Below are 115,343 nucleotides of genomic sequence, written 5' to 3' on the forward strand. Positions count from 1 at the left end.
TGTGCCTGGTCCTGGGGATCTTCCTCGGCCTACCGGTCCTCTGGATCCTGCTCCTGAACATGCTCAACCTGGGCGTCGGCATCGGCCTGATGACCTCGGCCGGCCGCCTCGACGTCTTCCTCGGCCTGATCCTCCCGCACGGCCTGCTGGAACTGACGGCCGTCTTCGTGGCCGCCGGCACCGGGCTGCGGCTCGGCTGGACCGTCATCGACCCAGGGCTCCGCACCCGCCGGTCCGCCCTGGCCGAGGAGGGGCGAGCCGCCCTCGGGATGGCGATAGGCCTGGCGCTGGTCCTCTTCGTGTCCGGCGCCATCGAAGGCTTCGTCACCCCGTCCGGCCTCCCCACCTGGGCCCGCATCACCATCGGAGTCCTCGCCGAACTCGCCTTCCTCGCGTACGTCTACGTCCTGGGCGGACGCGCCGTCCGGGCCGGTGACACGGGCGATGTCGAGGAGCACGAACGCAGCGCCGCGGTCCCCACCGCCGCCTGATGTGCGTCCACCCCCGTCGGGCTGTTAGTCTCCTCTTCGTTCCCGCAGGAGCCGTTGACACGGCCGATGTGGGGAGGTAGATTCGAACAGTTGCCTAGAGGTGGTCATACCCCAGGGCAGCGGTAAAAATCTACCGACTCCTCGTGAATGCAACATTTCCGAGCGAGTCCACCCGATGAATCAGGAATGAACGCCCGGTTAGTCCGGTCAAAAACTTCTGATAAAGTCGGACTCGCCGAAAGAAAGCCGCAAGGCAATCAATTAGGTAAGGCCCTCCAACGGCCACCGGAAAAGAATTCCGACCAGAAACGGATCGGAAAACGGATCTGGTAGGGTTGGAAACGCAAGACAGCAAGACCGAAGGGAAACTGCCCGGAGGAAAGCCCGAGAACAGCTTGGGTGAGTACAAAGGAAGCGTCCGTTCCTTGAGAACTCAACAGCGTGCCAAAAATCAACGCCAGATATGTTGACACCCCGTTCCCAGCCGATTCCGGTTGGGGCGAGGTTCCTTTGAAACAAACACAGCGAGGATGCTGTGAACCATCGGACTATTCCTCCGGTGGTTCCGCTCTCGTGTGTGTGTACCGGATTACCGGTAAACATTCACGGAGAGTTTGATCCTGGCTCAGGACGAACGCTGGCGGCGTGCTTAACACATGCAAGTCGAACGATGAACCACTTCGGTGGGGATTAGTGGCGAACGGGTGAGTAACACGTGGGCAATCTGCCCTTCACTCTGGGACAAGCCCTGGAAACGGGGTCTAATACCGGATACAACCACTAGGGGCATCTCTTGGTGGTGGAAAGCTCCGGCGGTGAAGGATGAGCCCGCGGCCTATCAGCTTGTTGGTGAGGTAACGGCTCACCAAGGCGACGACGGGTAGCCGGCCTGAGAGGGCGACCGGCCACACTGGGACTGAGACACGGCCCAGACTCCTACGGGAGGCAGCAGTGGGGAATATTGCACAATGGGCGAAAGCCTGATGCAGCGACGCCGCGTGAGGGATGACGGCCTTCGGGTTGTAAACCTCTTTCAGCAGGGAAGAAGCGAAAGTGACGGTACCTGCAGAAGAAGCGCCGGCTAACTACGTGCCAGCAGCCGCGGTAATACGTAGGGCGCGAGCGTTGTCCGGAATTATTGGGCGTAAAGAGCTCGTAGGCGGTCTGTCGCGTCGGATGTGAAAGCCCGGGGCTTAACCCCGGGTCTGCATTCGATACGGGCAGACTAGAGTGTGGTAGGGGAGATCGGAATTCCTGGTGTAGCGGTGAAATGCGCAGATATCAGGAGGAACACCGGTGGCGAAGGCGGATCTCTGGGCCATTACTGACGCTGAGGAGCGAAAGCGTGGGGAGCGAACAGGATTAGATACCCTGGTAGTCCACGCCGTAAACGGTGGGAACTAGGTGTTGGCGACATTCCACGTCGTCGGTGCCGCAGCTAACGCATTAAGTTCCCCGCCTGGGGAGTACGGCCGCAAGGCTAAAACTCAAAGGAATTGACGGGGGCCCGCACAAGCAGCGGAGCATGTGGCTTAATTCGACGCAACGCGAAGAACCTTACCAAGGCTTGACATACACCGGAAACGGCCAGAGATGGTCGCCCCCTTGTGGTCGGTGTACAGGTGGTGCATGGCTGTCGTCAGCTCGTGTCGTGAGATGTTGGGTTAAGTCCCGCAACGAGCGCAACCCTTGTTCTGTGTTGCCAGCATGCCCTTCGGGGTGATGGGGACTCACAGGAGACTGCCGGGGTCAACTCGGAGGAAGGTGGGGACGACGTCAAGTCATCATGCCCCTTATGTCTTGGGCTGCACACGTGCTACAATGGCAGGTACAATGAGCTGCGAAGCCGTGAGGCGGAGCGAATCTCAAAAAGCCTGTCTCAGTTCGGATTGGGGTCTGCAACTCGACCCCATGAAGTCGGAGTTGCTAGTAATCGCAGATCAGCAGTGCTGCGGTGAATACGTTCCCGGGCCTTGTACACACCGCCCGTCACGTCACGAAAGTCGGTAACACCCGAAGCCGGTGGCCCAACCCGTAAGGGAGGGAGCTGTCGAAGGTGGGACTGGCGATTGGGACGAAGTCGTAACAAGGTAGCCGTACCGGAAGGTGCGGCTGGATCACCTCCTTTCTAAGGAGCATCTAGCTGCCGCAAGGCAGCCAGGGCCACAACGTCGGCGAACGTCCGACGGTGGTTGCTCATGGGTGGAACGTTGATTATTCGGCCGGTTTCACGGGCCGGAGGCTGTTAGTACTGCTCGCAAGAGCGTGGAAAACATGATCTCCGGACGGAATCTGGTCGGGCACGCTGTTGGGTGTCTGAGGGCACGGCCGTATGGCTGCCTTCAGTGCCGGCCCCAGTGCACTCGAATCTACTGGTTCGGGGTGATGGGTGGTTGGTCGTTGTTTGAGAACTGCACAGTGGACGCGAGCATCTGTGGCCAAGTTTTTAAGGGCGCACGGTGGATGCCTTGGCACCAGGAACCGATGAAGGACGTGGGAGGCCACGATAGTCCCCGGGGAGTCGTCAACCAGGCTTTGATCCGGGGGTTTCCGAATGGGGAAACCCGGCAGTCGTCATGGGCTGTCACCCGCTGCTGAACACATAGGCAGTGTGGAGGGAACGCGGGGAAGTGAAACATCTCAGTACCCGCAGGAAGAGAAAACAACCGTGATTCCGGGAGTAGTGGCGAGCGAAACTGGATGAGGCCAAACCGTATGCGTGTGAGACCCGGCAGGGGTTGCGTATACGGGGTTGTGGGATCTCTTTTTCACAGTCTGCCGGCTGTGAGACGAGTCAGAAACCGTTGATGTAGGCGAAGGACATGCGAAAGGTCCGGCGTAGAGGGTAAGACCCCCGTAGCTGAAATCTGTACGGCTCGTTTGAGAGACACCCAAGTAGCACGGGGCCCGAGAAATCCCGTGTGAATCTGGCGGGACCACCCGCTAAGCCTAAATATTCCCTGGTGACCGATAGCGGATAGTACCGTGAGGGAATGGTGAAAAGTACCGCGGGAGCGGAGTGAAATAGTACCTGAAACCGTGTGCCTACAAGCCGTGGGAGCGTCGGAACGAGGTTTGCCTTGTTCTCGTGACTGCGTGCCTTTTGAAGAATGAGCCTGCGAGTTTGCGGTGTGTTGCGAGGTTAACCCGGGTGGGGTAGCCGTAGCGAAAGCGAGTCCGAACAGGGCGATTCAGTAGCACGCTCAAGACCCGAAGCGGAGTGATCTAGCCATGGGCAGGTTGAAGCGGAGGTAAGACTTCGTGGAGGACCGAACCCACCAGGGTTGAAAACCTGGGGGGATGACCTGTGGTTAGGGGTGAAAGGCCAATCAAACTCCGTGATAGCTGGTTCTCCCCGAAATGCATTTAGGTGCAGCGTCGTGTGTTTCTTGCCGGAGGTAGAGCACTGGATAGGCGATGGGCCCTACCGGGTTACTGACCTTAGCCAAACTCCGAATGCCGGTAAGTGAGAGCGCGGCAGTGAGACTGTGGGGGATAAGCTCCATGGTCGAGAGGGAAACAGCCCAGAGCATCGACTAAGGCCCCTAAGCGTACGCTAAGTGGGAAAGGATGTGGAGTCGCAGAGACAACCAGGAGGTTGGCTTAGAAGCAGCCACCCTTGAAAGAGTGCGTAATAGCTCACTGGTCTAGTGATTCCGCGCCGACAATGTAGCGGGGCTCAAGCGTACCGCCGAAGTCGTGTCATTCCAGCATGAGGGCCAACGCCCGCTGGGATGGGTAGGGGAGCGTCGTGTGCCGGGTGAAGCAGCCGCGGAAGCGAGTTGTGGACGGTTCACGAGTGAGAATGCAGGCATGAGTAGCGATACAAACGTGAGAAACGTTTGCGCCGATTGACCAAGGGTTCCTGGGTCAAGCTGATCTGCCCAGGGTAAGTCGGGACCTAAGGCGAGGCCGACAGGCGTAGTCGATGGATAACCGGTTGATATTCCGGTACCCGCTGTGAAGCGTCAAACATTGAACCAGGCGATGCTAAGTCCGTGAAGCCGTCCCGGATCCTTCGGGTGAAGGGGAGTGGTGGAGCCGACGAACCAGACTTGCAGTAGGTGAGTGATGGGGTGACGCAGGAAGGTAGTCCATCCCGGGCGGTGGTTGTCCCGGGGTAAGGGTGTAGGACGGTGTGCAGGTAAATCCGCACATCATTAAGTCTGAGACCTGATGCCGAGCCGATTGTGGTGAAGTGGATGATCCTATGCTGTCGAGAAAAGCCTCTAGCGAGTTTCATGGCGGCCCGTACCCTAAACCGACTCAGGTGGTCTGGTAGAGAATACCGAGGCGTTCGGGTGAACTATGGTTAAGGAACTCGGCAAAATGCCCCCGTAACTTCGGGAGAAGGGGGGCCACGCCTGGTGATCCGATTTACTCGGTGAGCTGGGGGTGGCCGCAGAGACCAGCGAGAAGCGACTGTTTACTAAAAACACAGGTCCGTGCGAAGCCGTAAGGCGATGTATACGGACTGACGCCTGCCCGGTGCTGGAACGTTAAGGGGACCGGTTAGTCATTCTTCGGGGTGGCGAAGCTGAGAACTTAAGCGCCAGTAAACGGCGGTGGTAACTATAACCATCCTAAGGTAGCGAAATTCCTTGTCGGGTAAGTTCCGACCTGCACGAATGGCGTAACGACTTCTCGACTGTCTCAACCATAGGCCCGGTGAAATTGCACTACGAGTAAAGATGCTCGTTTCGCGCAGCAGGACGGAAAGACCCCGGGACCTTTACTACAGTTTGATATTGGTGTTCGGTTCGGCTTGTGTAGGATAGCTGGGAGACTGTGAAGCTCGGACGCCAGTTCGGGTGGAGTCGTCGTTGAAATACCAGTCTGGTCGTGCTGGATGTCTAACCCGGGTCCGTGATCCGGATCGGGGACAGTGTCTGATGGGTAGTTTAACTGGGGCGGTTGCCTCCCAAAGGGTAACGGAGGCGCCCAAAGGTTCCCTCAGCCTGGTTGGCAATCAGGTGGTGAGTGTAAGTGCACAAGGGAGCTTGACTGTGAGACCGACGGGTCGAGCAGGGACGAAAGTCGGGACTAGTGATCCGGCGGTGGCTTGTGGAAGCGCCGTCGCTCAACGGATAAAAGGTACCCCGGGGATAACAGGCTGATCTTCCCCAAGAGTCCATATCGACGGGATGGTTTGGCACCTCGATGTCGGCTCGTCGCATCCTGGGGCTGGAGTCGGTCCCAAGGGTTGGGCTGTTCGCCCATTAAAGCGGTACGCGAGCTGGGTTTAGAACGTCGTGAGACAGTTCGGTCCCTATCCGCTGTGCGCGTAGGAGTCTTGAGAAGGGCTGTCCCTAGTACGAGAGGACCGGGACGGACGAACCTCTGGTGTGCCAGTTGTTCTGCCAAGGGCATGGCTGGTTGGCTACGTTCGGGAGGGATAACCGCTGAAAGCATCTAAGCGGGAAGCCTGCTTCGAGATGAGGACTCCCACCCCCATGAGGGGTTAAGGCTCCCAGTAGACGACTGGGTTGATAGGCCAGATATGGAAGCCTGGTAACGGGTGGAGTTGACTGGTACTAATAGGCCGAGGGCTTGTCCTCAGTTGCTCGCGTCCACTGTGTTGGTTCTGAAACCACGAACAACCCCATTTCTCATGGTCACGAGGGATGGTGCGGTATTCATAGTTTCATAGTGTTTCGGTGGTCATAGCGTGAGGGAAACGCCCGGTTACATTCCGAACCCGGAAGCTAAGCCTTACAGCGCCGATGGTACTGCAGGGGGGACCCTGTGGGAGAGTAGGACGCCGCCGAACAATTTTTGAGAAAGCCCCTGCCGGGTTACCGGCGGGGGCTTTCTGCATTTACGGCTGATTTTGCCGGCCGTCCCCCTCCACGGGAATGAAATGGGAATGGGAATGGGAATGGGAATGGGAATGGGAATTAGAGGCGTCCGGCAGCCTTCAGTGACAGGTAGGCGTCTGCCAGAGCCGGCGGCAGGTTGTCGGGTGTCGCGTCGACGACCGTGACGCCGTGGCGACGCAGTTGATCGGCAGTGCGGTGGCGGTCCGCTTGTGCCTGGGCGGCCGCGGCGGCCTCGTAGACCGCATCCGTGGTGCCTCGGGAGTTCGCCATGCGGGCGATGTGCGGATCTGCCACGGAGGCCACCACGACCGTATGGCGTTGGGTGAGGCGGGAGAGGACGGGGAGGAGGCCCTGTTCGACGGGGGCCGCGTCGAGGGTGGTGAGGAGGACGATCAGGGCTCGGCGAGGCGCCGTACGGAGCGCGGTGGCGGTGAGGCCCCGGGCGTCCGTTTCGACGAGCTCGGGTTCCAGCAGAGCCATGGCGTTGACCAGGGACGGGAGGACGTCTCCCGCTGTGCGGCCCTGGACCAGGGCGCGTACGCGACGGTCGTAGGCCAGCAGGTCCACGCGGTCGCCGGCGCGGGAGGCCAGGGCCGCCAGGAGCAGAGCCGCGTCCAGGGAGGCATCGAGGCGGGGGGCGTCGCCCACACGGGCCGCCGAGGTTCGGCCGGTGTCCAGGACGAGGAGGATGTGGCGGTCGCGTTCGGGACGCCAGGTGCGTACGGCCACCGAGGACTGTCGGGCTGTGGCGCGCCAGTCGATGGAGCGGGTGTCGTCGCCGGGGATGTACTCGCGGAGGCTGTCGAACTCCGTGCCCTCGCCCCGGGTCAGGACGCTGGTGCGGCCGTCCAGTTCACGCAGGCGGGCCAGTTTGGACGGCAGGTGCTTGCGGCTGGTGAACGGGGGGAGCACCCGTACGGTCCAGGGCGCCCGGTGGCTGCCCTGGCGGGCGAAGAGCCCGAGAGGGCCGTACGAGCGGATCGTGACCCTGTCCGCCTGGCGGTCGCCCCGGCGGGTGGGGCGCAGGCGGGTGGTGATGCGACGGCGCTCGCCCGGGGGGATCGTGAGCCGGTGGCGGGACGCGGTCACTTCGGTGCCGGGGAGCCAGCTGCTGGGGGGCCAGGCGTCACGGACGTGGGCGCGCAGGGGCCGGCCGGAGGGGTTGGTGACCGTGAGGGTGACGTCCGCGGTCTCGCCCAGGCGTGCGGAGGTGTCGCCGGAGCGTAGGAGGCCCAGGCGGCGCACGGGTGCGGCGAGGGCGTAGTCACAGGCGCAGGCCAGGGCCAGCGGGGCGTTCACGGCCAGGATGCCCGTCCAGCTGGGTTCCCAGATGCCGACGGGGAGGGTGCCGAGAGCCGCGAGGAGTGCGGCGCGTCCGGTGGGGGCCATCAGCGGGGCACGGGGACGTGGGTAAGGATCGCGTTGATGACCGAGTCGGCCGTCACACCCTCCATCTCGGCCTCGGGGCGGAGTTGGACGCGGTGGCGCAGGGTCGGGAGTGCGAGTGCCTTCACGTCGTCGGGGATGACGTAGTCGCGGCCCGTCAGCCAGGCCCAGGCGCGGGATGCCGCGAGGAGGGCCGTGGCCCCTCGGGGGGACACGCCGAGGGTGAGGGACGGGGATTCGCGGGTGGCGCGGCAGATGTCCACCACATAGGCAGTGATCTCGGGGGAGATCGTCGTCTTGGCCACGGCGGTGCGGGCGGCTTCGAGGTCGGCGGCGTTCGCGACGGGGCGTACGCCGGCGGCGCGCAGGTCGCGGGGGTTGAAGCCCTCGGCGTGCCGGGTGAGGACGTCGATCTCGTCCTGCCGGGACGGGAGGGGGACCGTCAGTTTGAGGAGGAAACGGTCCAGTTGGGCTTCGGGGAGGGGATAGGTGCCCTCGTACTCGACGGGGTTCTGGGTCGCGGCGACCAGGAACGGGTCCGGGAGCGGGCGGGGGGTGCCGTCGACCGTGACCTGGCGTTCCTCCATGGCCTCCAGCAGGGAGGACTGGGTCTTCGGCGGGGTGCGGTTGATCTCGTCCGCGAGGAGGAGGTTGGTGAAGACCGGGCCGGGCTGGAAGGAGAACTCGGCGGTGCGGGTGTCGTAGACGAGTGAGCCGGTGACGTCGCTCGGCATCAGGTCCGGGGTGAACTGGACGCGCTTGGTGTCGAGATCGAGCGCTGATGCGAGAGCCCGCACGAGCAACGTTTTGGCCACCCCGGGGACTCCTTCCAGCAGGACGTGTCCGCGGCAGAGGAGGGCGACGACGAGACCGGTCACGGCGGGGTCCTGGCCGACCACGGCTTTGGCGATCTCGGCACGCAGTGCCTCCAGGGAGGCACGGGCGGTGCCCGGGTCCCCGGTGGTCCCGGCGTTGTCAGTGGTCGGGTCCATCATGAACGGCGTACCTCTCTTTCGAGGGCGTCGAGTTGGTCGGTCAGGGCGATGAGGGCCTTGTCGTCGCCGGGCGGCGGGCCGAAGAGGAGGGCGTGCAGGGGCTGTCCGTCGCCGTGGAGGTGCGTGGACAGGGCGGGGAGCAGGGCCTCGGGCGTGTGAGCTCGGGAGACGGGGACACCTACGAGGGGGGCGAGGCGCGTGCGGGTGGTGGAGCGAAGAGCGGCGGCCGCGCGGTCGCGGGCGTTGGCCTTGCGGTAGAGGCGGGCGCGGCCTTCGACGGTCTCGGAGGCGCGGATCGCGACGGGGAGTTTCTCGGGCACCAGGGGGCCCAGTCGGCGTGCCCGCCAGAGGGCGGCGAGGGCTCCGGCGACGAAGAGTTGCAGGGTGCCCCAGAACCAGCCCGAGGGGAGCAGGTCGAAGAAGCTGCGGTTGCCCGCGTCGGGGGCCGAGTCGTCGGAGAGCGAGGGGAGGTACCAGACCACATGGGGGCGCGAGCCGAGGAGTTGGAGGGCGAGGGAGGCGTTGCCCTGCTCGTCGAGGCTGCTGTTGAGGAGGATGTCGGGGGCGCCGAGGACGACGGTGTCGCCGTCTCCCTCGGCCGCCGGGACGCGCACCAGGGTGGGCAGGCCGTCCTCGGGGTAGCAGGCGTCGGCCGCGCGCGCGGTGACGTGGTAGCGGAGCCCGCCGGTGTCGGCGCTGCCCGCTCGGCGGGCGGCGGGCAGTTCGCAGCGGGGCCTGAGGGTGGAGTCGAGGCTGAGTGCCGCGTCGGCGGTGACTCCGGGGGCGAGGGTGTGCACGGACGGCGGGCCGGGGGCGACGAGGACCGTGCGGCCGCCGGAGGCCTCGGTCGCCTCGCGAAGGCTGCGCTGCTGCGAGTCGGTGAGCAGGTCGGGGACGGCGATCAGGAGGGTGGTGTCGGGGCCGGCGGCGGCGCGTGCCTCGTCGAGGGTGGTGACCAGCCGGGTGGACACGCCCCGGTCGTCGAGGAGTTCGGCGACGGCGCGGCTGCCGTCGGTGTCGGCGGAGCGGGGGTCCAGGCGGCCGTGTTCCGCGCCGGAGCGGATCACGGCGATCACGGCTGCGGCCGCCAGGAGGACGACCGCCGCGAGGACGACACCGCGCGCGGGTCCACACCTGACGGGCCGTGGGCGAGACCGAGGTGGAGGGGGCGTGGTCCCGGTGGTCATTCGGCGGCTCCCGGGTGGGTGTTCCGGGCCGTGCTCGCGGTGCTGGGGTGCTGCTCGCCGGGCGGGCCGGGTGCGCTCAGGTCGGTGTCGAGGTCGGCGAGGCGGCGGTACGTTCCTTCGGCGGCTGAGCGGCCGCCGTACGTGACGTCGTCGAAGTCCCGGGCGGCGGTGTGCAGTCGGTCCGTGTGGGCGGGGAGCACCGAGCCCGCCTCGGAGGCCGCCTCGTCGGCGGTGCGGCCGGGGCGCACGTCGAGCAGGGCGCGTTCCTCCAGCGAGCGGACGACGGCGCGCATGCGTTCCTGGACGGCCTGGTTCCAGTGGCCCTGGGCGGCCTGGGCCTCGGCGGCGGCGCGGTGTTCCGCGGCGCTGCGGGGCCGGTCGTCGAAGAGCACGGCGGAGGAGGTGGGGGCGCGGCGAGGGGTGCCGAGGCGCCACCACAGTGCTCCGAGGAGGGCGAGCACGGCCAGGACGATGACGACGAGGCCGAGTGTGCCGCCGGGTGTGGCGGTGGAGGCGGCGCCGAACACCTTGTCGAGCCACTCCCAGAAGGCGTCCAGGGCGCGCTCGTACCAGCTGGGGTCGTTCTGGTGGTACATGCCCTTGGACAGCTCGCGTCGGGCCGCCTCCCGCGCGGGATCGCGCGGGAGGGTGATGGGCGGCTCGTCCGCCGTGAGCCACGACATCGGTACGGCTGTCAGTGCTCCCCCCGACCGTGTCACCCCATCAGCTCCCCGGGGTGACGCCCGGGGCGTCACCGTAGCCCTGGAGGCCGGCGGCGCGGCCCAGTTCGAGGTCGAGGGCCTCGCGGCGGATGCGCTGGTCGATGTAGAGGAGCACGGTGACGCCGGCGCTGATCGGGAAGGTGAGGGTGGAGCCGATCACCGCGCCGACGCCGCTGATGACGAGGTAGGTCCAGCCCAGCGCGGTTCCGCCGGTGGCGAGGAGGCCGGAGATGCCGTCGCCGTCGAGGGCAGCGCCCGCGAAGGAGAAGGGGATCACGACGATCGACGCGACGACGTAGGCGATGATCGCGGCGAGCAGCTGGATGCCGAGGACGCGCCACCACGAGCCGCGCACGAGCTTGACCGAGCGGCTCATCGACTTGCGGACCCCCTGCTTCTCCAGCATCAGGGCGGGAGAGGCGAGGGAGAAGCGGATCATCAGCCACACGGTGAGCACGAAGGCACCGAGGCCGCCGAGGAGGGCGAGGAGTACACCGGCTCCGGTGGAGCCGCCCGCGGCGACCAGGACGCCGGGGGTGATGCCCACGGTCATGATCAGGCCGGCGATCACGAGGAGCAGGACGGTCAGGCCGCCCAGTCGGAGGAGCTGCGGGCGGGCGTCCCGCCAGGCCTCGGCGGTGGTGACCGACTTGCCGAGGACGGCGCGGCTGGTCACGGTCGTGAGCAGGGCCGTCGCGATGATGGTGCCCAGCAGGGAGATCACCATGACGACGGAGGTGCTCAGCAGGGTGTCGCCCAGGGCGCGGCCCAGTTCGCCGGGGGTGGCGGTCGGGTCGTCGAGGGCGTCCGTGCTCGCGGTGTCGTTGAGGACGAGGCCCTGGAGCAGGATGACCCCGATCTGGGTGACGACCGCGACGGCCAGGGAGATGCCGAGGACCGTGCGCCAGTGCGTGCGCATGGTGGAGACGGCGCCGTCGAGGATCTCGCCGATGCCGAGCGGGCGCAGCGGGATCACACCGGGCTTCGCGGCGGGTGGCGGGCCTCCCCAGCCGCCGCCCCAGCCGGGAGCGCCGTAGCCGGGGCCGGGGGCGCCGTATCCGGGGTGGCCGCCGGGGGCTCCGGGGCCGCCGGGCGGGCCGTAGCCGCCGGGGCCGGGGGCTGAGGGCCGGGGTGGCCGCCCCAGCCCGGGACGGGCGGTGGTGGCGAGGTCTGGCCGGGGGCCTGCGGGTTCGGAGCGGACCACTGGGCGGGCGGCGGCTGGGCCTTGGACCACTTGGACGGCGGCTGCGCCTGGTCCGTGCCGGGCCGGTCCGCCGGCTGCGCCTGGCCGGTGCCGGTCGGGTCCGTCGGCTGTGCGGCGTCCTGCTGGTCCGGCTGCTCGCCGCCCGAGGGGGCGGATCCGGGCGAGGCCCAGCCCGGAGTGTCCTTCATCGTCGCTCCTTCACGGTGCTCGTCCGCGGTCGCGGCGGCAGGTTGGCGCCCATCGTGCCACGCGGTGTCCGGGACGTGACCGGGGGCCGTATCCGCTGCGCACCTTCAATTGTCCGATGGATACGGGGCAGACTGACCGCATGGCTGCTCAGTACGCGCGATCCGGCGACGACATCCGGCCGACCGAGATACCGGCGATCCGTTGGGACGAGCCACCCGAAGGCCCCGTCCTGGTCCTTCTCGACCAGACGAGACTGCCGGCCGAGGAGGTCGAGCTGGTCTGCACGGACGCGCCCGCGCTGGTGGAGGCGATCCGTTCGCTCGCCGTGCGCGGGGCGCCGCTCCTGGGGATCGCCGGGGCGTACGGCGTCGCGCTCGCCGCCGCGCGGGGCTTCGACGTGGAGGACGCCGCCGACGCGCTGGAGGGTGCCCGGCCCACCGCGGTGAACCTCGCGGTCGGGGTGCGACGGGCTCGGGCCGCGCACCGGGCCGAGCTCGGTCGCACGGGGGACCAGAAGCAGGCCGCGGAGGCGGCTCTCGCCGCGTCGCGGGCGCTGCACCGGGAGGACGCCGAGGCCAGTACCCGTATGGCCGCGCACGGGCTGGCGCTGCTCGACGAGCTGCTGCCGGGCGGTGGGCACCGGGTGCTCACGCACTGCAACACCGGGGCGCTGGTCTCGGGTGGTGAGGGCACGGCGTTCGCGGTGGCGCTCGCGGCGCACCGGGTGGGGCGGCTGCGGCGGCTGTGGGTGGACGAGACGCGGCCGTTGCTGCAGGGCGCCCGGCTGACCGCTTATGAGGCGGCGCGCAGCGGAATGGCGTACACCTTGCTGACGGACAATGCCGCGGGCTCCTTGTTCGCCGCGGGTGAGGTGGACGCCGTGCTGGTGGGTGCCGACCGGATCGCCGCCGACGGTTCGGTGGCGAACAAGGTCGGGACCTATCCGCTCGCGGTGCTCGCCCGGTACCACCATGTGCCGTTCATCGTGGTGGCGCCGGTGACGACGGTGGATCCGGGCACCCCGGACGGGGCGTCCATCGAGGTGGAGCAGCGCGCGGGTCATGAAGTGACGGAGATCACGGCACCGCAGGTGCCGGTGGCGGGAGCGGAAGCGGGAGGTGGGATCGCGGTGGCACCCCTGGGGACCCAGGCGTACAACCCGGCGTTCGATGTGACGCCGCCCGAGTTGGTGACGGCGATCGTCACCGAGGAAGGGGTTGTTTCGCCAGTGACCGGTGAGGCGCTGGCAGGGCTGTGTGACAGGTCACGCCAGGTAACGATTTAGTTAATGGGATGATGGCATTCATGAAGGGACGAGTCCTTGTCGTCGACGACGACACCGCACTGGCCGAGATGCTCGGCATTGTGTTGCGTGGTGAAGGTTTTGAGCCGTCTTTCGTAGCCGACGGCGACAAGGCGCTGGCCGCGTTCCGTGAGGCCAAACCGGACCTGGTGCTGCTGGATCTGATGCTGCCGGGCCGGGACGGGATCGAGGTGTGCCGTCTGATCAGGGCGGAGTCCGGGGTGCCGATCGTGATGCTCACGGCCAAGAGCGACACCGTCGATGTGGTCGTGGGCCTGGAGTCGGGCGCGGACGACTACATCGTGAAGCCCTTCAAGCCGAAGGAGCTGGTCGCCCGGATCCGGGCGCGGCTGCGGAGGTCGGAGGAGCCGGCGCCGGAGCAGCTCGCCATCGGTGATCTGGTCATCGATGTGGCCGGGCACTCCGTGAAGCGCGAGGGGCAGTCCATCGCGCTGACGCCGCTGGAGTTCGATCTGCTGGTCGCGCTGGCGCGCAAGCCGTGGCAGGTGTTCACCCGGGAGGTCCTGCTGGAGCAGGTCTGGGGGTACCGCCACGCGGCGGACACCCGTCTGGTGAACGTTCACGTGCAGCGGCTGCGTTCCAAGGTCGAGAAGGACCCGGAGCGGCCGGAGATCGTGGTGACCGTCCGTGGCGTCGGATACAAGGCAGGGCCCAGCTGACATGTCCGGTGACAGTGCCGCTTCGGCGCCCGGCCAGCCGGGGACCCGCGCGGAGCGGCCTGTCGGCCGGAAGTCGGGTTCCCGCTGGGGGCGCCTCCTCGACGGCGGGTTGCTGCAGGGCGGGGTCCAGGGCAGCCCGGTCCTGAGGCTGTTCATGCGCTGGGTGCGTCGACCGGTGCTGCCCGTGATGCGGCTGTGGCGACGCAACATCCAGCTCAGGATCGTGGTGACGACCCTGCTGATGTCGCTCAGCGTCGTGCTGCTGCTGGGCTTCGTCGTCATCGGGCAGGTCCGCAACGGGCTGCTGGATGCCAAGGTCAAGGCCTCGCAGAGCCAGGCCACCGGTGGCTTCACCGTCGCCGAGCAGAAGGCGGTCAGCGACGCGGACGGGACGGGGAACGACAGCACGGAGCCGGGCGGCGACCGGTCGCAGAACGTCGTCGAGTGGATGACCACCCTGGTGGACTCGCTCTCCAGTGGTGGCCAGGGCGCGTTCGACGTCGTGACCCTCAGTCCCGCCTCCGCCGACGGCGGCACCGGGGGGCTCGCACCGCGCGCCTCCGGGGGTGTGCAATGGGACCTCAGTGTGCCCGTGGAGCTGCGTGAGCGGGTCGACGACGGCACCAGTGCCGTCCAGAGCTATACGCGGATCCACTACGACAACGGTCAGGAGTCCCAGCCGGGGCTGATCATCGGCAAGCAGGTCAGCGACCCCAAGAGAAACCAGTATCAGCTGTACTACCTCTTCCCGCTCACTCAGGAGGAGAAGTCCCTGAGTCTGGTCAAGGGGACGCTGGCGACGGCCGGGCTGTTCGTGGTCGTGCTGCTCGGGGCGATCGCCTGGCTGGTGGTGCGGCAGGTGGTCACGCCCGTGCGGATGGCGGCGGGGATCGCCGAACGGCTGTCCGCCGGGCGTCTTCAGGAGCGGATGAAGGTCAGCGGCGAGGACGACATCGCGCGGCTCGGCGAGGCCTTCAACAAGATGGCGCAGAACCTCCAGCTGAAGATCCAGCAGTTGGAGGACCTGTCGCGGATGCAGCGGCGGTTCGTCTCCGACGTGTCGCACGAGCTGCGGACGCCGCTGACGACGGTGCGGATGGCGGCGGACGTCATCCATGACGCGCGCGTGGACTTCGACCCCGTGACCGCCCGGTCGGCCGAGCTGCTGGCCGATCAGTTGGACCGGTTCGAGTCACTGCTGGCGGACCTGCTGGAGATCAGCCGGTTCGACGCGGGTGCGGCGGCCCTGGAGGCCGAGCCGATAGATCTGCGCGAGGTCGTGCGGAAGGTCGTCAGCGGGGCCGAGCCGCTCGCCGAGCGCAAGGGGACCCGGATACGGGTGCTGGGGGACCAGCAGCCCGTCGTGGCCGAGGCCGACGCCCGACGGGTGGAGCGGGTGCTGCGCAACCTCGTGGTCAATGCCGTGGAGCACGGCGAGGGCAAGGACGTCGTGGTCAAGCTCGCGGCGGCCGGCGGCGCGGTGGCGGTCGCGGTGCGGGACTACGGAGTGGGACTCAAGCCGGGCGAGGCGACGCGGGTGTTCAGCCGCTTCTGGCGGGCGGACCCGGCACGCGCGCGTACCACCGGTGGTACGGGTCTGGGGCTGTCGATCGCCCTGGAGGACGCCCGGCTGCACGGGGGCTGGCTGCAGGCGTGGGGTGAGCCGGGCGGCGGTTCCCAGTTCCGGCTCACGCTGCCGAGGACGGCGGACGAGCCGCTGCGCGGGTCCCCGATACCGCTGGAACCGAAGGACTCCCGGCGCAACCGCGGACTCAGCGACGCCGGTCTGCCGCTCGGCGGTGGCGGCAAGCTCGCCACAGTGCCGGTCCAGGCCGGTGAGCACGCCGGCGCGCGGACGGCCATAGGGCCCCGGCCGGGCGCCGGACAGGCCCCCACGGCGGACCCGACGGCACTGCCGGGCAGCGGCGCGCGTGTGGTGCCCCGGCCCGGTACACCGTCCGCGACCCCGTCCCCGGCGGTGCCCGCGCGGCGGACCGGGGACGGCGAAGGACGCGAGGGCCGCGCCGAGGAGCAGCCGACCGAGAGCGCCGTCGAGCGGCAGCACGATCAGGGGGAGGCATTCCGTGGACGCTGACCGCGCGAAACGCGGCCGCAGGCGTCCGGTGCGGGCGACGGCGTACGTCGGCATCGGTGCCGTACTGCTGGCGGGGTGCGCCTCGATGCCGGACAGCGGGAACATGGGCGATGTCGAGTCCACGCCAAGGCAGGACGCCAAGGTGCGGGTCTTCGCGCTGCCGCCCGCACCGGACGCCGAGCCGCAGGAGATCGTGCGGGGTTTCCTGGAGGCCCTGACCAGCGACGATCTGAACTACGAGACGGCCCGTAAGTACCTCACGGGTGACGCGCGGAAGACCTGGGACCCGGCGCGGTCGACCACCGTCCTCGACGAGGCGCCCACCGCTTTCACCCGGGTCACGGGGGAGCGGCCGGAGGCCGACGAGTACGGGTTCGAGCTGTCCGGGAAGAACGTCGCCCGGGTCGACGGGCAGCACGCGTACACGCCCACCGGCGGTCAGTACCGCGAGCCCGTGCACCTCACACGCGTGAAGGAGACCGGGCAGTGGCGCATCGACGAGTTGCCGCAGGGTGTGGTGCTCGGCCGCTCGGACTTCGAGCGCAACTACGAGTCCATCAACAAGTACTACTTCACCTCCGCCGCGCAGTCCGGTGAGCCGGGGACGGTCGCCGACCCCGTCTACGTGCGCAGCCAGGTCGACCCGGTGACCCAGGTGGTCCGGGATCTGCTGAAGGGCCCCACCAGCTGGCTCAACCCGGTCGCGAGGACGAGTTTCCCGTCCGGTACGGCCCTGCTGAAGGGCACGAAGGCCCTGACGCCCGACGACCAGAACAGGCTGGTCGTGCCCCTGAACAAGAAGGCCGACCGCGTCTCGGACAGCAGGTGCCGGGAGATGGCGGCCCAACTCCTGTTCACGCTTCAGGACTACATGCCCACGGGTGTGGACGAGGTGGAGCTGCAGGGGTCGAACGGAGCCCTGCTGTGTGCGCTCGGAGAGAACGACGCCAGTACGGTCGCCTCGCACGGCGCCGACGGGGGCGCGGGGTACGAGTACCTCATCGACGGCGACCACAAGCTCGTGCGGCTGTCCGATCGGGATCCGGTGACGACGCCGTCGCCCGTTCCCGGGGCGCTCGGTGAAGGCGAGAAGCAGCTGAGGGCCGCGGCCGTGTCGCGTGGTGAGGACCGGGCGGCGGGGGTGTCGGCCGACGGCAGCGAGCTGTATGTGACACCGCTGACGGCCGGGGGCACGCTCGGCGATCCCGTGCTGCGCAGCGGTGGTGCCACCGCGAAGGACCGGCTGACGACGCCCAGTTGGGACGGGCGGGGCGACCTGTGGGTGGCCGACCGCGATCCCGAGAAGCCGCGGCTGCTGGTCCTGGCGGACGGTATGGGTGAGCCGCTGGAGGTCCGGACGCCCAACCTCGACGGGCGCATCGAGGCGGTGCGGGTGGCCGCCGACGGGGTGCGCATCGCGCTGATCCTGGAGACCAAGGGTAAGCGGGCGCTCTACATCGGGCGCATCGAGCGGGACGCCGACGCGGAGGGCACCACCGTCTCGATCGTCGAACTGCGGTCCGTGACGCCGGACCTGGAGGACGTCACCGCCATGTCGTGGGCCGGCGACAGCCAGCTCGTGGTCGTGGGGCGCGAACCCGGTGGGGTGCAGCAGATGCGGTACGTCCGGGTCGACGGCTCCCCGATACCGGGTTCCGGGCCCTCCGCGCTCACCGGCGTGGAGGAGATCGCCGCGTCCGAGGACGAGAGCCAGCCGCTGGTCGTGCACTCGGCCGACGGGATCGTACGGCTGTCGCCGGGCCAGCAGTGGCAGACGGTGGTCAAGGAGGGGTCGGCGCCGGTCTATCCGGGGTGAGGCCGGGTGACGGTGCCTCGTCTCGTCGGAGCCGGCACCGGTTCGTGGGCTCGCCGGAGTCTCGACGCCGGTGGGTCGACTTTGTGCCGGGGCCGGGGGCCGACCGAGGCTGAGGCCGGTGGGGCGAACGGAGGGCTTGGCTGGGGTGGTTCATGGAGTTGCGCCGGGTGCCTCGGGGTGGGTTCGGCTGTGACCGGTTTTTTGGGGTGGTTGGTCATTTTGGGGTGGCGTTCGGTCTTCTTTGGGCACCCGTCGTTCGTGTGGGTGACAACCCCTCTGTCGTTGCGGTGAGTTGTCCACAGGTGGTTGTCCACAGGGGTGGCAGGGGGCCGCATGCGTTGGCACAGTGGTGGGCATGCGGGGGTGGTGGCAGGACCTCACGGATCTGGTGCTGCCGGCCGAGTGCGGAGGCTGCGGGAGGCCTCGCGCGGTGCTCTGCCCGGAGTGCCGCGCGGCGCTGACCGGGGCCGTGCCGTGTCGGGTGCGACCGGAGCCGGAGCCGTCCGGGCTGCCGGTGGTGCACGCCGTGGCGCCGTACGAGGACGCGGTGCGGGCCGCGCTGATCGCGCACAAGGAACGAGGTGCGCTGGCGCTCGCCGGACCACTCGGCACGGCCTTGGCGGGGGCCGTGCGTGCGGGCGGCGGTGCGGGGCCGGTGCTGCTGGTTCCGGTGCCGTCCGCGCGACGGGCGGTGCGGGCGCGAGGGCACGACCCGGCGCGGCGGATCGCGCTCGCGGCGGCCGGGGTGCTGCGGCGCACCGGGACACCGGCCCGGGTGGCCGGGGTGCTGCGGCAGCGGCGAGCCGTGGCCGACCAGTCGGGGCTGGACTCCCGGCAGCGGCTGGACAACCTCGCGGGCGCCCTGGAGGTGGCCGCCGGGGGTGCCCGGTTGCTGGACGGTGGCGCGGTCGTGCTCGTGGACGATCTGATGACGACCGGTGCCTCGCTCGCGGAGGCGGCCCGGGCGGTGCGGGCGGCGAGGGACCCGCGGGTGGCGGTGGCGGTGGCGGTGTCGGGGGAGCACGGAGCGGGAGCGAACAGAAAGGAGGCGGCGCGAACACGAGGGGTGACGGGAAGGGCCCGGCCGGAAGACGCCGAGGACGGGCTCCGGGCGGCGGTGGTCGCCGCGCCTCCCGACTCTTTCCAAATAAACCGGAACTGACCGCTGACTTGCATCGTTGCAGGTAATGAGAGGGTCAATTCACCTGAACGGAGGTACGTCTCGGTAGAGGGTGACGACATCCGTCCGAGCGAGATATGTTCGGTTGTGAGGGAATGGCCCCGGCCGTTCACCACATATCCGAATGCTGTGCTGCGGGTTTTCTGAATCACCCCGCGCCGGTGGGGTGGAGATCTTGCCCACGGGGGAGGAGGAGGTGGAAGTCACCGAGTCCGCGGTTCCGGGAGTCGCCGGAACCTGGTGCACAAGGGAGATGCTCCGCCAGTGGAGCGGAGCGATCCGGGAACGGAGTTCTGCGTGGACATCGTCGTCAAGGGCCGCAAGACCGAGGTGCCCGAGCGGTTCCGCAAGCACGTGGCCGAGAAGCTGAAGCTGGAGAAGATCCAGAAGCTCGACGGCAAGGTGATCAGCCTCGACGTCGAGGTGTCCAAGGAGCCCAACCCCCGACAGGCCGACCGCAGTGACCGGGTGGAGATCACGCTCCACTCACGCGGACCGGTGATTCGGGCGGAGGCAGCGGCCAGCGATCCGTATGCGGCGCTCGACCTGGCGGCGGACAAGCTCGAGGCCCGGCTGCGCAAGCAGCACGACAAGCGTTACACGCGCCGAGGCGCGCGCAGGCTCACGGCCGCGGAGGTCGCCGACCACGTCCCCGGCGTGGCCACCCTCAACGGCAACGGATACGTCGCCGACGAGGAGCAGCCGGACGGCGTACCCACCAAGAAGATCGGCTCGCTCGAGGTGAAGGGCGAAGGCCCCCTCATCGTCCGCGAGAAGACCCACGTCGCTTCCCCGATGACCCTCGACCAGGCTCTCTACGAGATGGAGCTGGTCGGACACGACTTCTACCTCTTCGTCGACTCCGAGACCAAGGAACCGAGTGTCGTCTACCGGCGGCACGCCTACGACTACGGCGTCATCCACCTCAGCACGGACCCGATGGTCGCCCAGGCGCACGCGGACGCAGCGGGCGGCGTGCTCGGCGGCTGACCGCGCCGGGTAACAGCTGAGCTGGTGCCCCTGGAGCGCTTGTGCGCCCCCAGGGGCACCGGTGTGCGACCCCTTGTGGCCCGCTCTGTCACCGCGGTGTCGGCGGGGCATGAAATCATGGCCGAACCGGCCCCAACCGGCGGGCCGTTGCCTTGGGTTGGCGATGGCACAGAAAGACAGGCCACGGCCTTCAGGGGGAGGAACGATGGCGGACAGCAGTTTCGGACCGATGCGTGACCAGGATGCCGACGAAGGTTCCGTCGGCGTGGGATCCGCCGCGGGCTCCCCGCGCAAGGAACCGATCCGCGTTCTCGTGGTGGACGACCACGCGCTTTTCCGCCGCGGTCTGGAGATCGTGCTCGCCGCCGAGGAGGACATCCAGGTCGTCGGCGAGGCCGGTGACGGGGCGGAGGCGGTCGACAAGGCCGCGGATCTGCTGCCCGACATCGTGCTGATGGACGTACGGATGCCCAAGCGCGGCGGTATCGAGGCGTGCACCTCCATCAAGGAGGTGGCCCCCAGTGCGAAGATCATCATGCTGACGATCAGCGACGAGGAGGCCGACCTCTACGACGCGATCAAGGCGGGGGCGACCGGTTATCTCCTCAAGGAGATCTCCACGGACGAGGTGGCCACCGCCATTCGCGCGGTGGCCGACGGGCAGTCGCAGATCAGCCCCTCGATGGCGTCGAAGCTGCTCACCGAGTTCAAGTCCATGATCCAGCGGACGGACGAGCGGCGACTGGTGCCGGCGCCGAGGCTGACCGACCGGGAACTGGAAGTGCTCAAGCTCGTGGCGACCGGGATGAACAACCGGGACATCGCCAAGGAGTTGTTCATCTCCGAGAACACCGTGAAGAACCATGTGCGCAACATCCTGGAGAAGCTGCAGCTGCACTCCAGGATGGAGGCCGTGGTGTACGCGATGCGGGAGAAGATCCTGGAGATCCGCTAGACCCTAGGCGAGTGCTCGCTGCAGGGGCTCGCGCAGTTCCGGGGCGTCCACGCGTTCCACGCGTACGTCGGTGCAGTCGACCCAGGTCGCGGCCTCCAGTAGGGCTTGGGCGACCGCAGGGATCGCCTTGGGGCCGTCGAGAGTGACCTGCTTGGCGACCAGGGTGCGACCGTCGCGGGCGGGGTCGACGCGGCCCACCAGACGGCCGCCGGACAGAACCGGCATCGCGAAGTAGCCGTGGATCCGCTTCTGTTTGGGGACGTAGGCCTCCAGGCGGTGGGTGAAGCCGAAGATGCGTTCCGTGCGGGCCCGTTCCCAGATGAGGGAGTCGAACGGGGACAGGAGCGTGGTGCGGTGGCGGCCGCGCGGGGGTGCGGCCAGGGCCGCGGGGTCGGCCCAGGCGGGCTTGGCCCAGCCCTCCACCGTCACCGGGACCAGACCCGAGTCGGCGACCACCGCGTCGAACTGCTCGCCCCTGAGCCGGTGGTAGTCGGCGATGTCCGCGCGGGTGCCGACGCCCAGAGCCTCGCCGGCCAGGCGGACCAGACGGCGTACGCACTCGGTGTCGTCCAACTCGTCGTGGAGGAGGTCCGCCGGGATCGCCCGCTCGGCGAGGTCGTACACCCGCTTCCAGCCGCGGCGCTCCACGCAGACCACCTCGCCGTACATCAGGGCGCGTTCGACGGCGACCTTCTCGCCCGACCAGTCCCACCACTCGCTGGTGCGTTTTGCTCCGCCCAGTTCCGTGGCGGTCAGGGGGCCCTCCGCGCGGAGCTGTTTGATGACGCGGTCGTAGGCGCCGTCCGGGAGTTGGTGGCCCCACTGGGGGCGCGCCCGGTAGGCGCGGCGGCGGAAGGCGAAGTGGGGCCACTCCTCGATGGGGAGGATGCAGGCGGCGTGGGACCAGTACTCGAAGGCGTGCGGGCGGGCCGGTGAGGTGTTGGTGGCGGCCGTCGACCAGTAGGCCTTGTCGACCGTGGCGCGGCCCACCGCGCCGAGGCGGGCGTACGGGATGAGTTCGTGGGAGCGGGCGAGGACCGAGATGGTGTCGAGTTGGACCGCGCCCAGGTGTCGCAGGACGCCGCGGACGCCGGATCTGCGGTCCGGGGCGCCGAGGAAGCCCTGTGCCCGGAGGGCGATGCGGCGGGCCTCGTCTGCGGTGAGTTCTGTGGTGGGGCGCGGGAGGGAGGTCATGCTCCGCAGGGTAGGGGAGGGACTGACAGGCGGGTTGAGCTGGGTGGGGTTCCGCTGCTCGGCGGCCACGACGATGGCCCGCAGGTGGACGGGGCGGCCGTTCGCCACCGCACCTCAGAGGCGGGCCGGTAGGTAGGGCGTCGGCGAAGGGAGGCCCAGGTCTGAGGGGAGTAGGGAGGCTATCCAGCAGTCGCGGCGGACTCCGTTGTTGTCGAGGGCGGAGCGGAGGGTGCCTTCGAGGGTGAAGCCGGTGTGTTCGGCGACCGCGCGGGAGGCGGTGTTGCCCACCTCGGCGCGCCATTCGAGGCGGTCCAGGGCGAGGGCCGTGAAGGACCAGTGGGCGGCGGCGCGGGTGGCCTCCGCGATGTAGCCGCGGCGACGGTGCTCCCTGGTGGCCCAGAAGCCGATCTCGCCGGTGCCGGGGGAGCGCATGGTGATGCCGAGCATGCCCGCCAGTTCGCCCGAGGCCGGGAAGAGGCCGAAGGTGAACATCGAGTCGGTGGCCCAGCCCTCGGGAACGGCCTGCTCCACGAAACCCACCGCGTGCTCCCGCCGGTAGGGGGAGGGGATCGTGGTCCAGCGCTGGATGTCCGGGTCCTGCGCGGCGGCGCACACCCTGTCGGTGTCGCGCCGGTCCACGGTGCGCAGCAGCAGGCGCTCGGTGGTCAGGGTGACGGGGTCCATCGGGCGATTCTGCTCGCCGGAGCGGAAGGGCGCCATGACGTTGTGGAGGGCGGGCGCGGCGGCACGTGCCGTGAAGGGGCGGTCACAATTCGCGCATATCGTGACTGGAACGCGGCACCATCCACGACGCCCACCCGTTGTCCTGGTAGCTGTCACTGCCAGACCTCCCGGCACGGCGGGGTCCTCGCTTACGATGGCCGTTGCTCAAGCTGTGATTGAAAACTGCCAACTGTCATTGAAACCGACCGTCCCAGGCCCGACCGGCAAGGAGACAAACCCCCGTGTCCGTCCTCTCGAAGATCATGCGTGCAGGCGAAGGCAAAATCCTGCGCAAGCTGCACCGCATCGCGGACCAGGTCAACTCCATCGAAGAGGACTTCGTCGACCTCTCCGACGCCGAGCTGCGAGCCCTCACCGAGGAGTACAAGCAGCGGTACGCCGACGGTGAGACCCTCGACGACCTGCTCCCCGAGGCGTTCGCCACCGTCCGCGAGGGCGCCAAGCGCGCTCTCGGCCAGCGCCACTACGATGTGCAGATCATGGGCGGCGCCGCCCTCCACCTCGGCTACGTCGCCGAGATGAAGACCGGTGAGGGCAAGACCCTCGTCGGCACGCTGCCCGCGTACCTGAACGCGCTGGCGGGCAAGGGCGTGCACCTGATCACGGTCAACGACTACCTGGCCGAGCGCGACTCCGAGATGATGGGCCGCGTCCACAAGTTCCTGGGTCTGAGCGTCGGCTGCATCCTCGCCAACATGACGCCGGCCCAGCGCCGCGAGCAGTACAACTGCGACATCACCTACGGCACGAACAACGAGTTCGGCTTCGACTACCTCCGCGACAACATGGCGTGGTCCAAGGACGAGCTCGTCCAGCGCGGCCACAACTTCGCGATCGTCGACGAGGTCGACTCCATCCTCGTCGACGAGGCCCGTACGCCGCTGATCATCTCCGGCCCGGCCGACCAGGCGACCAAGTGGTACGGCGACTTCGCCAAGCTGGTCACGCGCCTGAAGAAGGGCGAGCCCGGCAACCAGCTCAAGGGCATCGAGGAGACCGGCGACTACGAGGTCGACGAGAAGAAGCGCACCGTCGCCATCCACGAGGCCGGTGTCTCCAAGGTCGAGGACTGGCTGGGCATCGACAACCTCTACGAGTCGGTGAACACCCCGCTGGTGGGCTACCTGAACAACGCCATCAAGGCCAAGGAGCTCTTCAAGAAGGACAAGGACTACGTCGTCATGGACGGCGAAGTCATGATCGTCGACGAGCACACCGGCCGTATCCTCGCCGGCCGCCGCTACAACGAGGGCATGCACCAGGCGATCGAGGCGAAGGAAGGGGTGGACATCAAGGACGAGAACCAGACGCTCGCCACGATCACCCTGCAGAACTTCTTCCGCCTCTACAAGCGCCACGACCACAACGGCAAGGAACAGCCCGGTCTGTGCGGCATGACCGGTACGGCGATGACCGAGGCCGCGGAGTTCCACCAGATCTACAAGCTCGGTGTGGTGCCGATCCCGACCAACCGGCCGATGGTCCGCAAGGACCAGTCCGACCTGATCTACCGCACCGAGGTCGCGAAGTTCGAGGCGGTCGTCGACGACATCGTCGAGAAGCACGAGAAGGGCCAGCCGATCCTCGTCGGCACGACGTCGGTCGAGAAGTCCGAGTACCTGTCGCAGCAGCTCAGCAAGCGCGGTGTGCAGCACGAGGTGCTCAACGCCAAGCAGCACGACCGGGAGGCGACGATCGTCGCCCAGGCCGGCCGCAAGGGCGCTGTCACCGTCGCGACGAACATGGCCGGCCGTGGTACGGACATCAAGCTCGGCGGCAACCCCGAGGACCTCGCGGAGGCGGAGCTGCGCCAGCGCGGACTCGACCCCGAGGAGCACATCGAGGAGTGGGCGCACGCCCTGCCCGAGGCGCTCACCAAGGCCGAGGCGGCGGTGAAGGCTGAGAAGGACGAGGTCGAGTCCCTCGGCGGTCTGTACGTCCTGGGCACCGAGCGGCACGAGTCCCGCCGGATCGACAACCAGCTGCGCGGTCGTTCCGGCCGTCAGGGCGACCCCGGCGAGTCCCGCTTCTACCTGTCGCTCGGCGACGACCTGATGCGGCTGTTCAAGGCCCAGATGGTCGAGCGCGTGATGTCCATGGCGAACGTGCCGGACGACGTGCCGATCGAGAACAAGATGGTCACGCGCGCGATCGCCTCCGCCCAGTCGCAGGTCGAGCAGCAGAACTTCGAGACCCGGAAGAACGTCCTCAAGTACGACGAGGTCCTCAACCGGCAGCGCGAGGTCATCTACGGCGAGCGTCGCCGCGTCCTGGAGGGCGAGGACCTGCAGGAGCAGATCCAGCACTTCATGGACGACACCATCGACGCCTACATCCAGGCCGAGACGGCCGAGGGCTTCGCCGAGGAGTGGGACCTCGACCGGCTGTGGGGCGCCTTCAAGCAGCTCTACCCGGTGAAGGTCACCGTCGAGGAGCTGGAGGAGGCCGCCGGGGACCGGGCCGGGCTGACCGCCGAGTTCATCGCCGAGTCCATCAAGGACGACATCACCGAGCAGTACCAGGCGCGTGAGGCGCAGCTCGGCTCCGAGATCATGCGTGAGCTGGAGCGCCGTGTGGTGCTGTCGGTGCTGGACCGCAAGTGGCGTGAGCACCTCTACGAGATGGACTACCTCCAGGAGGGCATCGGCCTGCGCGCGATGGCCCAGAAGGACCCGCTGGTCGAGTACCAGCGTGAGGGCTTCGACATGTTCACCGCCATGATGGAGGGCATCAAGGAGGAGTCCGTCGGCTATCTGTTCAACCTGGAGGTCCAGGTCGAGCAGCAGGTCGAGGAGGTGCCGGTCGAGGACGCGAAGCCGTCCCTGGACAAGAGCGACGCGGTGCCGGCGCAGGCGGGTGCCTCGCGGCCGGAGATCCGGGCGAAGGGTCTGGAGGCGCCGCAGCGGCGTGACCGTCTGCACTTCTCCGCTCCCACGGTCGACGGCGAGGGCGGCATCGTCGAGGGCGACCTGCCCGAGGACGAGCCGATCCGCTCCGAGGCCGACGGTCTCACCCGCGCGGAGCGCCGCAAGCAGCAGGGCAAGGCGAGCCGCCGCCGCAAGAAGTGAGGGTTCGCTCCGGGAGGGGCGAGCGCGCGCCGCGCTGGGCGCTCCGGGCGGGACGTTTCATGCGTGAACGTTTCGTGCGGGGCGCGCGGTGAGCGGCACGTCGTGAGGCTGTGGAGGGCCGGGCATCTTCGGGGACGCTGTTGGCTTAATGCCCAGCCCTGATGCTTCGCCCCGTCGTTATGCGGCGGGGCGAAGTGCTGCCAGTGGGCTGGTGCGGGTCCGGGCGTGGGGCTTGTCGCTGAGCCAGGCGTTGATGCGGATGAGGTTGATCGCGGCGCCGGTGAGCTGGTGCTGGAGGCTGGTCTTGCCGAGTCCGCGGTAGCGGGATCTGCGCAGGCCGCAGGCTTGCACTCCTTGGGAGATGGTTCCTTCGACCCCGGCACGGATCTTGTAGCGGTCCTTCCACTCGTCGGTCGTCTGTAGCTGCCGGGCCTGGTGGAGAGCTTCGTACTCGTGCCGGGGCCTCAGGGTGATCTCCCTGCGTTGGGCTTTCGGCGAGCTGACGCAGTCCCGGAGACTGGGGCAGGTGCGGCAGTCGGCAGGCGAGAACCGGACCCGGATCACGGGCAGTTGTTCTTCGGAGCGGCGGTGGTGCCACTGGGTGCTGGTGATGCCGTTCGGGCAGGTCACGTGCTGGTTGTCCCAGTCGATGGTGAAGGCGTTCTGTCCGTGGGTGCCCTCGCCGCGGGCCTGGGCGACAGTCACCGGCGGCAGCGGGCCGTGCAGGTCGATCTCGTGATCGATGCGGGCGGCGGCCAGGGCGCTGGAGTTGGTATAACCGGCGTCGACCCAGTGTTCGTCCGGCAGCAAGCCCCGTCTCACGAGGCCGGTGTGGACGACGGCGGCCATCCGGTCGTCGGGGACGGTGGCAACGGTGGTGGTCACATTCGTGATCAGATGCACCGCATCCGGCTCGCACGTCTCGGTGAGATGGACCTTGTAGCCGTCCCACATCGTGTCGCGTTCGACGCTGCCACGGGCCTCGATGTCATACGGGGTGACCAGGCGCTTCGCGCCCGGCGGGCGGTCTTTTGGGTCCCGCCGGGCGCGAAGCGCCTGGTCACCAGGTGGAAGTGCTGGACCCACACCTGCCGCAGAATGCCGGCTTCCGGCAGTTCCCGAAGCGCCGGCGGCGCGTCGTCCGCCCAGACCATGCGCAGCAGACGCATGCCGTCCGCTCCGATCCGGCGACCCACCTCGACACGCTTGGCATGAGCTTTGGGGAAGCGGGAGTCCTCGATCCGGGTCGCATAGTGCTTGAACCAGTCCGGCACAGCACGTTCCCTCAGCCACTCCGGCTCCGCGCGGGCCACCGCGTTGAGCGCCGCCCGTAAGGTCTCTCCGACCAGCTCCAGCCAGTTCAGCTCACGTGCCGAGGAGAGCACACGCGTGGAGTCGGTCCGTGCCTTCCCACCAGCGGCGACCAGCCCCCGTTCCTGAGCCGCGACCAAGACCGCGTCCAGCACAGTCCGCCCGGCATCCCCGCCGACCAGACGGTCCCTGAACTCCGAGAGCACTGAGAAGTCGAAACCGGGATCGGCCAGCTCCAGCCCCAACGCGAACTTCCAGTCGATCCGGGCCCGCACTGCCTCAGCGGCCTGCCGGTCGGTCGATCCCTCGACGAACTGCAACACCAGCACCATCGCCAGACGCCCCGGCGACCAAGCAGGCTTACCCCGCACCGGGAACAAGTCCGCGAACTGCTCGTCGGCAAACAGAACACCCAGCTCATCACGCACCCGGATCGCCAGGCTGCCCTTCGGGAAAGCCGCCCGGGCCACCCGCACCGTCTCCACCGGGATCTCCCCCGGCTCCCGCGGCTGCATCGACATCGACACCCTCCCCATACGACAACGTCGGCTCCCAAGACCACAACAAGGTCTTGGGAGCCGACGTCACGCGAAGGCCGGGATTAACCAACAGCGTCTCTTCGGGTGCCCGGCCCTTTCGCTGTCTCGGCCCGGGGTATCGCGCGGTTCAGTCGTCGTTCGGCTCAGTCGTCGTGCGGGAGGGGGAGCCTCGGGCCGTCGAGTTCCAGCGCTGTGCAGCGCCAGCGGTGGTCGGGGCCGTGTTCCAGGCGGAAGGCCATGGCGCGGACGCGGTCGCCCGCGCCGATACGGGCGAAGACCTCCAGGGCGCCCGGGGCCGCCACGTAGTAGCCGATGTCCCGGACGACGGGGTGGGTGCCGTGGGGGTTGCGCAGAGGGCCGCGTTCGGCGAGCCAGGCCAGTTCGTCGTAGGCCCTGCCCGCGGTGTGGCGCAGCATGCTGTGGACGGGGCGGCGGCCGCTGAGTACGGCGAGGAGGAGGTCGGCGAAGCGGTCGGTGGGGCGGGGCTGGGGACGGGGGCGGTGAGGGGCGGGGTGTCGTGGGCGCGGGGGCGCGGCGGGTGCTTGGTGCTGGGGCGTTGCGAGGCGGCCGCCTGCCGGCTGTGCGGGCCGGGGTGCGGCCGGGGCGGCGGGGTCGTGGCGGACGGGCGGGCGGGTGCCGGGGTGGCGCTTGGTCCTGGTCATGACCTTGTTCATCGGGGATCCCCGTTCGTCGGTGAGGCCGCCGGGTACCAGTCGGTAACTTGGCGTTGGGGATCTTGTTACGAGGGGGAGGGGCGCTCGCAAGAGAGCGCGACGGGGCGGTGGGGGTCGCGAAATGTTCACCCATCAGAGTGACCGTGAGGGGGCGGGCCCGGCAGGGCTGGGGTGTACCGGGTGAGTCGGAGGGCGTGGGGTGGACGCCTCCGGAGGGCTGGGCGGGGCTCGAAAGGGGACGCCCGCACGTATCCTGAAGGTCCTTTGGAAGAGGCTTCGCGAGGACCGTCGACATGCTGTGCGTCGCGCGGAGAGTGCTCCGACGTCCTCAGACGTGATCCGAGAAGCGTGACCCGAGAACAACGACTACGAAAGCGGACTGCCATGCGCGTCTACGTCCCCCTGACCCTTCCCGGGCTCGCCGAGGCGTACAAGACGGGTGAGCTGGGGGAGGAGGCGTTCGTCGCGTACGCCGTGACGCCCGCTCTGCGGGAGTGGTATCTGTCCGACGACATCGAGGAGTTGGAGTACGCGGCGCTGAACCGGGCGGCGCTCGCGTCGTTGCGGCTGGTGGCCGTGGATCCGGGGGCGGCTCGGCGGCGGGTCGTGGTGGCCGTGGATGTGGCCGACCGGGATGCGGTGGCCGATCCCGATCGGGGGCTCGATCCGGTGGCGCTCGGGGAGGTGCGAGTGGCTGGGCCGGTGCCGCTGAGCAAGGCCGCGGCCGTGCATGTCGACTCGGAGGAGGCCGAGGGGGAGGTGGGGGAGGCCGCGGATGCGTTGGGGGCGGCGGATCAGGGGACGATGACGCGCAGTTCATCGTGGACGGGGCTGATGATCATGAGTTGCTCTGGTACGCGACGCAGGAGATTGCGAACCTGGTGGGGTTGGGGGCTGACCTCGGGGCGGGCGGGGTGTGCGGTGCCCTCTGCTGGGCTGAGCGGGGTGGGGTTCGCTCGCCGGCGCTTGCAGGGTGCCGCCTGCGCCCACCCTCCCCACTCTCGGCTTCGCTCGAGCGGGAGGTGACCCCATCGCCCCAGCGGCACGATTGCCCGCAGCAAGGAGTAGACCGGACAGCGCGTCCGCGGCAGGACTGGCCTGTCAGTGGGGCGGGGTACGTTTCGGGTATGGGGATGAACGGAGTCGGGGCTCATATCGTCTGGGACTGGAACGGGACGCTGTTCCATGACAACGAGGCGATCATCGGGGCGACGAACGCGGCCTTCGCGGAGCTGGGGATCGAGCCGATCACGCTGAAGCGGTACCGGGAGCTGTACTGCGTGCCGGTGCCGAAGTTCTACGAGCGGCTGATCGGGCGGCTGCCCACGGACGAGGAGTGGGAGGCCATGGACGTGGTCTTTCATCGGTACTACGCCGAGCATCGTGTCGCCTGCGGGCTGACCGAGGGGGTGCCGGGGCTGCTCACCGAGTGGGTCTCCGGCGGGCGCAGCCAGTCGATCCTCAGCATGTATGTGCACGAGGAGCTGGTTCCGCTGGTGCGGGGTTTCGGGATCGAGCCCCACTTCGTACGGGTCGACGGGCGCACCGGGCCCTCCGGCGGCAGCAAGACCGAGCACATGGTGCGGCATCTGCGTCGGCTCGTGGGGGTCGAGCCGAGACGGACCGTGGTGATCGGGGACGCCGCCGACGACGCGGTCGCCGCCCGGCACGTGGGCGCACAGGCCGTGCTCTACACCGGGGGCTCCCACAGCCGCGCCAGCCTGGAGGGGGTCGGCGTGCCCGTCGTGGACACCCTGGAGGAGGCCGTCGAGGAGGCCGAGCGGCTCGCCGCGTGACCCCCGGCCCGCCTCGCCCCCCACCCTTCACGTCACCGGCGCCTTCGCCCGCAGCACCGTGAGGAACTCCCGCATCCAGGCGGAGTGGTCCGGCCATGCGCGGGCGGAGACGAGGGTGCCGTCGACGACGGTCTCGGCGTCCTGGAAGGTGGCACCGGCGGTCTGCATGTCGAGTTCGAGGGCGGGGTACGCGGTGACGCGGCGTCCCGACAACGCGTCCACGGCGGCCGTGAGCAGCGGGCCGTGGCAGATCTGGGCGACCGGCTTGTCGGTGTCGAAGAACGACTTGAGGATCTTGCGCAGCTCGGGGTCGTTGCGCAGGTACTCCGGGGCCCGGCCGCCGGGGACGACCACGGCGACGTACTGACCGGGGTCGACCTCGGAGAAGGCCAGGTCGGCGGGCCAGGTGTAGCCGGGTTTCTCGGTGTAGGTGTCGTAGCCCGGTTCGAAGTCGTGGACCACGAAGCGGAGCGTCTTGCGGCTGGGGGCCGCGATGTCGACCTCGTACCCCTCCTCGCGGAGGCGTTGGTAGGGGTAGAGGACCTCCAGCGACTCCGCCGCGTCGCCGGTCACGATCAGGATCTTGGCCGTCATGGTGGGCTCCCCTCGCTGCAGCAGGGTTCTTCTCGTCAGGCTATGGCTTCCCCCGCGGCGCGTATAGGCTCGCCTGCGCGGAGGTAAGCTCAAAAGTGCGCGGTGGGTACTGTGCAGAACGTCAAAGTTCGACCCTCGGATTTGTACACATACGGCTCATGACGTGCCCCCCGTCCGGAGGGATAGCCTTGTGGCGTGATCAGCGCGATAGCTCGCGGGGACGTCGTCGTCCCTGCCCTGCGCCCGGTGAGCACGGACGACATCCGTGTCCGGGCGGCGGTCGCTGGTCCTCGCGGGCGGGAGGGAGCCACCGAGGCTCCCGGGAGGCCGGGCGCACCCACGGGACGGACGGTGCCGAGAGCAGCGTCACACGCCTGCCGGGCGCCGAGAATGGCTGATTACCCCCCGCTCATCTCCCCCTGCGGCATAGCGTCGAGACAGACCGGACACCCCGTGTCGTGGTGGCGCTTCGGAGGGGACGAGTTCGTACTTCCTTCTACGTCACGCAACGGCGCGCGACAGGAGCCAGAGGACAATGCAGACCAAGCTGGACGAAGCCAAGGCCGAGCTGCTCGAACGGGCCGCCCGGGTAGCTGAGAACAGCCCGGTCGGGGGGTATCTACCGACTGGGACGACGAGCGAGAGTACGTCCGACATCCCGGACCGGGAGACCGTGCTCGCGTTCCTCCAGCGCTACTACCTGCACACCGCCCCGGAGGACCTCAGCGGCCGCGACCCGGTCGACGTCTTCGGAGCCGCCCACTCCCACTACCGGCTGGCCGAGAACCGCCCCCAGGGCACGGCCAACGTGCGGGTGCACACCCCGACCGTCGAGGAGAACGGCTGGACGTGCAGCCACTCCGTCGTCGAGGTCGTCACCGACGACATGCCCTTCCTCGTCGACTCCGTGACCAACGAGCTGTCACGGCAGGGACGCGGGATCCACGTCGTCATCCACCCCCAGGTCGTCGTCCGGCGGGACGTCACCGGCAAGCTCGTCGAGCTGATCATCGACCCCGCCGCAGTCGCCGCGGCGTCCGCCGCCGTGGCCGCCGGGGAGACGCTGCCGCACGACGCGCACATCGAGTCCTGGATCCACGTCGAGTTCGACCGCGAGACCGACCGCGCCGACCTCAAGCAGATCAACAACGACCTGCTGCGCGTCCTGTCCGACGTCCGCGAGGCCGTCGAGGACTGGGAGAAGATGCGGGACGCGGCCGTGCGGATCGCCGACGGGCTGCGCGCCGAGCACACCGCCGACGACCTGCGCGAACAGGACGTGGAGGAGGCCCGCGAGCTGCTGCGCTGGCTCGCCGACGACCACTTCACCTTCCTCGGCTACCGGGAGTACGAGCTGCGCGAGGACGACTCGCTCGCCGCGGTCCCCGGTACCGGGCTCGGCATCCTGCGCTCCGACCCGCACCACGCCGGGCACGACCACCACCCCGTCAGCTCCTCCTTCGAACGGCTGCCCGCCGACGCCCGCGCCAAGGCCCGTGAGCACAAGATCCTCGTCCTGACGAAGGCCAACAGCCGGGCCACCGTCCACCGGCCGTCCTACCTCGACTACGTGGGCGTGAAGAAGTTCGACGCCGAGGGCAACGTGATCGGCGAGCGGCGCTTCCTCGGACTGTTCTCCTCCGCCGCCTACACCGAGTCCGTGCGCCGGGTGCCCGTCATCCGCCGCAAGGTCGACGAGGTCCTCGTCGGCGCCGGGTTCTCGCCCAACAGCCACGACGGACGCGACCTGCTCCAGATCCTGGAGACCTACCCGCGCGACGAGCTGTTCCAGACGTCGGCCGACGAACTGCGGTCCATCGTCACCTCCGTGCTCTACCTCCAGGAGCGCCGGCGGCTGCGGCTCTACCTGCGCCAGGACGAGTACGGGCGCTACTACTCCGCCCTCGTCTACCTCCCGCGCGACCGCTACACCACCGGCGTACGCCTCAGGATCATCGACATCCTGAAGGAGGAACTGGGCGGCATCAGCGTCGACTTCACCGCCTGGAACACCGAATCGATCCTCTCCCGGCTGCACTTCGTGGTCCGCGTCCAGCCGGGCACCGAACTGCCGCACCTGAGCGACGCGGACAAGGACCGGCTGGAGGCCAAGCTCGTCGAGGCCGCCCGGTCCTGGTCCGACGGGTTCGCCGAGGCGCTGAACGCCGAGGTCGGCGAGGAGCGCGCCGCCGAGATGCTGCGCAAGTACGGCAACGCCATCCCCGAGGGGTACAAGGCCGACCACAACCCCCGCTCCGCCGTCGCGGACCTCTGCCGCCTCGAAGCCCTCGACCAGGACGAGGACTTCGAGCTCAGCCTGTACGAGCCGGTGGGCGCCGCGCCCGACGAGCGCCGCTTCAAGATCTACCGCAAGGGCGGCTCCGTCTCGCTCTCCGCGGTGCTGCCCGTCCTCAACCGCATCGGCGTCGAGGTCATCGACGAACGGCCGTACGAGCTGCGCTGCTCGGACCGGACGACCGCGTGGATCTACGACTTCGGGCTGCGCATGCCGAGGGCCCAGGCCGGGAGCGTGGACTACGCCGGGGACGACGCCCGGGAGCGGGTGCAGGAGGCCTTCGCCGCCACCTGGACCGGGCAGGCCGAGAACGACGGGTTCAACGCGCTGGTGCTGAGCGCCGGCCTCACCTGGCGGCAGGCCATGGTGCTGCGCGCTTACGCCAAGTACCTGCGGCAGGCCGGTTCCACCTTCAGCCAGGACTACATGGAGGACACCCTCCGCAACAACGTCCACACCACCCGGTTGCTCGTGTCGCTGTTCGAGGCGCGGATGTCGCCGGACCGGCAGCGGGCGGGCCGGGAGATCGTCGACGCGCTCCTCGAAGAGGTCGACGCCGCGCTCGACCAGGTGGCCTCCCTGGACGAGGACCGGATCCTGCGGTCCTTCCTCACCGTCATCAAGGCGACGCTGCGCACGAACTTCTTCCAGGAGGCGGCCGGCGGCAAGCCGCACGACTACGTCTCCATGAAGTTCGACCCGCAGGCCATCCCCGACCTGCCGGCGCCGCGGCCGGCGTTCGAGATCTGGGTGTACTCCCCGCGTGTCGAGGGCGTGCACCTGCGGTTCGGGAAGGTCGCCCGAGGCGGGCTGCGCTGGTCGGACCGGCGCGAGGACTTCCGGACCGAGATCCTCGGCCTGGTCAAGGCGCAGATGGTGAAGAACACCGTCATCGTGCCCGTCGGCGCCAAGGGCGGCTTCGTCGCCAAGCAGTTGCCCGACCCCTCCGTGGACCGGGACGCCTGGCTCGCCGAGGGCATCCGCAGCTACAAGACCTTCATCTCCGCCCTGCTCGACATCACCGACAACATGGTCGCGGGCGAGGTCGTACCGCCGGCCGACGTCGTACGGCACGACGAGGACGACACATATCTCGTCGTCGCCGCCGACAAGGGCACCGCGACCTTCTCCGACATCGCCAACGAGGTCGCCGAGAGCTACAACTTCTGGCTCGGGGACGCCTTCGCCTCCGGCGGCAGCGCCGGGTACGACCACAAGGGCATGGGCATCACCGCCCGCGGTGCCTGGGAGTCGGTCAAGCGGCACTTCCGGGAGGTGGGCGTCGACACCCAGTCCGAGGACTTCACGGTCGTCGGCATCGGTGACATGTCCGGTGACGTGTTCGGCAACGGCATGCTGCTCAGCGAGCACATCCGGCTGGTCGCCGCCTTCGACCACCGGCACATCTTCATCGACCCCAGCCCCGACGCGGCCACCTCCTACGCCGAGCGCCGCCGCGTCTTCGAGCTGCCCCGCTCCAGCTGGGCCGACTACGACACCGATCTGATCTCCACCGGCGGCGGCGTCTTCCCGCGCACCGCCAAGGCGATCCCGATCAACGCCCACATCCGCGACGCCCTCGGCATCGAGGACAAGGTCGCCAAGATGACCCCGGCCGACCTGATGAAGGCCATCCTCAAGGCCCCGGTCGACCTGCTGTGGAACGGCGGCATCGGTACGTACGTGAAGGCCGCGTCCGAGTCGCACGCCGACGTCGGCGACAAGGCCAACGACGCCATCCGGGTCGACGGCGCCGACCTGCGCGTCCAGGTCGTCGGCGAGGGCGGCAACCTGGGCCTCACCCAGCTGGGCCGGATCGAGTTCGCGCAGAACGGCGGCCGGGTCAACACCGACGCCATCGACAACAGCGCGGGCGTGGACACCTCCGACCACGAGGTGAACATCAAGATCCTGCTCAACGGCCTGGTCACCGACGGGGACATGACCGTCAAGCAGCGCAACAAGCTGCTCGCCGAGATGACCGACGAGGTCGGCCGGCTCGTCCTGCGCAACAACTACGCGCAGAACACGGCGATCGCCAACGCCCTCGCCCAGTCCTCGGACATGCTCCACGCCCAGCAGCGCTTCATGCGCCACCTGGTCAGGGAGGGCCACCTCGACCGGGCGCTCGAATTCCTGCCCACCGACCGGCAGATCCGCGAACGCCTGGGCACCGGGCACGGCCTCACCGGCCCCGAGACGGCCGTCCTGCTGGCGTACACGAAGATCACGGTCGCCGAGGAGCTGCTGCACACCTCACTGCCGGACGACCCCTACCTGCGCAAGCTGCTGCACGCGTACTTCCCTGCCGCGCTGCACGAACGGTTCCCCGAGCATGTGGACAGCCACCCGCTGAGCCGGGAGATCGTCACGACCCTGCTGGTCAACGACACGGTCAACACGGGCGGTACGAGCTTCCTGCACCGGCTGCGCGAGGAGACCGGGGCCTCGCTGGAGGAGATCGTCCGGGCGCAGACCGCGTCCCGCGCGATCTTCGGATCGGGTGCCGTGTGGGACGCGGTCGAGGGCCTGGACAACAAGGTCGACGCGGCCGTGCAGACCCGGATCCGGCTGCACTCCCGTCGCCTGGTCGAGCGCGGCACGCGCTGGCTGCTCAACAACCGGCCGCAGCCGCTGCAGCTCAGCGAGACCATCGCGTTCTTCTCCGAGGGCGTGCACCTGGTCTGGGGCGAACTGCCCAAGCTGCTGCGTGGCGCCGACCTGGAGTGGTACCAGAAGATCTACGACGAGCTGACGGGCGCCGGAGTCCCGGATGAGCTGGCCACGCGCGTCGCGGGCTTCTCCTCCGCCTTCCCGACGCTCGACATCGTCGCGGTCGCCGACCGGGTCGGGCGGACGCCGATGGAGGTCGCCGAGGTGTACTACGACCTCGCCGACCGGCTGCGCATCACCCAGCTCATGGACCGCATCATCGAACTGCCGCGCGCGGACCGCTGGCAGTCCATGGCCCGCGCGGCGATCCGCGAGGACCTGTACGCGGCCCACGCCTCCCTCACCGCCGAGGTCCTCTCGGCGGGCAACGGCTCCTCCACGCCGGAGCAGCGCTTCAAGGTGTGGGAGCAGAAGAACGCGGCGCTGCTGGGCCGGGCGCGGACGACCCTGGAGGAGATCCAGGGCTCCGACGCGTTCGACCTCGCCAACCTGTCGGTGGCGATGCGGACCATGCGGACACTGCTGCGCGCGCACTCGTAGGGGTACGGGTACGCCGGGCACGGCGAAGGGGGCGCTCCACGGCTGTGGGGCGCCCCCTTCCGCGTGCGGGTCGCCGGGTTACTCGGTGATCTCCCAGAGGGTCAGCTTGCCCTGCACCGTGGGGACTTCCCAGCTGTACTTGCCCGGGGTCAGCCCGGTGATCTCGTACATGGCGAGGTTGCCCTGCTTGGTGATCGTGCAGAGCCTGACGCCCTTGTCGATCTCGGCTTCCTCGCCGAAGGCACCGGAGTCCAGGCTGGAGGGCAGCACATCGGTCCCCGTGCCCTCGGCGCACTCCTGCGGTGTGGTGCCCGCGCTCTTGCCCATCGTCGTGTCGAAGTACCAGTAACTGCTGTCGAGGTACATGTCCTTCAGGGTGTCGACCATCTCGTCCTCGGTGTCGACCTCCGGCTTGTCGAAGTCGACGTTGACGTAGGCCGAGCCCGCGGGTGTGCGGAGCGTGAAGGACTTGCCCTCGAAGATCGCCGAGTACTGGGCGTTCGCGGGGATGGAAGGGGAGGTGCTCGGGTCTGTTCCGTCCCCTTCGCCGCCCTGGTCGCCGGAGCCGGTGTCGGAGCCGGTGTCGGCCTTCGTCGGGGACGGGCTCGGTGTGGAGGCGCCCTTGTCGCCGTCGGCGCCGTCCTTCTTGCCGCTGTCCTTGGTGCCGTTGCTCGCCGAGCTCTTGCCGTCGTCGTCCTCGCCCATCACGTACACGGCGGCGGCCGCGCCGGAGCCGGCCACGAGGACCAGGGCGAGGGCGACCAGGGCCGCCTTCAGGCCGCGGCGGCTCTTCTTGGGAGGGGCCGGGGCGGGGGCGGGGCCTGCGGGCTGAGGTTGTAGGTGTCGGTGGCCGGGGTGGGTAGCCGTAGCCGGGGGTCGGGGCCTGGCCCTGGGGCGGGCCGAAGCCGGTCGGCGGCGGTGTCGGGGCGCCTGGGGTACGCCCTGGGTGGTGCCCTGGGCGTACGCGTGGCCCTGGGCCGCCGGGTCGTGGGGCGGGGCGCGGGAGCCGACGGGCGGTGGTCGGGGCGCGGCCGGCATCTGGGGTGCCGTCGGCTGGGGCGGGGTCTGGGCGGACTGCTCGCGACGGGCGATCTCGGCGGTGAGCGGGGCCGGGAGCCAGCCGGTGAAGTCGCCGATGCCGCGGCCCGCCGACTCCTGGCAGAGCGCGGCCAGTTCCTCGGTGCCGATGCGCTCGGCCGGGTCGGCGGTCAGACAGCGCTCCAGCAGGGGGCGCAGCCGCTCGTCGTAGCCGTCGAGCTTCGGCGGGCGCTGGGAGGTGTTGGCGATCTGCGCGGCGATGGTGATGGCGCCGCCGTCGCCGTACGGGTGGCGTCCGGTGGCGGCGACCGCCGCGATCAGGCCGAGCGAGAAGACGTCGGTGGCCGGGGTGACCTGCTCGCCGAGGGCGTGTTCCGGCGACATGTACTGCGGGGTGCCGATCAGGCCGCCGGACTGGGTGAGATGGGTGGCGTCGGCGGCGCGGGCGATGCCGAAGTCGATGACGTACGGGCCCTGGGAGCCCAGCAGGATGTTGCTGGGCTTGAGGTCGCGGTGGATGACTCCGGCCGCGTGGATTGAGGTGAGGGCGCGGGCCGCGCAGCCGACGAGCTGGAAGACGGCGGGCAGGGGGAGCGGGCCGAAGGCGACGAGGGCGTCGTGCAGGGGGATGCCGGCGATGAACGCCGAGGCCAGCCAGGGGAGTTCGCCGGTGGTGTCATGGTCGACGACCGGGACGATGTGGTAGCCCTGCACGCGGCGGGCGGCCTGGACCTCCTGCTCGAAACGGCGGCGGAAGTCGGCGTCCTGGCCGTACTCGCGCCGGATGACCTTCAGGGCGACGGGCTGGCCGCCGCGGGTGTGCGACAGGTAGACCGTGCCCATGCCGCCCTCGCCGATGCGGGCCTGCAGGTGGTAGCCGGCCGTCTCTCGTGGGTCCTGCGGTCCCAGAGGGCTCAGGATGTCGCCGGTGCTGGTGCTGATGGGAGCCTCCCCCGGTGCGGTGCCGAACTCTGGTGCCGGTGTGGGCACTTGGAGCGGTCCGAAGCTTATACGGCACTTATGACACTTGGGGTGGGTGTTGCGGTTCCCGGGACTGGGGGCGCCTCATAACTCGGGGGCGCCTGTTTCGTCGGCGGGTGCCGGTCCGGTGGGGCTTCTCGCGCAGTTCCCCGCGCCCCCAGAAGACCAGGCCCTGCGGGCCTGAAAAGCAGCGGGGCCGCGGGGGGAAAAGCACGGGGCACAGCCCCGGTTTTTCAGGGGCGCGGGGAACTGCGCGAGAAGCCCCACTCACCCGCACCCGACAACGCACCCGAAGTCACGGCTCACGGCGGACCCGGCGCCGCCACTCCTCGTCCCGCACAGTGATCGGCGCCGTCGGCGGGAGGCGCCGTGCCGTCGGCGCCTCCGAGATGTGCGGCGTCGGCGCCGTCGGCGCCTCCGTCAGGGACAGCGTGCGGAAGGCCGTCTCGATGAGGGCCACCGACGTGGCCACCGGCCCCGGCAGCCAGCCCGCGAAGTCCCGGACGTCCCGCCGCGCCGCCCCCGCGCAGTGCTCGGCGACGGCGGCCGCGGAGGGCCGGGACACCGGGTCGGCGGTGAGACAGCGGCGGATGACGTCCACCAGGGGGCGCCCGATGCCGTCCAGCGCGGGTGGGGAAACGTCCGTGGCGGCGATGCGCGTGGCGATGGCCAGCGGGTTGCCGCGCCCGTACGGGTGACTGCCGGTCGCGGCGACCGCCGCGATCAGGCCCAGCGCGAACACGTCGGACGCGGAGGTGACCCGGCGGCCGAGCGCGTGTTCGGGGGACATGTAGTGCGGGGTGCCGATCAGGCGTCCGGCGGTGGTGAGGGTCGCCGCGCCCGCCGCCCGGGCGATGCCGAAGTCGAGCAGCCAGGGCCCGTCCGCGGCCAGCAGCAGGTTGGCGGGCTTGACGTCACGGTGGATCACCCCGGCGGTGTGCACGGCGTCCAGGGCGTACGCGGCGCACGCCAGCAGTTGCAGGACCGTGGCGACCGGGAGCGGGCCGTGGGTCTCCAGTGCCTGGTCGAGGGGGACACCCGGGACGTAGTGCGTGGCCAGCCAGGGCCGCTCGGCACCGGCGTCGTGGTCGACGATCGGCACCAGGTGGTAGCCGGAGACGCGGCGCCCGGCGGCCACCTCGCGGGCGAACCGTTCACGGAAGGCGGGGCTGCCCGCGTACTCCGGGCGGACCAGCTTCAGCGCGACCGGCTGGCCGCCCCGGCTGCGGGAGAGATAGACGGTGCCCATGCCGCCCTCACCGATCCGGGCGTACAGGGGATACCCGGCGATCTCCCGCGGATCCTCCGTCCGCAGCGGCTCAGGTACCACCCCACGCATCGACCGCCCCCTCCGCTCAGCACGTCCTCGGAGGGTATCGCGGCAGGGAGCCGGCAGAGGCCGGTGAGGCAACCCGCGTACCGCCGAGGACATCTATCCGAGTGGCCCTCAACCGCACCACGGTCTATAGAGGGTAGAAGCAGGGATGTCAGGGATGTACGGAACGAACGGAACGAACGGGATTGATGGGGTGAACGCGGACGTGGACCAGCGACCCGCCGTATCCGTCGTCGTGATCGTCTACAACGACGAGGCCAGGCTGCCCACGGCCGTCCGCTCGGTGCTGGAGCAGACGCTGCGGAGCGTCGAGGTCGTGATCGTCGACGACCACAGCACGGACGGCTCCTACGAGGTGGCCGCCCGCCTCGCCGCCGAGCACCCGGACCGCGTGCGCGCGTACCGGCTGCCCGAGAACAGCGGCGGTTGCGGCGCGCCCCGCAACGCGGGCATCCGGGAGACCCGGGGCGAGTACGTCGTCTTCCTCGACAGCGACGACGTCCTGGAGCGCAACGCCTGCCGCAACCTGCTGGAGGCCGCCGAGAGCACCGGGGCCGATCTCGTCTCCGGTCTCTGCGTCCGCGTCCACGTGGACACCCGCAATCGGAAGGAGGTCCCGTGGTACCCGTGGCTGTACACCCGCACCCGTACCCTCGACTCCGTCTCCGAGCTCCCCGACCTGCTGGTCTACGACACCCTGTCCACCAACAAGTGCTACCGCCGGGACTTTCTGGTCGAGGGCGGGCTGCTGTTCCCCGTCGGCATCCACTACGAGGACCTCTTCTTCTCCGCCCAGGCGTACGCGGCCGCCCGCCGTATCACCCTGATCCCCAACCGGGTCTACGACTGGAACGTGGCCGAGAAGGCGCGGGCCAAGTCGATCAGCAACCGGCGGGCCGAGATCGCCAACTTCGCGCACCGGATGGAGATCCACCGCCGGGTGGACCGGCTCCTCGCCGGCCAGGGCATGGCGGAGCTGAAGTTCCACAAGGACGTCAAGTTCCTCAAGCACGACCTGGTGCTGCACCTGCGTGACCTGCCGTTCCGGGACGCGGCCTACCGCCGGGAGTTCGCCGGACTGGCCCGCGCCTATCTGGCGTCGATCGACCCGGCCGCCTACGACGAGGTCGAACCCATCCACGCCGTCTGCGCCTATCTGTTGCGGATGGGCGACTGGGACAACCTGCTGCCGGCCGTGGACACGCTCACCAACCGCGACAAGGTCTCCGCGCCCCTCGTCGAGCGCGACGGGCGGATCTACTGGTGTGCCGAGCACCTGGACGCCCCTGGGGAGGAAGGGGAGTTCGCGCGCCGGATCCTGGACGTCACCGAACTCGGCTACCACGCCCGACCGGTCCGGAAGCTGTTCCTGCGCAACGAGCTGACGGAGTACGAGGAGTACGAGGAGTACGAGGGGCACGCGCCAGACGCGGCGGAGGCGGGCCGGGGACGAGGCACCGGCACCGGCCGGGGCGGTCGTGTGCGTCTCGCCGGGCGGGTCACCAACCCGCTCGGGGTCATTCCGGCCGACGCCCGGCTCTCCGCCTCTCTGGAGTTCTACGCCCGCCGCCCCGGCGTGCGGTTCCAGACCTTCCGGGTGCCGGTGGCCACCGTTCGGCACGACGGTCCGTACATCACGTGGCGGGCCGACGCCGACATCTCCCGGACGCTCCGACCGCTGGGCGTCGTGGACGCCGTATGGGACGTACGCCTCCACCTCGACGTCGACGGCGAGCGCACCACGAGCCGGCTGACGGCCGCCGAACCGGGGCTGGCGGGCGGCGAACTGCCGGTCCGGCCGCGGCTCACGCGGCTGGTCGCCGACCGGGTCGAGCCGCAGATCTCCGCCCGCGGTCACCTCGCGTTCCGGCTGGTCCCCGACAAGAAGGCCACCGTCCTCGTCACCCGGGGCCTCCAGGGGGCGCCCGGCAGGCTCGCCAAGTCCGGCTACCGCAAGGCGAAGGCGCTGCGCAAGAAGGCCACCTCCGGAGACGCCAAAATCCGCCTCTACCGCGAGGTTTTCCTACGCATGCCGAAGCAGCGGCGACTGGTGGTGTTCGAGAGCCACCTCGGACGGCAGTACAGCGACAGCCCCCGGGCGATCTACGAGGAGATGCGCCGCCAGGGTCTCGACTTCGAGGCGGTGTGGTCGTACACGGGCCGCCCCGAGGGGTTTCCGGCCGACGCCACCCTCGTCCGGCGCTGGTCGCTGCCGTATCTGCGGGCGCTGGCCCGCGCCGAGTTCTGGATCGACAACCAGAGCTTCCCGCTCAAGCTGACCAAGCGTCCCGGCACGACCTACCTCCAGACCTGGCACGGCTCCGCACTCAAGCGCATGGGCTTCGACGAGCCCGGCTGGAAGCTCAAGTCCCGCGCCGAGCAGGCCGAGCAGCAGCGCACCCTCGACCGCTTCGACCACTTCCTGATCCGCTCGGAGCACGACGTGCGCACCCTGGCGAAGGCCTTCCGGCTGCGGGAGAAGGTGCTGCTGCGGGTGGGCTATCCGCGCAACGACGAGCTCGTCCGGGCCCGGGAGACGGACCGGGCGGATCGGGCGGACCAGCGCGCGCGGCTCGCCGCCGAGTTGGGCATCCCGGAGATCTCCGCGATCCCGGCGGACAAGAAAATCCTGCTCTACGCCCCCACCTTCCGCCACCAGGGGCAGCGCCGCTTCACCCTCCCCTTCGACGTGGAGCGCTTCGCGGAGGCCTTCGGCGACGAGTACGTGCTGCTCGTCCGCGCCCACTACCTCAACCACGTCGTGCTCCCGCCGTCGGTGCGGGGCCGCGTCGTCGACGTGTCCGACCACCACGACGTGACGCCCGTCCTCGCCCTCGCGGACGCGCTGATCACGGACTACTCGTCGGTGATGTTCGACTACGCGCTGCTCGACCGCCCGATGTTCTTCTTCACCTACGACTACGAGGAGTACGTCCACGAGGGCCGCGGCACCTACTTCGACCTCATCGAGCGCGCGCCGGGACCGATCGTGCGCACGGAGGACGAGCTGCACGCCGTCCTGCGCGACTCCTCGCTGGACGAGCAGACGCTCAAGTACGCCGCCGCGCGGGAGCGGTTCACGGCCGCCTTCGGCGAGTACGACAAGGGGACGGCGGCACGGAGCGTCGTCGACCAGTTCTTCTCCGAGTGGAGGCGCAAGTGATCGGCCGGGACAGGGCTGTCGTGCGGGACGAGGCCAGGGCCTCCGGGCGGGACGAGGCCAGGGACGGCGGGCGGGACGGCGCACGGGTGTCCGGGGCGCGGGACGTCTTCCTGGTGTCCAACAGCGTGGACGAGACGGGCGGTGTGACCAGCTGGTCCCATCACCTGGCCCGGCTCCTCACCGAACGCGGCCACCGCGTCCACGTCATCGGGATCACCACCCCGAGGACCCGCACCCCTCGGCGAACTCCCGTACCCCACCACCCGGTTGTACGACGGCCAGCCGCCGCCCCCCGGCCGGGCGCGGGACGCGAGCATGCGGGACCGGGCGACCGTGCTGACCGGCCTGTTCCGGGCCGCGCGCCCCGGCGGGGTCGTGATCGTGACCCAGGTGTGGGCGATGGAGTGGGTGCGGCTCGCCGACACCGGCGGTCTGACCGTCATCGGGATGAGCCACGAGTCCTTCGAGACCTCCCGCCGCTCCTCCCGCTTCCGGCGGGTGCTCACGTACTACCGGGACGTCGACCGCATGCTCGTCCTCACCCGCGAGGACGCCGACCTGTGGATCGGGGAGGGCCTCAACAACGCCTCGTACCTGCCCAACGCCGTGCCCTGGATTCCGGAGGAGCCCTCGCCGCGCACCGCGAAGGCCGTCGTCAGCATCGGCCGGCTCAGTGACGAGAAGGGTGTCGACATGCTCCTCGACACCTGGGCCGAGGTGGCGCCCCGGCACCCGGACTGGACGCTGCTCGTCTACGGCTCCGGCGAGGACGAGGAACTCCTCAGGAAGCAGTGCACGGCCCTCGGTCTCGACGGCTCGGTGTCCTGGATGGGCCGCACGCACGACGTGCCGGGCGCCCTGCGCGGCGGCTCGGTCTTCGCGCTGTCCTCCCGGGGCGAGGGCTTCCCCCTCGCCCTGATGGAAGCCATGGCCATGGGCGTCCCCTGTGTCGCCTTCGACTGCGCGCCCGGCGTCCACGAGATCGTGCGCGACGGCGAGGACGGCCTTCTCGTCCGCCCCGGCAACACGGGTGAACTGGCTCGCAAACTGGACCGGTTGATGACCGACAAGACCCTGCGCGACCGCATGGGCGACAAAGCGCGACAGAACATCCGCCGCTACGGCACGGAGGAGATCGTGGACCGGTGGGAGGCCTTGTTCACGTTCCTGGAGAGGTGAGCCGCATCCCCCAGGGGCGCGGGGAACCGCGCGAACAACCACGACGAACCCGCACCCGCCGAACCACAGTTCCCCCCGAGTTCTCAGGCGCCCTACTTCTTCCCGCCGGTGAACCTCTCGTACTCCTTCAACACCTCGTCCGTCGGCCCGTCCAGACGGAGTTCGCCGCGCTCCAGCCACAGCACCCGATCGCACGTGTCCCGGATCGACTTGTTGTTGTGGCTGACGAGGAACACCGTCCCCGCGTGCTTCCGCAACTCACGGATCCGCGCCTCGGAGCGCTTCTGGAACGAGCGGTCCCCGGTCGCCAGCGCCTCGTCGATCAACAGCACGTCGTGGTCCTTGGCGGCGGCGATGGAGAACCGCAGCCGGGCCGCCATCCCGGAGGAGTACGTCCGCATGGGGAGCGTGATGAAGTCCCCCTTCTCGTTGATGCCCGAGAAGTCGACGATCTCCTGGTACCGCTCCCTGACCTGCTCCCGGGACATGCCCATGGCGAGCCCGCCGAGGTGGACGTTCCGTTCACCCGTGAGGTCGTTCATCAGGGCCGCGTTGACACCGAGCAGGGACGGCTGGCCGTCGGTGTAGATACGCCCGTTCTCCACGGGGAGGAGCCCGGCGACGGCTTTGAGGAGGGTCGACTTCCCGGAGCCGTTCGTCCCGATCAGCCCGATGGCCTCGCCCCGGTACGCGGTGAACGACACGTTCCGCACGGCGTGCACCTTGCGGACGCCGGCCGCCTTCTCCGCCTTCTTGCGCCGCAGGATGCGGTTGAGCGCGGCGGTGGCGGTGCCACGACCGGCCCCCGTGCCGTTGACGCGATAGACGATGTCGACGCCGTCGACGACGACGGTCGGGACGGGCTCGGGGGCGGCGGTGCCGGTGCCCGTGTCGGTGCCGGTGTCGGTGGCCTGGTCGGCCGTCCGCCGGGTGCCGGGAACGGTGGGGTTGATGACGGTGTCAGCCACGGCCGTACGTCTCCTCAGCCTTCCAGAAGTAGATGAACCCGCCGACGCCCGCGAGGAGCGCCCAGCCCGCCGCGATCGCCCAGACGTGCGGCGGCAGCTGGCCCCCGTGGAAGCTGTCGATCAGCGCGAACCGCATGAGGTCGATGTAGACGGCGGCCGGGTTGCACTCCAGCAGCAGGTGCACGAACGCCGGGATGTCCCGCTCGGCGAGCATGTGGTCGATGCTGAACATCACGCCCGAGGTGTACATCCAGGTGCGCAGCACGAACGGCATCAGCTGCGAGATGTCGGGCGTCTTGGCGCCGATCCGCGCCATCACCGTCGCCACGCCGGCGTTGAACACGAACTGCAGCGCCAGCGCGGGGACGATCAGCAGCCAGGACGCGGCGACCGGTACCCCGAAGGCCAGCAGGATCACGACCAGCGCGGCCATGGAGAACAGCAGTTGCTGGAGCTGCTGGAGGCAGTACGACAGGGGGAGCGAGGCCCGGGGGAAGTGCAGGGCCCGGACCAGGCCGAGGCTGCCGGATATGGCGCGGGTGCCCGCCATGATCGAGCTCTGGGTGAAGGTCCACACGAACACGCCGGTCACGAGGAACGGGACGTAGTCCGGCACGCCCTTCTTGGTGCCCATGAGCAGGCCGAAGATCAGGTAGTAGACCGCCGCGTTCAGCAGGGGGTTCGCGATCTGCCAGACCTGGCCGAGCTTCGCCTGGCTGTACTGCGCGGTCAGCTTCGCCGTGGCGAACGCGGTGATGAAGTGCCGCCGCGCCCACAGCTGCCGTACGTACGCGCCGAGCGAGGGGCGGGCCCCGCTGACGCTGAGGCCGTACCGCTCGGCAAGCTGGGCCGGGGTCTCGGCGGCGGGGGTGCTTCGGGGGTGTTTGCCCTGGTCGGGGGCGGTGCGTGGAGGACCTGGCTCACATCCGCTGCTTTCGCTAGTGAGGTCGCTGGTGGGGGAGTCCCGTGTCTTGGCCGCGCTGGTCGGGCTCTTACGGTGTCCTTGCCCCGCTCTTACGTCGGGACGGGACCGTATCGTCGCAACGTGAGCGTAAGCCGATTCGACGTCGGAACGCAACCGTTTCGTCGTCGCGGCCTATGCTGTGCACCATGACGACGAACGCCGACCCCTCCGAGGGGCAGCCGCCACCACGGCCGCGCCGCCGGGCCCCCGCCGGGGCGGCCGTGCTCCGTGAGGACGTGACGGAGGCGATCCGGGCGGCTGTCTTCGAGGAACTGGCGGCCGTCGGATACGCCCGGATGTCCATTGAGGGCATCGCGCGCCGCGCGGGCGTCGGCAAGACGGCGGTGTACCGCCGCTGGCGCTCCAAGCTGCATCTGGTGCTGGACCTGGTCTCGGCGGTGGCGGTCCAGGGCCTGCCCATGCCGGACACGGGCTCGCTGGAGGGCGATCTCCGGCTGCTCTACGAGGTCACGTCCCGCGCGCTGCGGCACCCGGTGGCCGGCCAGATCATCCCCGACCTCCAGGCCGAGGCCGCCCGCAATCCGGAGATCGCCGAGGCGATGCAGAAGGCGCTGAGGGAGGGGCAGCAGAGTGTGGCCACGGGGATCGTCGCGGCGGCGGTCGCCCGGGGCGAGGTCCGCGCGGGCGTGGACGAGGACCTGGCCCTGGACGTGATCTCGGGCCCGCTGTACTGGCGCTCGGTGGTCGTCCGCGCGCCGAAGCTGCCGAAGGGCTATCTGGAGAGCCTGACGCGGGCCACGGCGGGGGCGTTGCGGGCGCTGTAGGGGCGGAGGCCCGGGGCGCCGGGGCGAGGCGGCACGATTCGAACGCGCCGAAGTCCGACGCGCCGAAGTCCGAACGCGCCGGGGACCGGTCGCGCCGAAGCCAGACCGCGCCGGGGACCGGACGCGCCGGAGATCGAACGCGCCGCGGACCGAACGTTCCAGCGGCGGATCGCGTCTTAGTCACAGCCGCTCAGGAATGGGGTCGCCGTGACTCTCTTATGCCCCCGTGCTCGTTCCGTGCTCCTCGCCGCCGCGCTGATCGCGGGGACGGCGGGGACGACCGTCGCGTGCGACGGCGGGACGTCCTCGGAACCGAAGGGACGAGCCTCGCCGAAGCAGAGCAGCACCACCCCGGGAACCCCCATCACCTGGGAGGAGCCCCCCTCGTACGTCTACACCCTCACGTCGACCTCGATGGTCCTGGCGGGGACGTTCCGGGTGACGGTCCGGGACGGCAAGGTGACCGAGGCGGTCGGCCTCGACGAGGGCAGCCGGTCGGTGGTGGAGCGGGGGCCCGACCGCATACCGAAGATCGGCGACCTGTTGGACATACTGGAGAAGGCCTGGCAGGAGCAGGCGGACACGGCGGAGATCCAGTACGCCGCCGGTGGGCATCCCGCACGGATCACCCTGGACGTGGACGAGAACGCCATCGACGACGAGGCGGAGTACGTCATCAGTGGCTACCAGCCGGGTGCGGGCTGAGAGCGAGGGTCAGCGGGCGTCGTGCCGAGTCGCCAACTCCGTTGCCAGGTGGACGAGTGCCGGGGTGCGCAGGACGCGCTCCCCGAACCCCGGCAGGGGCACGTGCAGCGGCTCCAGCCAGCGCTCCGGGATGGCCTCGACCCCGTGCACCGCGCCCGCGAGCGCGCCGGTCACCGCCGCGACCGTGTCGGTGTCGCCGCCGAGGTCCACGGCCGCGCGTACGGCGTCCTCGTAGGAGTCGGTCGTCCGTACGGCCCAGACGGCGGAGCCCAGGCAGGGCCAGACGGCGCCGTTGAACTCCGTGGCGCGGTCGGGGTGCCAGTCGGGGGCGAGGACGACCTCGTACCGGGGGCGGTGGTCGGGGTGGAGCGCGGCCAGGGTGTCGGGGAGCGCGATGAGCGGGTCGTCGCCGGCCAGGGCGATCCGGACCAGTTCGTGGAGGACGGCGGTGCCTTCCCAGGCGGCCGGGTCGCCGTGCGTGAGGGCGGACAGGCGCCGGGCCGCGTCCATGCTGGGGTCGCGCCCGTACGGCGCGAAGAACACGGCCGAGGTGGCGGCCCGCATCAGCGCGCCGTTGCCCGCGGCCCGTAGGTTCACCTGGAAGTGGCGGGCGGCGGCGAGGTCCCAGGGGTCGCCGCCGGTGAGGACGTCCTCGGTCTGGATGCCGATGTCCTTGGGGCCGGAGGCCGCCCAGCGCTGGAACCGCCGGAAGACGTCGGGCAGTTCGAGTCCTCCGTGTTTGACGAGGGACTCCCCGACGAGGACGGCCATCTGGGTGTCGTCGGTCGCCTCACCGGGGTCCCATCCGCCACCCCCGCACATCTCTCCGCCGTGTCCGGCCTTCGGAAAGCGCGTGGAGAAGGCGCCTTCAGGACCGAACTCGAAGGGCGCGCCGAGCGCGTCCCCGACGGCGGAGCCGAGCACCGCCCCGAGGGCGCGCCGCGGATCGACCACGTCCGGGAGTGCCTGGGGCCGCCGGTGAAACCCGGTCACAGGCTGCGCTTCGCCTCAGGGACGGGAAGCACCTCGACGGATCCGCCGCGTTCGCTCACCCAACGTTCCAGTGCCGCTCCCGCGATCTCGTGCTCGCCACCCTGATCGTCGATCACCCGGACAGGGCCGAAGACGGTTCCCGAAAGGCCCTCGACCTTGGTGCGGTCATCGACGGTCACCTTGAAGGAATTCTCCCGCAGAACGGCATCGGAGAGGTCCGCACCGCGGAAATCCACATTCAGGAGGGAAGCGCCCAGGACGCGTGTGCCGCGCAAGGAGGCATTCGTCGCGTCGACGTCGTAGAGCGAGGCCTTGACCAGATCCGCGCCGTCCAGGACCGCGCCCCGGAGCACGGCGTCGTCGAGGTTGACACGGACCAGCGAGGCCCGCGTCAGATCGGCTTCCGTGAAGTCGGCCCCTTCGGCGTCGGAACGGTAGAGGTCCGCCCCCACCAGCTTGACTCCGGCCAGTTTCGCGTCCGTGAGCCAGGACTCCTGGAGGTTCGCCTCGGAGAGGTCCGCGTCACGCAGATCGAGCCCGATGACGTCGAGGGCGCCCTCGCCCCCCGCACTCAGCCACTCCTCCAGACGGGCCTTCGCCTGCGGATCCGTCGGGAACACGCGGGGCGCCCAATTCCTACGGGTACCAGATGACATCGTCTTCCCAGCCATTCTTCTCGACGATGGACTTGATGTCGTCGATCGCCGCCTGGTTCGCATTGCGCATGTCCAGGATAACGACGCGCTGCTTCTCGACGATCTGTTCCGCCAGCTTCTTGACCCAGCGTTCGTTCCTGGCGGGGTCATAAGCTCCCTTGAACGGCAGGGACTTGTCCCGGACATTGTTGAAGGGGGGCCAGTCGGAATGGACGCCCTTGATGTCGTAGTAGCGTCCGGTGCTCGGTGAGTAGAACTCCCCGCGGTCCGCCTCCGTGGGGCGCTGGATGTCGTCCGGGAGACGCCCCTGCTCGGCGAGGTCCAGGCCGACCCTTGCCTCGTCCTTGGAGGGTTCGGAGATACCGCCGTTCTTGTCGGGGTCGCGCTGGAGCTGGTCGAACTCCTCGGGACTGCGGGACTCGACCTCGTCGAGATGGTCCCAGTGGTCCGCCTTCTGCTGCGGGGTGAGCTCGGGCGGCGGCTCGTTGCCGCGCTCGGGGGCCGTCGTTCCCTCCGAGGGCTCGTGCGGGGCCCCCGTGCCGTCGTCGCCCGGGGTGCCGCCGTGCCCGCCGGTGGGGGGCTCGGTGTGGCCGCCGCCCGGTGTCCCGCCGTGACCACCGCCGGAGGGAGGCCCGGTGTGGCCGCCGCCCGAGGTCTCGGTGTGGCCGCCGGTCGGCGTGTCGGTACGGCCGCCGGACGGGGTCTCCGTACGGCCGCCTCCGGTGCCACCGGTCCGGCCGTCACCGCCGGGCCCGCCGTTGCCGCCCGGCGTCTCGTGGTTCGCGGACGGCAGGCGGTCGTCGCCGACGCGCCCCACAGCCGTGCCGCCGTCGCCCACCTTCGCCCCCGCACCCACCAGCTCGGTCTCGGGTCGCGTGGCGTCGACGCCCCGCTCGGCCGCCGTGCCCTCGTGCCGGATGGCGTCCAGGGACTCCCGTACCGTGCCGTCCGCGTTGTGGACGACGAGGGTCTGGGTGTCGAGGTAGACGACCTCGCCCTGCGGCGTCTCCATCCGGACGCTGTTCTCGGGGGTGAGGCCGGCCGGCAGCTCGTCGGCGATGTTCGGCGGGTCGGCGATCTGGTACGTGCCCTCGCCGAGCCGGATGTGTGTGCCGTCGGTGATGCCGCGCAGGCTCGCCATGACGTCGCTGATCTTCACCGCCGTCGCGCCGACGCCCTTGGTGAGGTAGGTCATCGGGTCGACGATCTTGCCGGCCTTGCCCGCGAAGGAGATCGCCTTGGCGATGGCACCCGCCTTGCCCGCGCCGGAGACCGCCCCGCCCGCGCCGCCCGTGAAGATCGTGGTCAGGACGTTGAAGGTGACCGCCCCGGCGGCCCGGGAGGGGTTCTTGCCCCACTCGTCGTAGGCGATCAGCGCCTTGCCGGTCTCGACGACGGCGGTGCGGGAGTCGCGCAGCCAGGAGGGCAGCTTGTCGTCGGGCGCCAGCCAGTACGCGGCGCCCACCACCGGTACGGCCGTGATGACGATGCCGGTGGCGAGCTTGCCGAGGCCGACCCACGCCTGGCCCGCCGCGTCCCAGCCGTTGAAGCCGACCAGCGTGCCCAGGCCCTTGATCGTGCCCCATACGCCGTCCACGACGAAGCCGACCGCGAAGTCCCAGGCGTGCTCGTGGATGTAGTACCAGGGGTTGGACTCCTCCACCGGGTCGCCCCAGGGCAGACCACCGGCGTTGTCGAGGTCCTCGCCCCGGTAGCCGTACATGTTCTCTTTGTTCGAACCGTCGTTGACGACGAGCGCCTCGCCGCCGACCAGCCCGACGATCTTGTTGTAGCAGTCGCGTTCGGCGGCCTGGAACGCGGCGTACGCGGCGTTGATGTCGGAGCGGCGGTTGTTGTTCTCCTCGACGAGGTCGCCGTCGGCGCGCCACTCGTCGTCGCCCTCGATCTTCGCGCGGAAGGCGATCGCGTCCCGGCGGAGCTGGTCGAACTTCTGCTTGAGCGGGCCGACGGCGGCGGCGTACGTGTCCAGCGCCGAGGCCACGGTCTCCAACTCGGTCGCGAACTCACCGCCCTTGGCCGCCACCGGCGCGGTCGTCGCGAACAGCGCCTCCGCCTCGGGCGCCTTGTAGTACGCGGAGAGGCCCCCGAAGCGGGTGTGGATCGCCGAGCCCGAGTCCTTCAGGGAGGTACCGGCCGAACGGACGCCCGCGATGTGCTGGTCGAGCAGCTCCAGGTTGCCGGTGAACTCGGGGACCTCCTCCGGGATGACGGGGATGTCGTCGCTCACTTCGGCCCCTGCCCGCCGTTCCCGTCGACACCCGGCGGTGGCGGTACGACCGTCGCCTTGAGCGCGTTGGCCTGGTGCGTGGCGGCCATGTCCAGGTCGCCGGTGACGTAGGCGTTGGTGGCATCGGCCGCGCCCTGCACGGAGTCGATGGTCCGCTGCGCCATGTACGCCAGCTTCTGCTGCCGCTCCTGGAGGTACGTGCTCAGCGCCGCCGCGACCGGTCCGACCGGCACCCGTGGCGTGCCCGCGGCCACCGGCCCGATCATCGGTCCGTTGAACTGCCCGCCCGGCACGGCCGTACCGGCCGACTCGGCCGCGCTCGCCATGTTCGACACCAGCGAGTTGGCGGCCTTCTCCAGGCCGCCGGCCGCCTCACCGGTCGACTTCAGCGTGGTCTGCACGTTGATCGGATCGATGTCCCAAGCCGGCACCGTCGCTACCCCCGTAACGCCCTGTCGTACCCGTACCCGTACGCGTACGCGTGGTCTGCTCGTCCTTCGCTTCCCCTAGTACACACGAGCAAACGGCACCGAACAGTTCCCACTGCTCGTCGATTCCGTCACAGGTGCTGCGGCCGCTCCGTCCACCCCGCCCATGCCGACGCGATCATGTCCTCGACGCCGTACCGCGCCTTCCAGCCCAGTTCGGCGGCGATCCGGTCCGCCGAGGCGACCACGCGCGCGGGGTCCCCGGGCCGCCGGTCGACGACCACGGGCGGCAGGTCGTGACCGGTGAGCGCGGTGATCCGGTCGACCATCTCGCGCACCGACACGCCCTCCCCGCGCCCGATGTTGAGGGTGAGGTCCGTGCCCGGCGCCTCGCGCAGCCGCCGCGCGGTCGCCACATGGGCCTCCGCGAGGTCGACGACATGGATGTAGTCCCGGACGCAGGTGCCGTCGGGGGTCGGGTAGTCGGCGCCGAAGATGTGTGGCGGGGCTCCCTCGGAGAGCTTCTCGAAGACCATGGGGACGAGGTTGAAGACGCCGGTGTCGGCCAGTTCGGGGGCCGCCGCGCCGGCCACGTTGAAGTAGCGCAGGGACGCCGTCGACAGCCCGGTGGCCCGGCCCGTGGCCCGGACCAGCCACTCGCCGACCAGCTTGGTCTCGCCGTACGGGCTCATCGGCAGGCACGGCGTCTCCTCGGTGACGAGGTCCACGTCGGGCATGCCGTACACGGCGGCGGAGGACGAGAGGACGAAGGACGAGACACCGGCGTCCGTGACGGCGGACAGCAGGGTGCGCAGGCCCTCGACGTTCTCCCGGTAGTAGTGCAGCGGCAGTTCGACGGACTCGCCGACCTGCTTCTTCGCCGCGAGGTGCACGACGCCGGTGACGTGCCGGTCCCGGATCACCCGGGCCAGCCGCTCCCCGTCGAGGGTGGAGCCGACCTCCAACGGGACGCCGTCGGGCACCCGTTCGGCGATACCGGTGGACAGGTCGTCGTAGACGACGGCCTCCTCGCCCGCGTCGAGCATCGCGCGCACCACATGCGCCCCGATGTAACCGGCGCCACCGGTGATCAGCCAGGTCATGGACGACCGTCCCGTCGTAGTCGTAGTCGTAGTCGTAGTCGTAGTCGTAGGCGTAGTCGTAGGCGTAGGCGTAGGCGTAGGCGTAGGCGCGGGGCCGTGCCCGCGTCGGGTCTCAGTGAAGCAGGCGTTTGAGGCGTCGGCGGACGACTTCGGTCAATCCTCGCCAACCGGGCGCGAGTCGCACCGCGAGCGCCCCCGCGTGAGTTGCGTACGGCTGCACCAGGAGCACTCCGTGGCGCGCGCTGAACAGTGCGCTCCGGCGGAGGAGCCCGGCGCCCGCGGCGGCGTGCGCGGTGGTCTCCCGACGGCTGCCGTCCGCGAACCGCAGCCGTAGCCGGAGGTCCCACGTGCCGCTGCCCAACGCGGCCAGGTCCAGCGGTACGTCCGCCGTCCAGCTGTCGACGTCCGGCGTGTCCGCGCCGCTGTCGCCCTCCGCCTCGGCCAGGAGGGGCGCCGTGCCGGCGAAGCCCACCCGCCCGTCGTTCCGTTCTGTGAACTCCGCCTGCACGGTCACCGGCCCCGCCTCCGCCATCCGCCCGTACAGCTCGTGGAGCCGCAGTCGGAGCACCGTCCCCCGCGGGCGGGGCCGCAGTTCCGCGTCGACGGCGGCGGGCAGCAGCTCCACGGGGCGGACGAGGAGATGGTCCAGCTCCACCTGCGGCAGATCGGCCGACCAGACGGGCGAGCCGTCGGCCCCGCGCGCGTACGGCGGGGTCAGCCGGGCCGGGCGGGCCGACATCTCCCTGAGGCGGGGCAGGTCGCGAGGCTCCTCGGCGGCGAGGATCACCCGGGCGACGACCCGGCCGGGCGCGGGCGCCGGCGCGAAGTCGCCCTCGTCGAAGGTGGCCAGGTACGCGCGCGTCAGCCTCCACCACTCGCGCCGGTACTCGGTGCCGCGCAGGCCCAGCTCGCGGGCGTACATCCGCAGCGAGTGGTCGAGGAAGCGCGTCCGTGTGGCCCGTGCCGGGCCCTTCTCGCCGGCGCCCAGCAGGATGTCGTACGACAGCCGGTCGGCGTCCAGGCGGGCCCGCCAGTTGGTGATGTCGGAGCGGTCCAGGGAGATGGACAGCCGGGCCGCCGAACGGCGCACGTGCCAGACGTACACCGGGTCGGGGACGAGCGCGACGCGCGGTGCGGCGGCCAGGACGCGCGCGCCGAAGACGAAGTCCTCGTACGGGAAGCGGCCCTCGGGGAAACGGATGGCGCGCTCGCGCAGGAAGGAGGTCCGGTACAGCTTGTTGACGCAGAGGGTGTCGTGCACCAGGCGTGCGCGCTGGGAGGAGTGCTCCAGCAGCGTGCGCCGGGCGTACAGCTCGGGCTGCCAGGGGGTCTCGCGGCCGGACGGCAGCTCCTTGCGCACGCACAGCCCGGACGCGACCGGCGCGTCGTGCTCCAGAGCCGCCCCCAGCAGCGCGTCCACGGCGCCGGGCGGGAGCACGTCGTCGCTGTCCAGGAACATGACGTACGGCGAGGTCACGACGTCCAGCCCGGTGTTGCGCGGGGTGCCGCAGCCGCCGCTGTTGACCGGGCGCCGGACCACCCGCAGCCGGGGTTCGTCCCCGGCGAGGCGCTCCAGCAGGTCCGCGCTGCCGTCGGTCGAGCAGTCGTCGACGGCGATCACCTCACGGACGGCCGGCCCCTGCGCGAGCGCCGAGCGCACGGCGTCCGTCACATGGGCCGCGTCGTCGTACCCGATGACGACGACGGAGACCTGCGCCTGCTGAAGAGCCATGGTTGCCCCGCACCTGTGAGAGGTATGTGTGCAAATCTTCCCTTACGGGCGGCTTCGCGGCCCCGTGGGGAAGATGGCGGGCGGGAGGCCCAGGTTCCGTATGGAGTTGTCGGATTCTGTGCGGGTGCCGGCGGCTACCCGGCCGGCTCCGTGAGCGCCGCGTCGTCCAGCGCGGCCGTCAGACGGTCCAGGCGGTCGCGCAGATCGCGGATCTCGTCGAGGTCGAAGGTGGTCGCGGAGACGATCCGGCGCGGCACCGCCAGCGCGCGTTCCCGCAGGGCCGCGCCCTCCTCGGTCGGTCGCGCCACCACCGAGCGCTCGTCGCGCGCGCTGCGCTCGCGTCGGACGAGGCCGGCCGTCTCCAGGCGCTTGAGCAGCGGCGAGAGGGTCCCGGAGTCGAGTCGGAGGTGCTCGCCCAGCGTCTTCACGGGCAGTTCGCCGTGCTCCCAGAGAACCAGCATCACCAGGTACTGCGGATAGGTGATGCCGAGGTCCTTGAGGACCACGCGGTAGACACCGTTGAAGGCGCGCGAGGCGGCGTGCAGGGAGAAGCAGATCTGCCGGTCGAGACGGAGGAAGTCCTCCTCCGAGACCTGTCCGGCGACCTGCCCGGAGATCTCCTGGGAGATCCCCTCGGGCGTAGGGACGGCACTCGTGCTCATGTTTCCAGGGTAACCCCTGTCCGCCATTTAGTTGTGGGCAATTGAATTGTGTGCTCTACTGGGGCCCGTGAACGGCGGCCGGACCGGACCGCCGGACACGGCTCGAACCGACTTGACTCGACTCGACCTGACTTGACCTGTGAAAGGGATGGTTCTTCCATGGACGCGCTCTACACCGCTGTCGCCACCGCCACCCACGGCCGCGACGGTCGCGCCGTCAGCAACGACGGAAAGCTCGACCTCGACCTGGCCCTCCCGGTGGAGCTCGGCGGCAACGGCCAGGGCACCAACCCGGAGCAGCTCTTCGCCGCCGGCTACGCCGCCTGTTTCGCCAGCGCGCTCGGCCTGGTCGGCCGCGCCGCCAAGGTCGACGTCAGCGACGCCGCCGTGACCGCCGAGGTCGGCATAGGCAAGGAGGGCGAGGGCTTCGCCCTGAAGGCCACCCTCCGCGTCGAACTCCCCGACACCGTCGACGAGGCCACCGGCCGCAAGCTCGTCGAGCAGGCCCACCAGGTCTGCCCCTACTCCAACGCCACCCGCGGCAACATGCCGGTCGAGCTGGTCGTCGAGTAACACCTCCGCGCGTCCCCGCCCATGGGACGTGACAGGCCCCCAGGCCCCGGGCCGTCCCGCGGATCGCTCCGCACCACCCCCTACGGAGCGATCCGCGCCAGCACCTCCCCGGTCCGCGGACTCCAGTCCACGACCACCGCCTCCTCCGGCACCTTCTGCCACCGCGTCAGCAGCAGCCAGCGCACCCGGTAGCGCCGCGCGACGGCCGCACGCCGGTCCCGCGTCGACGCCGGATCCAGGTACGCCCGCACCTCGGCGTGCCGCTCGACCCGCTCTCCCTCCTCCAGCGCGGGATCGGGCCAGGGCGGCGCGGCCATGTTCACCCCGTACCCGGCGAGCGCGCGCATCGCGAAGTACCCGTCGCTGATCAGCACCTCACCCGCCCGCACATGCCGCGCGGCCCAGTCGTACGAAGGCCAGCGCGGCGGCTGTCCGAAGCCGACGGGGTCCAGCGCCCGGGGCACGACAGCCCCCGCCTGGGCGGTCAGGAAACCCACGCAGACCCCGGCCGCGGCGGCCCCGCCCAGCACCCGCCGGGCCCACCCCACGGCCGGGGCGCCGCCAGCTCCACCGCCAGCGCGAACTGCGCCGGCACCGCCGCGAGCGCCAGCACCCGCCCGTACGTGTAGTGCCCGCTGATCCAGCCGTACGCCACCACCAGGCACTGAGCCGCGCACATCAGCACCAGCGGGTCCCTGCGCGACCGGCGACCCCGCGCCCACAGCGCCGGCAGCCCGAGCAGCGCCAGCCAGAGGTTCCCCGCCGCGCTCTCGTACAGCAGACGGTGCATCCCGTCCACGCCCGTGTGCCCCGCCAGTGCCAGGACGGCGTAGTACGGCCAGGACACCGCCACCGCGAGGGCGGTCCCGCCCGCCGCCGCCCACCGGGCCACCACCGGGCGCGACCATCCCCGTTGCCAGGCGGCCACGATCGCCACGGCCCCGGCCAGCGAGGCCACCGCCGTGATCGGGTGCACCAGCGTGATCAGCCCGTACAGCGCCCCGAGTCCGGCGTACGCCCAGACGGTGCCGAGGCCGCTCGGTCCGACGTACCGCACCCGCCCGGCAGGACCGCCGCCGCGCGCGCGTGCCCCCGTCCACGCCCAGGCCCAGAACGTCAGCCCGGTGGCGAACGCCGACGGATAGCCGAGGTTCAGGGTCAGCGACATCAGCCCGAGGAAGCCGCTCCACAGGCTCCGCTCGGTGCCCCACAGCAACGTCATGAACAGCACCGCGAGGACCGGCGCCCACGGCCGGGGCGTCAGTACGCGCACGAAGCGGCCGATCCCGGTGAGCAGCACCAGCAGGTTCACCGGTCCGGCCAGCTTCACCAGGGACCAGCCGCTCAGCCCGGTCAGCCGTGCGAGCACGCCTTGCGCGACGGCGTAGGGGGAGTAGTACGGGCTGCCCGCGCCCGGTAGGGCGGCGGTCGGGTGGGCCGGGTGCAGCAGGTCCCAGCGCAGCCGTTCGACGACCGCCGCGTGCTGACCGGCGTCGCAGCACAGCGGCACCCGCCAGTACGCCAACGTGATGACCAGCCAGAACAGCGCGCCCATGACGAGGTACGGCGTCGGCCGCCGGGACAGCCGGGTACGGCCGCCGCGCAGCGCGGTGACCCCGAGCGCGCCACGCCGACGGCGCCGGGCGCGCGGATCGGGACCGGCGTGGGGCCGAACGCGCGGATCCGGGCCGGAACCGGGAAAATTCTGGGCTGCACGGGGCATTTGTCGTGTATTCCCGGTATGGCGGGACCGGTCAACGGCTCAGCTCGCGGTCACCACATCGAGTGAGTCGCGGGTGGTGGTGATCCGCTCCAGCAGCAGCGGTAGCCCCAGCACGGGCAGCAGCCACGCCACGACGATCAGCCGGTCACCCCAGATGGTGATGTCCGGATGCCCGGCCTGGTTCAGGATCCCTGTGCACGCGGCGGCCAGCACGAACCAGCCGAACACCGGCCGCTGCCGCAGCGCGCCCCACGCGCCCGCCGCCAGCGCGGCGAGGAACAGCGGCTCGGTCAGCTGCCGACGCCCCCACTCCGCCCAGAAGTTCACCTCCAGACGCAGGAACTCCGCCCAGGGTCGGGCCCGGTCGGGGCGCGTGAAGTGATCGGTCAGCAGATCCTGGAGGCTCTCCGAGGCCGCCGGGTAGTGCAGGAGCGAGGCGAGCGCCGGCGTGCACACCGCCGCGCCCGCGGACACGGCTCCGACCGCCAGGACCCCCGGCTCGACCGCCCGCACCCAGGCCCCGAGCGGCCCGAGCCCGCGCCCCGTTCGTTCACCACCGCGTGCGCGCCGTGCGCCGACCACCGCGCACGCCCCCACCAGACACACCCCCAGGAACAGCGCCTGCGAGTGCTTCACCGTGAAGAGCGCTGCCAGGGAACCGCCGACCAGCAGTGCCCCCGCCCGTACGCGGCCCTCCCGCGCCAGGGCGCACCCCCAGAGCGCCGTCAGCGTCAGGGCCAGCAGCACCCCCTCGGTCATGGGCCGCATGGCGGTCGCGCCGCACGGCAGCACGTAGTAGAGGGCCTGGCCGGTGAGGGCGACGGGGACCGGGGCGTGGACGGCCCGCAGGACGAGGAAGGCCAGGACGCCCCCCGCCGCCGCGATCAGCACGCTCGCCAGCCACACCCCCCACAGGACCCCGAACACCGCGACGAACGGGGCCAGCAGCACCGGGTAGCCGGGCCGCACCTCGAAGATCCGCAGGAACCGCTCCGAGGCGAACGGCGCGACAGGGACGCCCGACTGCCCGGCCGCCAGCCGCCGGTCCACCTTCCGCCACAGCTCCCGCCGGCACTCCTCGGCGACCCGCGCGGCCGGGGACGGCGCCCGGAACCGCACCACGTCCACGCTCCGCTTCCGCTCGGCCGTCGCCGCCCGGCTCCCGCAGTAGTGGTCGATGGTGCCGGCCGCCGACTCCCGCACGCTCGCACCGCCCAGCGTGAGGGCGTACGAGACGTAGTTCTTGGTGTCGGGAGTGGCGCGACCGGTGACGCTCGCCAGCTGGAGCAGCGCGAAGACGGTGGCGAACAGCAGCACCCACACCCGCGCGCGCGGCGCGAGGACCCGCGCCCACCCGTCGGCCGTGGGCGCCCTCATGACGACGATGGGAAAGCGGCAGACGACGACGGGAAAGCGTTGGCGGCCGCCGGGGACGGGGCCGGCCGGGGCGCGGGCACCGCCCCCGCCGCCTCACCCAGCATCAGCGTCCGCACCACCCGCTCCGACGCCCGCCCGTCGTCGAACTCGCAGTACCGCTCCCGGAACCCCGCCCGCAGCCGCGCCGACTCCCTGTCCCGCCACTGCCCGGAGTCGAACAGCCAGGCCAGCTCCCGGTAGGACCGGGAGACATGGCCGGGCGGGTCGGCGGTGATGTCGAGGTACATGCCCCGGCTCGCGGTGAAGGCGTCGAGGTCGTCGGCGTGGACGACGATCGGCCGGTCCAGGTTGGCGTAGTCGACCATCAGGGCCGAGTAGTCCGTGACCAGGACGTCGGAGGCGAGCATCAGCTCCTCCCCATGCGGTTCGTCGGTCGCGTCCACCACGACACCCCGCCGGTGCAGCTCGGCGAGCCCGAACCCGCGCGCCGGCCCGTCCGCGAGCGCCGGATGCAGCCGTACGACGAGGGTGAGCGCCTCGCCCAGGCTGCGCCGCAGGTCGGCGGCGAACCGGGCGAGGTCGAAGCGCTCGGCGTGGCCGCCGCGCCGATGGTCGCGGGGCGTGGGCGCGTACAGCACGACCGTGTGCCCGGGCGGGACGCCCAGCCGCTCACGGACCGCCGCGCCGCCTTCCGGCCCGGCGTTCACCAGGACGTCGTTGCGCGGGCTGCCGGTCCGCAGCGAGGTGAAACCGCACGGGTACGCCCTGCTCCACACCAGCTCGGAGTGACGGTTGGCGACGAGGCTGTGGTCCCAGCGGTCGGCCCCCCGCAGCACGCTCGGCACGTCCACGCCGAGCCGGGCACCCGGCTTGTGCAGTAGGTCGGCGCCCATGAACTTCAGCGGCGTCCCCTGGTGGGTGTGCACATGCACGCTGCCCGGCCGCTTGGTGAGGGCGCCGGGCCAGTCGGCGTTGCCGACGAAGTACGTCGCCCGCGCGGCCAGCCGACGGTACTCGGCCGAGCCCGGCGTCACGTACTCCACGCCCGGCGGCAGCGCCGGCACCCGCTCCGGGCGCACCACCCACACTCCCCGGATGTGCGGCGCGAACTCACGGGCGGCCTGGTACACGGCCGCCGGGTCCCCCAACACCCCGCGATGGGAGAACGCCGAGTACAGGGCCAGCTGCGGGTCCAGCGGCAGCCGCTCGTGGGCCAGCGACCAGCCCCGCCCGATCCACTCGGCGCCGACGGCTCGCAGGCGCTCCCCGCGTACGCCGAGCGCGCTACGGGTGCGGGCCGCGCACCGCCGGACCCGGTAGGCGGCCCAACCGCCTTCCAGCACCTGGCGGGCGGGGGCCGGGGAGTCGTCGCCCGACCGGTGCCTGCGGTACAGCCCCGCCGTCCGCCGGAAGAACTCGGCCCGGTCCCCGGACGGCACCCGGTCCGGTGCGGCGAGGATCTCCAGACAGTGGTCCGCCATCGCCTCCCGCACCCGACCACGCCAACCCGTCAGCTCCGGACGGGAGTTCAGATGGGCGAAGACCCGCTCGTACTGGTCGTGCACATCGAAGTGCCCCCGGCCGGTGGTGGACAGCAGGGTGCCTCGCGGCCGCTGCCGGTGGGACACACAGATCCGGTCCAGCGTGGCGATCCGCCCGGCGCCGAGCAGCACCGGCAACGTCCACGGCGTGTCCTCGTAGTGCCCCGGCGGGAACCGGAAGCCGTGCGCCTCCAGGAACTCCCGCCGGTACGCCTTGTTCCACACGACCCTCGGCAGACCGAGGAACCCCGGGCGCTCGGCCACCGTGAACGTGCCCTCGCCCGCCGCGCCCAGGAGGTGCGCGTGGGCGTCGCGCCGCGTCTCGCCCCACCAGTACGTCCGGGCGTGGTCGAAGACCAGCACATCGGGGTCCCCGGCCTCCTCCAGCCGGTCCGCCAGCGCGCGCAGGGCACCCGGGACCAGCGTGTCGTCGCCGTCGAGGAAGAGGACGAAGTCGCCGGTGGCGTACGGCAGTCCGGCGTTGCGGGCCCGGCCCGGGCCCACGTTCGCGGGCAGGTGCAGCACCCGCACCCGGGGCTCGCGGGCGGCGTACGCGTCGAGGACCTCGCCGCTTCCGTCCGGCGAGCAGTCGTCGACGGCGATCACCTCGACGTCTCCGTACGACTGCTCCAGGACCGAGTCCAGGCACTCGCGCACATACACCCGGACCTCGAAGACGGGCACGACGACACTGAAACGGGGCATGTCCTCAGCTCCTCACGAGGGTCGCGGCGGCGGGTGTCGGGACGGCGGGTGCCGGGGCTGCGGGAGTCGGGGCCGTGGGTGCCGGAACGGCGAACGGTGGGGCGGGGTGCGCTCGGCGAGCGGCGGGACCGGCGGCAGCGCCTCCGGCCGCTCGCCGAGGAACACCCGCCGTACGACCCGTTCGGCCGCCCGACCGTCGTCGAACTGGCAGAACCGCTCCCGGAAGACGGCCCGCAGCGCGTCGGCCTCCATGTCCGCGTACGAGCCGTTCCGCAACAGCTCCGCCAACTCCCGCCCGGTGCGCGCCACATGACCGGGCGGCGTGGTCGGCAGATCGAGGCAGACGCCCCGGGTCTCCCGGAACACCTCCCAGTCCTCCGCGAGGATCACGACGGGCCGGTCGAGGTGGGCGTAGTCGAACATCAGCGACGAGTAGTCGGTGATCAGCGCGTCGGCGGCGAGACACACCTCCTCGACGCGGGGGTGCGCGGTGACGTCGATGATCCGTCCGCCGCTCGCGCGCGGGGTACCGGGGGCCGAGCGGTGGTGTGCCCGCAGCAGCACCACGAACTGCTCGCCCACCGCCTCGCGGAACGCCTCCAGGTCGAACCGGGGCTCGTGGCCGGGGGAGTGGTCGCGGTGGGTCGGGGCGTAGAGGAGGGCCTTCCTGCCCTCGGGCACGCCCAGCGCGCGCCGGGCGCGCGCCACGTCCTCGGCCGTCGCCGTGTAGAGGACGTCGTTGCGCGGACAGCCGTACTCCAGCTGTTCGTACCTCCCGGGGAAGGCCCGCTCCCAGGTCTCGGTGGAGTGCCGGTTGGCGGAGAGGCCGAAGTCCCAGCGGTCCACGCGCCCGAGGAGAGCGGCCGAAGCGGCGGGCCCGGCGGCCACCGCCGGATACGCGGACCGGTCCAGGCCCGTCGCCTTCAGCGGGGTGCCGGGCGAGGTCCGGATGTGGACACCTCCGGGACGCTCGACGACGGTGTCGCCGGGATCGCCGAGACAGGTGAGGTCGGTGAGGTCGTCGAGATCGGCGTCGTCGACGAGGTACTTGGCGCGGGCCAGCATCCGCCCCGCGCGCGGACTGCCGAGCACGGCGTGCTCCGCGCCGTGCGGGACCCGGTCCACCGCGTCCGCCGCGACGAGGAACACCGAACGGACCCGGGGGGCGAGTTCACGGGCCTTCGCGTGGAGCGCGGCGAGGTCGCCGCCGACACCGCGCACCCGGTGCGCGCGGTACACGGCGAGGTTCGGGTCCAGCGGCAGACGGCGCCGCACGGCGCAGACGGCGCGGGCCAGGGGCGTGCGGGGGCGGGGAGCGCCGCCAGGGCGCCGACAGCGACGCGACGGGCGGCGTGCAGGACCCGGAATCCTCCGTACGAGCCGCTCGCGAGCAGCCGGTGCTGGAGTCCGAGGTGGCCGGCGGGCACCTGGAAGCCGGTCGGGCGGTGGAGGCCGTAGAGGTGCATCGCGCGGCGGAAGAAGTCCCGGGGGTGGTGGGCGGGCAGCCGCTCCGGGTGCGCGAGACTCCGCAGCACGATCGAGAAGAGCCGCCCGAACAGCGCCTCCGTCAGCGCCTGCCCGGCCGCGGCCCGGGCGAGCACCAGCTCCACCTGGTCGAGGAGTTCGAGGTGGTGGGCGCCGGGCGCGTACAGCCGACTGCCCTGCCGGCGCAGCAGATGGCGTACGCAGGCCGTGCCCGGCAGTTCGGCCGTGCGGTCGGCGGCGAGGGCGACCAGGCCGTTCCAGCCGACATCGGTGAAGTGGCCGATGGGGAAGGTGAGTTGGCGCGTGGTGAGGAAGTCCCGGCGGTAGGTCGCGCTCCACGCCGGGGCGTCCGGGCCGACCGGGCGCACGATCGTCGTGCCGCCCTCCCACCAGTGCGCCCGCTCGTGCGCGAAGCGCAGGACGTCCGGTTCGTCGGTCTCGTCCAGCCGGTCCGCGATCGCCCGCAGCGCGCCGGGCGAGAGCGTGTCGTCCCCGTCGAGGAAGAGGACGTACGTCCCGTGCGCCGCGGCCAGTCCCGCGTTGCGGGCGGCGCTCAGGCCGCCCGTCGGCGGCGACTCGACCGGGGCGACGCGGGTGTCCCTGACGGCGTACGCGGCGCTGATCGCCCCGGCCGGTGAGTCCGCCGCCGCCTCGTGCACCGGAATCAGCTCGAAATCACCGAACGGCTGACCGAGCACCGACTCCAGAGCGAGTGGCAGCCGCCCTTCCACGCCGTAGGTGGGGACGATGATGCTGAAGCGGGGCATTCTTTCCTTTCAGGGGCGCGGGGAACTGCGCGACCAGCCCCCACCGGGCGGACGTCTGGGGGTCTAAGGGGCGCAGCCCCTGGGGACGGGACGGGTAGGGGCGGCGGGGCGAGGAAACCGTCTACGTGCCCAGCAAGTCGTCCGCACCCGGACGGACGGCCGACGCCGACGGAACCGGCCGCCGCTCCCCAACGGCACCACATCCCCGGCGGCACACACTCACCCAGCACCACCCGCCGCACCACCCGCTCCGCCGCCCGCCCGTCGTCATACGGACAGAACCGCTCCCGGAACGCCGCCCGCAACTGCGCCGACCGCGACCCCCGCCAGTGCCCCGTCGCGAAGATGTCGATCAGCTCGTCCTCGCTGCGCGCGACCGCGCCCGGCGCACACGCCCGCAGATCGAAGTACGTGCCGCGCGCCGCCTCGTACGCCTCCCAGTCCTCCGCGTGGATCACGATGGGCCGGTCGAGGTTGGCGTAGTCGAACATCAGGGAGGAGTAGTCCGTGATCAGGGCGTCCGAGGCCAGGCAGAGGTTCTCCACGCTCGGATAGCCGGTGACGTCCAGCAGTCGGCCGTGCGCCAGGTCGGTCAGCGGGGAGTCGTACGCGTGGTGCGCCCGGGCCAGGACGACGAAGCGCGGCCCGAGCTTGCGCAGCACCCGCTCCAGATCCAGATGGGCGCGCTGCGAGTGCCGGTAGTCGCGGTGCGTGGGGGCGTACAGGACGGCGACCGCGCCCTCGGGCACCCCGAGGTGCTCGCGCACCCGGGCCACGTCCGTCGAGTTCGCCCTCAGCAACACGTCGTTGCGCGGCGAGCCGTATTCGAGGGTGGTGAAGGGGGAGGGGTAGACCCGCTCCCAGACGAGCGTGGAGTGGCGGTTGCCGGACAGGACGTAGTCCCACTGGTCGCTGCCGCGCAGGACGTCCTCGAAGTCCGTGCCGCGCGCCACCGCCGGCCGGTCCCGCAGGTCGAGCCCCATGTGCTTGAGCGGGGTGCCGTGCTGGGTCTGCAGCAGCACCTGACCGCGCCGTTTGACCAGCCGCCTGTCGAAGTCGACGTTGTTCACCAGGTACTTGGAGCGGGCGAGCGCCGTCCAGTACGCCATCGAGCCGGGCAGCACGCGCCGGGTCGCCACCGGCAGCGTGTGGTGGTGCTCCGGGCGCGCGACCCAGGAGGTGCGCATCGTGGGGACGTACGTCCGGAACGCGTTCTCCAGCGCGGCCGGGCTGCACTCGTAGCCCCGGCCCCCGTACGCGGCGAACACCGCCCGGTCCGCACGCAGCGGGAGCAGCCGCTGGACGCGGTAGTGGAGGCGCAGACCGGCGGAGCGGAACAGACCGGCCACGCCCCGCACCAGGCGCCCGGCCGCCCGGCCCAGCCGCGCTCCGGCCCACAGGGCGCGGTAGAGGCGCGGGTTGCCCAGCCGCAGGAGCGCGTGCCGGAGCCGGGCGCGGGCGCGGAGGGGCACGCCGGGGGTGCGGTAGCGGGCGCAGTGCGCGCGGACCGCCCGCAGGAACTCGGCGCGCGCCTCGCGCGGCAGCCGGTGGCGCCGGGAGAACACGGAGGTGAGGTGGTCGAGCATGCGCCGGAACAGCACCGGTCGCCACTGCGCGAGCTCCGGCCGCTCGTCGACGTACGTGAACACCCGGTCGTACTGCCCGAACACGTCGAAGTGACCGTACGTAGTCGCCCCGAGGAGGCTGCCGTGGCGGCGCAGGCGGTGGTGGACGCAGACCCGGTCGAGGGTGGCGACGGACTCGGCCGTCATCAGGACGGGGTACGTCCAGGCCGTGTCCTCGTAGATGCCGGACGGGAACCGGAAGCCGTGGTCCTCGACGAACTCCCGTTTGTAGGCCTTGTTCCATGCCGCCGGGCGGATGGTGAGCAGGCCGGGGCGGTCGTCGAGCCGGAACGGGGCCGGGCCCTGCTCGGTGAGTCGGCGGTCACGCGCGTCGTGGACCGGCTCGCCCGTCCACGCGACACGCGCGAAGTCATGGACGAGGACGTCCGGTTCGCCGGTCTTCTTGACGCGGTCGGCGATCGCCTGGAGCGCGCCCGGCGTGAACGTGTCGTCGCCGTCGAGGAAGAGGAGGTAGTCGCCCCTGGCGTGCTCCATCCCCGTGTTGCGGGCGGCGCCGGGCCCCGCGTTCTCCCGCAGGCGCACGGTGCGGCGCACACGGGGGTCGCGGGCGGCGAACTCGTCGGCGACCGCACCGCAGTTGTCGGGCGAGGCGTCGTCGACGACGATCAGTTCGAGGTCGGAGAAGGACTGGGACAGCACAGAATCCAGGCATTCGTGCAGGTACGCCTGAACCTTGTACGCGGGAACGATGACACTGAACCTGGGCAAGGGGGACATCCATGGGTCGGCGCGGGCATACTGCCCGGAAACGGCCGATGGGATGATTTGGTTACGGTGCGTGTTCCATACGGGGGATTCTCAGGGGAGTTGGGGGCGCACGGGTGTGTTCCGCGGTGCGCGCGCCCCCAGTTGGCGGCCGCTACTTCACCGCCCCGGCCATCACCCCCGACACGAACTGCCGTTGGAACGCGAAGAACACGGCCAGCGGGATCACCATCGAGATGAACGCGCCCGGCGCCAGGACCTCGATGTTGCTGCCGAACTGCCGTACCTGCTGCTGGAGTGCCACCGTCAGCGGCTGGGAGTCGGAGCTGGAGAAGACCAGCGCGACCAGCATGTCGTTCCACACCCACAGGAACTGGAAGATCCCGAGGGACGCGAGCGCCGGTGCGGCCAGCGGCAGGACGACCGTCGCGAACAGCCGTACCTCACCCGCCCCGTCCAGCCGCGCCGCCTCCAGCAACTCCCTCGGGATCTCGGCGAAGAAGTTCCGCAACAGGAAGATCGCGAACGGGAGTCCGAAGCCGACGTGGAAGAGCACCACGCCGATGATGTCGCCGAAGATCCCGAGGTCCCGGAAGAGCCCGGACAGCGGGATCAGCGCCACCTGCACCGGCACCACGAGCAGCCCTACCACGCCCATGAACCACCAGTCACGGCCCTTGAAGTCCAGCCAGGCGAAGGCGTATCCGGCCATCGCGCCGATCAGGACGACCAGCAGCGTCGCCGGCACGGTGATCCACATCGTGTTGAAGAGGGCGTCCGTGATGCCGTCGTTCTCCAGCAGCGACTCGTAGCTCCGCGTGGTGAGTTGGGCCGGGGCCGAGAACACCTTCCACCACCCGGAGGTGGAGATGTCGGTCGGGTCGCGGAACGACGAGACCAGCAGCCCGAAGGTCGGCACCAGCCAGAACAGCGCCACCAGCAGCAGGAACACACGCAACGCGCCCCCTGCCGCGCCGCTCGCGAGCCGGGCGGCGACGGAGCGTTTCTCGACAGGTGTGGAGCGTTCCTCGACAGTCGTCACCGCTGGCGCTCCTTCCTGAGGCGACGGATGTTGACCCACATCACCGGCAGCACGAGCAGCAGCAGAACCACACCGATCGCGCTGCCGAGACCGAAGTCGCCGCCACCGCCGTACGACACCAGATAGAGCTGCAGGGCGAGGACGTTGGCCTCGTCCTGGGTGGGCTGGGGCGCGATGATGTAGACGAGGTCGAACACCTTCATCACATTGATCATCAGCGTGACGAGGACGACGACCAGGACCGGTGCGAGCAGCGGCACGGTGACCTTCCGGAACACCTGCCACTCGTTCGCGCCGTCGACGCGGGCCGCTTCGAGCAGATTGCGGTCCACCCCGGCCAGCCCGGCCGCGATCAGCACCATCGCGAAGCCGGCCCACATCCAGACGTACGAGCCGATGACGGCCGGGGTGACCAGGGTCGGGCCGAGCCAGTCGATGCCGTTGTAGGGCGCGGCGAAGTTCGAGCCGGGCAGCCGGAGCCGGGACCCGTCGGCGGACTCCGGCAGGCGGAAGGTGCCGTCGGAGCCGCTGGTCGCGGTGGCGACGACCGTGCCGTCCTTCACCGCCTCGACCTCGACGCCCTCCAGCGCCTTCTCACCCGGGTCGACGACGCCCTTCTCACCGCCGCCACCGAGCCGGAAGTCCAGCCAGACGGTGCCGGTGACATCGTCCCCGGTGTCGGCGCCGGGGGCCTTCGCGTCCCGCGCGTCACCGGGCAGGCTGCCCGGCGCGATCCCGACGAGCGGGAGGAGCGCCGGGGTGCCCGCCCGGACGGTCCCCTCCGTGGTGAACGACCCGCCGCCGGACGCCTTCAGATCGCTCACCTGCGCGTTGGGCCGGGCCTTCGGATACACGGACTCGTCCACGAAGATGTCGTGCACGGACGTCACGACCGCGTTCGCCACACCCTGGTCCGGATCCTGTTCGTACACCAGCCGGAAGATGATGCCCGCGGCCAGCATCGAGATCGCCATCGGCATGAAGACGATCAGCTTGAACGCCGTTCCCCAGCGCACCCGTTCGGTCAGCACCGCGAAGATCAGCCCGAGCGCGGTGACGACCGCCGGGGCCACCGCGACCCAGATCGCGGTGTTGCGTACGGCGACGAGGGTCGCGTCGTCGGTGAAGATCTCCGCGTAGTTGTCGAGGCCGACGAAGCCCGAGCCGTCCGCGTCGAACAGGCTCCGCCAGACCGAGTACCCGATGGGGTAGACCACGAGCGCGCCGAGCAGCACCAGCGCGGGCAGCAGAAACAGCACCGCCACCCACAGCCGGGTGCCCGTCACGCTCTTGCGCGGTGCGGCGGGGGGCGTCGGCAGCGCGCCGGCGCCTCCCGCCGTCTTCGTCACGGCGGACGACATGAGTCGCCGTCAGCCGTTCCCGTAGGCCTTGGCCGCGTCGGTCTCCAGCTGCTTCTGGGCGCCGGCCACGTCGTCGGGGTTCTTCAGGAAGTCCTGGAGGTCCTTCCACTCACCGACGCCCTGGGTGCCGCCGAACGCCGCCGGGGCCTGGTCGGACATGTCGAAGCGGAAGTCGTCACCCGCCGCGAGCAGTGCCTTGGCGATCTCCCGGGTCACATCGTCCTTGTAACTGCCCGGGTCCATCTCCTTGTTGGGGGAGAGGAAGCCGCCCTGGGCCGCCCAGATCTCCGCCGCGTCGGTCGAGGCGAGGAAGGTGAGCAGCGCCTGCGCGCCCTTGCCGTCCTTCAGCGCCACGGCCGCGTCGCCGCCGGTGACCACGGGGGAGTCGTCGCCGACCGCCGGGAACGGGAAGACCTTGGCGTCCGTGCCGATCTCGGCATCCGTGTCCCCGTTGATGGTGACGGCCACGAAGTCGCCCTCGAAGACCATGCCGGCCGGGGCGTCCCCGGTGAAGGTCTGCGTGATCGACTTCGGGTACTCGGTCTGCAGCGCGCCGGAGGCCCCGCCCGCGATCAGCTCGTCCTTGCCCCACAGTTCACCGAGTGTCGTGAGGGCGTCCTTCACGGACGGATCGGTCCACTTGATCTCGTGCTGGGCGAGCTGGTCGTACTTCTCCGGGCCCGCCTGCGAGAGGTAGACGTTCTCGAACCAGTCGGTGAGCGTCCAGCCGTCGGCGCCGCCGATGGAGACGGCGGGTGAGCCGGCGTCGGAGAGCGTCTGCGCGGTCTGCAGGAACTCGTCCCAGGTACCCGGCTCCTCGGTGATCCCGGCCGTCTCGAAGGCGGCGGTGTTGTACCAGACCAGGGACTTGTTGGCGGCCTTCGCGTAGACGCCGTACCGCTTGCCCTCGTACGCGCCGAGGTCCTTCCAGCCGTCCGAGAAGTTCTTGTCCAGCTGGGCCAGGGCCTCGCTGCCGAGCGGTTTCACCCAGCCCTTCTCGGCGAACTGGTGCAACACGCCTACCTGCGGCAGGAACGCCACGTCCGGCGGTTTGCCGCCCTCGATCTTCGTACCGAGGAAGGTGGACGTGTTGTTGCCGGTCGGCACGAACGTCACCGAGGCGCCGGTGCGTTTCTCGAACTCGTCCAGCACTTTCTGGAAGTTGTCCAGCTCCGGGCCGGTGAAGACGGCCGCGACCTCCAGCTTCTGGCCGTCCAGCTTGGGGAGTTGGACGGTGGCCTTGTTGCCGCCGTCGTTGCCGTTGTCGGCGCCGTCGCCCTTGTCGTCGTCACCGCCGCACGCGGTGAGGGAGAGGGCGAGGACGCCGGCGGCGAGGGCCGCGACGGCCCTGGCGGCGGGAGCGTTGTGCGTGGTGGCCCTGACTGTGGGGGGATGGGTGGGCTTGCCAAGGGAAGTGGGCTTGCGTGTGCGAAGCATGCGACCCATGCGGTGGATGTTGCGCATCTCTGACCCCGTTCTCCGTGCGTCGTCGAACGTAGAGCGCTGTCCCGTGGGCTCTGGTCTACGCCGGGTGCTCGGGAGCGGCAAGAGCGCCTGCCGTGTCAACGTCTTGATCGTGACCGCGTCGTGACCATGACTCGGCGACGGGGTGCTGCGCTGGCGGGTGCGGGTGCCTATGCGCCGTGGGGGACCTCTTCCTTGGCGGGTGGCCGGTTCGTTGTGGTTGCTCGCGCAGTTCCCCGCGCCCCTGGGAGGGGCCTGCGGCCCCGTCCCACAGAGCCATGACTCGCCGAGGGCCGGTGTCGGGTGCCTATGGGTCGTCAGGGGCTTTGTCGTGGGCGGGTGGCCGGTTCGTTGTGGTTGCTCGCGCAGTTCCCCGCGCCCCTGGGAGGGGCCTGCGGCCCACCTGTCCCTCAGAGCAGGGACGGGGCGATCGTCGCCGAGACCTCGCGGGCCGCTCGGTCCAGGGCGCTGGCCAGGAGGGCCAGGTCCGTGGGGCCGTTGCCCAACTCCCGTACGGGGCGCCGCCTGGGCGGGTCGCCCATCCGCGTCCAGTCGAGCGGGACGACCGTCGGCCGGAGGGTGGCCGTGCGCGGAATGCGGCCCGTCACCCGTCCCGCCTGGAACGCGGTCGTACGACCCCCCTCGCCCAGCAACTCGCCGCGCCCCGGCGCCGGTTCGTCGGGACCCGGCACCGGCGCGCTCAGGACGACCCGCCCGCCGGCCGCCCGCCCCAGCTCGCTCTCGCTCTTCCGTCCGCCCCCGCCCGTCGTGGCCACGAGATGCACCCCGAGCCGCTCGCCCTCCCGGGCCACCGCCTCCAGGGCCCGGACGACCGACCCGCAGCCGGCCGCCCCGTGGAGCCCAGGGGCGGTGACAGCAGCGCGTCGAGGTCGTCGACGATCACGACGAGCCTGGGCAGCTCCGAGGCGAGGCCCTACCGGCCCCACCCCTGCCGTCCTGCTCGGTGTTCCGTCGACTCGGCCGCAGCCGTAGCGTGGAGCTGGACGACGAGTCGAGATCGGCGGCCCCGGCCTGCCCGGCCCCGCCCCCGACCCGCCCGGCCCGGAGGACCCCGACCCCGGAGCGGCCGACTTCGCCGCCCCGGACCCCGACGTCGCCGAGGTCGTCGAGGTCGCGGAGCGCTGCGGGACGATACGGCCCGACAGCTCGCGCCGCGTGTGCCACTCCACGAACCCGAGCCCGTCGAGCAGTTCGTACCGACGCTTCAGCTCGGCGATCAGTGACTGGGCGAACTCCCGCATACGGACGGGGTCGTTGGCGGTCAGATGGGTCCCCACATGGGGCAGGTCGGTACAGACGCCGAGCCCTTCCCCGACGCGGCCCGCGCCGCCACCGGTGGCGCCACCCGCGCCGCCGTCCCGCCCGTCGACGAGGACGATGCCCAGCCGGTCGGGCCGCTCGGCGGCGGCCAGCGACGCGGCGACGGCCCGCAACAGCTCCGTACGGCCGCTGCCGGCCGGCCCCTCGATGAACAGGTGTGGACCCTCGGCGACGAGGTCCACGGAGACGGGCCCGCGCGGCCCGGCGCCGAGCACGGCCCAGGCGCGCCCCCCGAGCGCCGTCGTGTCGTCGCCCGCGTCGGCCCAGCGGGCCATCAGCGACGCCGGTGTGGCCCGCGCGAGCCCCAACTCGTCCAGCAGCCGCGCCGACTGCGGCAACGGCGCCGACACCCGCGCCTGCCGGTCGCCGACCGCCCCGTCCGTCCGCAACGGCGCCAGCGCCCGCGCGAACCGCTCCGCCCACGCCGCCGAGACCGCGTCCAGCGTGGCCACCGTGCCGTGGTTCAGCAGGCCGGGCGCTTCCCGCGCGTCGAGCGAGGGGATGTCCCGGGTGCCGGGGCGCGTCCGCTCGTCGGCACCCGTGAGCGCGCTCTCCGAGAGGTCGAGGGCGGTGTGCGTGCGACTCACCACGGCGGGGTCCGCCTGTGCGGAGCCACGGGCCCGGTCGGGCCGTACGGGCTCCGTGTGGTCGGGGCGGGGGCCCGGTGAGGCGTGGGAGGCCGTACCGCGCGCGTGGTCCGCGGGCTCCCGCGACGGGAGACCGGCCGACCCCGCCCGTCCGGCCCCACCCGCCGCGTACGCCGTACCGGCCGTATTCGTCGCGCCTGTCGCGCCTGTCGCGCCCGTCGCCCCGGAACCCTTCCCCCCGGCGTACCCGGCGGAGGTGACACGCAGCAGCCGCAGCGCCGTGGCGACGTCACCGCTGAGCAGGGCGACGGCCCCGCACGCGCGGAACGCGGGGGAGACCTCGCAGGCCGCCGTGTACGTCTCGGTCACCGGTGAGGCGGGCGACGCGGACTCCGTCTCGGCGAGGCAGATGACATGGATCCCGGCGACGGGCCCCTCCTGCGCCAGCCGCACCACGGCCTCACGCACATCCGCGCCCCCGGGATCCCCGTCGACGATCACCACCGTGTACGGCCCCGCGAAGTCACCGCCCGCCGGTTCGTCCTCCCGGGCCCACGACGGCCGCCGCGCGCTCCGCCGGGCCGAGCCGCCGTCGGCCGCCCCGGTACCCCCATCGGCCGGGTCGACCGAGACCGTGGCCCAGCCTGTCGTCGTACGTCCGCCGTCGGCGCCCGGCGTGCTCCCGGGCGCGTGGCCCGCCGTGTCCGCCGCGTGGTCCTCCACGCGCCGCAGCAGTTCGTCCAGCCGGGCCGTCGTCTGCTCACGGTCGTAGGCCAGGAGAAGACGGCAGTCCTGGCCGTGCGCGGGGCGCAGGTGGGGGAGCCAGCCGAGCCAGGACCAGTCGGTGGTGCGCTCCTCGGCGGGCCGGGCGCGGTCCGCGCTGATCAGCACCAGTTCCAGGATGTCGGGGGAGTGCAGCGCGGCGAGCTGGGCCACGACCGCGCGGGTCAGCCCCATCAGCCGGGGGCGTGGTCCGGCGAGCCCCAGCGCGCCGACCTCCCGCAGCCCGGTGGTCACCGGCACGGCGGGCAGCAGACCCGATCCGTCCGGCGCGGGACGGTCCGTCGTGCCCAGCCGTACCGACAGCGCCTCCGGGTGCCCCGGCCCGCGCTCCCACAGCCGGGCGCCGGGCCCGAGCGCGGTGAGCAGCAGCGCGGCGAGGTCCGGCCAGGTCTCCGGCAGCCGCTCCCCGGCCGCCGGGAGCACCGAGGCCAGCGCCCCGCGCTCGTCCTCGTCGTACTCCGCGTCGTACTCGTACGGGTCGTACTCGGCCCCTGACTGTGCCCGCCCGCCGGTCAGCCGCCGGGCCCAGGCACCGAGCCCACCCCGTCTGCGCACCCCACGCGGCACGTCCGTGCCCCGGAGGGGCGTGCCTTTGCGGGTACCGGACCCGGGGGTCTCACCGCCGTGCCCGAGACCGCCCTCACCGGGTCCGCCCTCACCGGGTCCGTCGGCCCCGGCACCCGGCCCGCCGGGCTCACCGGTGGCGCGGGAGTCGTGGGACCGGCGGGAGGCGCCGTGGCTCCGGGCCTCACCGGCGCGCGGGTCGTCGTAGCCGTGCGGGGCGTCGGCGGCGCGGGAGCCCGCGGCACTGCCGAGGGGCTCGTGGCCGTCGCGGGGACGGACGTGGCTCTGCGCCCCGATCCCGCTCCGCCGCCCTCACCGGCACCCTCGCGCACCGGCGGCACCGGCGGCACCGGCCCTTGGCCGACGCTCGGCGCGGCCCCGGCCGGTGCCCCGGTCGTGCCGGGCCCGGTGCTCCCCGTCGTCCGCTCGATGCCGGGCACCCGCCCTGCCCCGGCACCGTCCGCCGCTCGGCACGCCCGTGCCCGGAACTCCGGCCCCCGCCGCTCCCGTACTCCCACGAGCCACGCCGCCGGCCCCGGAGCCGCCGTCGGAGCCGCTGTCACCTGCCGTCGCCGCCCCGGCCCCGCCGCGACCCGGACGTGTCCCTCGCCGTCGGGTGTCGTGCCGACCCCGCGCGCTCCCGACGACGAGGCCAGCCGGAGCGCGGACTCGCCGATGCGCAGCAACGCGCCCGGGGCCAGGCGGACCGGGCGGTCGCCGACGCGGGTGCCGTCGAGGGTGGTGCCGTTGGTGGAGCCGAGGTCGACGACGGAGACACGGCCGTCGGTGGAGAGGGTGACCGCGCAGTGCAGGCGGGAGACGTCCGGGTCGTCGAGCGGGACGTCGGCGTCGGCGGAGCGGCCGATGTGGATCTTGCCGCCGTGCAGCAGATGGACGCCGCCCGCGTCGGGGCCGGCCACCACGTGCAGCTGCGCGGCGGCCTCGTCGACCTCGGGGCCCGGCTCGGAGGGGGCGCCCAGGGAGAGCACGGCGCCGTCGATGAGAGGCGGCTCGCCGAGGGTGCACCGCTGGACGTCGAGGCGCTCGGCACCGGCGTACAGCACGACCTGTCCGCCGCCGACCTCCCGGCTGCGTTCCAGACGCTCCGCACCGCCCTCCCCGACGGCGGAGGCGAGGCCCGAGGCCACGGCGGCGAGAGCCGTCCCGGCGGGCGCCGTGACCAGCACGTCGCAGGCCGTGGCACGTCCTCGCGGCTCGGAGGGCGGTCCCAGCGGGTCTACGACGGTCAGCCGGATCTGCATCGCCGTCAGCGGTCCCTTCCGCGCGGGCACCCGCGACGACGAGGACGAGACTGCGCGGTCCCCACCGCAGACTTCCCCCACCGCTTCACGGGCACGTCGGCCAGTTCTGGAGGCATCCTCGCACCTGCCACTGACAACTCGCCCGCCGCCCGGCATCAAGTGATCTTGATTGGTCGGCTCTGCCCGCAAAAATGCCTGACCAGTGCTCGCCAGTTGATCACTTGAGATCGGTCACGTCCGCAACGCGGCCGCATTCGGGATCGGTCACGTCCGCATCCGGAACCCGACATACCCCCGCACGGCAACCAAGGCCCACGAGGGAGCGTCTTTCCACCGAACGCACACGGGTACCCGTACGTACTCGACCCACAGGGAACGGACAGAGTGGGCAGGAAGAGTCGGGAAGTGAACAGCCCGGTCCCGGGGACGGCCGCACTACAGTGGTCGGAACGTCCGCGTGAGTCCAGGGCGTGACCAGGCAAGCAAGCAACAGGGAGCGCATGACGTGCGGCCGGTAGGCAGTAAGTACCTCCTTGAGGAGCCGATTGGACGCGGCGCCACAGGCACTGTCTGGCGCGCCCGCCAGCGGGAGACCGCCGGCGCCGAGGCGGCCGTGCCGGGCCACCCCGGCGAGACCGTCGCGATCAAGGTCCTGAAGGAGGAGCTCGCGAGCGACGCGGACATCGTGATGCGGTTCCTGCGGGAGCGCTCCGTCCTGCTCCGGCTCACCCACCCGAACATCGTGCGCGTCCGGGACCTCGTCGTCGAGGGCGATCTGCTCGCCCTGGTCATGGACCTGGTCGAGGGCCCCGACCTGCATCGCTACCTCCGGGAGAGCGGCCCGCTCTCGCCGGTCGGCGCGGCCCTGATGACCGCCCAGATCGCCGACGCGCTCGCCGCCAGCCACGCCGACGGCGTCGTCCACCGCGATCTGAAGCCCGCGAACGTCCTGCTCAAGCAGGGCGGCGGCGAGATGCACCCGATGCTGACGGACTTCGGCATCGCCCGCCTCGCCGACTCCCCGGGGCTGACCCGGACCAGCGAGTTCGTCGGCACGCCCGCGTACGTCGCCCCCGAGTCCGCCGAGGGCCAGCCGCAGACCTCCGCCGTCGACATCTACGGCGCCGGCATCCTGATGTACGAACTGGTCACCGGCCGCCCGCCGTTCAACGGCCAGTCCGCGCTCGAAGTCCTGCACCAGCACCTCAGCGCCGAACCGCGCCGCCCCTCCACCGTCCCCGACCCGCTGTGGACGGTCATCGAGCGTTGTCTGCGCAAGAACCCGCGCGAGCGGCCCAGCGCCGTCAACCTCGCCCGGGCGCTGCGCATCGTCGCCGAGGGCGTGGGCGTGCACGCGAACTCCATGCAGATCGCCGCCGCCGAGGGCGTGGGCCACATCCTCGCCCCCGACCCGGCGCCCGCGCAGGTGCCGGGCTCCCCGGAGCCGTTCGGCTCGGCCGACCCGACGCAGGTGCTGCCGCACGGCGCGGGCGCGTACGGCCCGAACGCCGCGACGAGCGTCCTCCCGCACACTTCCGGGCCTGCGGGCTCGGGCGACCCCACGACCGTGCTCCCGCACACCTCCGGCGCCGACCCGACGTCCGTCATGCCGCCGGTGCCGTCGCACGACCCCGGCGGGCAGCCGCCCGAACAGCCGCACCCCTGGCAGAACCAGCTCCGCGCGGCCCGCGACCGCAACGAACAGACCCAGGTCCAGTACCTCGACCCCAGCGAGGACCCGCTGCGGCGCCGGCCCCAGCGGCAGGCGGGCCGTGGGCAGCAGCCGCAGCAGCCCCAGCAGCCGCCGCGTCGGCAGCAGCGGCCGCAGCAGGGCGGGCCCGGCCCCGGGTACGGCCACCCGCAGCAGCAACAGCCGTACGCCCCGGCGCCCGCGCGGCAGCCGCAGCCGCAGCGGCGGCAGCCGGAGCGGTACGCGCCCGCGCCGCAGCCGCAGCAGCCGGCGCCGCGGCCGCAGCGGGAGCCCCGGCCGCCGCGTCAGCGCAGCGCCAATCCGATGCGGATCCCCGGGCTCGGGTGCCTCAAGGGGTGCCTGTTCATGATCGTCCTGCTCGTCGTCGGCGGCTGGCTGATCTGGGAGTTCACGCCGCTGCAGGAGTGGGTCGGCACGGGGAAGAGCTGGTGGGGCCAGCTGTCCGACTGGGTCGGCGACGTGGGCAAGTGGATCGGCGAACTGGCCGACGGCTCCGGTTCGGGGGGCTCGGGGCAGTAGAGCGCCTGATGGCTCGGGGGTTCGGGTCCGGTTGGCGAGTGCGGCTGCGGTGGGGCGTCTCGCGCAGTTCCCCGCGCCCCTAACAGACAAAGACCAGGCCCTGCGGGCCTGAAAGGCGACGGGGGCGCGGCGGGATGAAAGGCACGGGGCGCAGCCCCTGCTTTCAGGGGCGCGGGAACTGCGCGAGAAGCCCCACCCACCCGCACCCGCCGACGCACCGATCCACCCCACCCTTCCGCGCACCCCGCCCCAAGACGGAGTCCCACGTTGGGGACTTGTCGACATCCGAGGGGTGATTTCCGCCTCGGCGGTGAACCTTGGGTCCCCGGGCGCGTAGCTTTGTCGCCAACACGCGGCCTGTAGGAGCAGTCTTGGGACGGAAGATCGGAAGCCGGTACACCGCGAACCAGATTCTGGGGCGGGGCAGCGCCGGCACGGTGTGGCTGGGTGAGGGCCCGGAGGGCCCCGTCGCCATCAAGCTGCTGCGCGAGGACCTCTCGTCCGACGAGGAACTGGTCGGACGCTTCGTCCAGGAGCGCACCGCCCTGCTGGGCCTCGACCACCCGAACGTGGTCTCCGTACGCGACCTCGTCGTCGACGGCAACGACCTCGCCCTCGTCATGGACCTCGTCCGGGGCACGGACCTGCGCACCCGCCTCGACCGGGAGCGCCGCATGGCCCCCGAGGCGGCGGTCGCGATAGTGGCCGACATCGCCGACGGTCTGGCGGCGGCGCACGCGGCCGGGGTCGTCCACCGGGACGTGAAACCGGAGAACGTGCTGCTGGACATGCAGGGCCCGCTGGGCCCCGGCGGCGCGCACCCGGCCCTCCTCACCGACTTCGGCGTCGCCAAGCTGATCGATTCCCCCCGGCGCACCCGCGCCACGAAGATCATCGGAACACCGGACTATCTCGCCCCCGAGATCGTCGAGGGCCTGCCGCCCCGCGCGGCCGTGGACATCTACGCCCTGGCGACCGTGCTGTACGAGCTGCTGGCCGGTTTCACCCCGTTCGGCGGCGGCCACCCCGGCGCCGTCCTGCGCCGCCATGTCACCGAGACCGTGGTCCCCCTCCCCGGCATCCCCGAGGAACTGTGGCAGCTCCTCGTCCAGTGCCTGGCGAAGGCCCCGGCCTCCCGCCTGCGCGCCTCGGAACTGGCGACGCGACTGCGCGAGCAGCTGCCGCTGCTCGCCGGGATGCCGCCACTGGACGTCGACGAGCCCGGGGCGGAGACGGAGGAGGCGGCCGAGGAGCAGACCGTGCCGGTGGTGCCCGGGGAGCGGGCGCGTCGAGGGGCCGTACCGCTGGTGCCCGGGGCGAAGCCGGACTCCAATCGGGACACGCACACGTCGATGAGGGTGCCCGGGCCGGACGAGCTGGCGGGCGGGGCCCGGGGGACGGCCCGGGTGCCCAGGGCCTCGGGGGCGCCCCGGCCGGGCTCGGCCCGCCGTCGGGCGATGGCCCGTCGCCGACGGATCACGCTCGGGGCCGCGGCGGTCGCGCTGGTGGTCGCAGCAGGTGTGGGCACCTGGGCGGCGACATCGGGAGGCGACTCGGGCGGCGGGTCCAAGGACACCAACAACTCCACGCCGACATCGCCGTGATGTGACGTGCACATCGCGCATCCCCCGGGTGACAGGAACACCGGCGCCCTGCGACTCGCAGCAAGGAAATGAACGACATCGCGAGCGAAACCCCCGACGAGGTCGGCGGCAGATTCCATACCCTCGGCCGGGCCGATCCCCTCATCGCCCGAGGCGCACGAGCCGGGGCCGCGCTCAAGGGCGCACTGGTCCTCGCCGCGATCGTCTCGGTGGGCTCCTGCGGTTCCGCGGAACCGCGGGGGTCCGCCCCCGGGACGGACAGCACCTCGGCGGGCTGCGAGATCCGTGACACCACCCAGCAGGTCACCGACCGCTTCTCCGCGCTGGGCAAGGTCGTCACCACCGAGTGGTGCGCGATGGACCTCGCGGGCGGCTCGTCCCGCGTCCCCGGCCCGAGCGACATCAGAATGGTCGGCTACTTCGAGACCACGGCCGAGGACATGAAGGCCGTCCTCGACGCCCCTGACAGGACCTTCGAGAAGGCCGGGCCCGAGGACATCCCTGATGCCCTCGGCGCTTCGACGTCCGAGGAAACCGAGTGGCTGACCAGCCCCGAGGTGAACGAGGAGATCACGGCCGGCCTGTACACAGCGACGTTCTGGTTCGACCGCGCTTCCAACAAGATCCTCTTCGACGCCGTCAACCCGACCGGAACCGAGGACGAGGGGGCCGTGGTCGGGGGGTGAGGGACGAGGTCACCGCCGGCTGCCGCCCCGGGCCGAGGGCGCCCCACCATGGTCGCCCGGCGGAGCCGTTAGGCTGGGGGCGTGGCAGTCGTCGATGTATCCGAAGAGCTGAAGTCCCTCTCCTCGACCATGGAGTCGATCGAGGCCGTGTTGGACCTCGACAAGCTGAGGGCAGACATCGCCGTGCTCGAGGAGCAGGCGGCCGCGCCGTCCCTGTGGGACAACCCGGACGAGGCGCAGAAGATCACCAGCAAGCTCTCCCACCTCCAGGCCGAGGTCAGGAAGGCTGAGACGCTGCGCGGTCGCATCGACGACCTCGCCGTCCTCTTCGAGATGGCCGAGGAGGAGGACGACCCGGACACCCGCGCCGAGGCCGAGTCGGAGCTGGTTCTCGTCCGCAAGGCGCTGGACGAGATGGAGGTCCGTACCCTCCTGTCCGGCGAGTACGACTCGCGTGAGGCCCTCGTCAACATCCGCGCCGAGGCCGGTGGCGTCGACGCCGCCGACTTCGCCGAGAAGCTGCAGCGGATGTACCTGCGCTGGGCGGAGCAGAAGGGCTACAAGACCGAGGTGTACGAGACCTCGTACGCGGAGGAGGCGGGCATCAAGTCCACCACCTTCGCCGTGCAGGTGCCGTACGCCTACGGCACGCTCTCCGTCGAGCAGGGCACCCACCGGCTCGTCCGCATCTCGCCCTTCGACAACCAGGGCCGGCGTCAGACCTCCTTCGCCGGTGTCGAGGTGCTGCCCGTGGTCGAGCAGACCGACCACATCGAGATCGACGAGTCCGAGCTGCGCGTCGACGTCTACCGGTCCTCCGGGCCCGGCGGCCAGGGCGTCAACACCACAGACTCGGCGGTGCGGTTGACCCACCTCCCCACCGGCATCGTCGTCTCCTGCCAGAACGAGCGGTCGCAGATCCAGAACAAGGCCACCGCCATGAACGTGCTCCAGGCGAAGCTGCTGGAGCGGCAGCGCCAGGAGGAGCGGGCCAAGATGGACGCCCTCAAGGACGGCGGCAGTTCCTGGGGCAACCAGATGCGTTCGTACGTCCTGCACCCGTACCAGATGGTCAAGGACCTCCGCACCGAGTACGAAGTCGGTAACCCCGAGGCCGTGTTCAACGGCGAGATCGAGGGGTTCCTGGAGGCCGGAATTCGCTGGCGCAAGCAGCAGGAGAAGTAGGGCCCCGGAATTCAGCGCTTTGTCGACAAGGCAACTGCCCTCCGCCGGAGGGTAGTTGCCTTGTCTGTGTGGGGATGTCTGGGTCTTACGTCACACTCACATGTTGGTGGCGAGGTCAAAAGCGGTGAACGGGACATCGCGTACGCAACGACCTTGACGTTACTGGGAAAACTGGGAAGGTTGGCGTATGGCATGCGCATTACTGGGGCGCATGTGAACCGGGGGACTTCGACCCAACCGACTGCTCCCGTTGATCGCGGCCCCGGGCGCTGCTCCATTTACTGATAGCTACTGGGGGTAGCAGCCATATGACGAAGAAGACGCGGATCCGCGTGGCGCGCATAGCCGCGGGTGCCGTGATCGCCGCCGGTGCGTCGCTGACCGCCGCGGGCGCCGCTTCCGCGCTGGACCTCGGAGTCGGCGTCGGTGTCAGCACCGACGACGGCGGTTCCATCGGGGCCGGCGTCTCGGTCCAGACCGGCAACGACACCGAGGGCAACACCAACGTGGGCGCGACCACCGGTGAGACCACCGGTGAGACCACGACCGGTGAGACCACCGGTGAGACCACGACCGGTGAGACCACCGGCGAGACCACCAGCACCGGCAGCGTCAGCACGACGGGCACGGTCGGTACGACGGGTACCACGGGCGGCGACACCGGCACCACGGGCACCACCGGCACGACCGGTACCACCGGCTCCAGCTCGAACGGGACGTCCAACGGCACCTCCGGCGGTTCCACCTCCAACGGAACCTCCAACGGAACGTCCAACGGCACCTCGGGCGGTTCCACCTCCAACGGAACCACCGGCGGCTCCACCGACGGCGGCTCCACCTCCGGCGGTTCCTCCGACGGTGGCACCGACGGCGGTTCCTCCACCACCGGCGGTTCCTCCGACGGCGGCTCCACCTCCGGTGGGACCGACACCGACGGCGGCAACGACGAGTCCGTGCAGCAGGAGGGCTCCTCGGCCCTCACCGACACCGGCTCGGAGGCCGAGGCCCAGGGCGTCGGCACCGGCGAGCTGGCCGAGACGGGTGCCGCCGAGACCACGTTCCTGCTGGTCGGCGCCGCCACGATGATCGTCGGCGGTATCGGCTTCCGTCTGCTGCCGCGCCTGATGGCCGGCCGCGGCGCGGCCGCCTGATCCCAGAGGATCGGGCACAGCACCGCACACGTACGACGAGGGCCCGGGGCAGCCAGCCCCGGGCCCTCGTCGTTCTCGTCGTCCGTCCCGTCCGTCCCGCGTACGCCGCGTGTCGGCGAGGCGCCCCTATGCCGTCTGGTGCGCCAGCAGGGCCACAGCCGCTATGAGGATCGCCAGCAGGGCGATCAGTGTCATGGGGCTCAGGCTCGCGAAGGGGTTCTCCTGCTGGAGTCGCTCGCGGCTGGCCCGGCACACATGGCAGCGGCCCTCGGCGACGGGGGACGCGCAGTTCGCGCACACCAACCGGTCGTACGTCATGCGCCTCGCCCTCCTTGCAATGGCCTCACACATACCTCAACGCTTCGCGCAGCCGGACCGTTCCTCTACACCACTGTGCCAGGTTCCGCCGGAGGTTGCGCGGGGGCCTCGGAAAGGGGTGGGTGCGGTTGTCGGAGGGCTGCGGGTCGGTGGGGGCTGGTCGGTGGGGGCTGGTCGCGCAGTTCCCCGCGCCCCTTTGTTCGGGCTGCGCCCTCACCGGGGCGCGGCCCCGCACCGGGCTGCGCCCTCACCGGGAACACGGCGCGGTACAGTCTCGTCCATCCATCCCCGACGGCTTGTGGTGCATCCGTGATCCGATTCGACAACGTGTCCAAGGTCTACCCCAAGCAGACCCGCCCCGCACTCAGGGATGTCTCCCTGGAGGTGGAGAAGGGCGAGTTCGTCTTCCTGGTCGGCTCCTCCGGCTCCGGAAAGTCCACGTTCCTGCGGCTGATCCTCCGGGAGGAGCGGTGCAGCCAGGGACAGGTGCACGTCCTGGGCAAGGATCTCGCGCGGCTGTCCAACTGGAAGGTGCCGCAGATGCGGCGCCAGTTGGGGACGGTCTTCCAGGACTTCCGGCTGCTGCCCAACAAGACGGTCGGCGAGAACGTCGCCTTCGCGCAGGAGGTCATCGGCAAGTCGCGCGGCGAGATCCGCAAGTCCGTGCCGCAGGTGCTGGAACTGGTCGGCCTCGGCGGCAAGGAGGAGCGAATGCCGGGCGAGCTGTCGGGTGGTGAGCAGCAGCGGGTGGCCATCGCGCGGGCCTTCGTGAACCGGCCCAAGCTCCTCATCGCGGACGAGCCCACCGGCAACCTCGACCCGCAGACCTCCGTCGGCATCATGAAGCTGCTCGACCGGATCAACCGGACGGGCACCACCGTGGTGATGGCGACCCACGACCAGAACATCGTGGACCAGATGCGCAAGCGCGTCATCGAGCTGGAGAAGGGCCGCCTCGTCCGCGACCAGGCACGCGGCGTCTACGGCTACCAGCACTGACCGCCCCCGCCCCCGTCCACGAAAGGCTCATCGAGACGCCATGCAGGCCCAGTTCGTCCTGTCGGAGATCGGTGTCGGTCTCCGCCGCAACCTCACGATGACCTTCGCGGTCATCGTCTCCGTCGCCCTCTCCCTCGCCCTGTTCGGCGGCTCGCTGCTGATGAGCGACCAGGTCAGCCAGATGAAGGGCTACTGGTACGACAAGGTCAACGTGTCGATCTTCCTCTGCAACAAGAGCGACGCGGAGTCCGACCCCAACTGCGCCAAGGGCGCCGTCACGACCGAGCAGAAGAACCAGATCAAGTCCGACCTGGGCAAGATGGCGGTCGTCGAGAACGTCGCCCACGAGTCCCAGGACGAGGCCTACAAGCACTACAAGGAGCAGTTCGGCGACTCCCCGCTGGCCAGCAGCCTCACCCCGGACCAGATGCAGGAGTCGTACCGCATCAAGCTGAAGGACCCGGAGAAGTACCAGGTCATCGCGAGCGCCTTCAACGGCCGTGACGGTGTGCAGTCGGTGCAGGACCAGAAGGGCATCCTGGACAACCTCTTCAGGCTCCTCGGCTATCTGAGCTGGGCGGCGCGCGGTGTGATGGCGGTCATGCTGATCGTGGCGCTGCTGCTGATCGTCAACACGGTGCGGGTCTCGGCGTTCAGCCGTCGTCGTGAGATCGGGATCATGCGGCTGGTGGGCGCCTCGGGCTTCTACATCCAGGCGCCGTTCATCATGGAGGCGGCGGTCGCCGGCGTGATCGGCGGTGTGATCGCCTGCGCCTTCCTCGCGCTCGGCCAGTACTTCGTGATCGACAACGGTGTGTCACTGTCCCAGAACCTGCCGTTGATCAATTTCGTCGGCTGGGACGCGGTCCTCATCAAGCTGCCGCTCATCCTCACGGTGAGCTTCCTGATGCCGGCGTTGGCCGCGTTCGTCGCGCTGCGCAAGTACCTGAAGGTGTGACGCATGCCCCTGGGGCCGTACCGGGCAAGGGCCGGTACGGCCCTTCGCGTTGTCCTAGACTCGCCGACATGTCAGGCCGCGACCTGTTCTCCCGCCCGTCACCCGCCACCACCCTGTTCGGCGCGCTGCGCGCGACCCCTCTGAATTCAACCCGCCGCATCAGCCGCGGGGCGGCCCTGACATTGGTCTTCGCGAGCGTGCTCGCCACCGGCGCCGCGACCGGCTCCTTCGACGACCCGCGCCGGGAGGCCACAGTCGTCGCGAACCCCTCCCGCTCCAACCCGGCCTCCACCCCGGCCGACAGGGAGCAGGACGTCGCCGACGCCGCGGCCGAGGCCATGGCCGAGGGCAAGTCCCCCGTGGAGGCCGCCGAGCGGGCCGTAAGCCGCAGCGGCGACCGGTGGGGCGCGGTCTACTCCGAGGGCGAGTACGAGCAGTTCGAGGAGGCCCTCGACGGCGAGTACACCGGCGTCGGCCTCTGGACCCGTCTGGAGCGCGACGGCCGGATCGAGGTGACCCGGGTGCAGGACGGCTCGCCCGCCGCCCGCGCCGGGATCCGCGCCGGCGACCGCCTCGTCCGCGTCGACGGCGAGAAGGTCGACGGCCGCCCGGTCACCGAGGTCGTCTCCTTACTCCGCGGCGACGCGATCGACGAGGGCACCGGGGGCACCGGGACCCCGAAGAGCGCGGCCGCCGGTACGAAGGTGCGGCTGGAGCTGGAGCGCGACGGCCGGACCTGGTCCGCGACCCTGCGCCGGGCCCGCCTCTCCACCGAGGACGTGACCGTGAGCCGTACCGCGGGCGGGGTCAGCGTCATCACGGTCGACGCGTTCACCAAGGGCTCCGGCGACGTCGTACGAGCCGCCGTCGAGCAGTCCGCCGACGCCGCCGGCCTCGTCCTCGACCTCCGTGGCAACGCCGGCGGTCTGGTCTCCGAGGCCGTCACCGCCGCCTCCGCCTTCCTCGACGGGGGCCTCGTCGCCACGTACGACGTCAAGGGCAGGCAGCGGGCCCTGCACGCCGAACCCGGCGGCGACACCACCAGACCCCTGGTCACCCTGGTCGACGGCGGCACGATGAGCGCGGCCGAGCTGCTCACCGGAGCCCTCCAGGACCGGGGCCGCGCGGTGGTCGTGGGCTCCCGGACCTTCGGCAAGGGCTCGGTGCAGATGCCGAGCCGCCTCCCCGACGGCTCCGTCGCCGAACTGACCGTCGGCCACTACCGCACCCCCTCCGGCCGGGGCGTCGACGGCCGGGGCATCACCCCCGACCTCGAAGCGGACGAGGACGCCCTGCAGCGGGCCGAGACGGTGCTGAGCGGCCTCGGGCAGTGAGCGACGCCCGGTGATCGTGCTCGTTGACCGTGCACGCTGATCACGCCCGTTAATCGGCTTCCCCCGCACCCCCTCCGTGGTGCCAAAATGGACGGCACTATGAGCAAGGGAATGTACGTACCGAAGGAGTCCCAGCCCAAGCAGGGCGGGACGGCCGCCAAGGCCAGGGACGGCGAGAAGGGCGGCAAGAAGAAGATCGTCGCCCAGAACAAGAAGGCCCGGCACGACTACGCGATCATCGACACCTACGAGGCCGGGCTCGTCCTCATGGGGACCGAGGTCAAGTCGCTGCGCGAGGGACGGACCTCGCTGACCGACGGCTTCGTCCAGATCGACCGGGGCGAGGCGTGGCTGCACAACGCCCACATCCCCGAGTATCACCAGGGCAGCTGGACCAACCACTCCGCGCGCCGCAAGCGGAAGCTGCTGCTGCACCGCGAGGAGATCGACAAGCTGGAGTCCAAGGCGCAGGAGACGGGTCACACGATCGTGCCCCTCGCCCTGTACTTCAAGGACGGCCGGGCCAAGGCCGAGATCGCGCTCGCGCGAGGCAAGAAGGAGTACGACAAGCGGCAGACGCTGCGGGAGAAGCAGGACCGGCGGGAGTCGGACCGGGCGATCGCGGCGGCCAAGCGAAGGCAGCGGGGCCAGTAGGGCGAGGCCGCCGGGAATACGGTGGCACGCGCTCGCGTTGGTCACGTACGATGGCTCTGCACCTCACAGCGGGTGCGCCGGCCCCCTTCGGGGGGCGTTGAAAAAACAACATGGGGATGATCGGTTTCGACAGCGGATGTTGAGGCAGGGGAAGCGTGTCGAGGAAGCGGCAATGATCTCGTTAACCATATGTCGCACCAAATAATCGCCAACACCAAGCGCGATTCCCAGACCTTCGCTCTCGCTGCCTGATAAGCAGTGATCGAAGGCCCTGATGGGTGTCAGCCCGGGAGCGTTCCCGGCCCGGATCCTGGCATAATCTAGGGAACTAAACCATTGAGCCCGGTCACGGGGTTCCATGGGAAATCAAACAGTGACTGGGCCCGTCGGCGACTTGTTCGCGTGATCGCCGGGGCCGAGAAATTCACAGCGAACTGCACACGGAGAAGCCCTGGTTCTACACCGTTGGACGCGGGTTCGATTCCCGCCATCTCCACAATTCCCATGTGGGCGAGAGCCCCGCTGCCATGACGGCAGCGGGGCTCTCGTCATTTCTCAGCGGGCACCGACACCCGGTCATCCCGTCACCCGGCGGGCCGTGCTGGCGCGCACGGTCAGCCGGGGCGCGAGCAGAGTGGCCTCCGGGACGGGCGTGCCGGAGAGCTTCTTCATCAGCAGGGCCACCGCCTGTTCGCCCACCTCCGCCGCCGGGATACCGATCGAGGTGACGGGGACGGGGAAGGCGGTGGCGAGGTCGTCCGGGCACAGGGCCGTGATCGAGAGGTCGGCGGGGACGCGCAGGCCCAGGTGCTCGAAGGCGTCGACCAGGGGCTCCAGGACGGCCTCGTTGTGGATCACCACACCCGTGAGGGCCGGTTGTTCGCGAAGGAGCCGTTCCGCGACCGCGCGGGCCGCCGCCGGGGTGGCCTCGCAGGGGTGGACGGTGGAGGCCATGCCGTTGCGGGTGGCGGCGGAGGTGAATCCCTGGACGACACGCTGGGCGAAGGACGTCTGGCGGACGTAGACCTCGGGCGGCGAGCCGATCAGCCCCACCACCCGGTGGCCCAGGTCGGCCAGATGCTCCACACACAGCTCGCCCGCCGTCCTGAAGTCCAGGTCGATGCAGGTCAGGCCGGAGGGGTCGGCGGGAAAGCCGATCAGGACCGAGGGGCGCTCCAGCGTGCGCAGCAACGGCAGCCTCGGGTCGTGGAGTTGGACGTCCATCACGATCAACGCGTCCACCAGGGCCGAGTCCGCCACCCGCCGCAGGCCCTCGTCACCCTCCTCCTGCGTCAGCAGCAGGACGTCGTGGTCGTGCGCGCGGGCCGTCGTGACCGCCGAGACCGCGAACCGCATGACCACCGGCACATGGATCCCGGCCCGTAACGGCACCACCATCGCCAGCACGTTCGACTTGCGGCCGGCCAGGGCGCGGGCACCCGCGTGCGGGCGGTACCCCAGCTCGCGGATGGACGCCTCGACCCGCGCCCGCGTCTCCGCCGAGATCGGGCGCTTGCCGCTCAGCGCGTACGAGACGGTGCTCGGGGAGACGCCCGCGTGCCGGGCCACGTCCGTGATCTTCACCGTCACTTCGACCTCGTTTCCGCGGGAGCGGACTCCCCGTCCAGGCCCAGCGTCAGGAATCCCGTGCCCGCCTGCGCCCGGACCTCACGCCCGTCCGCCGCCAGCCCCCAGGGCGCCGCCGGGTCGCCGCAGGAGGCCCGCAGCACGTTCCCCTCCCGTACGACGGTGAACGTCACCCCGCCCACCGGGACCGTCACCTGGGCGCCGTGTGCGAGGCCGTACGCGTGCAGGGTGACCCCGTCGGCGTGGTCGTGGTCCGGGCGGTCGACCCTCGCGCCGACCGGGACGACCGCCCCTGGCCGGACCAGCAGCGGCACGCTCAGGAAGTCGTGCCGTTCGCGGACCCAGCGGGGGCCGGTGACCGTGCCGCCGTCCGGGAAGCGGGTCCAGGTGCCCTCCGGGACGTAGTACGTGACGTCCCCCTCGTCGTCGAAGACGGGCGCCACGAGGAGGTCGGGGCCCAGCATGTACTGGCGTTCGAGGTGCGCGCAGCCCGGGTCGTCCGGGAACTCCAGCACCATCGCCCGCATCATCGGCACCCCCTCGGTGTGGGCGGTGCGCGCGGCCTCGTAGAGGTAGGGCATGAGGCTGAGCTTGAGGTGGGTGAACTTCCGCAGCACGTCGACCGATTCGTCGTCGAAGAGCCAGGGGACCCGGTACGACGACGAGCCGTGCAGCCTGCTGTGGGAGGAGAGCAGGCCGAAGGCGATCCAGCGCTTGAAGAGGGCGGGTGAGGGGGTGCCCTCGAAGCCGCCGATGTCGTGGCTCCAGTAGCCGAAGCCCGACAGGCCCAGCGACAGGCCGCCCCGCAGGGACTCGGCCATCGACTCGTACGTGGACTCGCAGTCGCCGCCCCAGTGGACGGGGAAGCGCTGGCCGCCGACCGTCGCCGAGCGGGCGAAGAGGACCGCATCGCCCTCGCCCCGGTGTTTGCGCAGGACGTCGAAGACGGTGCGGTTGTACAGGTAGGTGTAGTAGTTGTGCATCCGCTCCGGGTCCGTGCCGTCGGACCAGGCCACGTCCAGGGGCACCCGCTCGCCGAAGTCGGTCTTGAAGCAGTCGACGCCCTGGGCGAGCAGCGCCTCCAGCTTCGACGCGTACCACTCGCGGGCCGCCGGGCTGGTGAAGTCGACCAGCGCCATACCGGGCTGCCAGAGGTCCCACTGCCAGACGCTGCCGTCCGGTCGGCGCAGGAGATGGCCGAGGGCCTTGCCCTCCGCGAAGAGCGGGGAGCGCTGGGCGATGTACGGGTTGATCCAGACGCTGATCCTCAGGCCCCGGCGTTTCAGGCGGGCCAGCATGCCCTCCGGGTCGGGGAAGACCCGGGGATCCCACGCGAAGTCGCACCACTGGAACTCGCGCATCCAGAAGCAGTCGAAGTGGAAGACGGACAGGGGCAGCCGGCGCTCCCGCATGCCCTCGATGAAGGAGGTCACCGTCTCCTCGTCGTAGGAGGTGGTGAACGACGTCGACAGCCACAGGCCGAACGACCAGGCGGGCGGGAGGGCCGGGCGGCCGGTGAGGGCCGTGTACTTGCGGAGGATGTCCTTCGGGGTGGGGCCGTAGATGACGTAGTACGTGAGCTGCTGGGTCTCCGCGCTGAACTGGACCCTGGACACGACCTCCGAGGCGACCTCGAAGGACACCTTGCCGGGGTGGTCGACGAAGACGCCGTAGCCGGCGTCGGTGAGATAGAACGGCACGTTCTTGTAGGCCTGTTCGGTGGCCGTGCCGCCGTCGGCGTTCCAGATGTCCACCACCTGGCCGTTCTTGACCAGCGGGCCGAAGCGTTCGCCGAGGCCGTAGACGGAGGTGCCGACTCCCAGGTTGAGCTGTTCGCGCAGGTAGTGGGCGCCGGACGCCTCGCGCATGATGCCCATCGACTTGGGGCCGCTGGAGGTGAGCGTGCGGCCGTGGGCGAGGAAGTCGACGTGCCAGGGGCCGGTGCGGGAGACCCGGACCGACAGCTCTCCGGCGGTGAGGGTGGCGTGCTCGTCGTCGTAGGAGGTGTGCGGGGTGAACTCCTCGCTCGTCAGCTCGAAGTGCGGGCCGCGTGGTCGCTCGCCCTCGAAGTGGGTGAACGTGACACCGATGACGTCGGGCATCGGTGCGTGGGCGCTGATCGTCACGACCGGTCCCTTCAGCAGGTCGCCGCGGTGGCGGACGGGCTGGGTCGGGGCGTGCACCTCCAGGGCGCCGCCGTCCGTCGCGGTGACGTCGAGCACCTCGACCGGGTGTGCGGCGGTGACACCCTCGCGCAGCAGCCAGTAGCCGTCGGTGAACTTCATGGGGCCCTCCTCTGTGGATGCCCCCGCCGCAAGCCGAGGGAGGAATCGAAGCCCCTGCGGGGCCCCGATCGTCGAACGGTGTGGTCGAATCGCTTCGACGAAGGGAGTCGAAGCGCTTCGATGGAAGGTAGGGGTGGCCTCAGAGCGCGTCAATGGGCGGGCGGGAATTCGTCCGGATCGCCGCGATCAGCAGGGCCAGGGCCGCCGCTGCCACCGGTACCGCGAAGCCGGTGGTGCCGGGGGCGAGGCCGGTGCCCGCCGCCGGGTCGTGTTCCGCGATCCAGCCGCCGAGGGCCGAGCCGCCCGCTATCCCGCCGAGCAGACCGGTGACGGCGAGGGTCATGCCCTCGTTCAACCGGCCCTGCGGGGTGCGGTGCTGGACCAGCGCCATGGCGGTGACCATCGTGGGGGCGGTGGCCATGCCGGCGAGGAGGAGAGCCGGGGCGAGGAACAGCAGGGAGCCGGTGGTGGCGACGGTGAGCCAGGGCAGCGCCATCAGGGCGGTCATCGCGGCCAGGCACCTGCGGAAGCGGCGTTCCGCCGGGCCCGTCACCCGCAGCGTGCCGTACGCCAGGCCCGCCGCGCAGGAGCCGGCCGCCTGGAGGCCGAGGATCACCCCCGCCGAGGAGGCGTGGCCCCGGGCGTCCGCGTAGGCGATGGTGACGACCTCCAGGGAGCCGAAGACGGCGCCGGTGGCGAGGAAGACGGCGAGCAGCGGGGGGATCCCGGGGGTCCTGAGGGGGGACTTCGCGGTCGTACGGCCCGTGGGCGGCGGTTCCGTGGCGCGCTGGGCGGAGAGCAGCAGGACGCCCGCCATGAAGAGCAGGCCGCCGATCAGGGTGCCGGCCTCGGGGAACAGGGTGGTGCAGAGGAACGCGGCCAGGACCGGGCCGAGCATGAAGCAGAGCTCGTCCGTCGCCTGTTCGAAGGAGTTGGCGGTGTGCAGGGCGGCCGGGTCGTCCTTCAGCAGGTGGGCCCAGCGGGCGCGGGCCATGCCGCCGGTGTTGGGGGCCGTGGCGGTGGCCGCGTAGGAGGCGAACAGGGTCCAGTCGGGGGCGTTCCAGTGGACACAGGCGATCAGGCCGAGGCTGCCGAGGAGGGCGACGGCGGTGGCGGGGACGGCGATCCTGGCCTGGCCGTGGCGGTCGACCAGCCGGGCGGTCCAGGGGGCGACCAGGGCGGTGGCGGCGAGGCCGGTGGCGACGACGGCGCCGGCGAGGGCGTAGGAGCCGCGGGAGCCGGCGATCATGAGGATCGCGCTGATGCTGAACATGCCCATGGGGAGGCGGGCGAGGATGCTTCCGGCGGTGAAGCGGAGGGAACCTTCGGTGCGGAACAGGGCGCGGTAGGGGGTGGGGGTGGGGTGCGTCGGCGGGTGCGGGTGCGTTGTGGCTGGTCGCGCAGTTCCCCGCGCCCCTTACCGGGCCGGTGGCGAGGGGTGAAGTCGGCTGCCACCAACGTGTCGGCGGTGACGGTGAGCAGGGGCATGTGCTGCTTGTCGGGTTGGGAGTGCGGCATGCGGTCCACCCTTGCCCCGCTCAAGATCCATCGTCCAACACTTACTCCGTCGCCATTCACGCGCCTCGCTTGTAGATTCGCCGGATGCCCGCTGTCCCGTACGCCGTCGATCCTCGGCTTCTCCGGGGATTTCTCGCCGTCGCCGAAGAGCTGCACTTCACCCGGGCCGCCGCCCGGCTCTACGTCGCCCAGCAGGCGCTCAGCCGGGATGTGCGGCGGCTGGAGCGGGAGTTGGGGGTGGAGCTGTTCGTGCGGAGCACCCGGCAGGTGGTGTTGACGGGGGACGGGGAGCGGCTGGTGCCCCACGCGCGGCGGGTGCTGGACGCGCACGAGGAGCTGATGGCCGCGTTCCGGCAGGTGCGGCCCCTGCTGGTGGACCTGAACTCGCCGGGACTGGACACCGGGGCACGCGTGCTGCGGCGGGCCCGGGAACTCGCGCCGGAGCTGGAGTTGATGGCCCGCTACGAGAGCGGCTTGACCTACGCGGCCGCCGAGATCCTCGCCGGGCGGCTGGACGTGTCGTTCGGGAGGTTCGCCGGGCTCGAACCGGCGGTGCGGGCACGGCTCGCGCAGCAGCCGGTGCGGTACGCGCCGATGACGGTGATCCTGCCCGCCGACCACCGGCTGGCCGCGCTGGACGCCGTACCGCTGGCGGAACTCGCGGGCGAGCGCGTGTACGCGGGCGCAGGGAACCCCCGTACGCCGGAGTGGACGGATCTGGCGGCGCGGCTCTTCGAGGGGCGGGGCATCGAGCTCGCGGCGCCCGCCCCGTTGGCCGTGGGGGAGGAGGAGTTCCAGCGGATCATGGCCAAGGCGAGGTCACCGGTGCTGGCGGTGGTGGACTTCCCGCCCATGCCGGGCACGGTGACGCGGCCGCTCGTCGACCCCGTGCCGCTGTCCCCGGTCTCGCTGGTGTGGCGCAAGGGGTTCCGTCATCCGGGGCTCGACGCGCTGCGGAGGGCCGCGGCCGAACTCGGGCGGGCGGAATTATGGCTGTCACATCCGGAGGACGGGTGGATTCCGCCCACAGATGCACTCATCATGATGACCTTCACCTGACGTCACACACATGCACATCTTTCCCGCCCATACATTCGTTGGCCCGGGTGCGTGTGATGGGTGGGGCGCCCCGGATCGGGTGGGGGCCCGGTCCGGTACAGGAAAGTGCGACCGTCCGGCATCGACCACGCGCTCGGAACGATCCCGTGGGGGGAAGTACGTGCACGTCGACAACTGGCCCAAGGGCATTCAGCCGAAGCGGACCGAGGGCGAGGGCCCGGGTCCGGGCCGTAGTGGTAGTGGCAGTGGTGCGTCGGACGGGGTGGTCTGGCCCGACGCCGCCGGCAGAACGGGAGCCGTCTCCCAGGTGGAGGCGAGGCCCTGGGAGCAGCCCGACCAGCCCGGGCGCAACCACGATCCGCACGAGGTGACCGTGCAGCTCGACGGCGTCGGGCGTGAGGTGGAGGAAGGGACCGGCAGGCACGCCGGCCGGAACGGGGACGCGGCGGGCGCCGGTCAGGACTCCGACGGGCCGGTCTTCGTCGACGAGTCGGGACGGCGCCGCAACCTCTACCGGCGGCTCGGCATCGCCGTCGGCACCGCCTGCGCGGCGTACGCCGTGGTCATCGTCGGCACCCTGGTGTCGGGCAACTCCGACGCGCCCTGGCTGCCGGTGCCGATGCAGAAGGACGACAAGCCGGCGGGCAAGGTGGACACGCCTCCGGAGCCGGCCGAGTCGGACGACCGGTCCGACACGGCGGACGGTTTCGTCCCGGACTCCGGTCCGGGCGGCGGCCGCGCGGGCGCCACGGCCTCGCCCGGCGGCAAGTCGCCCACCGGTGCGTCGGGCCGGGCCAGGCAACCGGAGAAGTCCGCCGGTGCCGAACCCTCGGCCGCGCCCAGCGCCGGAGTGGTGCCGAAGCCGAAGCCGAGCACCAGCGCCAAGGACCCCGAGCCGTCCGCCTCCGCGTCCGAGCCGCCGAAGGCCGACCCCAGCCCCTCGGACTCGCCCTCGCCGGCGCCCTCGGACACCACCGACCCCGGACCCGCTCCGGACGGCGGCGGCACGGACACCGTCGCCGGCGGTCCCGCCTCCCCGGCACCCGTCGAGCCGGCCCCGGCGACCTCGGACAGCTCGCAGAGCCCGCAGGAGCCGGCGGGCCCGCAGGACCCGCAGAACCCGGAGACACCCGCCTGATGACCCGCTCCCAGCGCGGCGGCACGCCTTCGCGTGCCGCCAAGCGCCCCTCCCGCCCACCGCACTCCTCGAACACAAGTACGGGCCGCGCCGCCGGCAGCCCGGGGAACGGCTCAGCGAAGGCCAAGCGGTCGCGCAAGAGCCCGAAGAAGCGCTCCGGGCGGCGCCTGCCGCTGCGCTACCTGCTGCCCAGTGTGCTGCTCCTCGCCCTGATGGCCATGCTCATGCTGCGCGGATACGTGCACAGCGAGATCCTCGCGGACCACCGGGTCGGGCCGCCCATCTCGAACGACCGGGTGCCGAAGGACATACTGAAGGGCGGGCCCGTGATCGACACCCGCTCGGAGAACCGGCGCAGCCTGGAGGTCCCCGACTACGAGCTGGTCCTGACGTTCGACGACGGGCCGGACCCCCGGTGGACCCCCAAGGTGCTCGACATGCTGAAGAAGCACGACGCCAAGGCCGTCTTCTTCATCACCGGCACCATGGCCTCCCGCTACCCGGACCTGGTCCAGCGGATGGTCGACGAGGGCCACGAGATCGGTCTGCACACCTTCAACCACCCGGACCTCTCGCTCCAGACCAAGGACCGCATCGACTGGGAGCTCTCCCAGAACCAGCTGGCGCTCGCGGGCGCCGCCGGCATCCGTACCTCGCTGTTCCGGCCGCCGTACTCGTCGTTCTCGCAGCGCATGGACAACCGGACCTGGCCGGTGACGCGGTACATCGGCAGCCGCGGTTACATCACCGTCGTCAGCGACACCGACAGCCAGGACTGGAAGCGGCCGGGCGTCGCCGAGATCATCCGCCGGTCCACGCCCGAGCGCGGCGAGGGCGCGGTCGTGCTGATGCACGACTCCGGCGGCGACCGCTCGCAGACCGTCGCCGCGCTGGACCGCTACATCCCGCAACTCCAGGTCAAGGGCTACAAGTTCGACACCCTGACCGGCGCCCTGAAGGCTCCGAGCGCGCACACCCCGGTCACCGGCCTCGGCCTGGTGAAGGGCAAGGTCTGGGTCACCCTGGTGCAGGTCTCGGAGAAGACGACCAGTGTCCTCGTCGTCGCCCTCGCGGTCGTCGGCGTCCTCGTCCTCGCCCGCTTCGGCCTGATGCTGGTCCTGTCCCTCGTGCACGCCCGCCGGGTCCGCCGCCGGAACTTCCGCTGGGGCCCGGACGGGCCGGTCACGGAACCCGTCTCGGTGCTCGTCCCCGCGTACAACGAGGCCAAGTGCATCGAGAAGACGGTCCGTTCCCTGGTGGCGAGCGACCACCCCATCGAGGTGCTGGTCATCGACGACGGCTCCAGCGACGGCACGGCCGGCATCGTCGAGGAACTGGGCAAGGACCTGCCGGGCGTCCGCGTCGTACGGCAGCTCAACGCGGGCAAGCCGGCCGCCCTCAACCGGGGCATCGCCAACGCCCGGCACGAGATCATCGTCATGATGGACGGCGACACGGTCTTCGAACCGTCCACCGTCCGCGAACTGGTCCAGCCCTTCGCCGACCCCCGCGTCGGCGCGGTGGCGGGCAACGCCAAGGTCGGCAACCGGGACACCCTCATCGGGGCCTGGCAGCACATCGAGTACGTGATGGGCTTCAACCTCGACCGCCGGATGTACGACATCCTGCGCTGCATGCCGACCATCCCCGGCGCGGTCGGGGCGTTCCGCCGCACGGCCCTCGAACGCGTCGGCGGGATGAGCGAGGACACCCTCGCCGAGGACACCGACATCACCATGGCCATGCACCGCGACGGCTGGCACGTCGTCTACGCCGAGAACGCGCGCGCCTGGACCGAGGCACCGGAATCCGTCCAGCAGCTGTGGTCCCAGCGCTACCGCTGGTCGTACGGCACCATGCAGGCGATCTGGAAGCACCGGGGCTCGCTCTTCGACCGGGGCCCCTCCGGCCGCTTCGGGCGCGTGGGCCTGCCGCTGGTGTCCCTCTTCATGGTCGTGGCGCCCCTGCTGGCCCCGCTCATCGACGTCTTCCTGCTCTACGGGCTGATCTTCGGGCCCACGGAGAAGACCATCGGCGCCTGGCTGGGCGTCCTGGCCGTCCAAGTGGTCTGCGCGGCCCTCGCGTTCCACCTCGACAAGGAGCGCATGACCCATCTGATCTCGCTCCCGCTGCAGCAACTCCTCTACCGCCAGCTGATGTACGTCGTCCTGCTCCAGTCATGGATCACGGCGCTGACCGGCGGCCGGCTGCGCTGGCAGAAGCTGCGGCGGACGGGGGCCGTGGGGCTGCCTGGCGCGCCTGCGGACGGGGCGGCCGTGCCCCCGCAGCAGTCGGGCGAGCGGAGGCCGGTCGGATGAGTACCCTCGCACACGGCTCCACGCCACCGGACTCCACGCCCCCGGACTCCACGCCGCCCGACTCCGCGCAGTCCGGTTCCACCGCGCCGGGCGTGCCCCGCAGGCCGGCGCCGGATCGCAGGACCCGCCCGCCCGCGCCCCGGCCGGGACCGGTACTTCGACCTCCTGCGGGCCCTCGCCCTCTTCCGGGTGGTGCTCTACCACCTCACCGGCTGGGCCTGGCTGCCGCTCCTCTTCCCCTCCATGGGCGTGATGTTCGCCCTCGCCGGCAACCTCATGGCGCGCTCGCTGAAGCGCCCGGCCCCGGGCGTCGTCCGCGGCCGCCTGCGCCGACTGCTGCCGCCCGTGTGGCTGCTCGGCGTCGTCGGCGTGACGGCGATGGTGCTCCAGGGATGGGGGCCGGACGCGGACGGGCACCCCGCCTGGTGGTGGTTCCACCTCACGTTCTGGATCCTCCCGATCAGCGACCCGCCGTACGCCGAGGGCCTGCCCGCAGTGCACGGCCTCATCGGCGCGGACTGGGCTGCGGAACTCGCCGGACCGCTCTGGTACGTCCGCGCCTACGTCTGGTACGTGGTCCTCTCCCCGCTGCTGCTCCGCGCGCTGCGGGCGGTGCCGGCGGTCACGGTCCTCGCGCCGATCGCGCTGGCCGGGGTCTTCGAGCTGGGCCTGCTCCCACTGCCGGGCGAGCGGTTCGCGTCGGGGCTGACGGACTTCAGCACCTTCGGCGCCTGCTGGATCCTCGGCATGGCCCACCAGGAGGGCATCCTCGCGCGCCTGCCACGCTACCTCGTCCCCTCCGTGGCCCCGGCGGTCGCCCTGGCCGGCCTCTGGTACGCCCTGAACCACGACTTCGGCACCGGCAACGACCTGGACAGCATGCCGTTCGCCCAGGCGCTCTGGTCCGTCGGCACGGTGGCGCTGCTGCTGCACATCAGCCCGTCGTGGCGGGAGTGGCCGGACCGACTGCGCCGCTGGGACGGACTGATCACCCTGCTCAACGCCCGTGCGGTGACGATCTATCTCTGGCACAACACCTGCATCCTGATCGCCGCGACCCAGTGGGACCGGCTGTGGAGCGTGGTGTTCCTCGAACGACACGTGCCCTGGCTGCTGGAGAGCGTCTGGCCCGTGCTGGTCGTGACCTGGCTGCTGATCGCCGTCTGCGTCGTCGCCTTCGGCTGGGCGGAGGACCTGGCGGCCCGGCGCAGACCCCGATGGTGGCCGAGCCGCCGTGTACTGACCCGGTAACCAACCGGGATACGCACTTGCGTACGACTGACCGGGTGTTGGATGTTGGGCTCGCTTGAGGCAGGTGTTCCGCGCACTGCTCGCCTCGCCGAAGCGACTCAAGGAGTGACACCCGCCGATGACCCAGCCTCCCGGCCAGCCACCGTACGACGGTTACGGAGCCCAGCCGCCGCAGCAGCCGTACCCGGGGGCCTACCCGCCCCCGGGCCAGGTGCCCGGCCAGCCGCCGAACCCGTACGCGCCGGCTCCGCAACAGCCGTTCGGGGTCGGCGGGCAGCCGCCGTACGGGGCACCGGGGGCGCCGAACTACGGCCCGCAGTACGGGGGTTATCCGCCTCCGCCTCCGCCCTCCGGCGGTAGCGGAGGCAAAGTCGCGATGATCGTCGTGGCCGCCGTGGCGGCGCTCGCCGTGATCGGCGGGGGCATCTTCCTCCTCACCGGCGACGGGGACGACGACACCACGGCCAAGCCCCGGCAGAGCGTCTCGGCCTCGGAGACCGACGCGGCGACCCCGACGGAGGAGGCCACCGACGACGCCACCGACGACGGCCTCGGAACGCCCGACGGCGGTCTGGACGACGGCGGTTCGAGCACCGCGCCCGCCAAGGGTGTCGAGGGCCAGTGGCAGGACGACGAACTCAGGACCCTGACGATCCGCGCGGAGCAGACCATCGGGGAGAACAAGGGGCAGCACATCCTCTCCTACATCGACATGGTCGGCGGCAAGGGCATCATGACCGGCGTCGGCAAGTACCGCGACGAGAACAACTTCCGTATGGCACTGACGCCCATGGCCTCGAAGGACGTCGCCGACGAGGACGTCACCTTCGCCACGGTCCGCCGCTCCGGCGACGACGTGATCATCACCTGGGAGAAGGGCGGCACGGACCGGCTCAGCTACGTGGGCGAGTCGTCGAGCTGACGCGCCCGGGTACGTCGGTGGGGGTGGGCCGCGGTCGGGGGCCCACCCCCACCGCTGTGTCCCGGGGCAACCAAGCGGCGGAGCGGTGACGACTACATCGACCGGAGGGCCGGCTCGGGGCCGGTTCCGGTCGGAGGAGGAGCGTCGACCATGAAGAGCGATGCCGGACACATCGACGCGTTCGCGGCCTGGATGGAAGGCGTGATGCGGGCGCGCGGGTACGACATCGACAGCCCGCGCGGCGGTGGGAAGACCAGGCTCGCCGAGGACGCGGGGGTGCACCGGGCGGCCATCACCCGGCTGTTGCAGCGGCAGAGCATGCCCGATCTGGAGACGATGCGCGGTCTGTCCCGGGCGCTCGGCGTCCCGGTGCGCGACGTCCTGATCCGCTCGGGCAGGCTGACCGAACAGGACCTGCCCCAGCCCCCGGCCCCGCCCGGGCCCGGCACGCCGGCGGCCACGCCCTCTCCGCCGAGCAGGCGGCGACCGCCCTGGGCATCCCGGAACACCTCCGGGCGGCGTTCGTCCGGATCACCGAGCAACTCAGACACGGCACGGAGCCGGACGCGAACGGCCGGGCGGGGGACTGACAGCCGCCGCCCGGAGCCGTTGGCTCCCCCCACCCCCGAGGCCGCGCCCGGCAGTCGCCGTGCGCGGCCTTCTGCTCGCCCACCGGGGTACGCCGTTCTCTGTTGCGCACACTGTTCGCAGTGCGTACAGTGTTCCGTGTCGCCGCGCAGGACGGACGCGGCGACGGCCGCGCACCGGGGGAGGACGGGACGCAGATCCCGGCCCCGGTCTGGGACCTCCGCCAAGGCCCACCTCGACGGCGGCGCCGGCGTCCTCAGCCCCGAGACGGTGACGGCCATGCAGACCCGCGAGACCGACGTCCCCGACAAGTGGACGGTCAGCGCCGACGGCTGGGGCCTCGGCTGGACGCTCTACGACTGGGACGGCGTCCCGGGCTACGGCCACGACGGCGCCGCGACCGGCCAGTACGCCTTCCTGCGCGTGGTGCCCACCCGGGGCGTCGCCGTCGCGCTGCTCACCAACGGCGGTTCCTCCCGCCTCCTCTACGCCGACCTGCTGCGCGAGCTGCTGGCGGAGCTGGCCGGAATCACCCTGCCCGCCCCGTTCGCCCCGCCCGCCGAACCGCCCACCGTCGACATCACGCCCTGGACCGGTACGTACAAGAGGGAGGGAGTCGTCATCACGATCGGCGAGAGGAACGGCACACCGCACCTCACGTACGCCTTCGTGGACGGCATGGTCGGATACTCGCCGGACCTGGAGATGGACCTCGTGCCCCTGTCGGAGACGGTGTTCGCCGGTGCGGGCGGCGGTGCCTCGTTCGCGGAGGACTGGATGCCTGTGGTCTTCGCCACGCTGAGCGACGGCACGCGGTGCGCCTACATTGGCATGAGGGCGGCGCCGAAGGTGGCGTGACCACCGGGTATCCGCCAGGTGCCGACCCGGTATGACGCCCCGCTCACCGATTCCTCACCGGCCGGTCCGCCCGCTCGTGAGAGCAAAGTTCCTTTCCGGTCACCCGGTGCCACAGCCAGGAAACGCGCTCTCCCTACCTTCGGGACTCATCACCCCTCATCACCGCATCGCGACACCGGAGCCCGGAGAACGTGGAGGCGTCATGACAGCCCCGAGCACAGCCCCCGCCGCAAGCAGGGGAGGCCGCTGGATCGAACACTGGGATCCGGAGAACGAGGCCTTCTGGAACGAGACAGGCGCGAAGGTCGCCCGGCGGAACCTCTGGTTCTCTGTGCTCTCCGAGCACATCGGGTTCTCCATCTGGACCCTCTGGTCGGTGATGGTCCTCTTCATGGGCCCCGAGTACGGGCTCACTCCCGCCGACAAGTTCTTCCTCGTGGCCATGGGCACCCTGGTCGGCGCGATCGTGCGCGTGCCGTACACCTTCGCCGTCGCCCGCTTCGGCGGCCGCAACTGGACGATCATCACGGCGAGTGGGCTGCTCATCCCGACCATCGCCGCGTACATCGTGATGGAGCCGGGCACCTCGTACTCCACGTTCATGCTCTGTGCGGTGCTGGCGGGCATCGGTGGCGGTAACTTCGCCTCCTCCATGACCAACATCAACAGCTTCTTCCCGCTGCGGAAGAAGGGCTGGGCGCTCGGTCTCAACGCGGGTGGCGGAAACATCGGCGTGCCGGTGGTGCAGCTGATCGGGCTCGCGGTCATCGGGGCGAGCGGCGGCCCGCGGCTGCTGCTGGGCATCTACATCCCGCTCATCCTCATCTCCGCCCTCTTCGCCGCCCTCTTCATGGACAACATCTCGTCGGTGAAGAACGACACCGGAGCTGCCCTGGAGGCGGTGAAGGACGGGCACACCTGGATCATGTCCTTCCTCTACATCGGCACCTTCGGATCCTTCATCGGCTACAGCTTCGCCTTCGGCCTCGTGCTGCAGACGCAGTTCGGTCGTACACCCCTGCAGGCGGCCTCGATCACCTTCATCGGCCCGCTGCTGGGCTCGCTGATCCGTCCCGTGGGCGGCTGGCTCGCCGACCGCTTCGGCGGCGCGAAGATCACCCTCTGGAACTTCGCCGCCATGATGGCGGCCACCGGCGTGATCGTCGTGGCTTCCATGCGGGAGTCGCTGCCGCTGTTCAGCGTGGCGTTCATCGCGCTGTTCGTGCTCACCGGGCTCGGCAACGGCTCGACGTACAAGATGATCCCGGGCATCTTCCAGACCAAGGCCGTCGCCATGGGTCTGACGGGCGAGGCCGCCGCCTCGTACGGTCGACGCCTGTCCGGTGCATCCATGGGGCTCATCGGCGCGGTGGGCGCCCTCGGCGGCCTCGGCATCAACCTGGCCTTCCGGCAGTCCTTCCTCTCCGTGGGCTCCGGCACCGGCGCCTTCATCGCCTTCCTCGCCTTCTACGGGCTCTGCTTCGCGGTGACTTGGGCCGTATACCTTCGCCGAACGGTCTCGAACACGGCTGCGACCACCGCCACGACGGAATCGAAGCCGCAGCTCAGCTACGCCGAGGTGTGACATCACCCATGCCGTGACACGGGCGACGTAACACCAGCGACATCAAGCCGAACCGAGCCTGTCACGCGCCGTTGACAGGCTCGTTCGGCATGTGGGTCCACCAGTCGGTGCACCCGCACGCACAGAGCTTCGACTGAGTGCAACGACTCGACTGCGGGACGAGAGCCATGTACGACGAACAGCAGCGACCCGAGCGATCAGATCGAGCCGATCGACCAGACAGGACGGTTCTGATGGATCGGATGGACCGGACGGACCGCACGGACCGGGAGGCGCGGACCGAACACGGGCCGCTCGCGGGGTTCACCGTGGGCGTCACCGCCGCCCGCAGGGCCGACGAACTCGGGGCACTGCTCCAGCGCCGCGGAGCCGCGGTCCTGCACGCCCCCGCCCTGCGCATCGTGCAGCTCGCGGACGACAGCGAACTGCTCGCCGCGACGAAGGACCTGCTCGACCAGGCCCCCGACATCGTGGTGGCGACGACGGCTATCGGCTTCCGCGGCTGGGTCGAGGCGGCGGACGGCTGGGGCCTGGGCGAAGCCCTGCTCGACCGACTGCGGGGCGTCGAAGTCCTGGCGCGCGGACCGAAGGTGAAGGGTGCGATCCGGGCCGCGGGTCTTACGGAGGAGTGGTCCCCTTCCTCCGAATCGATGGCCGAAGTACTGGACCGTCTGCTGGAGCACGGTGTGGAAGGCCGACGGGTCGCCATTCAGCTCCACGGCGAACCGCTCCCCGGCTTCGTGGAGTCACTGCGCGCCGCGGGAGCGGAGGTCGTGGGCGTCCCCGTCTACCGCTGGATGCCGCCGGAGGACATCACTCCGGTGGACCGTCTCCTCGACTCGGCGGTCAGCCGCGGCCTCGACGCGCTGACGTTCACCAGCGCCCCGGCGGCGGCGTCCCTGCTCTCCCGCGCCGAGGACCGGGGCTTGCTCCCGGAGTTGCTCAACGCGCTGAACCACGACGTCGTGCCCGCCTGCGTGGGCCCGGTGACGGCGCTTCCCCTCCAGGCCCACGGTGTGGACACGGTCCAGCCCGAACGCTTCCGTCTCGGGCCCCTCGTCCAACTCCTCTGCCAGGAACTCCCCGGCCGCGCCCGTACGCTGCCCATCGCCGGCCACCGGGTGGAGATCCGCGGCCACGCGGTCCTCGTCGACGGCGCCCTGCGCCCCGTCCCCCCGGCCGGCATGTCCCTGCTCCGCGCGCTCTGCCGCAGGCCCGGCTGGGTCGTCCCCCGCTCCGACCTGCTCCGCGCCCTCCCGGGCGCCGGCCGCGACGAACACGCCGTGGAGACGGCGATGGCCCGCCTCCGCACGGCCCTCGGCACGCCCAAACTGATCCAGACGGTGGTCAAACGCGGCTACCGCCTGGCTCTGGACCCGGCGGCGGACGCGAAGTACGACGCGTAGGCGGGAACGGCGCGGCAGGGACTTCGACTGCGGGTACGTGGGGGTTCTCGCGCAGTTCCCCGCGCCCCTTCAGGGGCGCGGGAACTGCGCGAGAACCCCCACCGGGCGGACGTCTGGGGGTCGAAGGGGCGCAGCCCCTGGGATGGGACGGGTAGGGGCGGCGGGGGCGGAGGAACCGGCCAAGAACCGGAGGCTTCCCCATCACGTGCGCCCAGGCACTGTAAGGGGTACGTACCCCTCAAACGCACCTCTGCTTACCGACAACCCCAGGGCGGTGACAGGCACATGGCACACCCCAGCCCCTCGCTTCGACTGCGGCCACCTCTGCCTGGACTTCCTCACCACCACCCACCCCGAGGAACAACTCGACACCCCCACCGGCCTGCGCACCTGGATCACCGCCGCCCACCTGGTCCCCGAGACCACCCCCTCGACCACATCACCCCCACTGGCTGGTCGGCTTCAGAGAACTCCGCGGCCACATCGACCAGTTGGTGCGCCCCACCCCCGACCGCGCCCCGGACCCCGCGCCGTCGACATCTCCCTCGCCAGGGTCAACGACCTGGCCCGCGCGGCGACTCCGGCCCTCCGCGCCGTCCGCGCCCCCGACGGCACTCTCACCCGCGCGCTGGACCGCGTCCCCGAGTGCGCCGCCCTGCTCGCCGTGCTGGCCCGCGACACCGTGGAGCTGCTCACGGACCCGGTCGCCTGCGCGAGCCTGCGCCAGTGCGCCGGCGACAACTGCCCCGTGGTGTACGTCGACACCTCCCGCGGTCGGCGCCGCCGCTGGTGCTCCAGCGAGATCTGCGGCAACCGCGAACGCGTGGCCCGGCACCGCCGCCGAGCCGATCTGGCCCGCGCCCGCGCGTAGTTGGGACCGAAATGCCCATCCGCCTTACCCTGCCCGATGGTTGGGCAAACCCCGGGTAGCCGTAAAGAAGCAGCAGTGCTGTTTTTCACATCGCCATGCGGGTGTCTTCACAATTCCCGTCCCTGCGTGCCGGTTTAAGCACGGATATGGTCACACTTGTCCCCCACCTGCCTCATCCTTCCCACGTTTAATCGAGAAAGTTGTGGCTCAACTCTGAACACACAACTGGTTACCTACGTATCCCGATGTGAGCGACCGACTGGGGGAACCCCCGGACACCGGAGGTAGCCGTGCGCAAGGATTCCGCTGTGGCCGATGAACGCCCGCACAGGGCACGACATCGCGCATCACAGCCCTCAGAGCCGGACGAGGAGCTGATGCGCGCGCTGTACCGCGAGCACGCTGGACCCTTGCTCGCGTACGTGCTGCGTCTGGTCGCGGGCGACCGCCAGCGTGCCGAGGACGTTGTGCAGGAAACTCTCATCAGGGCCTGGAAGAACGCCGGTCAGCTCAATCGAGCGACCGGATCGGTACGCCCCTGGCTGGTGACGGTCGCACGCCGCATCGTCATCGACGGCCACCGCAGCCGGCAGGCCCGGCCGCAGGAGGTCGACCCGTCGCCGCTGGAGGTCATCCCCGCGGAGGACGAGATCGACAAGGCGTTGTGGCTGATGACACTGTCGGACGCGCTGGACGACCTGACCCCTGCCCACAGGGAGGTCCTGGTCGAGACCTATTTCAAAGGGCGTACGGTCAATGAGGCGGCCGAGACGCTTGGCATCCCCAGTGGCACCGTCCGCTCCCGGGTGTTCTACGCCCTGCGGTCGATGAAGCTGGCTCTAGAGGAGCGCGGGGTGACGGCATGAGCAACATCTACGGGGGGTATGGACCGGGAATGCCCGGATCTGTGCAAGGAGCCCAAGGTTCCGGCGACAACATCCACGAGACCGTCGGCGCGTACGCCCTCGGGATACTGGACGACGCCGAGGCCACACAGTTCGAGATGCACCTCGCCACGTGCGAGTGGTGCGGACAACAGCTCGACGAGCTGGCCGGCATGGAACCGATGCTGGCCGCGCTCGCGGACCTGCCCGCGGCCCAGGGAACGCCCGCGATCGGCGAGTCGCTGTCCGTGAAACCGACCACCGGTCTCGCGGACCGGCTCGTCGGCGAGGTGGTCCAGCACCGGGCGAAGAAGAGCCGACGGAACTTCTTCATGCTGGCGGCCGGCGTGGCCCTGATCGTCGGCGGCCCGACGGCGGTGTTCGCGACGACGGGCGGCGGGGACGAGGCGAAGACGGGCCGGACGGTCATCGCGACCCCGGCCAAGGACTCCTTCGACAACATGCCCGCGTCGGACAAGGTCTCGTCCACCGACGCCTCCACCCAGGTCACCGCCACGGTCGGCATGGAGACCAAGGCCTGGGGCACGCACGCGGTGCTGGAGCTGAAGAACGTCAAGGGTCCGGAGAAGTGCTCGCTCATCGCCGTCGGCAAGAACGGCGAGCGTGAGACGGTCACCTCCTGGTCCGTCCCGAAGTGGGGCTACGGCATCAAGAACGCCACGACCGAGCAGGCCAAGAACCCGCTCTACGTCCACGGCGGCGCGGCCTTCACCCCCGACGAGATCGACCACTTCGAGGTCCTGACCTTCAGCGGCAAGAAGCTCGTCTCGGTCAAGGCGTAACGCGTCCAGGCGAAACGGACACGCTCGCGGCGAACAGCGGACGGACCTCGGTCGGGCACATAGCCTGTCGGGGTCCTTTTCGCGTACGGTGGACGGCTGCCCAGCACGTCAGAAGGGGGCCCGGGTGGCCGCTCAGGTTCAGCAGGAAACGCTCGACTCCGCTCACGACTCGGTGCGTGAGAAGGAGATCGGCGTCGAACAGGCACATCTGGACCGGGTCTACCGGCGTCTCGAGGAGAAGATCCACGAGGCCGAGTTCCTGATGAACGACGCGGCCAAGCGCGGTCAGGTCGGCACCCCCGGCGCGCTCGCCGAGCGGGACGCCCAGGTCTTCCGGGCGGGCGTCCACCTGAACCGTCTGAACAACGAGTTCGAGGACTTCCTCTTCGGCCGGATCGACCTGCTGCAGGGCAAGGACGGCAAGAAGGGCCCGGACGGCGCGTACACCGCCGTCGAACCCGCCGAGGGCGCGGTGCGCCCCGACAACACCGCCGACATCGCCGAGACCCTGCACATCGGCCGGATCGGCGTCCTGGACTCGGAGTACGCCCCGCTGGTCATCGACTGGCGGGCCCCGGCGGCCGCCCCCTTCTACCGTTCGACGCCGGTCGACCCCGGCCGCGTCGTCCGCCGCCGGGTCATCCGCTCCAAGGGCCGCAAGGTGCTCGGCGTCGAGGACGACCTGATGCGCCCCGAGCTGACGGCCCACCTCGACGGCGGCGAACTGCCCGTCATCGGCGACGGAGCCCTCATGGCCGCCCTCGGCCAGGCCCGCAGCCACACCATGCGTGACATCGTCGCCTCCATCCAGGCCGAACAGGATCTGGTGATCCGCGCCCCCGCCGCCTCCGTGACCTACGTCGAGGGCGGCCCCGGCACCGGCAAGACGGCCGTCGCCCTGCACCGCGCCGCCTACCTCCTCTACCAGGACCGGCGCCGGTACGCGGGCGGCATCCTCATCGTCTCCCCGACCCCGCTGCTCGTCGCCTACACCGAGGGCGTCCTGCCCTCCCTCGGCGAGGAGGGCCAGGTCGCCATCCGCGCCATCGGCTCGCTCGTCGACGGCGCCGAGGCCACGCTGTACGACTCCCCGGCCGTGGCCCGCGCCAAGGGCTCGTACCGCATGCTCAAGGTGCTGCGGAAGGCCGCCCGGGGCGCCCTGGAGTCGAGCGACGCGCCCACCCGCCTCCGGGTCGTCGCCTTCGGCCGCCGCCTGGAGCTGGAGGCCCCCGACCTGGACCGCGTCCGCCGCACCGCGCTCAGCGGCACGGCCCCGGTCAACCTGCTGCGCCCCCGCGCGCGCAAGCTGCTGCTGGACGCGCTCTGGGACCGCTCGGGCGCGGCGGGCCGCCACAGCGACCCCGAGCTGGCCGCCGAACTGCGCTCCTCCTTCGACGAGGACATCACGACCGAGGACGAGTTCATCGCCTTCCTCGACGCCTGGTGGCCCGAGCTGACCCCGCGTGGGGTGCTCACCGCCATGGCCGACGAGCGCCGCCTCGGCCGCTGGGCGCGCCGCATCCTCAACCCGGGTGAGGTCCGCCGCGTCGCCCGCTCCCTGAAACGGGACGGGCTGTCCGTGCACGACGTCGCCGTGCTCGACGAACTCCAGGCGATCCTCGGCCTCCCGGCCCGCCCCAGGAAGAGGCGCGACCTCGACCCGCTGGACCAGCTCACGGGCCTGGAGGAGCTGATGCCGGTACGCGAGGAGACCCAGCGGGAGCGGGCCGAGCGGCTGGCGCAGGAGCGGACCGAGTACGCGCACGTCATCGTCGACGAGGCGCAGGACCTGACGCCGATGCAGTGGCGGATGGTGGGCCGCCGCGGCCGCCACGCCACCTGGACGGTCGTGGGCGACCCCGCCCAGTCGTCCTGGTCCGACCCGGACGAGGCGGCCGAGGCCCGCGACGAGGCACTGGGCACCCGCCCGCGCCGCCGCTTCACCCTCACCGTCAACTACCGCAACCCGGCCGAGATCGCCGAGCTGGCGGCGAAGGTGCTGGCCCTGGCCATGCCCGGCTCCGAGTCCCCGTCGGCGGTTCGCTCCACCGGAGTGCGGCCCCGCTTCGTCACGGCCGCCCGCGACACCCTGGCCCGCACGGTCCGCGCGGAGGCGGCCCGCCTGCTGGACCTCGTGGACGGCACGGTGGGCGTCGTGGTCGCCATGAACCGCAGGGACGAGGCCGCCCGCTGGCTGGCCGGCCTCGGCGACCGGGTGGTGGCCCTCGGCAGCCTGGAGGCGAAGGGCCTGGAGTACGACGCCACGGTGGTCGTCTCCCCGGCGGAGATCGCGGACGAGTCCCCTGCGGGGCTGCGTGTGTTGTACGTCGCACTCACCCGGGCGACACAGCAGCTGACGGTCGTCTCGGCGGAACGGGACGACCCGGACGCGATGGGGGTCCCGGACCTGTTGCGCGACTGAGTGGGTAGTCGGTCGTCCGCGGGCGCGTGGGGCTTCTCGCGCAGTTCCCCGCGCCCCTGAAAAGCACCGGGCGAGACCCCCTGCTTTCAAGGGGCGCGGGGCTGTGCCGATATGCGGCTCCGCCGCGTGGGCGCGAGCAACCACACACCACCCGCACCCGCCGACGCACCATCAACTCCCCGAACTCCGAGGCGCCTGTTAGCCTTGACGATGGCACCGGCTCGATCCAAGCCCCCGGGCCCAACCTTCGTCGCTACGAGCGACCACTTGCCGCGAGGCGAGCATGGCGGGTCGGTGCCACTGACCGTACGAAGAGGTCCACGTCGAATGTGACGTGGACCTCTTCTCGTTGAGAACAAAACGTTCTCAACCCCGGACGGCTAACGCCTACTCGACGGTAGGTGCGACGATCGGACGGCAAAACGCAGCAAACGCAGTAGCAGCAGTACGCGAAAGCAGAGGAAGTCGGCCATGGCAACGGCGCCCAGCGTCTCCTACTCGATGACGGTCCGGCTGGAGGTGCCCGCGAGCGGAACCGCGGTCTCCCAGCTCACCGGAGCCGTCGAGTCCCACGGAGGCTCGGTGACCGGCCTCGACGTGACCGCGTCCGGCCACGAGAAGCTCCGCATCGACGTCACCATCGCCGCCACCTCCACGGCGCACGCCGACGAGATCGTCGAGCAGCTGCGCCACATCGAGGGCGTGACGCTCGGCAAGGTGTCCGACCGTACGTTCCTGATGCACCTCGGCGGCAAGATCGAGATGGCGTCCAAGCACCCCATCCGCAACCGTGACGACCTCTCGATGATCTACACCCCCGGCGTGGCCCGCGTCTGCATGGCGATCGCCGAGAACCCCGAGGACGCCCGCCGCCTCACCATCAAGCGCAACTCCGTTGCGGTCGTGACGGACGGCTCCGCCGTGCTGGGCCTCGGCAACATCGGCCCCAAGGCCGCGCTGCCCGTCATGGAGGGCAAGGCGGCCCTCTTCAAGCGGTTCGCCGGCATCGACGCCTGGCCGCTCTGCCTGGACACCCAGGACACCGACGCGATCGTCGAGATCGTCAAGGCCATCGCCCCCGGCTTCGCGGGCATCAACCTGGAGGACATCTCCGCGCCCCGCTGCTTCGAGATCGAGGCCCGCCTGCGCGAGGCTCTCGACATCCCCGTCTTCCACGACGACCAGCACGGCACCGCGATCGTCGTCCTCGCCGCCCTCACCAACGCACTTCGCGTGGCGGGCAAGGCGATCGGGGACATCCGCGTGGTCATGTCGGGCGCCGGCGCGGCCGGTACGGCCATCCTCAAGCTGCTGATCGCCGCCGGTGTGAAGAACGCCGTCGTGGCCGACATCCACGGTGTCGTGCACTGCGACCGCGCCGACCTGGTCGACGCCGCCACAGACTCGCCGCTGCGCTGGATCGCCGACAACACCAACCCCGAGGGCCTCACGGGCACCCTCAAGGAGGCCGTGCGCGGCGCCGACGTGTTCATCGGCGTCTCGGCCCCGAACGTCCTCGACGGCGACGACGTGGCCGCCATGGCCGACGACGCGATTGTGTTCGCGCTCGCGAACCCCGACCCCGAGGTCGACCCCGCTGTGGCCCGGCAGACGGCGGCCGTGGTGGCCACCGGCCGCTCCGACTTCCCGAACCAGATCAACAACGTGCTGGTCTTCCCGGGTGTCTTCCGAGGTCTCCTCGACGCCCAGTCCCGGACCGTCAACACGGAGATGATGCTCGCCGCGGCCACCGCGCTCGCGAACGTCGTCACCGAGGACGAGCTGAACCCGAACTACATCATCCCGAGCGTCTTCAACGACAAGGTCGCGGGCGCGGTCGCCGGGGCGGTGCGCGAGGCCGCGAAGGCGGGGGCGTCGGCCTGAGGCCCGCTGTGACGGTGGCCACGGCCCGCCCCATCGGCGCGTCGCGGGGCCGGAGGGCTTGCGCCGCCCTTTAGTGTGGCGGCCAAGCTCAGGCCTGCCACGACTCCCAGGGGTGTTCATATGACTCCCAGGGGTGTTCGTGTGACTCCCAGGGGTGCTGGATTGGCTTTCCCGCCGCAGGTGAGTGCAGGATGCGTTTCTGGGCGCGAGGGTCTGACGACGGACCCGGGTCCGCCTCAACGGCAAGAAGAACACGGGAGTAACAACATGAACCGCAGTGAGCTGGTGGCCGCGCTGGCCGACCGCGCCGAGGTGACCCGCAAGGACGCCGACGCCGTGCTGGCCGCGTTCGCTGAGACTGTCGGCGACATCGTCTCCAAGGGCGACGAGAAGGTCACCATCCCCGGCTTCCTGACCTTCGAGCGCACCCACCGTGCCGCTCGCACCGCTCGCAACCCGCAGACCGGCGACCCGATCCAGATCCCCGCCGGCTACAGCGTGAAGGTCTCCGCGGGCAGCAAGCTCAAGGAAGCCGCCAAGGGCAAGTGACCTTGCCATCTGTCTCTCACGGGACGGTGGGGCGCACATAGACGCCTGATGGGGGCGGCACCTGGTGTTCCGGGTGCCGCCCCCATCGTCGTAGGGATGTCGGCTGCGGGTCCGCGGGGGCTGGTCGCGCCGTTCCCCGCGCCCCTGGAGAAGCGGGGCTGCGCCCCTGCTTCTCCAAGGCGCGGTTCTAGCCCAGCGCCTTGCCCGGCAGTTCCACCTTCGCGCCGAGCTCCATGAGCTTCTCCATGAAGTTCTCGTAGCCGCGGTTGATCAGCTCGATGCCGTGGACCCGGGAGGTCCCCTGCGCCGCGAGGGCGGCGATGAGGTACGAGAAGCCGCCGCGCAGGTCGGGGATGACCAGGTCGGCGCCCTGCAGCCGGGTGGGGCCGGAGACGACCGCCGAGTGCAGGAAGTTGCGCTGGCCGAAGCGGCAGTCGGAGCCGCCGAGGCACTCGCGGTAGAGCTGGATGTGCGCACCCATCTGGTTCAGCGCGGAGGTGAAGCCCAGCCGGGACTCGTAGACCGTCTCGTGGACGATCGAGAGGCCGGTGGCCTGTGTCAGCGCGACGACCAGGGGCTGCTGCCAGTCGGTCTGGAAGCCCGGGTGGACGTCCGTCTCCAGCGCGATCGACTTCAGCTGGCCGCCCGGGTGCCAGAAGCGGATGCCCTCGTCGTCGATCTCGAAGGCACCCCCCACCTTCCGGTAGGTGTTCAGGAACGTCATCATCGAGCGCTGCTGGGCGCCCCGGACGTAGATGTCGCCCTCGGTCGCCAGCGCGGCGGACGCCCAGGAGGCGGCCTCCAGGCGGTCCGGGAGCGCCTTGTGGTTGTAGCCGCCGAGCGAGTCCACACCGGTGATGCGGATCGTGCGGTCGGTGTCCATCGCGATGATGGCGCCCATCTTCTGCAGGACGCAGATGAGGTCCTCGATCTCCGGCTCGATGGCCGCGTTCGCGAGTTCCGTCACGCCCTCCGCGAGGACGGCCGTGAGCAGCACCTGCTCGGTCGCGCCCACCGACGGGTACGGCAGCTGGATCTTCGTGCCCCGCAGCCGTCGCGGCGCCTCCAGGTACTGGCCGTCCTCCCGCTTCTCGATCTTCGCGCCGAACTGCCGCAGCACCTCGAAGTGGAAGTCGATCGGCCGGCCGCCGATGTCGCAGCCGCCGAGACCGGGGATGAAGGCGTGGCCGAGGCGGTGCAGCAGGGGGCCGCAGAAGAGGATCGGGATGCGGGACGAGCCCGCGTGGGCGTCGATGTCGGCGACGTTCGCGCTCTCCACGTTCGTCGGGTCCATCACCAGCTCGCCCGGCTCGTCGCCCGGGCGGACCGTTACGCCATGCAGCTGCAGCAGCCCGCGCACGACCCGTACGTCGCGGATGTCGGGCACGTTGCGGAGCCGGCTCGGACCGCTGCCGAGCAGCGCGGCGACCATGGCCTTGGGTACGAGGTTCTTCGCACCGCGGACACGGATCTCGCCACTGAGCGGGGTGCCGCCGTGTACAAGCAGTACGTCGTCAGAGCCGTTGACGGTCATGGATCTCGCGTTCCGTGGAGTTGGGCAGAGGTGTGTGCGGCGTGTGCGGACGGCCGACGGACCCGTTGTACGGGGGTCGGCGCGGCGCGAGCCGGAGAGCTAGCGTAATCGCCGCCCACCCCCCTTCCGTAAGCCCAAGGGCCTCTCAGTCACGTCATGGATTGGCCACAACACGAACCGTTCACCACCGGCCACGGGGGGTCACCGTGACGTCCGTGCGCGGGGTGCGCGCCGGTGGGCCCGCCCGTCTCCCACCACCACCCTGCCGGAGACCCAGCGGGCCGCTGGCCTGGATTCATGGCTGCGCGCACACCGCTGGCGGGATTGGCTCCCCGTACCCGGGCGGGATGCGGGATCATGTCTGGCATGACCGAGGTGTCCTCGCTCACAGGGCGGCTGCTCGTGGCCACGCCCGCCCTGGCGGACCCGAACTTCGACCGCGCTGTCGTGCTGCTCCTCGACCACGACGAGAAGGGCTCGCTCGGCGTGGTCCTCAACCGGCCCACCCCGGTGGACGTCGGCGACATCCTGGAGGGCTGGGCAGACCTCGCCGGCGAACCCGGGGTGGTCTTCCAGGGCGGCCCGGTGCAGCTGGACTCGGCGCTGGGGGTCGCGGTGATCCCCGGCGGGGGCTCCGTGGACCGGGCGCCACTCGGCTGGCGGCGCGTGCACGGGGCGATCGGCCTGGTCGATCTGGAGGCCCCGCCGGAGCTGCTGGCCTCGGCGCTCGGCTCGCTGCGCATCTTCGCCGGGTACGCGGGCTGGGGCCCCGGCCAGCTGGAGGACGAACTGGCGGAGGGTGCCTGGTACGTCGTCGAGTCGGAACCCGGCGACGTCTCCTCGCCCTGCCCGGAACGGCTCTGGCGCGAGGTCCTGCGCCGCCAGCGCAACGAACTCGCGATGGTGGCCACGTATCCGGACGACCCTTCGCTCAACTGACGCGCGTGCGCTTCAGTACCCTGGAGCTCATGAGCACTCTTGAGCCCGAGCGCGGTACTGGTACGGGGACCCTCGTCGAGCCGACGCCGCAGACGTCGCACGGCGATGGTGACCACGAGCGCTTCGCCCACTATGTCCAGAAGGACAAGATCATGGCGAGCGCCCTCGACGGCACGCCCGTCGTGGCGTTGTGCGGCAAGGTGTGGGTCCCGGGCCGCGACCCGAAGAAGTACCCCGTGTGCCCCATGTGCAAGGAGATCTTCGAGTCCCTCGGCGCGGGCGGTGACGACCAGGGCGACGGCAAGAAGTAGCCGGGCGCGATCTGCTCGGGGGTCATCGGTTCGTCGGCGGGTGCGGGTGGTGTGTGGTTGCTCGCGCAGTTCCCCGCGCCCCTTGAAAGCTCCGGGCGCGACCCATGCTTGTCAGGGGGGCGGGGAACTGCGCGACCAGCCCCCGCTCGGCCGCACCCGCCGACGAACCCGCGCTCCCGAGCTTTGTCGCGCCCGTCTCACCTCGGCCCCGTCGAACCGCGCGCGTTTTTCTGGATCACAAGGTGGTTGAGACCTCTTGTGGTCATGTTCATGTACTCCATAGCCTCCGGTGTGTTGTGTAGAGCAGAACGCCCGTTGCAGAGAATGCAACGCTCCGCTCCCCCCTCCGGAGGATTCGCTCGATGAAGCTCGCCGCCCGACTCGCCGCGCCCGTAGCGGCACTGGCCCTCGCCGGGCTGACCGCCTGTGCCCCCCAGACCTCCGACAACTCCTCCACCGGGGAGGACGAGAAGACCGGCACCCTGCGGGTGTGGCTCTTCCAGGAGGTGAGCAACGAGCCGAAGCAGAAGGTCGTCGACAAGGTCGTCGCCGCCTTCGAGAAGGCGCACGACGGCGCGAAGGTCAAGGTCGAGTACATCCCCGTCGAGACCCGCGCCCAGCGCATCAAGGCCGCCTTCAACGACCCCAAGAGCGCCCCCGACGTCATCGAGTACGGCAACACGGACACCGCCGGCTATGTGAAGGACGGCGGACTCGCCGACGTCACCACGGAGTTCAACGGCTGGTCCGAGGCCAAGGACTCCGATCCGACCGCCAAGACCTCCGTGACGGTCGAAGGGAAGGTCTACGGGGCGCCCTTCTTCGTGGGCGTGCGCGCCCTCTACTACCGCACCGACATCTTCGACGAGCTCGGCCTCGAACCCCCGAAGACCCTGGACGAACTGGCCACCACCGCCAAGCAGATCCGCGCTGCCAAGCCGGACCTGTACGGCCTCGTCGTCGGCGGCGCCTACACCTACGGGGCCATGCCCTTCGTCTGGGCCAACGGCGGGGAGATAGCCGAGGGCAGGGGCGGCTCGTACGCCTCGACCATCGACAGCGCGGCCGCCCGGAAGGGCATCGAGGCGTACACCTCGCTCTTCGGCGACGACAACTGCCCCGCCGCCAAGTGCGCGAGCATGGGCGGCAACGACACGGTCACCGCGTTCGCCGCCGGCAAGGCGGGCATGGCGATCGGCGGTGACTTCAGCCACGCGGCCGTGGAGGCCGGCAAGGTCAAGGGCAAGTACGCGGTCGTACCGCTGCCGGGGGTGAAGTCCGGCTCGGTGGCCCCGGCGTTCGCGGGCGGCAACAACGTCGGCGTCCTGAAGAGCACCACGCACCGCACGCTCGCCGTCGACCTGATGAAGCGACTGGCGTCCAAGGAGACCCAGGGCGAACTCTTCGACGCGATGGGCTTCCTGCCCACCTACACGGACGTGCGGGCGGAGGCGGCGAAGGAGGAGCCCTTCATCGAGCCGTTCGTGAAGACGCTGGCCTCCGGCACGAAGTTCGTGCCCGCCTCCCCGGCATGGGCGCAGATCGACGCGTCGCTGGTGCTGCCGACGATGTTCCAGGAGGTCGTCAGCGGCAAGAAGGACGTGGCGGAGGCGTCGGAGGACGCGGCGAAGCGGATGAACGATGCGTTCGGCTCCGCCGGGTGAGCGGGGCGCCCAGGGGTGGGGGTGCTGTGCGTGGGCGGGTGCGGGTTCGTCGTGGCTTGTCGCGCAGTTCCCCGCGCCCCTATGGGGGCGCCGCGGTCACCCCGTGGATCTATCTAGCCCCGGCCCTTGTCGTCCTGGGTGGGCTGCTTGTCTATCCCGTCTATCAGCTCGGGCTGATTTCGTTCTTCGAGTACACGCAGGCGCAGGTCAGTGGTGGTGAACCGGCGTCCTTCCGAGGGCTCGGGAACTACGCCGAGTTGTTCGGGGACGGGCAGTTCTGGCAGGTGCTGCTGGCCACCGTCGTGTTCGCGGCGGCGTGCGTGGTGTCCACGCTCGCCGTCGGGTGCGCGCTCGCCGTGCTGCTGACACGAGTACGGGCCGTGCCGCGGCTCGCGCTGATGCTGGCGGCGCTCGGCGCGTGGGCGACCCCGGCCATCACGGGGTCCACGGTGTGGCTGCTGCTGTTCGACCCGGACTTCGGGCCGGTCAACCGCGTCCTGGGCCTCGGCGACCACTCCTGGACCTACGGGCGGTACAGCGCCTTCCTCCTCGTCCTGCTCGAAGTGGTCTGGTGCTCCTTCCCGTTCGTGATGGTGACCGTCTACGCGGGCATCCGCTCCGTACCGTCGGAAGTGCTGGAGGCCGCGGCCCTGGACGGCGCCTCGCAGTGGCGGATCTGGCGGTCGGTTCTCGCGCCGATGCTCCGCCCGATCCTGGTCGTCGTCACCATTCAGTCGATCATCTGGGACTTCAAGGTCTTCACCCAGATCTATGTGATGACGGGCGGCGGCGGAATCGCGGGCCAGAACCTCGTGCTGAACGTGTACGCCTACCAGAAGGCCTTCGCGTCCTCCCAGTACAGCCTCGGTTCGGCGATCGGCGTGGTGATGCTGGTGATTCTGCTGGCGATCACCCTGGTGTATTTGCGACTGCTGCGCAGGCAAGGGGAGGAGCTGTGAATTCACCGGGTTTCGTGCGGCGGCCCTGGCGGCTCGCCGCGGAGGCGTCCGCCCTGGTCATCGCGGTCGTGGTGGCGTTCCCGCTGTACTGGATGGTGTTGAGCGCCTTCAAGCCGGCGGGTGAGATCGAGTCGTCCGAGCCCCGGCCGTGGACCCTCGCGCCGACCCTGGATTCCTTCCGGCGTGTCTTCGGGCAGCAGGAATTCGGCCGGTACTTCGCCAACAGCCTGATCGTCGCCTGCGCGGTGGTCGTCGCCTCCGCGCTCATCGCGTTTCTCGCCGCGACGGCGGTCACCCGATTCCGCTTCCGATTCCGGACCACGTTGCTGATCATGTTCCTGGTGGCCCAGATGGTTCCGGTGGAGGCGCTGACCATTCCCCTCTTCTTCCAGATGCGGGACCTCGGTCAACTCAACACCCTGGGCGCGCTGATCCTGCCGCACATCGCCTTCTCGCTGCCGTTCGCGATCTGGATGCTGAGGGGTTTCGTGAAGGCCGTACCGGAGGCGCTGGAGGAGGCGGCCCATCTCGACGGGGCGAGCCGTTCCCGGTTCCTCTGGCAGATCCTTTTCCCGCTCGTC

At 70.7% G+C, this 115,343-nt stretch carries 72 protein-coding genes, 3 rRNA genes, 1 other RNA gene and 10 pseudogenes (1 of these 86 running past the window's edge); 50 read left to right on the forward strand and 36 right to left on the reverse strand.

Annotated features, from left to right (window positions below):
• The 4 genes from E4N62_RS00005 to rrf all read left to right on the forward strand — a co-directional run.
• Positions 1-491 (forward strand): stage II sporulation protein M (locus E4N62_RS00005; RefSeq protein ID WP_230211376.1); only part of this gene is annotated, 491 nt, incomplete at its 5' end.
• Between the two features lie 602 nt (positions 492-1,093).
• A 16S ribosomal RNA gene (locus tag E4N62_RS00010) occupies positions 1,094-2,619 on the forward strand.
• Between the two features lie 308 nt (positions 2,620-2,927).
• Positions 2,928-6,049, forward strand: a 23S ribosomal RNA gene (locus tag E4N62_RS00015).
• 95 nt (positions 6,050-6,144) lie between these two features.
• Positions 6,145-6,261, forward strand: a 5S ribosomal RNA gene (gene rrf / locus E4N62_RS00020).
• The 16S, 23S and 5S rRNA genes sit together here, the layout of an rRNA operon.
• Before the next feature lie 127 nt (positions 6,262-6,388).
• On the opposite strand, the gene E4N62_RS00025 is transcribed toward rrf, so the two are convergent.
• From E4N62_RS00025 to E4N62_RS00045, 5 genes and pseudogenes are all read right to left on the reverse strand, one after another.
• On the reverse strand, positions 6,389-7,699 hold the full coding sequence (locus E4N62_RS00025; protein WP_230211377.1) for a DUF58 domain-containing protein: 1,311 nt from the start codon (positions 7,697-7,699) through the stop codon (positions 6,389-6,391).
• Positions 7,699-8,688, reverse strand: a complete 990-nt coding sequence (locus tag E4N62_RS00030; protein WP_230212321.1) for a MoxR family ATPase — start codon at positions 8,686-8,688, stop codon at positions 7,699-7,701. Before E4N62_RS00030 ends, E4N62_RS00025 begins: the two co-directional genes overlap by 1 nt.
• Positions 8,688-9,825, reverse strand: a pseudogene (locus tag E4N62_RS00035) (DUF4350 domain-containing protein). The gene E4N62_RS00030 and the pseudogene E4N62_RS00035 overlap by 1 nt, the downstream one beginning before the upstream one ends.
• A 49-nt stretch (positions 9,826-9,874) precedes the next feature.
• Positions 9,875-10,561, reverse strand: a complete 687-nt coding sequence (locus E4N62_RS00040; RefSeq protein ID WP_230211378.1) for a DUF4129 domain-containing protein — start codon at positions 10,559-10,561, stop codon at positions 9,875-9,877.
• A gap of 40 nt (positions 10,562-10,601) precedes the next feature.
• Positions 10,602-11,992: pseudogene (locus tag E4N62_RS00045) on the reverse strand (glycerophosphoryl diester phosphodiesterase membrane domain-containing protein).
• A 140-nt stretch (positions 11,993-12,132) separates the two neighbouring features.
• Between E4N62_RS00045 and mtnA the strand changes: the two are divergent.
• The 7 genes from mtnA (at position 12,133) to E4N62_RS00080 (ending at position 21,012) form a co-directional block, all read left to right on the forward strand.
• On the forward strand, positions 12,133-13,278 hold the full coding sequence (gene mtnA, locus E4N62_RS00050; protein WP_230211379.1) for an S-methyl-5-thioribose-1-phosphate isomerase: 1,146 nt from the start codon (positions 12,133-12,135) through the stop codon (positions 13,276-13,278).
• Between the two features lie 8 nt (positions 13,279-13,286).
• Complete coding sequence (gene mtrA, locus E4N62_RS00055) at positions 13,287-13,976, forward strand: two-component system response regulator MtrA (RefSeq protein ID WP_189823911.1); 690 nt, start codon at positions 13,287-13,289, stop codon at positions 13,974-13,976.
• Between the two features lies 1 nt (position 13,977).
• Positions 13,978-16,071: an MtrAB system histidine kinase MtrB gene (mtrB, locus tag E4N62_RS00060; RefSeq protein ID WP_230211380.1), complete on the forward strand. Its 2,094-nt coding sequence runs from the start codon at positions 13,978-13,980 to the stop codon at positions 16,069-16,071.
• Positions 16,061-17,887, forward strand: coding sequence for an LpqB family beta-propeller domain-containing protein (locus E4N62_RS00065; RefSeq protein WP_230211381.1), 1,827 nt, complete (start codon positions 16,061-16,063; stop codon positions 17,885-17,887). The genes mtrB and E4N62_RS00065 overlap by 11 nt, the downstream gene beginning before the upstream one ends.
• 355 nt (positions 17,888-18,242) lie before the next feature.
• A complete protein-coding gene (locus E4N62_RS00070) occupies positions 18,243-19,049 on the forward strand; it encodes a ComF family protein (protein ID WP_230211382.1) in 807 nt (268 codons plus the stop codon).
• A gap of 315 nt (positions 19,050-19,364) precedes the next feature.
• Positions 19,365-20,057, forward strand: coding sequence for a ribosome hibernation-promoting factor, HPF/YfiA family (gene hpf / locus E4N62_RS00075; protein ID WP_374116886.1), 693 nt, complete (start codon positions 19,365-19,367; stop codon positions 20,055-20,057).
• Between the two features lie 205 nt (positions 20,058-20,262).
• Entirely contained in the window at positions 20,263-21,012 is a 750-nt protein-coding gene (locus E4N62_RS00080) for a response regulator transcription factor (RefSeq protein WP_230211383.1), read from the forward strand.
• Positions 21,013-21,015: 3 nt separating this feature from the next.
• Here E4N62_RS00080 and E4N62_RS00085 read toward each other — a convergent pair whose 3' ends face one another.
• A complete protein-coding gene (locus E4N62_RS00085) occupies positions 21,016-22,206 on the reverse strand; it encodes a winged helix-turn-helix domain-containing protein (RefSeq protein WP_230211384.1) in 1,191 nt (396 codons plus the stop codon).
• Between the two features lie 114 nt (positions 22,207-22,320).
• Complete coding sequence (locus tag E4N62_RS00090; protein ID WP_230211385.1) at positions 22,321-22,890, reverse strand: GNAT family N-acetyltransferase; 570 nt, start codon at positions 22,888-22,890, stop codon at positions 22,321-22,323.
• A gap of 281 nt (positions 22,891-23,171) precedes the next feature.
• Between E4N62_RS00090 and secA the strand changes: the two genes are divergently transcribed.
• On the forward strand, positions 23,172-26,018 hold the full coding sequence (secA, locus tag E4N62_RS00095) for a preprotein translocase subunit SecA (RefSeq protein ID WP_184893358.1): 2,847 nt from the start codon (positions 23,172-23,174) through the stop codon (positions 26,016-26,018).
• 177 nt (positions 26,019-26,195) lie between these two features.
• Here secA and E4N62_RS00100 read toward each other — a convergent pair.
• Positions 26,196-27,850: pseudogene (locus tag E4N62_RS00100) on the reverse strand (IS1182 family transposase).
• Between the two features lie 161 nt (positions 27,851-28,011).
• Positions 28,012-28,530: an Rv3235 family protein gene (locus E4N62_RS00105; protein WP_374116887.1), complete on the reverse strand. Its 519-nt coding sequence runs from the start codon at positions 28,528-28,530 to the stop codon at positions 28,012-28,014.
• A gap of 396 nt (positions 28,531-28,926) precedes the next feature.
• Here E4N62_RS00105 and E4N62_RS00110 point away from each other — a divergent pair.
• Both E4N62_RS00110 and E4N62_RS00115 read left to right on the forward strand, forming a co-directional pair.
• Positions 28,927-29,435 (forward strand): annotated as a pseudogene (locus E4N62_RS00110) (hypothetical protein); the annotation flags it as partial.
• 234 nt (positions 29,436-29,669) lie between these two features.
• Positions 29,670-30,338, forward strand: a complete 669-nt coding sequence (locus tag E4N62_RS00115) for an HAD family hydrolase (RefSeq protein WP_230212323.1) — start codon at positions 29,670-29,672, stop codon at positions 30,336-30,338.
• 27 nt (positions 30,339-30,365) lie between these two features.
• On the opposite strand, the gene E4N62_RS00120 is transcribed toward E4N62_RS00115, so the two are convergent.
• Positions 30,366-30,932, reverse strand: a complete 567-nt coding sequence (locus E4N62_RS00120; RefSeq protein ID WP_184893366.1) for a DJ-1/PfpI family protein — start codon at positions 30,930-30,932, stop codon at positions 30,366-30,368.
• 535 nt (positions 30,933-31,467) lie between these two features.
• Between E4N62_RS00120 and E4N62_RS00125 the strand changes: the two genes are divergently transcribed.
• Entirely contained in the window at positions 31,468-36,441 is a 4,974-nt protein-coding gene (locus E4N62_RS00125) for an NAD-glutamate dehydrogenase (RefSeq protein WP_230211387.1), read from the forward strand.
• Between the two features lie 78 nt (positions 36,442-36,519).
• On the opposite strand, the gene E4N62_RS00130 is transcribed toward E4N62_RS00125, so the two are convergent.
• Positions 36,520-38,469: a serine/threonine-protein kinase gene (locus E4N62_RS00130; protein ID WP_230211388.1), complete on the reverse strand. Its 1,950-nt coding sequence runs from the start codon at positions 38,467-38,469 to the stop codon at positions 36,520-36,522.
• A 286-nt stretch (positions 38,470-38,755) separates the two neighbouring features.
• Complete coding sequence (locus tag E4N62_RS00135; RefSeq protein ID WP_230211389.1) at positions 38,756-39,799, reverse strand: serine/threonine-protein kinase; 1,044 nt, start codon at positions 39,797-39,799, stop codon at positions 38,756-38,758.
• Between the two features lie 154 nt (positions 39,800-39,953).
• Between E4N62_RS00135 and E4N62_RS00140 the strand changes: the two genes are divergently transcribed.
• Positions 39,954-42,959 (forward strand): CDP-glycerol glycerophosphotransferase family protein, encoded by a 3,006-nt coding sequence (locus E4N62_RS00140; protein WP_374116888.1) that lies wholly within the window; start codon positions 39,954-39,956, stop codon positions 42,957-42,959.
• An 86-nt stretch (positions 42,960-43,045) separates the two neighbouring features.
• Positions 43,046-44,138, forward strand: a pseudogene (locus E4N62_RS00145) (glycosyltransferase).
• Between the two features lie 92 nt (positions 44,139-44,230).
• Here E4N62_RS00145 and E4N62_RS00150 read toward each other — a convergent pair.
• Together E4N62_RS00150 and E4N62_RS00155 are read right to left on the reverse strand one after the other, a co-directional pair.
• Positions 44,231-44,968, reverse strand: coding sequence for an ABC transporter ATP-binding protein (locus E4N62_RS00150; protein WP_230212326.1), 738 nt, complete (start codon positions 44,966-44,968; stop codon positions 44,231-44,233).
• A gap of 130 nt (positions 44,969-45,098) precedes the next feature.
• Positions 45,099-46,030, reverse strand: a pseudogene (locus E4N62_RS00155) (ABC transporter permease).
• Between the two features lie 186 nt (positions 46,031-46,216).
• Here E4N62_RS00155 and E4N62_RS00160 point away from each other — a divergent pair.
• Positions 46,217-46,855, forward strand: a complete 639-nt coding sequence (locus E4N62_RS00160) for a TetR/AcrR family transcriptional regulator (RefSeq protein ID WP_033524948.1) — start codon at positions 46,217-46,219, stop codon at positions 46,853-46,855.
• Between the two features lie 237 nt (positions 46,856-47,092).
• A complete protein-coding gene (locus E4N62_RS00165; RefSeq protein WP_230211391.1) occupies positions 47,093-47,560 on the forward strand; it encodes a DUF6174 domain-containing protein in 468 nt (155 codons plus the stop codon).
• Positions 47,561-47,569: 9 nt separating this feature from the next.
• On the opposite strand, the gene E4N62_RS00170 is transcribed toward E4N62_RS00165, so the two are convergent.
• The 7 genes from E4N62_RS00170 to E4N62_RS00200 all read right to left on the reverse strand — a co-directional run bounded on the left by E4N62_RS00170 (position 47,570) and on the right by E4N62_RS00200 (position 55,382).
• Positions 47,570-48,514, reverse strand: a complete 945-nt coding sequence (locus tag E4N62_RS00170) for an ADP-ribosylglycohydrolase family protein (RefSeq protein WP_230211392.1) — start codon at positions 48,512-48,514, stop codon at positions 47,570-47,572.
• 35 nt (positions 48,515-48,549) lie between these two features.
• Positions 48,550-49,173 carry a pentapeptide repeat-containing protein gene (locus E4N62_RS00175; protein WP_230211393.1) on the reverse strand — a complete coding sequence of 208 codons (624 nt, stop codon included), beginning with the start codon at positions 49,171-49,173 and terminating at the stop codon, positions 48,550-48,552.
• 16 nt (positions 49,174-49,189) lie between these two features.
• On the reverse strand, positions 49,190-51,457 hold the full coding sequence (locus E4N62_RS00180; RefSeq protein ID WP_230211394.1) for a hypothetical protein: 2,268 nt from the start codon (positions 51,455-51,457) through the stop codon (positions 49,190-49,192).
• Positions 51,454-51,888, reverse strand: coding sequence for a DUF6507 family protein (locus E4N62_RS00185; RefSeq protein WP_230211395.1), 435 nt, complete (start codon positions 51,886-51,888; stop codon positions 51,454-51,456). Before E4N62_RS00185 ends, E4N62_RS00180 begins: the two co-directional genes overlap by 4 nt.
• A gap of 128 nt (positions 51,889-52,016) precedes the next feature.
• Entirely contained in the window at positions 52,017-52,988 is a 972-nt protein-coding gene (gene galE / locus E4N62_RS00190; RefSeq protein WP_230211396.1) for a UDP-glucose 4-epimerase GalE, read from the reverse strand.
• A gap of 112 nt (positions 52,989-53,100) precedes the next feature.
• Positions 53,101-54,720: a glycosyltransferase family 2 protein gene (locus E4N62_RS00195; protein ID WP_230211397.1), complete on the reverse strand. Its 1,620-nt coding sequence runs from the start codon at positions 54,718-54,720 to the stop codon at positions 53,101-53,103.
• Between the two features lie 134 nt (positions 54,721-54,854).
• Complete coding sequence (locus tag E4N62_RS00200; protein ID WP_230211398.1) at positions 54,855-55,382, reverse strand: MarR family winged helix-turn-helix transcriptional regulator; 528 nt, start codon at positions 55,380-55,382, stop codon at positions 54,855-54,857.
• Between the two features lie 159 nt (positions 55,383-55,541).
• Between E4N62_RS00200 and E4N62_RS00205 the strand changes: the two genes are divergently transcribed.
• Positions 55,542-55,955: an organic hydroperoxide resistance protein gene (locus tag E4N62_RS00205; protein WP_184893393.1), complete on the forward strand. Its 414-nt coding sequence runs from the start codon at positions 55,542-55,544 to the stop codon at positions 55,953-55,955.
• An 80-nt stretch (positions 55,956-56,035) separates the two neighbouring features.
• On the opposite strand, the pseudogene E4N62_RS00210 reads toward E4N62_RS00205, so the two are convergent.
• From E4N62_RS00210 to E4N62_RS49175, 10 genes and pseudogenes are all read right to left on the reverse strand, one after another.
• Positions 56,036-57,561 (reverse strand): annotated as a pseudogene (locus tag E4N62_RS00210) (hypothetical protein).
• Between the two features lie 156 nt (positions 57,562-57,717).
• The gene (locus E4N62_RS00215) at positions 57,718-59,055 is read right to left on the reverse strand and encodes a hypothetical protein (RefSeq protein WP_230211399.1); all 1,338 of its coding nucleotides are present in this window, start codon (positions 59,053-59,055) and stop codon (positions 57,718-57,720) included.
• Entirely contained in the window at positions 59,052-61,301 is a 2,250-nt protein-coding gene (locus E4N62_RS00220; protein WP_230211400.1) for a bifunctional glycosyltransferase family 2 protein/CDP-glycerol:glycerophosphate glycerophosphotransferase, read from the reverse strand. Before E4N62_RS00220 ends, E4N62_RS00215 begins: the two co-directional genes overlap by 4 nt.
• 12 nt (positions 61,302-61,313) lie before the next feature.
• Positions 61,314-63,553: pseudogene (locus E4N62_RS00225) on the reverse strand (CDP-glycerol glycerophosphotransferase family protein).
• A complete protein-coding gene (locus E4N62_RS00230) occupies positions 63,451-65,907 on the reverse strand; it encodes a bifunctional glycosyltransferase family 2 protein/CDP-glycerol:glycerophosphate glycerophosphotransferase (protein WP_230211401.1) in 2,457 nt (818 codons plus the stop codon). The pseudogene E4N62_RS00225 and the gene E4N62_RS00230 overlap by 103 nt, the downstream one beginning before the upstream one ends.
• Before the next feature lie 151 nt (positions 65,908-66,058).
• Entirely contained in the window at positions 66,059-66,946 is an 888-nt protein-coding gene (locus tag E4N62_RS00235) for a carbohydrate ABC transporter permease (protein ID WP_230211402.1), read from the reverse strand.
• Positions 66,943-68,307 carry a carbohydrate ABC transporter permease gene (locus E4N62_RS00240; protein WP_268268891.1) on the reverse strand — a complete coding sequence of 455 codons (1,365 nt, stop codon included), beginning with the start codon at positions 68,305-68,307 and terminating at the stop codon, positions 66,943-66,945. Before E4N62_RS00240 ends, E4N62_RS00235 begins: the two co-directional genes overlap by 4 nt.
• 9 nt (positions 68,308-68,316) lie before the next feature.
• Positions 68,317-69,744, reverse strand: coding sequence for an ABC transporter substrate-binding protein (locus E4N62_RS00245; protein WP_230212329.1), 1,428 nt, complete (start codon positions 69,742-69,744; stop codon positions 68,317-68,319).
• A 437-nt stretch (positions 69,745-70,181) separates the two neighbouring features.
• Positions 70,182-71,591: pseudogene (locus E4N62_RS49170) on the reverse strand (FtsK/SpoIIIE domain-containing protein); the annotation flags it as partial.
• A gap of 1,403 nt (positions 71,592-72,994) precedes the next feature.
• On the reverse strand, positions 72,995-74,338 hold the full coding sequence (locus E4N62_RS49175; RefSeq protein ID WP_374116889.1) for an FHA domain-containing protein: 1,344 nt from the start codon (positions 74,336-74,338) through the stop codon (positions 72,995-72,997).
• Positions 74,339-74,813: 475 nt separating this feature from the next.
• Between E4N62_RS49175 and E4N62_RS00255 the strand changes: the two genes are divergently transcribed.
• The 5 genes from E4N62_RS00255 (at position 74,814) to E4N62_RS00275 (ending at position 81,164) form a co-directional block, all read left to right on the forward strand.
• Entirely contained in the window at positions 74,814-76,538 is a 1,725-nt protein-coding gene (locus E4N62_RS00255; RefSeq protein WP_230211404.1) for a serine/threonine-protein kinase, read from the forward strand.
• A 371-nt stretch (positions 76,539-76,909) separates the two neighbouring features.
• Positions 76,910-78,142, forward strand: a complete 1,233-nt coding sequence (locus E4N62_RS00260) for a serine/threonine-protein kinase (protein WP_184893409.1) — start codon at positions 76,910-76,912, stop codon at positions 78,140-78,142.
• Positions 78,143-78,210: 68 nt separating this feature from the next.
• The gene (locus tag E4N62_RS00265; RefSeq protein WP_230211405.1) at positions 78,211-78,828 is read left to right on the forward strand and encodes a hypothetical protein; all 618 of its coding nucleotides are present in this window, start codon (positions 78,211-78,213) and stop codon (positions 78,826-78,828) included.
• Positions 78,829-78,909: 81 nt separating this feature from the next.
• Positions 78,910-80,013 carry a peptide chain release factor 2 gene (gene prfB / locus E4N62_RS00270; protein ID WP_230211406.1) on the forward strand — a complete coding sequence of 368 codons (1,104 nt, stop codon included), beginning with the start codon at positions 78,910-78,912 and terminating at the stop codon, positions 80,011-80,013.
• 308 nt (positions 80,014-80,321) lie between these two features.
• Positions 80,322-81,164 (forward strand): hypothetical protein, encoded by an 843-nt coding sequence (locus E4N62_RS00275; RefSeq protein ID WP_230211407.1) that lies wholly within the window; start codon positions 80,322-80,324, stop codon positions 81,162-81,164.
• A 126-nt stretch (positions 81,165-81,290) separates the two neighbouring features.
• Here E4N62_RS00275 and E4N62_RS00280 read toward each other — a convergent pair whose 3' ends face one another.
• On the reverse strand, positions 81,291-81,482 hold the full coding sequence (locus E4N62_RS00280) for a hypothetical protein (protein ID WP_005486830.1): 192 nt from the start codon (positions 81,480-81,482) through the stop codon (positions 81,291-81,293).
• Between the two features lie 309 nt (positions 81,483-81,791).
• Between E4N62_RS00280 and ftsE the strand changes: the two genes are divergently transcribed.
• The 5 genes from ftsE (at position 81,792) to ssrA (ending at position 85,926) form a co-directional block, all read left to right on the forward strand.
• Positions 81,792-82,481, forward strand: coding sequence for a cell division ATP-binding protein FtsE (ftsE, locus tag E4N62_RS00285; RefSeq protein WP_009320785.1), 690 nt, complete (start codon positions 81,792-81,794; stop codon positions 82,479-82,481).
• A gap of 40 nt (positions 82,482-82,521) precedes the next feature.
• The gene (gene ftsX / locus E4N62_RS00290) at positions 82,522-83,439 is read left to right on the forward strand and encodes a permease-like cell division protein FtsX (RefSeq protein WP_184893417.1); all 918 of its coding nucleotides are present in this window, start codon (positions 82,522-82,524) and stop codon (positions 83,437-83,439) included.
• Positions 83,440-83,507: 68 nt separating this feature from the next.
• Entirely contained in the window at positions 83,508-84,773 is a 1,266-nt protein-coding gene (locus E4N62_RS00295) for a S41 family peptidase (protein ID WP_230211408.1), read from the forward strand.
• A 111-nt stretch (positions 84,774-84,884) separates the two neighbouring features.
• Complete coding sequence (smpB, locus tag E4N62_RS00300; RefSeq protein WP_221523121.1) at positions 84,885-85,427, forward strand: SsrA-binding protein SmpB; 543 nt, start codon at positions 84,885-84,887, stop codon at positions 85,425-85,427.
• Positions 85,428-85,539: 112 nt separating this feature from the next.
• Positions 85,540-85,926, forward strand: a transfer-messenger RNA (tmRNA) gene (ssrA, locus tag E4N62_RS00305).
• A gap of 77 nt (positions 85,927-86,003) precedes the next feature.
• On the opposite strand, the gene E4N62_RS00310 is transcribed toward ssrA, so the two are convergent.
• The 3 genes from E4N62_RS00310 to E4N62_RS00320 form a co-directional block, all read right to left on the reverse strand.
• Positions 86,004-87,017: a LacI family DNA-binding transcriptional regulator gene (locus E4N62_RS00310; protein ID WP_230211409.1), complete on the reverse strand. Its 1,014-nt coding sequence runs from the start codon at positions 87,015-87,017 to the stop codon at positions 86,004-86,006.
• On the reverse strand, positions 87,014-89,299 hold the full coding sequence (gene yicI, locus E4N62_RS00315) for an alpha-xylosidase (RefSeq protein WP_230211410.1): 2,286 nt from the start codon (positions 89,297-89,299) through the stop codon (positions 87,014-87,016). The genes E4N62_RS00310 and yicI overlap by 4 nt, the downstream gene beginning before the upstream one ends.
• Before the next feature lie 139 nt (positions 89,300-89,438).
• A complete protein-coding gene (locus E4N62_RS00320; protein WP_374116890.1) occupies positions 89,439-90,578 on the reverse strand; it encodes an MFS transporter in 1,140 nt (379 codons plus the stop codon).
• 323 nt (positions 90,579-90,901) lie between these two features.
• Between E4N62_RS00320 and E4N62_RS00325 the strand changes: the two genes are divergently transcribed.
• From E4N62_RS00325 to E4N62_RS00395, 15 genes and pseudogenes are all read left to right on the forward strand, one after another.
• The gene (locus tag E4N62_RS00325) at positions 90,902-91,876 is read left to right on the forward strand and encodes a LysR family transcriptional regulator (protein ID WP_230211411.1); all 975 of its coding nucleotides are present in this window, start codon (positions 90,902-90,904) and stop codon (positions 91,874-91,876) included.
• Between the two features lie 262 nt (positions 91,877-92,138).
• Positions 92,139-93,014 carry a hypothetical protein gene (locus E4N62_RS00330; protein ID WP_230211412.1) on the forward strand — a complete coding sequence of 292 codons (876 nt, stop codon included), beginning with the start codon at positions 92,139-92,141 and terminating at the stop codon, positions 93,012-93,014.
• Positions 93,014-95,332, forward strand: a complete 2,319-nt coding sequence (locus E4N62_RS00335) for a glycosyltransferase (RefSeq protein ID WP_374116891.1) — start codon at positions 93,014-93,016, stop codon at positions 95,330-95,332. The genes E4N62_RS00330 and E4N62_RS00335 overlap by 1 nt, the downstream gene beginning before the upstream one ends.
• A 114-nt stretch (positions 95,333-95,446) precedes the next feature.
• Complete coding sequence (locus E4N62_RS00340) at positions 95,447-96,583, forward strand: acyltransferase (protein WP_230212334.1); 1,137 nt, start codon at positions 95,447-95,449, stop codon at positions 96,581-96,583.
• Between the two features lie 118 nt (positions 96,584-96,701).
• The gene (locus E4N62_RS00345; RefSeq protein WP_230211413.1) at positions 96,702-97,505 is read left to right on the forward strand and encodes a hypothetical protein; all 804 of its coding nucleotides are present in this window, start codon (positions 96,702-96,704) and stop codon (positions 97,503-97,505) included.
• Positions 97,506-97,655: 150 nt separating this feature from the next.
• Positions 97,656-98,095, forward strand: a pseudogene (locus E4N62_RS48475) (helix-turn-helix domain-containing protein).
• A 136-nt stretch (positions 98,096-98,231) separates the two neighbouring features.
• Positions 98,232-98,951 carry a beta-lactamase family protein gene (locus E4N62_RS48480; protein WP_230212336.1) on the forward strand — a complete coding sequence of 240 codons (720 nt, stop codon included), beginning with the start codon at positions 98,232-98,234 and terminating at the stop codon, positions 98,949-98,951.
• Between the two features lie 202 nt (positions 98,952-99,153).
• The gene (locus E4N62_RS00360) at positions 99,154-100,536 is read left to right on the forward strand and encodes a NarK/NasA family nitrate transporter (RefSeq protein WP_230211414.1); all 1,383 of its coding nucleotides are present in this window, start codon (positions 99,154-99,156) and stop codon (positions 100,534-100,536) included.
• A 233-nt stretch (positions 100,537-100,769) separates the two neighbouring features.
• A complete protein-coding gene (locus tag E4N62_RS00365) occupies positions 100,770-101,942 on the forward strand; it encodes a uroporphyrinogen-III synthase (protein ID WP_230211415.1) in 1,173 nt (390 codons plus the stop codon).
• Positions 101,943-102,216: 274 nt separating this feature from the next.
• Positions 102,217-102,813, forward strand: coding sequence for a CGNR zinc finger domain-containing protein (locus tag E4N62_RS00370; RefSeq protein ID WP_230211416.1), 597 nt, complete (start codon positions 102,217-102,219; stop codon positions 102,811-102,813).
• 290 nt (positions 102,814-103,103) lie between these two features.
• Positions 103,104-103,679, forward strand: coding sequence for a sigma-70 family RNA polymerase sigma factor (locus E4N62_RS00375; protein ID WP_013003188.1), 576 nt, complete (start codon positions 103,104-103,106; stop codon positions 103,677-103,679).
• A 29-nt stretch (positions 103,680-103,708) separates the two neighbouring features.
• Positions 103,709-104,500, forward strand: coding sequence for an anti-sigma factor (locus tag E4N62_RS00380; protein WP_230211417.1), 792 nt, complete (start codon positions 103,709-103,711; stop codon positions 104,498-104,500).
• A gap of 124 nt (positions 104,501-104,624) precedes the next feature.
• Positions 104,625-106,922: a UvrD-helicase domain-containing protein gene (locus E4N62_RS00385; protein WP_230211418.1), complete on the forward strand. Its 2,298-nt coding sequence runs from the start codon at positions 104,625-104,627 to the stop codon at positions 106,920-106,922.
• Between the two features lie 471 nt (positions 106,923-107,393).
• Positions 107,394-108,806 carry an NAD-dependent malic enzyme gene (locus E4N62_RS00390; RefSeq protein ID WP_230211419.1) on the forward strand — a complete coding sequence of 471 codons (1,413 nt, stop codon included), beginning with the start codon at positions 107,394-107,396 and terminating at the stop codon, positions 108,804-108,806.
• Between the two features lie 267 nt (positions 108,807-109,073).
• A complete protein-coding gene (locus E4N62_RS00395) occupies positions 109,074-109,355 on the forward strand; it encodes an HU family DNA-binding protein (protein WP_152169247.1) in 282 nt (93 codons plus the stop codon).
• A gap of 187 nt (positions 109,356-109,542) precedes the next feature.
• Here the strand turns inward: E4N62_RS00395 and murA are convergent, their stop codons facing one another.
• The gene (murA, locus tag E4N62_RS00400) at positions 109,543-110,889 is read right to left on the reverse strand and encodes a UDP-N-acetylglucosamine 1-carboxyvinyltransferase (protein ID WP_045560689.1); all 1,347 of its coding nucleotides are present in this window, start codon (positions 110,887-110,889) and stop codon (positions 109,543-109,545) included.
• 366 nt (positions 110,890-111,255) lie between these two features.
• On the opposite strand from murA, the gene E4N62_RS00405 reads away from it, so the two are divergent.
• From E4N62_RS00405 to E4N62_RS00425, 5 genes are all read left to right on the forward strand, one after another.
• Positions 111,256-111,828 carry a YqgE/AlgH family protein gene (locus E4N62_RS00405; protein ID WP_184893447.1) on the forward strand — a complete coding sequence of 191 codons (573 nt, stop codon included), beginning with the start codon at positions 111,256-111,258 and terminating at the stop codon, positions 111,826-111,828.
• Positions 111,829-111,857: 29 nt separating this feature from the next.
• The gene (locus E4N62_RS00410) at positions 111,858-112,139 is read left to right on the forward strand and encodes a DUF3039 domain-containing protein (protein ID WP_005486786.1); all 282 of its coding nucleotides are present in this window, start codon (positions 111,858-111,860) and stop codon (positions 112,137-112,139) included.
• 362 nt (positions 112,140-112,501) lie between these two features.
• Positions 112,502-113,803 carry an extracellular solute-binding protein gene (locus E4N62_RS00415; RefSeq protein ID WP_230211420.1) on the forward strand — a complete coding sequence of 434 codons (1,302 nt, stop codon included), beginning with the start codon at positions 112,502-112,504 and terminating at the stop codon, positions 113,801-113,803.
• Positions 113,804-113,841: 38 nt separating this feature from the next.
• Positions 113,842-114,762, forward strand: coding sequence for a carbohydrate ABC transporter permease (locus E4N62_RS00420; protein WP_374116892.1), 921 nt, complete (start codon positions 113,842-113,844; stop codon positions 114,760-114,762).
• On the forward strand, positions 114,759-115,343 hold the 5' portion of the coding sequence (locus E4N62_RS00425; RefSeq protein ID WP_230211422.1) for a carbohydrate ABC transporter permease. The gene runs 258 nt beyond the window's last position; 585 of the gene's 843 nt are visible here — the first part of the coding sequence; its start codon is at positions 114,759-114,761; its stop codon lies off the right edge, out of view. The genes E4N62_RS00420 and E4N62_RS00425 overlap by 4 nt, the downstream gene beginning before the upstream one ends.

The sequence above is a fragment of the Streptomyces sp. MNU76 genome (assembly GCF_020982545.1).
Taxonomy (GTDB): Bacteria; Actinomycetota; Actinomycetes; order Streptomycetales; family Streptomycetaceae; genus Streptomyces.

Coding starts and splice junctions, on each gene's coding strand:
- E4N62_RS00245 (WP_230212329.1), bottom strand. CDS start 69,744: ATGCTTCGCACACGCAAGCCCACTTCCCTTGGCAAGCCCACCCATCCC.
- E4N62_RS00160 (WP_033524948.1), top strand. CDS start 46,217: ATGACGACGAACGCCGACCCCTCCGAGGGGCAGCCGCCACCACGGCCG.
- mtnA (WP_230211379.1), top strand. CDS start 12,133: ATGGCTGCTCAGTACGCGCGATCCGGCGACGACATCCGGCCGACCGAG.
- E4N62_RS00220 (WP_230211400.1), bottom strand. CDS start 61,301: ATGCCCCGTTTCAGTGTCGTCGTGCCCGTCTTCGAGGTCCGGGTGTAT.
- E4N62_RS00195 (WP_230211397.1), bottom strand. CDS start 54,720: ATGGCTCTTCAGCAGGCGCAGGTCTCCGTCGTCGTCATCGGGTACGAC.
- E4N62_RS00415 (WP_230211420.1), top strand. CDS start 112,502: ATGAAGCTCGCCGCCCGACTCGCCGCGCCCGTAGCGGCACTGGCCCTC.
- E4N62_RS00405 (WP_184893447.1), top strand. CDS start 111,256: ATGACCGAGGTGTCCTCGCTCACAGGGCGGCTGCTCGTGGCCACGCCC.
- E4N62_RS00135 (WP_230211389.1), bottom strand. CDS start 39,799: ATGCGTGGGGTGGTACCTGAGCCGCTGCGGACGGAGGATCCGCGGGAG.
- E4N62_RS00115 (WP_230212323.1), top strand. CDS start 29,670: ATGGGGATGAACGGAGTCGGGGCTCATATCGTCTGGGACTGGAACGGG.
- smpB (WP_221523121.1), top strand. CDS start 84,885: ATGTACGTACCGAAGGAGTCCCAGCCCAAGCAGGGCGGGACGGCCGCC.
- E4N62_RS00070 (WP_230211382.1), top strand. CDS start 18,243: ATGCGGGGGTGGTGGCAGGACCTCACGGATCTGGTGCTGCCGGCCGAG.
- E4N62_RS00265 (WP_230211405.1), top strand. CDS start 78,211: ATGAACGACATCGCGAGCGAAACCCCCGACGAGGTCGGCGGCAGATTC.
- E4N62_RS00345 (WP_230211413.1), top strand. CDS start 96,702: ATGACCCAGCCTCCCGGCCAGCCACCGTACGACGGTTACGGAGCCCAG.
- yicI (WP_230211410.1), bottom strand. CDS start 89,299: ATGAAGTTCACCGACGGCTACTGGCTGCTGCGCGAGGGTGTCACCGCC.
- E4N62_RS00280 (WP_005486830.1), bottom strand. CDS start 81,482: ATGACGTACGACCGGTTGGTGTGCGCGAACTGCGCGTCCCCCGTCGCC.
- E4N62_RS00125 (WP_230211387.1), top strand. CDS start 31,468: ATGCAGACCAAGCTGGACGAAGCCAAGGCCGAGCTGCTCGAACGGGCC.
- E4N62_RS00215 (WP_230211399.1), bottom strand. CDS start 59,055: ATGAGGGCGCCCACGGCCGACGGGTGGGCGCGGGTCCTCGCGCCGCGC.
- E4N62_RS00090 (WP_230211385.1), bottom strand. CDS start 22,890: ATGGACCCCGTCACCCTGACCACCGAGCGCCTGCTGCTGCGCACCGTG.
- galE (WP_230211396.1), bottom strand. CDS start 52,988: ATGACCTGGCTGATCACCGGTGGCGCCGGTTACATCGGGGCGCATGTG.
- E4N62_RS00325 (WP_230211411.1), top strand. CDS start 90,902: ATGCCCGCTGTCCCGTACGCCGTCGATCCTCGGCTTCTCCGGGGATTT.
- E4N62_RS00380 (WP_230211417.1), top strand. CDS start 103,709: ATGCCCGGATCTGTGCAAGGAGCCCAAGGTTCCGGCGACAACATCCAC.
- E4N62_RS00080 (WP_230211383.1), top strand. CDS start 20,263: ATGGCGGACAGCAGTTTCGGACCGATGCGTGACCAGGATGCCGACGAA.
- E4N62_RS00120 (WP_184893366.1), bottom strand. CDS start 30,932: ATGACGGCCAAGATCCTGATCGTGACCGGCGACGCGGCGGAGTCGCTG.
- E4N62_RS00205 (WP_184893393.1), top strand. CDS start 55,542: ATGGACGCGCTCTACACCGCTGTCGCCACCGCCACCCACGGCCGCGAC.
- mtrB (WP_230211380.1), top strand. CDS start 13,978: ATGTCCGGTGACAGTGCCGCTTCGGCGCCCGGCCAGCCGGGGACCCGC.
- E4N62_RS00295 (WP_230211408.1), top strand. CDS start 83,508: ATGTCAGGCCGCGACCTGTTCTCCCGCCCGTCACCCGCCACCACCCTG.
- E4N62_RS00410 (WP_005486786.1), top strand. CDS start 111,858: ATGAGCACTCTTGAGCCCGAGCGCGGTACTGGTACGGGGACCCTCGTC.
- E4N62_RS00360 (WP_230211414.1), top strand. CDS start 99,154: ATGACAGCCCCGAGCACAGCCCCCGCCGCAAGCAGGGGAGGCCGCTGG.
- E4N62_RS00335 (WP_374116891.1), top strand. CDS start 93,014: ATGACCCGCTCCCAGCGCGGCGGCACGCCTTCGCGTGCCGCCAAGCGC.
- E4N62_RS00390 (WP_230211419.1), top strand. CDS start 107,394: ATGGCAACGGCGCCCAGCGTCTCCTACTCGATGACGGTCCGGCTGGAG.
- E4N62_RS00105 (WP_374116887.1), bottom strand. CDS start 28,530: ATGACCAGGACCAAGCGCCACCCCGGCACCCGCCCGCCCGTCCGCCAC.
- E4N62_RS00200 (WP_230211398.1), bottom strand. CDS start 55,382: ATGAGCACGAGTGCCGTCCCTACGCCCGAGGGGATCTCCCAGGAGATC.
- ftsX (WP_184893417.1), top strand. CDS start 82,522: ATGCAGGCCCAGTTCGTCCTGTCGGAGATCGGTGTCGGTCTCCGCCGC.
- E4N62_RS00040 (WP_230211378.1), bottom strand. CDS start 10,561: ATGTCGTGGCTCACGGCGGACGAGCCGCCCATCACCCTCCCGCGCGAT.
- E4N62_RS00365 (WP_230211415.1), top strand. CDS start 100,770: ATGGATCGGATGGACCGGACGGACCGCACGGACCGGGAGGCGCGGACC.
- E4N62_RS00030 (WP_230212321.1), bottom strand. CDS start 8,688: ATGGACCCGACCACTGACAACGCCGGGACCACCGGGGACCCGGGCACC.
- E4N62_RS00320 (WP_374116890.1), bottom strand. CDS start 90,578: ATGGGCATGTTCAGCATCAGCGCGATCCTCATGATCGCCGGCTCCCGC.
- E4N62_RS00275 (WP_230211407.1), top strand. CDS start 80,322: ATGACGAAGAAGACGCGGATCCGCGTGGCGCGCATAGCCGCGGGTGCC.
- E4N62_RS00395 (WP_152169247.1), top strand. CDS start 109,074: ATGAACCGCAGTGAGCTGGTGGCCGCGCTGGCCGACCGCGCCGAGGTG.
- murA (WP_045560689.1), bottom strand. CDS start 110,889: ATGACCGTCAACGGCTCTGACGACGTACTGCTTGTACACGGCGGCACC.
- E4N62_RS00140 (WP_374116888.1), top strand. CDS start 39,954: ATGTACGGAACGAACGGAACGAACGGGATTGATGGGGTGAACGCGGAC.
- E4N62_RS00085 (WP_230211384.1), bottom strand. CDS start 22,206: ATGACCTCCCTCCCGCGCCCCACCACAGAACTCACCGCAGACGAGGCC.
- E4N62_RS00240 (WP_268268891.1), bottom strand. CDS start 68,307: ATGTCGTCCGCCGTGACGAAGACGGCGGGAGGCGCCGGCGCGCTGCCG.
- E4N62_RS00025 (WP_230211377.1), bottom strand. CDS start 7,699: ATGGCCCCCACCGGACGCGCCGCACTCCTCGCGGCTCTCGGCACCCTC.
- mtrA (WP_189823911.1), top strand. CDS start 13,287: ATGATGGCATTCATGAAGGGACGAGTCCTTGTCGTCGACGACGACACC.